Origin of the sequence: Cohnella thailandensis, from assembly GCF_014212135.1 — a bacterium.
GTDB lineage: Bacteria > Bacillota > Bacilli > Paenibacillales > Paenibacillaceae > Cohnella > Cohnella thailandensis.
Window position 1 is genome coordinate 1 of sequence record NZ_JACJVQ010000017.1, and the last position, 115,343, is coordinate 115,343.

Consider the following 115,343-nt stretch of genomic DNA (forward strand, 5'->3'; position numbering starts at 1 on the left):
CACACAATAATGGACTTGACCGCAGAATCGGTAAAAATTCCGAAATATACATGAAAATTCATGTATATCGTGCGGATGCGAAAGGGGCTAGAAGCCCAAGTAAAGCAAGCAGCAAGCAGGAGGCAGGAAGCAGCAAGCAGCAAGCAGGAATATCAGTGCAAGCAATATAAAAAGGCTAGCGGCAAGCGGCAAGCGGGTCTGCAGGGAAGGGAACTATCCCTCACCTCAGCCGGGCAACGCTCTCCCGAAACAAAAAAACGGCGTCAGGATTTCCCTGACGCCGTTTTTTTATCAGTGCGCCCGGCATGGGCGATAACTAGGCGGTGAAAGTCCGCTACAGGCTTGGCAGTAGGAACTGTTAGCTAAAGGCAAGGGTGTCCGTCGCGAGGCGGAATCTGAAGGAAGCCAGAGGCAAACCCTCGGTCTGACGTACAGAAATCACATATAAGGCATGATGGGACGGACGAGCTTGCTGAACAAAGCAAAGTCCAATACTGCCCGAATCCCATCATGTAAATGTGGCAGATGGATGAGGGGAAAGTTATCGCTCTTACCCGGGGAGGTCTCACAGACGTCGAGTAGGAAAAAAAATCCGAGAGATGGAGTAAAGCTTGCTGTGAGAAGTCAGCAGACGCCATAGTACGCGCACCGGAGGAAAAAAAACAGTGAGCGGAAGGGCTGAACAATCGTAAGTCTGGAGTACCTACAGGAAGGAGAACCGGTGCATTGAAAGCAGAATACCGAAAGGGCTGCCCTCAAAGGGATAGTGTGGAACACGAAGAGTATGCGGGAGCGCGGAGTGCCGGAGCTCGGGAGAGTAGAGAAAGAGACGGTGCAGACGACCTGCTGGAAAGGATACTAAACAGAGACAACCTGAATAGGGCCTACAAGCAGGTCAAAAGCAACCATGGAGCGCCAGGTATCGACGGAATGACGGTCGAGGCGACATTGCCGTGGCTGCGAGATCACAGAGACGAACTCCTGCAAAGCATTCGGGATGGCAAATACAAACCAAGCCCAGTGCGGCGCAAGGAGATTCCCAAACCAGATGGAAGCGGCGTGCGGAAGCTTGGCATCCCCACAGTCATAGATCGCGTCATCCAACAAGCCATCGCCCAGCAACTGCAACCCTTGTTTGAACCGCTCTTCTCAGACGGCAGCTATGGCTACCGTCCGAAGCGGAGCGCGCAGCAAGCGATTCGGAAAGTGAAGACCTACGCGGAACAGGGATACAGCCATGCAGTAGAGATCGACCTCTCGAAGTACTTTGACACGCTGAATCACGAGCTATTGATGAGCCTGCTCCGTAAACAAATCCAAGACAAGCGCGTCACAGACTTGATTAAGAAATACCTGAAAAGCGGGGTCATGGAGAACGGGGTGCGACGAGAGATAGAAGAAGGGTCGCCGCAAGGCGGTCCGCTGTCACCGCTACTGGCCAATATCTATCTGAACGAATTCGATCAGGAGATGGAAAGCCGAGGTGTAATCGTCATCCGCTATGCAGACGACATCGTCGTGCTGGCGAAAAGCAAACGGGCAGCAATGAGACTTCTAGAATCCTGCCGGAAGTACTTAGAGGGCAAGCTAAGGCTCAAGCTGAACACGCAGAAAAGCAAGGTCGTCAGCGTGGTTGCACGGAAGCACTTTAAATTTCTCGGCTATGCGCTGGGAAAGAACGGGAAAGGCGTATACATTCGCACCCATCCGCAATCTCTCGCCAAAGCAAAGAAGAAGCTAAAAGAGCTGACGAGCCGGAGTCAAGGCAGAAACGCTAGGCAAGTGATGGAGGAAGTAAAGGTCTACATTCGAGGATGGCTGGGTCATTTCTACGTAGCCGACATGAAACGAATTCTGCAGGATTGGAATGAATGGCTCCGAAGGCGGATGCGCATGTACATCTGGAAGCAATGGAAGAAGCCGCGAACGAGGGTAGGAAACCTGCGCAAGCTGGGGATACCGGACTGGCAGGCTTACCAATGGGGAAATACAAGGCTGGGTTACTGGCGTATCGCCGGAAGCGCAGTGCTGAATCGCTCTGTAACAAACGAAAAGCTCGCACAGGCAGGGTATTATGACTTCCCTGCTCGGTACGAGCATCTTCGCAAATTGCACTTAAACGGTTGAACCGCCGTATACCGAACGGTACGTACGGTGGTGTGAGAGGTCGGCTACTCAGCTAATGGGTAGCCTCCTACTCGATTTTCGTAATCGCAATCTCTGTCGTCTTCTCATCCGCTTGAGTGACGGCCACCTTCCAGCCCATCTGCTCGAAGACGAAGCCTACCGGTACGAGAGCGGTGCCTCCGACCAGCTTCGGCGCGAAGGCCATGTCGACCTTCTCGCCGCCGTTTACGGTAGCGACCGCGGAATCGACGATCATGCGCAGCTCCTGGCCGTCCTTGCGCAGCGCCAACGTTTTGGTCGGCTGATCCCAGCTCAGCTCGGCGCCTACGGCCGCTGCCGCCTGCTTGGCGGGAACGAACAGCTCGTTGCCGTTCTCTCCCTCGGCGAGCACTCGGTTCGTGAAGACCAGCGACTCCCCGTCCAAGGTGACGCTAACGTTCACGACGTCGTTGTTCTTGTTCAGGATGGCGGTCTCGGCGTCTCTCTCGATCCGGTCGTTCAGCTCGTCGATGTTGGCGTCCGTGACGCGGTACGCGGGATCGTCGCGGCCGATCGCTTCGGCGATCCACGTATTGACGTCCTGCTTGTGGTGAGACAGATCCTTGTACAGGTCGAGGTCGTACGTCCACTCGCCCGCGGCCTGGAAGTCGTACAGCTTGACGTTCGGATACTGGGAGAACTGCTCGTACATCCACTTGCGCATCTCCACTTGATTTTCGAAGCGGGCGGGGTTCGTGTTGTACCAAACAACCTGTCTCAGAACGCTGTAAGGAGGGTAATAGATGTAGAACTCAACGTCCGGGTTCTCCTTCACGAGCGACAGGATATTATCGTTGAAGCTTTTCTTCACGACGTCCAGGCTTTCTTCGTTAATTCCGAAGTAGGCTTCGCCCTCGTTGGCCGTCGCGTAATTTTTGGCCACCCGGTCCTTGCCGAACGTGACCGAGCGGTTCCAGTTGTACATGTACTCGAGATTCTGCTGCCCGTAGCCGTCCATTTTCGCCTTGATGCTCGTAATGAACTGCTCGAATACCGAATAGTTGAACAGGTAAGGATAGTCGTTCCACAGCTTGTCGTCGTACATGTAGGCCGGGAACTTGGAGCTGTTGTCGTACGAATTCGCCTTCAGGGAGAAGTAGTCGAGCCCCCAGAGAACCTTCTTCACCTTGCCGGTGCGAAGGGCGACTTTGGCCATCTTGTTGTGCTCGTCCGCGGTGGAGCCTTCGATGGACAGCTTCATCACGGTACCTCCGAGCTCCTTGCCGACTACCGACGGCAGGAAGTTCTCGGTCATGGACGTGCCGATGATGATCGTGTCGTAATCCCAGTTCTTGGCGAGGCCCGGGTTCTGGTAGCGCTCTTCGGTCGAGAAGCGCGCCGTGTACAAAGTGACCTTATGGTAGAACTGAAGCGGATCGAGGATCACCGTCAAGGAGACGACCGCGCCGGCCGCAAGCAAAGCGAACAGCAGGAACCAGCCTACCATGCGCCGGGAACGTCGCTTCAGGGACTTGCCGCGGCCTGCACGGGGAGCGGATTGTTCGATTGTAGTCATGGGTACAGGACCGCCTTTCTAGAAGTTGAAGTACAGGAACGTACTGATCCGGTTCAAATAGAGCAGGGAGATGACGAACAGCACGGCGATCCATAGCGCGGTCTTGAGGCTTGGCCGCATCGTGGCTTCCTTCTCCGAGGAGTTCTTGAGCATAAGCACGAACGGCAGGAAGAGAACGATAAGCACGATAGGAGTTTTGAGGTTCGCGATTTGATCGAAGCCGAAACCGTTCAAGCCGATCATGCCTTTCAGAATGCGCAAGGCCTGATGGAAGTCTTCCGCCCGGAAAAATACCCAAGTCGCGTTGATGAACATGAACGTGATGAACCAAGCCAGCCATGTCGGGAGGGGCTTGCCTCGGCGCGTCCACACGCGCTGAATGGCTTGTCCGACGCCGTGCATCGCTCCCCAGATGATAAAGGTCCAGCCGGCTCCGTGCCACAAGCCCCCGAGCAGGAACGTAATGATCAGGTTGCGGTTCGCGATGGAGAAGCCCCGGCGGTTGCCGCCGAGCGGGATGTAGATGTAATCGCGCAGCCAGCGGCTCAGCGTCATGTGCCAGCGTCTCCAGAAGTCGGTGATGCTGACGGCCTTATACGGCGAGTTGAAGTTCTGCGGCAGCCGGATGTTGAACAGCAGGGCGATGCCGATCGCCATGTCCGTGTAGCCGCTGAAGTCGAAGTATAGCTGGAACGTATAGGACAGCGAGGCCACCCAGGAATCCGCGAAGGTGGACGCTTTGGCGAAGCCGTCGTTCGCGTAAAGGGCGAACGTGTCCGCGATGACGACCTTCTTGAACAAGCCGATGCAGAAGATGTAAACGCCCTTGGCGACGTTCGGCCAGTTCCATACCTTGTTGCGCTTGCGGTCGAACTGCGGCATCATCTCGCCGTGATGCAGGATCGGTCCCGCGATCAAGTGCGGGAAGAAGGTGACGAACAGCGTATAGCTGATAAAATTGAACTCCTTCGCCTTGCCCTTGTACGCGTCGACGAGGAACGCGATCTGCGTGAAGGTGAAGAAGCTGATGCCGAGCGGCAGAATGATCTGGAGCGTCGAATACGTATTCCCGGTCAGCTCGCCGAGATTCTCCAGGAAGAAGTTCGCGTACTTATAATAGCCGAGAAGCCCGAGGTCCACGACAAGGCCGAAAATCAGCACCGCGCGGCGTTTGCCGACGCTTCGGTCGGACCATCTCGCCAGCCACCAGCCGATGAGATAGTTGAATACGATGGAACCGAGCATGAGCGGCAAATATTCGGGATCCCAGTACCCGTAGAAAAACAAGGATGCCAGGGTCAGCGAGGTTTTGGCCGCGATCGTCCAGCGAAGGCGGTTCAGCACGAAATACACGATCAGAGTGACGGGCAGGAACATGAAGATGAATGGGTAAGAATTGAATAACATGACGTCCCTCTTTCTTCCTTCAATGGTTTAGCTGCTCAGAGACTATTATCTTCGACTTTAAGCGAGATTAAAATACAAATTTATGCATTTGACCTAAAAGTCTCATTAACTTTTGTCCCGCAAAAAATCGGATTATGTAGATTGGCGCGGAGAGAGGCGTCATTCGCAAAAGAGAAGCGGCGTCGAAGCGGGAAGGCTGCGACGCCGCGTTCCGAAATGCCGATTATTCGTTCTCCTCTTGATAATTCCCGTCCCGGTTTAATTCGCGAAGCTTCGGAACCAGGTCGTGCTCGACGACGAGGTCGGACACCCGGAGCTCCTGCTTCGCCGATTCGGCTCCCGGCTTGCAGAGGGAGATATCGGCCTTCGCTCCGTCCGGCATCGTATAGCACGATCCGTTCTCCGTCACTCCGTCGCCGGATGGAATGTAGTAGAGGCTGCTCGTGGCGAAGCCGCCGTTGCGGAACACGACCTGGCTCTCGGCGGAGGAGACCATGCTGACTCCCATGAGCGGGTTGCCTTCGGCCTTGATTCCGAGCAATTGCAGGATCGTCGGCGCGGTATCGATCTGGCCGACCGCCTTCTCGCTCACGCCCGCGTTCTCATCGTTAGGGAAGTGGATGAAGAACGGCACCTTGCGCACGATGGCGTCTTTCTCCTGATCCGTCAGCGTCCGGCCATAGAACTTCTCGTAGACGTCCATGTCGTAAAGAGAGTTGTCATGGTCCCCGTAGAACATCAGAATCGTGTCGTCCCACAGGCCTTCTTCCTTTAATCTCTCGACCAGCTCGCCTACGGCCTCGTCGACGTAATGCATATCCTCCAGATAATCTCCGAACGTCGTGCCTTGGAATTCCCCGGCATCGAAGTCGACGGCGGAGGAGCTGATGTTGAACGGATGATGGCCGGAGATCGTAATGGCCATAGAATAGAACGGCTCTTGGCCTCTTGCCTTGATCTGATCGATCGTCTGGCGGAAGAACGACTTGTCTCCGAGCGACCAGCCGAGCGGCTCGTCGTTCTCGTAGTCGTTGATCGTATAGAATTGTCCGTACTCCATGCTTCGGTACATATTCGTCCGATTCCAGAAGCTTCCGTCGTAAGCGTGGTGGACCGTCGTGTCGTAGCCTTCCCCGTTCAGGATCTGAGGCAGGCAGTTCCACTCATGGTCCGCGAACCGGCTGAAGACCGAACCCGAGGTCATCGGATGCAGCGAGCAGCTCGTCAGGAAATCCGCGTCCGACGTACGGCCCTGCGCCGTCATATGATAAAAGTTCGGATAGTAAAGGCTTTGGCCGATCAGCTTGTTCAGATTCGGCGTGATCTCGGCTCCGTCTACGGATTGGTTAAGCACGAACGATTGGAACGCCTCCGCTTGGATGACGAGAACGTTTTTCCCCTTATAAGCCCCGAACAGCGGCTCGGTCTCCGCCGTCTTCCGGAGCTCCGCCCGGTCGGCGAACCATTCGGTCGTCTCCGCGAGCTCGGCTTCGCTCGGTCCGCTTCCGATCCAGTGCTCCTTCGCGTACCGATAGGCATCGTACCCATGGAAGCCGAACAGACCGGTCACGTTGTATATGGGAATGTTCCACCAGTTGCCGACGAACAGTCCGCGCGCCCAGCCGTTCTTCTGTTCGTTGACCGGATTCGCGATCATATAGATCCCCGCCATGAGAAGGACGACGCCGAGCGCGAGGCGGGCCCACAGCGACTTCCGCTTGAGCAGCGGCTGCCGTTCCTCCCTCCCGTAGGAGAACCCCTGCCGCTTCCTGCGGCGAACGAGCCAGAACACAAGCACGGTCAGCAGGATGGCTACCGGCAGATCGGCGAACAGGATCCAGTCGCCCGGCTCGACGAGATCCTTGATGCTGTCTCCGAGCTCTCCGACTTGTCCGGCCTGCGTCAGAACGGGAATCGAGATAAAGTCTTTGAACGTTCGGAAGTAGATCAAATCCGCGAACATAATAAAAGAAAGGACTAGATCGAGAAGCGCGAGCGCAACCGCGCGTGCCCGCCGGCCGAGCCACACGGTCCAGAACGTCGCGATCACCATGGCGCCCACGTTGACGGTCCGCTTCCAGTGGTTCATCGCTCCGACGTCGAATTGGCGGTCGAGCCAATTCAATTTATAGGCCATGGACGCGATCAGCAGCATCGCTCCCCAGTAAGGCCATAAGCGGATGCCTTCCCAGGACAGCCGAACGCCCCTGCGAGCCGCGGTCTGCAGCATTGTCATCATGGGAATACGCTTCCTTTCGACCCGAACCCGAGACGAGCTCGAATAAGGGCATTTGTTAACGAATCGTAAACAAAACTTCAATAAGTATATATCGAATAAGGCTTGCTTTTCAAACCCGCGCGGGCATTTGGGACTATTAACCTTTGAGGGGGCATAGATGATTTCAACGGCTCAAATCGGCTACAATGGAGGGATGAGAGAGGCTGCGCTTGCCGCAGCGCTTAGGGAGGATGAGCGAGGCATGAACGAAGAAGCCCTGTCCGGGATGACGCCGGAGGCCTATTTCGATTCGTTATACGAGCAAGACGCCGAACTGGCGAAGATCGAACGGACGATTCGAGACCATGATATGCCGGAGATCTCCGTCGAGCCCGGCTACGGGAGGCTGCTGACGCTGCTCGTCGGAGCGACGGGCGCCCGCAGCCTTCTGGAGATCGGAGCGCTTGGCGGCTATAGCGGCGTGTGCTTGGCTCGCGGCCTGCCGGAAGGGGAAGGGCGGCTGACGTCGCTCGAATTGAAGCCGGACTTCGCCAAGCTGGCTTCCGCGAACCTGGCGGCGGCAGGCTTCGGGGACCGCAGCGAGACGATCGTCGGAGCGGCGGCGGACAGCCTCGCCAAGCTGGAGGCGGAAGGGCGCAGGTTCGACTTCTTCTTCATCGACGCGGACAAGGAGAATTACCCGGTCTACCTGGAGTATGCGATCCGCCTTGCGAACCCGCGAGCCGTTATCGCGGCGGACAACACCTTGCTCCGCGGGCGAACGCTGAACCCGAGCAAGCAAGGCCCCGCAGTGGTCGCCATCCGCGAGTTCAACCGGATTATCGCGACGGACCCGCGGCTGACGTCGGCCCACCTCCCGTCCTATGACGGTTTGGCCTTGGCCATGGTGAAAGAAGGCGGATTTTTGGGTCAAAGGAATCGTTGACGTTAGGAATTATCCGTGATACCATCATAACAAATTAAACCAGTAGGAATTAGTGGGATACCGGACAACCGGAGACTCTACTTTAGACGAGTAGACGTTTTCCGGTTTTTTGGCGTTCCGGAATTCCTGCTGCAATCAAAGGAGGGGTACATACGGTTAATTCGAGCAAGCCCAAACAATTGAAGCTCGGCGCGTTCCTCATGACTCCCGGCCATCACGTCGCGGCTTGGCGGTATCCGGATTCGGAAGCTTCCGAAGTGCTGAAGTTTCGGTTCTACAAGCGATTGGCGCAGATCGCGGAGCGAGGCAAATTCGATCTTCTGTTCCTGGCCGACGGGTACGCGGTATCCGAGGCGTTCCCGGAGGCGGTCGCGCAGACGGTGGCGGTGCGGCCCGAACCGATTACGCTGCTATCCGCCTTGTCCGCGGTTACCGAGCATGTCGGCCTTGTCGCCACGGTGTCGACGACGTACAACGAGCCGTTCCACGTCGCGCGCAAGTTCGCTTCGCTCGATCATCTGAGCGACGGGCGCGCCGCCTGGAACGTCGTCACTTCCAACCACTCGGCCGAGGCGTACAACTTCGGCAGGGACGAACATCTCCTGCATTCGCTTCGGTACGAACGGGCCCGGGAGTTTATTCAAGTCGCGAAGGGATTGTGGGACAGCTGGGAGGACGATGCATTCGTCTATGACAAGGACAATGCGATATTCGCCGACCGCGGCAAGCTGCACACGCTTAACCACCAAGGCGAATGGTTCTCGGTACGCGGCCCGCTCAACGTTGCCCGTCCCGTTCAGGGCTATCCGGTCATCGTTCAAGCGGGGGCTTCCGAGCCGGGCAAGGAGCTTGCGGCAAGCTCCGCCGAAGTGATTTTTACCGCCTGGCAGACGCTCGAAGAAGCCCGACGCTTCTATGCCGACGTCAAGGGGAGACTCTCCAAGCACGGGAGAGCTCCGGAGGATCTGCTCATCATGCCGGGGGTATTCCCGATCATCGGCAGGACCGAGGAGGAAGCGGCGGAGAAGAAAGCCAGCCTGGAGCGTCTCATCCCGGCGGAAGCCGGGGTAAGTTTGCTTTCCAACCTGATCAGCTTCGATCTGTCTACTTATCCGGTTGACGGTCCGCTTCCGGATTTGCCGGAGCTCGCGCAGGTCAACGGCGGCAAGAGCCGATTCCAGCTGATCAAGGATTTGGCGGAAAGGGACAATCTGACGATCCGTCAGCTCTATCAACGCATAGCGGGCGCGCGAGGCCATCGCGAGATTCTCGGCACGCCCGTGCAAATCGCCGACCAGCTGGAGGAATGGTTCGTCGGCGGAGCGGCCGACGGCTTTAACGTGATGCCTCCGTATTTGCCCGGAGGACTGGAGGATTTCGTAGAGCTGGTCGTTCCGGAGCTGCAGCGCCGGGGATTATTCCGCGCCGAGTACGAAGGCAAGACCCTGCGCGAACATCTCGGGCTCTCCCGTCCGCCCCACCCGGCGGCGCTCTCCGGTTCGCCTCGAATAAATACCGATACCGTCCGGACAGCCGGAGGCCTTGAACACCCCGAAAGGGGGAACGAGGCCTCTTTGCATTATACGAACCGATGACAGGAGGAGGCCACATGGGAAAAGTCGCTAACCGACCGGCGCTGGAAGCGTCGGCGGACGTTCTCGTGATCGGCGGGGGACCCGCGGGAACGTGGGCCGCTCTGGCGGCCGCCGCCAAAGGGGCGAGCGTGGTCCTGGTAGACAAGGGATACTGCGGCACGAGCGGGGCGACGGCGCCTTCGGGAACCGGGGTCTGGTACGTCGAGCCGACAGTCCGCGAGCGCGAAGAGGCGATGGGAAGCCGTGAAGCGCTCGGAGGCTACCTCGCGGATAGAGGCTGGATGGCCAGGGTGCTGGACCGAACTTATGCGAACATGAACGAGCTGGCGCTTGCCGGCTATCCTTTTCCGCTCGACGAGGATGGCCGGCCGTACCGTCGCAGCCTGCAAGGGCCGGAATACATGAAGCTGATGCGCCGGCGGGTCAAGCAAGCGGGCGTGCTCGTCTGGGATCATTGCCCGGCTCAGGAGCTGCTGACCGACAGCTACGGCGTCGGCGGAGCCCGGGGCATGCAATTGCGAACGGGAGAGCCTTGGCTCGTCAAGGCGGGCGCCGTCGTGATCGCTTCCGGAGGGTGCGCGTTCCTGAGCAGCGCCCTCGGCTGCAACGTGCTTACGGGCGACGGCTACTTATTCGCGGCGGAGGCGGGGGCGTGCCTGTCCGGCATGGAGTTCTCGAACGCCTACGCGATAAGCCCGACCTTCTCGACGATTACGAAGACAGCTTTCTATACGTGGGCGAGCTTCTATCGCGGGGACGGAACTCTTATCGAAGGAGCCGGATCGCAGCGGGGGCGCTCCGTCATCGCGCGTACGCTGCAGACGCAGCCGGTGTATGCCTGCCTGGATCGGACGACGGAGGAGATGAGGCGCTGGATGAGGCTCGCTCAGCCGAACTTCTTCTTGTCGTTCGACCGGCTTGGCATCGACCCGTTCACGCAGAAATTCCCGATCACTCTTCGTCTGGAGGGTACCGTGCGAGGGACGGGAGGCATTCATCTGATCGACGAATCGTGCGCGACGGCCGTACCTGGCTTGTATGCGGCAGGGGATGCGGCGTCCCGCCAGTTCATCTGCGGGGGCTTCACGGGCGGAGGGAGCCACAACGCGGCTTGGGCGATGTCTTCCGGCTCCTGGTCGGGCGAAGCCGCGGCCGGCTATTCGTTCGGATTGGGACGCTTGAGCGGGAAACGCGAGTTATCGGGACTTCGCCCGACGGGTGAATCGGCCAGCGTTCCGGTGAGCCATGGCGACGTTCGCGACTTGGCCGCCGGCGTGAAGCGGCAGGTCGAACCGTTCGAGATCAACCTGTTCCGAACGGAGTCCGGGCTCAAGCAATCGCTTGCCCGATTGGACCGAATATGGCTCGAAGCGCGCGGCGGCTTGGCTGACTCGGCGGCCGATGCCGTCAAGCTGAGGGAGGTTCAAGCAATGGCCTCCACGGCACGATGGATGTATGCCTCCGCGTTGGCCCGGAAGGAGACGCGCGGCATGCATAAGCGCCTTGATTATCCCGATACGGATTCGGCCCAACATTATCGGCTGCTCTCCGGAGGCTTGGAGGAAGTCTGGGTGAAGCCGGAATCCGCCGCTCGCCAAGCGGCGGGGGAGGTGCAAGCGGGATGATCCAGCTGGTCAGCCGCGAGCGATGCGTCTCCTGCAGCCGATGCATCCAAGTTTGCCCGACCCGCGTCTTCGACGAGTCGCCCGAGGGCTTGCCCGTTATCGCCAGGCAGGAGGATTGCCAAACCTGCTTCATGTGCGAGCTGTACTGTCCCGTCGATGCCCTTTACGTCTCCCCCCACGATCATCCGGTCGAGACGCCGGGGGAGCGGGAGCTGGCGCAAGCCGGGCTGCTTGGCAGCTACCGGGAGCATGTCGGCTGGGGACGAGGGCGCTCTCCGGGCGCGGCGAAGGATGCTTCTTATTTAATGATCATGGAGATGCGGAGAACATCAGGGAATTAAACCGAATCGTCAAGGGGGAATGAAAGGTTGCCAATCATTCAAGATCCGAAGGCGCCGCGGCCGGATCCGAAGGCCGGGGAAGGTGAACGGCGAGGGGAGCTAGGACGGGATCATGGTCTTAATGTCAATCGCCCGCTCCGCGAGCAAGCGTACCTTCTGCCCCGCACGGCGGAGGAGTTGAGGCGGAAGAGATCGGGTTTGCACGAGCTGGAGGACGGAGCTTCCGTCTTCGCGGCCGGCTGGGCCGATTACGCGCATGCTCTTTTTGCCGGCTGGCAGGCGCACGAACGGCACCTGCACGCGTCCGGAATCCCAATCGCAGCGAACGGAGACCGCTCCTTGCAACGGCTCTATCGGCTAAGCGAACAACGGCGGGCGCTGATCACGACGTCCTTCCACCCGCTCGCCGGTCATGGCAACGGCCAGCCTGTCTTGCGGTTCGCTCCGGAGGGAGGCGTCAGGCTTAGCGGAACGCAAACGTTCGGCGAGGAAGCGGCGTTCGCGGATGAGCTGCTCGTATTCGTTCGCGGGAACGACCCGAAGGAACCGGCAGCCGCGGTTCTCGTGTCGACGGCGACGGAAGGGCTTCGGCTGCTTCCCGCCGGAAGCGGGGAAGCCCGAGCCGAAGGCGCGCAAATCGATCCAAACGCTTCAAACGTTCAAATCGATCCAAACGATCCAAACGCTCCAAACGATCCACAAGCTCCAAACGATCATAACTCCTCTAACGTTCAAGTCCCTCAAGGATCGTTTTCTCTCGTTCAAGCGCAATACGACGACGTAAAGGTTCCGCGGGAAAGGCTGTTGTTCGAGGGGGATACGGAAGCCCTGAACCGGCTGCTGAACCATCCGCTCGTCAAGTCTCTCGCCGATTACCAATGGGCGTCCCGGCAGCTTGCGGCTCTGGAGCTGATCGGCGGCACCGCCTTCGCGCTCGCGGAGCAGACCGGCCTAGGCCGGGAGCTTCACATTCAAGGGGAGCTAGGCGAGCTTATCCAGCGAATAGAGACGCTGAGAGCGCTTCTGCACGCCGCAGAGCTCGGGGCCGAGGCCGGCCCGGAGGGCGTGCTGCTGCCGGCGCCCGTTCCGCTGCAAGCGGCGCTGAAGGCGGGAGGCGATTATTACGGCAAGTCGGTTCTGACGCTTCAGAGGATCGGAGCAGGCGCGTTCCTGGCGGATCCGAGCGTCCCGGCCGCCGCTGCCGGCAAGCCGACGTTGGCGCAGCTGGCGTGGCAGCTAGCCGGAAGCGGCGCTGCGGCGCGAAGGGCGCTGCACGAGCAGCACGCCTTAGGCGATTCGCTGGCGCTGTCGCAGGAGCTGTATCGGAATTATCCCGTTCGGCTGTTGAGAAGCCGGTACGCCGAGTTCTGGCGGAGCTTGTCTCCGCTTGCCCGGGATGGAACCCACGAATCGGAGGTGCGGCGATGACCGTCAAAATAACGGCTAAGCAAGTCGAAATGACATTCCAGTCCAAGAACGAGACGGGGAAAAAAGAACCGATCCGCGTGCTGGACGGCTTCGACCTGGAGGTCAAGGAAGGAGAGTTTCTCGCCATTCTCGGTCCGAGCGGCTGCGGCAAGTCGACCTTCCTGAACCTGTTGGCCGGTCTAGCCAAGCAATCGTCCGGCGAGATCGCCGTCGACGGCAAGCCTGTCCATGGCGTCAACAAGAAGCACGGCGTCGTGTTCCAAGGTTACGCGCTGTTTCCGTGGCGCACGGTCCTGCAGAACGTCGAGGTCGGGCTGCAAATACGCGGAGTCCGCTCCAAGGAGAGAAAGAGGATAGCGCGGGAGTATATCCGGCTTGTCGGTCTCCAGAGCTTCGAGAATCGCTATCCGCACGAGTTGTCCGGCGGGATGAAGCAGAGGGTGGCGATCGCCCGCTCGCTTGCGTACGATCCGGACGTCCTGCTCATGGATGAACCGTTCGCGGCGCTGGACGCGCAGACGAGGGAAATCTTGCAATCCGAGCTGCTCCGCATTTGGGATTCGCAGAAGAAGACGATCGTGTTCATCACGCACAGCCTGGACGAAGCGATCTTCCTGGCGGACCGCGTCGCCGTCATGACGGCCCGGCCGGGCAAGGTCAAGGAACTGATCGACATCCCGCTCGAGCGGCCGCGTTCGGCGGATATCCGCAATTCGGAGCGGTTCGTCAAGCTTCGCCAGCAGGCGTGGGCGATCCTGAAGGACGAAGTGGATAAATCTCAGCAGTTGGGCCAGCGGAGCGCCATTTCGGCGAGCGAGACCGAGCACGGATCGGGCTTCCCGAAGCAGGCCCATGCGGGAGCGATCGCCGAGCTGCTGCCGGACAAAGCGGCAAGCCATGGCTGACCGGAGGGAGGACGAGACAACCGATGACGTCAGGCGCTAATTATTACGAACGGCTGAACGACGGCCGCCGGGTGTGGCTTGACGGGGGCATCGTCCCCGACATTCGCAGCCATCCCGCTTTTCGCGGCACGGTCCGATCCGTTACGTCCCTCTTGGATCTGCAGGACGATCCGGAGACGGAGGCGGAATTAACCTACCGGACGGAATCCGGGGCGAAGGCTAACATCGCTTACCTCGTTCCGGAATCGAAGGAGGACCTGTTCCGTCGCAGCCGAGGGCTTAAGAGATGGTCGGACGCCACCTTCGGCGTCATGAGCCGGGTAGCCGGATTCTATCGTTCCCAGCTCACGGGGTGGTACATCGCGCGGAATTCGATCCAACGGGAGCAGCCGTATTTTCCGGGGAAAATCGCCGCCTATTACGAGCATGTCCGCGACCGCGATCTGCTGGTGACCGCCGCCGGCCACGATCCGCAGATCGATCGTTCCAAGCTGGCCCATGAGCTGGGGGATTTGCATACGGCCTTGCGGATCGTGCGCGAGACGGAAGAAGGCGTTATCGTCCGGGGCGCCAAGATGATCGGGACCGGCGCTCCTTACATGGACGAGATCGTCGTCTCCCCTCACGGCAAGAAAACGGACGACGAGCGGCGGTACGCCGTCATGTTCGCCATACCGGCTTCTTATCCGGGATTGCACTTGATCTGCCGGGAGTCGTTCGCCTCCGAGCGCGAGGAGGATCATCCGCTTAGCTCCCGCTTCGACGAGATGGATGCCGTGCTCGTGTTCGATGACGCTCTCATTCCGTGGGAGAGGGTGTTTATCAAGGACGATCCGGCGGCCATCTGGACCGTCCGTTCGGACCGGATGGCGAGCGCGCTCAGCCTGCACGAGAATATCGTCCGGCTGGCAAGCAAGCTCGAATTTACGGCGGCCGTCGGCGTAGAGATGGCCGAATCGATCGGAATCGCGAAGTTCGCTCACGTGCAGGAGAAGCTTGCCGAGCTTATTTTCCAATGGGAATCGATCAAAGCGCTTCTCCTGTCTGCCGAGCACGGGGCGACACCGCACCCGTTAGGCGTGTGGGAGCCTGCGCTGCAGCCGATAATCGCCGCCAAAAACCTAGGCAACCGGTATTATCCGAGGGCGATCGAGATCCTGCAGCAGCTTTCCGGAGCGGGCATGCTGCAGGTGCCTTCGACCCTTGCGGAGCTGAACGGTCCGCTCGGCGCTCGTCTCCGGAACGTCTACCGAGGCGCGGACCGGGACGCGGAGGAGAGGGTTAAGCTGCTCAAGCTAAGCTGGGATCTGGTAGGCAGCCGCCTGGGGGCCAGGCACGAGCTTTACGAGAGGTTCTACGCGGGCGATCCGGTGCGCACCTATGCCGCACAGTACGTCGACTACGACAAGCGGCCTCTTCTCGAGAAGGCGGCGCGCCGGACGGTATGAGCGTATCCGCTCGCCGTCGGCTGGCTCGCCTGGCTGCCGCGTTGGCGCTAACGGCCGTCGTTTGGCTGCTCTTGCCCGGGGGAACCGGCTCCGCGCATTCCACGCTGACGTCCGCTTCTCCCGCCCCGGACAGCCGGGTGTCGACCGCGCCGGGCGAGATCGAGCTGGCGTTCAACGAGCGTCTGGAGAACAAGGGCTACGCCATCCGGGTTTACGACCGGAAGGGACTGCCCGTCACTCGCAACGAAGCGGAATTGGATCCGGGCCGCCGAGTCATCCGTCTTGCCCTTCCGCCGCTGGAGGATGGCAGCTACACGGTCACCTACCGGCTGCTCTCGGCCGACGGCCATCCCGTGCGGGCGTCCTACGTGTTTACGCTCGGCCTGCAGACGGAGGCCAACATGGGCTACGCCTCGGCTTCCCGCCTTCATGAAGAGCACGACCTCGGCAGGAACGCTCCCTACTGGATCGTTCGCGGCTTATACTATCTCGGCTTGCTGTCGGCAACCGGATGGGTCGGCTTGCGAGTGTACGCGGCTCCGCTCGTCGCGGCGAACCGACGTCGTTACATCCTCGTGCGGAAAATTCTGCTCGGCTTTAACCTGGCCGCGCTGCTGCTGCTCGCATGGAACGACTACGTCCGGTTAAGCGACAGCTTGGAAGCTTCCGAGCTTCCCCTGCTGCTCGACACTTCGATCGGACTCTCGTATGCCATCGCGATCCCGGCGGCGGTTGCCGGATTGCCGATCGTCGGCAGATGGCGGACGGCGGACGCGGCTTGGGTGCTGCTTCTGTTCGCGGCCAAAGGCTTAAACGGGCACGCGATGGGCTACTCGGTTCCTTGGGTCACTTATTTGCTCGACGTGCTGCATCTGGCTGCCGCCAGCCTGTGGGCGGGCGCGTTGCTCGCATTCGCCGGTTTAGGAACGAAACGGCTGATCGGGCAATACGGTTCCGAAGCGTCGCGGTTGTCGAATGCGGCATTCCTGGCGGTACTTCTTCTCGCCGCGAGCGGCTTGTCCGCCGCCGCGCTGTATACGGACGGATTCGGCCGTCTCCTCGATACGCAGTGGGGCAGGCTGATGGTCGCCAAAAGCTTCGCGGTCATGCTCGTCCTCGCCGCCGGAGCGGGTCTGCGAAGGAGGATCCGCAAGCGCAGGCCGTCGGGGAGCCCGGGATGGCTGGCTTGCGATATCGGACTGCTGCTCGTCATTCTCGGGATCACCGCGGTGTTTACTTATCTGAATCCGCTCGCGGCGACCGGTCCTCTTTTCTGGCACGAGAACGTCAAGGGACTTCACGTCGCCGCGATCATTACCCCGAACCAAGCGGGCGAAATCAATCAATTCAACGTTTCGATAGGAGGAGGCAGCGAAGCCGACGGCTCGAAGACGCAGCCTAGACGCGTTACGCTTCGGCTGCAACCGATCGACCGGCCGGACGTCGCCCCGATCGATGTGCCTCTTGCCCTCGTGAGAACGAACGGCAGCCCGCTCAGCCTATACGACTACCAATACAGCGCAGAAGGACGGTACTTATCGCTGCCGGGCAAGTGGAAGCTGGAGGTCCGGGTCCTCGGCGCGAAGTCGAACGAGTACGTCACGGCCACCGCCTTTTACAGCGAGAACCCCAAATAGGGAGGTTATTCATTTGTCGAGAATTTATTCGGGGGCGTTTGTCCTCTTCGCCTTGCTCTTGGCCTTCGCCGGAACGGCATCGGCGCATGTGACGGTCCTACCCGCGGAGACGAAGCAAGGGAGTTATGAAGTGTTTACCGTTCGGGTGCCGACCGAGAAGGAATCGGCGACGATCCGGGTGGAGCTGCTGTTCCCCGAGGGGGTCGCGATCAGCCGCGTGCAGCCGCTGGCCGGCTGGAGCTACGAGTTCGGCACCGACGCGGAAGGGAAGAAGACGTCGATCGTATGGACGGCGGACGGAGCGGGACTGTCGGACGGCGAATTCGGCGAATTCAAGCTTCAGGGGAAGGTGGCCGAAGACGCCGAACGGCTCGAGTGGAGCGCCGTTCAGACGTACGCGGACGGTTCCGCAGTGGAGTGGGCCGGAGGAGCCGAGTCGGAGACGCCGGCTTCCGTGACGAAAGTGCAGCCGGGCGCGGGGGAAGCCGATTCCCACGCTGCGGCGGCCGGACATCAAGCGTCCTCGGCTTCCGTAGGCGCCAATACCGCAAGCGCCAATACCGCAAGCGGCGATGGCAGCTTGCTGGGCTCTCCGGTTTTCTATATTTCGCTCGCCGCCCTGGGAGCGGGAGTGATCGCTTTGACGCTGGCTCTGAAGCGCCGCAATCAAATCGCCTGAAGGCAAATTAACGTTGCGAGGAGAGATGAACGAATGAAGATTCTCGAGAATATGCGGTCCGGGAGGCTCCCGAAGGCTGCCGCCGCTCTTACGCTTGCCTTAGCGCTGGCCGGCTGCGGAAGCTCCGGCAACGGGGGAACGGCGTCCGAACAAGGAGCGAAGGGCGAAGCAAGCGGGGAGGCCGGCGTCGTCGAATTCAAGTATCCCGACAACCCCGGCTTCGATCTCGTCTACTTGGCCGACGAGCTAGGTTATTTCGAGGGAATGAGCACGAAGCCGAAATACGTCGGCAAAGTAGCCGCACCCCAGATCATTCCGCTCGTCGGAACGGGAGACATCGACTTCGGCTCCCGGATGGTTCCTCTCGTCATTTCGGCGATCGCCAGCGGCGCCGACATTAAAGTCGTTTCCGCGGGCGGCAAGACGCTGGAGGATGCCCCGCATATGAAGTATTTCGTGCGCAACGACGGCAGCATCAAGACTCCCAAGGACCTGGAAGGCAAGACGATCGGCTTCAACAGCTTCGGAGCTTGCGCCGAGTTCGTCTCGAAGAAGTGGTTCAAGGAGCAAGGCGTCGATATCGACAAGATTAAATTCCTCGTCGTTCCGGACGACAAGCAGGAGCAGACGCTGGAGCAGGGCGGCATCGACCTCGCCATTATCCATGCGCCCTTCTCGGGCAAGGCCGAGCACAACGACAAGCTCGTCAAGCTGTGGAGCGACTACGATCTGGACGGCGGACTCGGCGGCATGGCGCCTTACAGCGTCAACGGCAAATTCGCCCGCGAGCACCCGGAAGCGGTGAAGGACTTCGTCTCGGCGATCGCGAAGACCGCGAACTGGGTCAACGAGAATCCGGAGGAAGCGAAGGAGATCATCGCGAAGCGGTTGGGCATGGACGTGAAGTACATCGATCGCTTTGCCTACGTAGAGAATCTCGTCGTGACCGAGGAGCCGATCCAGTACTACATCGACATCCTCGAGGAGTACGACAAGATTCCCCAAGGCAAGGTGACGGTCAAGGACGTATATACGAACGAGTTCAATGAATTCGCGGGGCAATCGGCATGAGACGGACCCTCGCATGGTCCCGTAAAACGGTCGACCGAAGCCTGGCCATCGTTCTTTTTTTCGTCGTCTGGGAGCTGCTGCCTCGGCTGGGCATCGTCAATTCCGCCTATTTGAGCCCTCCCTCGCAAGTCGTGCTCGCCATCGGCGATCTTGTGTCGAACGGAGAGCTATGGACTCACGTGTCGGCAAGCTTGCGGCGATCCTTAAGCGGCCTTCTTCTAGCGATAGCGTCCGGAACGGTTCTCGGCCTTCTTCTAGGCTGGTTCAAGCGCTTCGAGACGCTTCTCGATCCGCTGCTTCAACTGGCTCGGCAAGTGTCGGCGTTCGCCTTGTTCCCGGTGTTCATCCTGTTCCTCGGCATCGGAGAATCCTCCAAGACCGCGATCATCTTCTGGGCGTCGTTTTGGCCGATTTTGCTTAACACCGTGAGCGGAGTCAAGCATGTCGAGAAGCTGTTGATCGATTCCGCGAAGTCGATGGGAGGTTCCCAGCTCTTCCTGTTCCTGCGCGTCGTCCTGCCGGCGGCCGCCCCGAGCATCTTTACCGGAATCCGGTTGGGAGGAGCTTACTGCATAACGGCTCTCGTCGCCGCGGAGATGATCGGTTCCTCGGAAGGGCTCGGATTCTACATTCTGAACTCGCAAGAGATTTTCCAGATTCCGGACATGTATGCGGGGATATTGCTGCTCGCCGTCCTCGGCCTGCTTCTGAACTATGTGCTGGCTCTGATCGAATCGAGAATGACCCGGTGGAAAAAGGGGCTGTCCAACAATGGGTAAGCGGAGGCGCGGCGAGGGATGAGGAAGTCTGGCGTTCGGTTCGGTCCGGCCGTTCGGTTGGCCATAGCCCTGCTGCTCGCTTTGCTGTTGGCCGGCTGCGGAAGCCAGGACGGCAAGGAGGAACGAGCGTTCCGGCAGCCGGTCGAGCCCGGCAAGCTGAAGGTCGGCTACGGCGGCAGCAGCGCGTTGATCGGCTTGCAGAAGAGAGGGGATCTCGAAGCCCGGCTCGCGGCGCTGCCTCAAGCGGTTGCCGTGGAATGGCTTCGCTTCGACGACGACGCCTCGTTGTTTCGGGCGATCGAGGAAGGGCGCGTCGATATCGGCTCCGTCGGCGATGCCGTACCCGCGTTCCTGCATCGGGAGGAGGCTCCGCTCGTGTATTTGGCGGCAGAACCGGCCAATCCGTCCGCTTACGCGATCGTCGTTCCTCTCGATTCCTCCATCTATGCGGCGGCGGATTTGAAGGGCAAGCGAGTGGCTTACGCGAACGCTTCCAACGAGCATTTGCTGCTGCTGGAGGCTCTCGATTCGGCGGGGCTGTCGGCTGCTGACTTGAAGCCGGTCGAACTGGCTCCCGCCGATACGTTCCGGTCCGTCGAAGGGCGCAAAGCCGATGCTTGGGCGATCGGAGAGCCGGAACTGAGCCGAACGGAGCCGCTAGGCGTCCGGATCATCGCGACCGGCGAGCTGTCCCCGGCGATTCGCGACATCTATATCGCGACGCCGGAGAGCATGGAGGGGAGAGAGGAGCTCTTCGGGCAAGCGTTGGATGCGATCGGCGCCTATGACGACTGGCTGAACGAGCAGTACCATGACGCGGCCGAACTGCTGTACCAAGAGACTGGCATCTTGCATGCAAGCTGGCTGAGCGCGTTCGAACGCAAAGCATACGGAACCGCGCCGATGCTCGCAAGCATCGTTCGGGAGCAGCAGCAAGTCGCGGATACGGTTCGTCGACTAGGCGGGAGGCAAGAGAGTATTGACGTCAAAAGGTTCATAAAATAACGGAAGTGCACCCATTCGCCCTCTTCGGTAAGGATAGAGGCCGGGAATGGGTGCACTTTCTTTTTCGGGCCGTTTTTAAGCTGATTTCGCCGGCACGGGTACGGTATCGCGCACCCTTCAGCCTGTTCTGCCCTCCGCCCCCATTCCCGCGCGCCGGAGGGAGCGATAGGTCCAGAGCGAGGTGAGCAGCAGGCTTGCGGCCGAGACGATAAAGATGCCTTCGATTCCGATCAGGCCGGACAAGGCGCCGCCGGTGATCGGGCCGATCATGTTCCCGAGCGCCAAGGAGCTGCTGTTGAAGCCGAACGCCTGGCTGACGCTGCTGTCGGGCGTATAGCGCCGGATCAGCGAGTTGACGGTCGGCGTCAGTCCACCGATGAAGCAGCCGAGCAGGAACCGGTAGACGAGCAGCTCCGGCACCGAGCTCGCGAACGCTTGGGGAACGAACATGATTCCGGCCCCGAGCAGGCAGATGACCAGGATCCGGAAGGATCCGATCCGGTCGCTCAGCTTGCCGAGCAGGGGCGCGGCGATCATGTTCGACAGTCCCGTCGCCGCGCTGACGAAGCCGGACCAGAAGGCGAGATCCTCGCTCGTGCCGTGCAGCCTGGCGACGAACAGCGGAATGAGCGCCATCGGGCTCAGCATCGCGAATTGGATCAGGAACGTGACGGAGAACAGCGCCGGCAGCTGCGGAATCCGCATCAGCTTCTTCAGATTGCCGAGCATGCTCGTTTTGGCGCTTAGCGCCGCGGCTTTCTTGTCGAACTTCTCCTTCACCATGATCCAGGAAAGCGTGGAAGCCAGGAACAGCAAGCCGCCCGTTATGTAGAAAATAGGCCGGTATCCGAAGTGGTCCGCCATCAAGCCACCCAGCAGGGGCCCGAGAATCGTCCCGGCGATCGATCCGGATTGAACCGTTCCGAGAGCGAAGCCCATCCGCTCCTTGGGCGTCGACGCGGAGACGAGCGATACGGCCGCCGGGATATAGCCGGAGATGACGCCGTTGAGCATCCGGAGAAGAAGCAGCTGCCAAGGCGCCGCCGCGAACCCCATCAACACCATGACGATGGACATTCCGAAGCCGGAGCGCAGCAGCATCATTTTCCGCCCGTAGCGGTCGGACAGCTTGCCCCACAGAGGTTGAAAGAAGAACGAGGTAATGAAGTTCGAAGCGAAGATCAGCCCCGCCCACAAGGCGATATTATGTTCTCCTTCGACTCCGAGGTCTTCCTGAAGGTACAGAGAGAGGAACGGCGTGATCATCGTCATCCCGGCGGAGACGAGGAAGCAGCCTAGCCATAAGACCGAGAGGTTGATTTTCCAACGTTGCATGCAGGCACCTTCTCTTACTGGTAAGATAAAAACATCGACCAGTATAGTATAGTCCATTTTGCCGAGGAAGGGCGGGCTTTGTCATACTTTTGTCAAAGTAACTTCGAAGTGAAAGGTTGTGACCTCCTCCCAAAAGGGGCATAATGAAGTCAATGTAACCCATTCCAAGACTAGAAGGGGACCGAATAGAATGAACGACCGATTCTTGAGCGCGTGCCGAGGTGAGCCCGTCGACCGGGTTCCGGTATGGTACATGCGCCAAGCCGGAAGGTACGACCCCGATTATCGCAAAATCAAAGAGAATTATTCCTTGCTTGAAATATGCCGACAGCCCGAGCTTGCCGCCGAAGTGACGATCATGCCGGTGAAGAAGCTCGGCGTCGACGCCGCCATCCTATATTCCGATATCATGAATCCCGTCGCTTCGATAGGAATCGATTTCGACATCGTAAAGGACGTAGGGCCGGTCATTCATAATCCCGTGCGCACGGCCGCGGAAGTCGATAAGCTTCGTCCGATCGATGTCGAAGGTGATCTGCCTCACGTTCTGGAGACGATCCGCATCCTGCGCCGCGAGCTGAGCGTTCCGCTTATCACGTTCGGAGGAGCGCCGTTTACGCTAGCCAGTTACATAATCGAAGGGCGGCCGTCCAAGTCGTACATCCGCACGAAGACGATGATGTACTCGGAGCCGGACGTCTGGCACCGCTTGATGGGCAAGCTGGCCGACATGGCGGCTTCCTATTTGCGGGCGCAGATCGGAGCGGGAGCCCAGGCGGTGCAGCTGTTCGACAGCTGGGTCGGCTCTCTGGCTCCGCAAGATTTCGCGCGGTTCGTGCTGCCCCACGTCGAATCTATCTTCGAGAAGCTGGCCGATCTCGACGTTCCGAAGATTTACTTCCCTGGCGTCAGCTCCGGCGAGCTGCTGCCGCACTTGACCGGGCTGAAGACGGACGTGGTCGGCCTCGATTGGCGCGTGCCGATCGCCGAAGGACGCCGCCGTCTGGGCGGACGCTTCGCGGTGCAAGGCAACCTGGACCCGTACGTGCTGACCGCGCCGCAGAGCGTGATCCGCGAGCATGCCGCCAGATTGATCGACGAAGGCGTGAAGGAGCCCGGCTATATTTTTAACCTGGGCCATGGACTGTTCCCGGAAGCCTCGTTGGATAAGCTGAGAGAGTTGACGGAATTCGTGCATGAGTATTCGGAGAAAAAGTTGAGAGAAGGGGTGGCGGGATGAGCGCGATCGGCGTATTGGTCATGTCATATGGAACTCCGGAGAGCCTGGACGGCGTCGAGGCGTACTACACCCACATTCGTCACGGGCATCCGCCGACGCCGGAGCAATTGGAAGATTTGACTTCCCGTTACCAGGCGATCGTGGGCGGGGTTTTCCCGCTTCGGGAGAATACGAACCGCCAGGTAGAAGCCTTGCAGCGAACGCTGGACGAACGGGCGGGAGCGGGACGCTACCGCTGTTACCAAGGCTTGAAGCATGCGGCCCCGTTCATCGAAGACGGTGTGGCCGCGATGGCCGCGGACGGCGTGAAGGAAGCCGTCGCGATCGTGCTGACGCCGCAATTCTCGTCGATGAGCGTGGGGGGCTACTTGAAGCGGGCGCGCGAAGAAGCGCGGAAGCACGGCATTCGCTTGGCGGAGGTCGAGAGCTACCACCTGCATCCCGAGCTGATCGACGCGCTGAACAAGCGCGTGACGAACGGGCTGGAGAAGCTTGGCGACGATAAGGAAGGGGCTCTCGTGCTGTTCAGCGCCCACAGCCTGCCGGCGAAGATCGTCGAGATGAAGGATCCGTATCCGGAGCAGCTGCTGGAGACGTCCAAGGCGATCGCCGATGCGGCCGGCATCGGGCGTTGGCAGTTCACCTGGCAGAGCGCGGGACAGACCGGCACGCCTTGGCTCGGGCCGGACATCCTCGAGACGCTGGACGCGCTCGCTCGCGAAGGAACGAAAGCGGTGCTGGTCGCGCCGGTCGGGTTCGTGTCCGATCATCTGGAGGTTCTGTACGATCTGGATATCGAAGCAAAGAAGTTCGCGGCGGAGAAAGGCATTCATCTCGAGAGAATCGACATGCTTAACGACGACTCCCAGTACATGAACGCGCTGACGGACTCGATCGCTCATGCGGCCAATAAATAAGATAAAGATGGAGAGTGGCGATATGGGACGTAATGTCAAACGGGTGGCGATACTCGGGGGAGGCATTACCGGCCTCAGCGCCGCTTTTTATTTGAAGCGGCAAGCCGGAGAGCGGAACCGGGAAGTGGAAGTGACCTTGCTGGAAGCGTCCGGCCGTCTCGGAGGCAAAGTGAACACGCTGAGAAAGGAAGGGTTCGTCATCGAGCGAGGCCCGGACTCGTTCCTGGGTCGCAAGCTTCCGATGCTGCACCTGGCGCGGGATTTGGGCCTGCTTGGCGAACTGACGGGCACCAACCCGCAGGCGGTGAAGACCTACCTCGCGCATAACGGATTAAAGCCGATGCCGAAGGGAATCAACCTGGGCATCCCGAACAACATCGGCTTGTTCGCGCGGACAAGCCTGATCTCCCCGCACGGCAAGCTGCGGGCGCTGGACGAGATGAGAATTCCTCCGCGTGAAGGGGAAGAGGACGAGAGCGTCGGCGACTTCCTCGAACGCCGGTTGGGGCGCGAGATGGTGGAGAGGATCGCGGAGCCTCTGCTCGCGGGCATTCACGCCGGCGACTTGTACAAGCTGAGCCTTAAGGCGACGTTCCCCGAGTTCCGGGAGATGGAGCTCAAGTACGGCAGCGTCATCCGCGGCATGATGGAAGCGAAGCGGCGGGCCCCGACCGCGGGCGCCCAAGCGGCCAAGGCTAGGTCCGAGGCGGTCGGTGGCTACCCGATTCCGCCGACGGCGTTCCTGACCTTCCGGAACGGATTGTCCACCGTCATCGAAGCGCTCGAGAAGCGGCTGCGGGAAGACGGCGCCGAGATCCGTCTCGGCGGCGAAGTGGTCCGGCTGGAGCGGTCGCCGGCAACCGAAGGCTCCGGATCCGTTTATCGCCTAATCTTGCGGGACGGTTCTTCCGTCGAAGCGGATTCCGTGCTGTTTACGCTCCCGGGCTACGCGATGACGCCGCTGCTTGCGCCCCATATGGAAGTCGGCCCGCTCGGCGAGATGGAATACGTCTCCGTGGCGAACGTCGTGCTCGCGTATGACGAGAAAGGCTTCAACCACAGGCTGGACGGATCGGGCTTCCTCGTCCCGCATTCGGAAGGACTTACGATCACGGCCAGCACGTGGACGTCATCGAAGTGGGGCCACACCGCCCCCGCGGACAAGCGGCTTATTCGCTGCTACGTCGGCCACGCCGGCAACGATGCCGACGTGGAGCTGAGCGACGAGGAGATGACCGCAAGAGTCCGTCGCGATCTAAAAGCGCTGATGGGCCTAACCGCCGAGCCGCGGTTCGTCGAGATAACTCGTCTGCGCCGGGGCATGCCGCAGTACGGCGTGGGCCATAGCGAGCACGTCGAAGCCTTCCGCGCCAACCTCGCCGCCGCGCTTCCCGGCGTCTTCGCGACGGGAGCCAGCTTCGATGCCGTCGGGCTGCCCGACTGCGTCCGCATAGGCAAGGATGCGGCGGATCGGATTTTATCGTTCGGTCAAGCATAAGGATTAGCGAGTTCCATTCAAGCCTGTCTTCCTCGATCCGACGAGCGAAGATGGGCTTTTCTATTTTTTAAGTTATCTTTAGAAAATTATCAAATGTTCGTGACAGAATATGACAGCCTTCCGTGGAAGAGTAGTGTAAGATCATAAAAGTGTGCATTTATCTTAAAAGAAGATAGGATGGGATTTTTTCATGCGTAAGTTTTGGATTGTTGTTTTATCGGCTGCACTCTTTTTCGCGTATTCGGGAATGGCCGGAGCGGCATCGCCGCAGAAGCCGATCCAGGTGCTTCTGAACGGATCGCCCGTTACGTTCGCCGTTGAACCGACGGCTATCGAGGGGAGAACGTTCGTCGAGTTCCGCTCGCTGTTCGCGGCGCTGGGTTATGAAGTCGCCTACGATACCGCAACCAAGAAAATCAACGCCGTATCCGGCGATCGCGCCATTGATCTGACGGTCGGGTCGAAAGTGGCGCACGTGAATGGCGAAGAGGTCCAAGTCGACAACCAACTGAAGATCGTAAATAACCGAACGTTGGTCGGAGTGCGCTTTATCGCGACATTGTCCGGTAAGGACGTGACCTGGGATCCGACGACGAGCACGGTCGTTATCATCGATAAAGGACCTACTCCGGAGCAAGAAGCCGCGGTATACGAGCTGCTTAATAAGATTCAATTGGTTGAAGCCGCGCATGATGCGAAGGGCATGATCGCCCTCTTTGCCGAAGACTCCCCGATAAAGGAAGCCTACGGCGAACAGCTCGCCGCGAATTGGGAACGGGTTCAGACCAAGACGACGATCCTGGAGAAGGCGATCGTATCTTATTCGGCCGAACAAGCGGTTCTCGAGACGCTCGAAGAGAACGTCAAGACGGGTGGCAAGGGCTTTGCCCCGAATTACCAAGGCAAATTCCTTTACACGCTGCAACCGGACGCGAACGGCGAGTGGAAAATTTACAATCTTGAGATGACCGATTACAAGATTTTGAATGTCGCGGATCTGTTCAATCAAGCCGCCGATATTCCGGCCGAAGAGGCGAAAGCCTTAAGAGCCGTTCTCGATGCGCAAATCAAGGCTACCGTCGACGAAAATATCGATGCCTATATGGCCACGATGTATTTCGACGACGAGGACTCGAAGAAGGCTTCCAGGGAGCAAGTCCAGCAAGTCCTGGATACGACCGACTCCAGCTTGACCGTCCATAAATTCGCCGTCGTCGACTACTATGACTCCAACAAAGCGACGATCCTATTCGAAGCGACAACGGAAGTGAAAGTGTCGGGGCAAACGATCAAAGTCCGCGCGACCGTCTTGAACGATGCCGAGAAACGGGACGGCAAGTGGCTGCTCGATCCATCCGCGGTGCAATTGGAGAGCGAACAGCTGTAAACCGTCTTTCACGCTCGGAGACCTCTATTCGGAATCGCGAGACGGCAGGGTCTATCCCTGCCGTTTTTTTGTGTTCATTTTTATCCCTCGATAGTGAGAATACGCTCTTATGGCTTCCTGGCCGCGCTTATATAATGGGAGTGTAATCGGTGATCTTCCTGCTATAATCAGAGCAACGAGTATGCGAGGGGAAGGACGTTCGGCCGATGAGCTTGGGAAGACGGGTATTCACCGCTTTTGTTGTCTTTATCATTGTTCCCTTATTCGTTCTTGGGGCCGTCTCGTATCTCGTCTTCCAGCACATCACGGAAGAGAAGTACACGGAGCAGCTGGAGCTGTCGATGAACGCCATCGGACGCAACATCAACAATATGATCAAGGAAGCGAACTATTTCTCCGATTTTTGGGTCACGACGAAGGACAGCGTACAGAGCGTGGAACAGTCGATCGGCGGCATCTCCCAGTCGGCTTCGCCGGACGCTTCGACCGACGACCGGTATATGGAAGAGATGCTGGAACGGCAGAAGCTAAGCCAACGCGTGCTTCTCACTTATCCCGGGATCAAGTCCGTAACCCTCTATCCGAACGACGGTCGGGTCGTTAAAGTCGGTTTTATCCCGGATAAGCCGATCGATCTTAACGTCCTGAAGTCGAAAGCGATTTATCAGGAGGTACTGAAGAAGAACGGGGCCCCGGTGTGGATCGGTCCCAACGAAGATAAGGAATTGACCGGAGAGAACAATTTGTTCACCCAAATCCGGGTTCTGCTCGATATCGATACCTTGCAGAGCAAGGGCATTCTTGTCATCCGGTTCCAGATGAACGAGCTGAACCACACGTTCGACTTCTATAATACGGCTGCCGGCGACACTCGCCGTTATTTGATCGTCGGCCGCGGCGGCACGGTCGTTTACGACAGCGCCGAGAGAATGGAAGGGCAGAACTTTTACCGGAACGTCGATCCGAACGGCAAGCTGGATCTCGCAAGCAACTTTCAGAGCGTCAAGATGAAGTTCCTCGGAGAGAAAAGCCTTGTCTCGATCCACAACCTGGGCGATATCCAAAGACTCGGAGTCGGCGATTGGTCGCTGGTCACGGTGACCGATTGGAAGTATCTCTCGGGCGGCCAGACGAAGATTCTCAGCTGGCTGGTCGGGATCACGCTGGCGTCGGTTGTTCTGGCCCTCTTCTATAACTTGCTGTTCGTTCGCCGTACCGTTCGATTTATCGTGAAGGTCGTCAGCGCGATGCGCAAGGTGGAACGAGGCGATCTGACCACGAGGGTGTCCATCTCGGGCAATGACGAGACCGTTATTCTCGCCAAAGGCTTTAATAGCTTGGTAGAGAGAGTGTCCGAGCTTCTGGAGGACGTAACCCGGGAACAGAAGCGCAAACGCAAGGCCGAGATGATGCTGCTTCAAGCGCAGATCAAGCCGCACTTTCTGTTTAACGCCCTGGAGTCGATCAACATTCTGGCGGTACAGAACGAAGGACGCAAGGTTAGCAAAATGGTGCAGCGGCTTGCGAACATCTTCCGGATCAGCATCCAGCAGAAAGAAGAGATTCGGGTCGACCAAGAGCTTGAGCATTTAAGAAGCTACCTGGAGATTCAGAAGTTCCGGTTCGAGGAGCTTTTCGAGTATGAGATCGACGTGCCAGACGAGCTGTTTTCCCGCAACATCCTGAAGCTGACGCTTCAGCCGCTCGTGGAGAACAGCATCCAGCATGGCTTCGAGGGCATCGATTACCTGGGCCGAATTATCGTTCGCGGCCGGGAAGAAGAGGACCATATCGCGTTCTACGTCGAGGACAACGGGATCGGAATCGATCAGGAGCAGCTTGCCAGGTTCGCCACCAGCGGGGTTACGACCTTGGAGGAGCTCTACGAGGAATCCTCGGAGACCGGGGAGCGAAGAGGCCTTGGCGTCGGCAACGTCGCGGACAGACTGCGCATTCATTATGGAACGGGCTATGGATTGATTCTGTGCAGCGCGCCGGGCCAAGGCACGATCATCAAGTGCGTCATACCTAAGACAACGAGGGGTGAGTCTCATGATGCTGAAGGTCCTATTGGTGGATGACGAAATCAACATTCTCAAAAACCTGCAAGCCGTCGTTCCATGGGAGGAGCTCGGAGTCGAGGTCGTAGGCGCGGCCAAGAACGGGGAAATCGCGTTGGAGCTGGCGCGCGAGCACTCTCCGGATCTTATTCTGTGCGATATTCGCATGCCCGTCATGGACGGAATCGAGTTTCTGGGCGCCCTTCGCGAATTCAATGCCGAATCGGAAGTCATCATGATGACCGGGTATCAGGATTTCAGCTATGTTCGTTCGGTTATTCGCTATGAAGTTCGGGACTATATCCTGAAGCCGATCGACTACGACGAGCTCGCTCAGACGATCAGCCGGCTGGCGGACGGCATTCGGGAACGCAGAGCCGAGCAGCAAGTCATTCAGACGGAATGGCGGCAGATGTTCAGCTTGGCTTACGAGAAGGTGCTTTACGACCTCTTGATCGATATCGGAGGAGGCGGGGCTTCCAAGCCGTTCCTCAAATTCCATGAAGTAACCGGAGAAGACCTGACCTTCGCGATGCTTCTTGTCGACGTGGAGGAGTATTCCCGGAAGGAGTGCGTCTGGGACGAGAAGGAGAGGAAGCTGTGGAACTTCGCCATTCATAACATCCTCTTGGAAAATCTGGACAACTTCGCGGTCCCCCATTCGGTGCTGCAAGTAAGAAGCGGCGAGTGGTGCGTCCTGATCGAGAGGATCCCGCCCGAGTCCTTCGACCGCGAGGAATGCTTATCTTGGGGGACAAAGCTTAGCCAAGCTGTCCGGAGCTACCTGAAGCTGAATATCCGCGTCGTTCTCCATCCGGCGCCGGTCAAGCTGGAGAAGCTGTCCAAGACGTATAAATCGCTGCAGAGATCCCTGCACCTTGGAAGCACGGGTTCCGGGGGAGGCTCCGTACTCGTCCCCGAGAAAAACCGGGGCATCCAGGACGAGACGATCGGGCTGTGGGACCGGATCGAGGAGATGGTGACCGGCCTGAAGAGATGCGACCGCAGGAAGACGGAAGCCTCTCTAAGGGAATTGAACGAGAGCTTTAAGCGCCTTCCGGAATCGTCCTTCGAACGGGTCGAACCGATCCTTCATTACGTTTGCCTTCATCTGTTGCGGGAGATGAGAGCGATGGACGTGATCGGCCGCGGCGAAGAGCTCAACTATTGGAACCAGATCGATCACAGCCCGGGCATCCGGGATACGCTGGCGGTGATCAACCGATTGGTCGATCAATCCATCGATAACGTGATGAAGAAGAAAACGAGCGACGTTCTGATGCTCTCGGCCAAGGACTATATCGAAAGAAATCTGTCCTCGGACCTCAGCATCGACATGTTGGCCGAATACTTGGGAATCAGCGGCAGTTACTTCAGCTTGCTCTTTAAACAGCATTTCAACGAGACGTTCGTGGAATACGTCACCCGTCAGCGTATGGAAATGGCCAAATCCCTGCTTGCGTTGAGCGACAAAAGCGTGACCATGGTCGGGCAAATGGTCGGTTATGCGGAACGCCGGTACTTCACTCGGGTATTCAGCAAGTACACGGGAATGCTGCCTTCGGAATTTAGGGAGAATTCCCATCGACAGTCCAATGACACGATTCTTTCCGGTTGGTCGGATCGCGAGGATCGCCGGTGAAGATATGGAGAGGAGCTTGCAAGGGATGAGCCTTGGCGCTTGGAACGCCCTCAGCTTAAAAGAAAAAGTGGGACAGCTTTTTATTTGCGGTTTCGATGGACGGGAGTCCTCGGAAGGCATTCGCAAGCTAATCGAAGAGTATTCGCTCGGGGGCGTCATCTACTTCCGACGCAATCTTAAAGACGCAAGTCAGGTAGAAGCGCTGTCCAAGTCCCTTCAAGAGCGGGCCAAGATTCCTCTGTTTATCTCCATCGACCAGGAAGGCGGAATGGTCGTACGGCTGGAGGAAGGAGTCTCCGTCATGCCGGGAGCCATGGCAATCGGAGCCGCCGGCCGGCCGGACTGGGCCTACGAGGCCGCCTATTTGTCCGGCGCGGAGCTCCGCGAGATCGGAATCAACATGAACTTCGCCCCCTGCCTGGACGTCAACAACAACCCGGCGAACCCCGTCATCGGCGTACGCTCTTACGGAGAGCGGCCGGAGAGCGTCGCCGCTCTGGGAGTCGCGGCGTTGACGGGCTACCAAGCGAGCGGCGTCGCCGCCGTCGCGAAGCATTTTCCCGGTCATGGCGATACGGCCGCCGACTCCCATCACGAGCTTCCCGTCGTCCCTCACGGAAGAGACAGGCTGGACGCCGTCGAACTCCTGCCCTTCCGTTCGGCGATTTCCTCCGGGGTAGACGCCATCATGACCGCTCACGTCGTCTTCCCCGCCTATGAGCCGGACGGAGTTCCCGCGACTCTGTCCCGCCGCATCCTGACCGGGCTGCTTCGCGAACAGCTCGGCTATGGGGGCGTCATCGTGACGGATTGCCTCGAGATGAACGCGATCTCCGAGACGATCGGCGTCGCTCGCGGAGCCGTGGAGGCGATCAAGGGCGGAGCCGACCTCGTCCTCGTCAGCCATCGGCTGGATCGCCAAGTGGCCGCTCTCGAAGCGGTATACGACGCGGTTCTGGCGGGGGAAATCCCGGAGTCGCGCGTCAACGAAGCGGTGGAACGCATCTGGTCGCTGAAGCATTCCAGAGGATTATTCGAGAGCAAGCTTCCTGCCGCTTCCGACCGGAAGAAAGCGCAGGAGACCGCATTGCGTATCAGCGAGTCGACGGTAACCGTCGTCAAAGGGCATGACTTCCTTCCATTGTCCCGTTCGGTGAATGTCCTGACCGTCTGGGCGGAAGCGAGAGTGGGAACCGAAGTCGTGGAGGTCATCGAGCAGCATCGAACGCTCGGAGCTGCGCTGCAGGACGAAGGATATTCCGTCACCGAGCTTCGAGTCGGCTTGACTCCGGACGAATCCGAATTCGAGGCGGCGTTGGCGGCTGCCGACGACAAGGACGCGATCCTGTTCGCTTCCTACGACGCCGGCTTCTCTCCGCCTCAGTCGGAGCTCATCCGCCGTTTGGCCCAACTCTCGGACCGCCCCCGCGTCTTCGGCCTCATCGCGACCCGTACGCCGTACGATCTTCTTGCGGTCCCGGACGTCCCGCTCTACGTCTGCACGTACGAGAACAAGCCGACCATGATGAACGCCTTGGCCGGCGTCCTATCGGGACGAATTCCCGCTCACGGACGCCTCCCGGTTACGATCGGCTCCTTTCCTCGCTATTCCTCAGCTCCTTAAACGGAAGCTCCTCGAACCGACGTCTCTTGGCGTTCGGTTCCTTTTCTTTTCCGTGCGCTGTCCTTTCCTAACTTCTTCCTCGCACTATCTTCGCCATCTCTTTGGTGCGGCTGAGACGCTTATCTCTTTTTCGTCAAACAGTACCTTATCCCTTCCGCTCATGTTGGGGGCTAGTCGGGAGCCAATCGGAACTAATCGGGAGCTAATCAGAATCTAATCAGAATCTAATCAGAATCTAATCAGAATCTGATCAGGAGCTAATCAGGAGTAATGTCGGGAGCTTGTTGGGTGCTAGGTCGATGAATTCATGTAGACCAATAGGTTCAAGAGGTTCTTTCGGAAGGAGATTTGAGGTTCAAAGAATTGGTGATCGCACCTTCAAGCGGATAATACACGGAGCCAGCGGCCTCTCCACTTGGCTTTGCTTTCGTACTTTTTCCATGGGGGCTGCAGAACGGGTTTATAGCGAGTCAATACAGGATAGGGAAGGACGGGAGAAGTCGAACACAGCATTAAAATGCCGGGAAAAAGAGAGCAGGGTTCAAGATCGACGGTTTGGCGATTGGAGCGAAAACAATACTCGTTCAAGTAGGCTTGAAGGTGCTTCGGACCGATTCCGCAGAACGTCCCGTTGAGCCATTGGCGGATGTTGATTTTGTGAAGGCGCAGGGTGGGCAGGGATTTGCCGGCTCTCGGGATTAGAACAACGTTGGTCCCATCCGTGCAAGTTGACTGGCAGACTTCCAATCCATCCTTCGTTATTCGCCTCTCTTCATCAATGACATGCTCGGGAGAAGGCTGAAAAACCCGGATTTGCTCGAGCTGGTGCCGATCGTTCATGGCAGCGACTAGGAGAAGAGGATGCCGGGCGTCCAGATAATAAGAGGGGCCATAGTCGAAATGCTCGATTCTGACGTTGCCGCTAAGAACCCTTTTCTCTATCTCGAGGGACATGGCGTGTCGGATCTTGTGGCTGATGAGCCATGCGGTTTTGTAGGTGACGCCAAGAATGTCGCGAAGGTCCGTCGACGAGATGCCGGAAGGCTGCGAGAGCAAATAAATGGCCCGAAACCACCGACACAGGGAGGTGGAGCTGCCCTCCATGACCGTGCCCGAGATAAGGGAGGTCTGACGATGGCAGAAGGCGCACTCATATAGGGGAAGCCTGCGAGAGCGCGTCACATAAAAACGAGAATGAGAGCAATGGGGACAGCGGAATCCATTCGGCCACCTTGCCGCAAAAAGCGCATCGACGCAAGCTTGTTCGGTAGAAAATCGCGCGGCGAATACCTCGTAGGAGGTCGGATCATCGATCATTTTGTGCACCTCTGGACTGCGGGATTTTCTTTCATTTTACCAAACATATGTTCCTATTTCAATGACTTATGGATAATTTTATGAATTTTTCGCGACATGACCGAAGGGGATAAGGTACTGTCTGTCCTGGAGCATGAGCGGAAGGGATAAGGTACTGGTACTGGTTCCACATGCGGCATGAGCAGAGGGGATAAGGTACTGTTTGCGAGAAAAGGAAAGGGCGAGCTCGAACGCAGGGCGACAAAAGGAACCCGAGACCGTTCAGTACGTACAACGCAATCCGAGTGCGGAGCTCCCCTGAGAAGCAGCAAAGCATTCGTCGAGACTCTCGTCATGATCGGCGTTCGGATCGCTGCTTCGATTTTCGTCGTCTCGTTTAAAAGAAAGAGAATCAAAAAAGAGATATAAAAAGGTTAGAAAAGGCCGTTTCGCATCGGATTCTGTCATCCGAAGAAACGGTCTTTCGACATTTCCGGAATGTGTTGGCAGCCAGCTTATGCTATAATTACGGGCAGGAAACGGATAGGGAGGACCGCGCGTAAAATGACTTATTCCCGTACACAAAGCCGCCGGAAAACCCGAAGGCGCGCCCGCATTCTTTTCTACGTGAACTTCATGCTGTTGGCGGTGGTCCTTGGGGTAGGAGCTCTCGTCGTTTATGAACTTATGGACGGTTCGGACGGGGATCAGGCTTCGCAAGCTCCCGTCGAATCGGCTCCGCAGACTGCTCCGGCACAGGGACAGGATCAAGATCAGGAGCCATTGCCGACCGCCGGCGAGGAGCCGGACGACAGCGCGGCCGGTGGAGTCGAAGCGCCTTCGGAAGAAGCGTCGGAAGAATCTTCAGGCGAGCTCCCAGCGGATACTTCGAGCAACGGGGACAGCCAGGCGGTGAACCTCGCTTTCGTCGGGGATATTCTTTTGGCGGCTCGCGTAGAAGAATACATAACGAAGAACGGCGTCGATTATCCTTTTCTCAAAGCTTCCAGCCTGCTGCAGGCTGCCGATATTACGGCGGGGAACTTGGAGAATCCGATCACGGAACGGGGGACTCCTGCCGAGGACAAAACGTACGTGTTCAAGGGGAAGCCGGAGTCGCTGCAAGGAATCAAGAACGCCGGAATCGACGTGCTGACGCTCGCGAACAATCATACGCTGGATCAAGGCTGGGAAGGCTTAAGCGACACGATGGACTATCTGGACGATACGGGAATCGATCATGTCGGTTCTGGCAACGATGCTACGGAGGCCTATACGGCCGCTTTTCGGGAGCATAACGGCATTCGCGTCGCCTATATCGGAGTGACGAACGTCGTACCCGTTACGGAATGGAAGGCGGACAAAAATCATCCCGGGGTTGCGGAGACCTACGATACGACCCGGGCGGTACAGGCGATCAAGGACGCCAAGGAGCTGGCCGACATTGTCGTCGTCATGGTGCACTGGGGGAAAGAAAAGGTTCAGCAGCCGATCGAGAAGCAGACCACGGTCGGTCATACGTTCATCGACGCGGGGGCGGATTTGGTGATCGGAAGCCACCCGCACGTGCTGCAAGGCTTCGAACGTTATAAAGGCAAGTGGATCGCATACAGTCTCGGCAACTTCGTCTTTACTTCCGCGGGAGACCGTCTCACGCAAGAAACGGGGGTTCTCGAAGCGGCTTGCACCAAGCAAGGGGAATGCAGCATGAAATTTAACCCGATGCTGTCCGCTTATGCTCAACCGGCTCCCATGGATGCGGAAGAGGGAGCGGCTCTGCTGAGCAAGCTGTCGGAGCTCTCTGCTCCTTATGGCGTAGCGGTGAAATCGGATGGTAGCATCGTCCCGGGCGAAGGGGCTTCATCTCCGTAACGGTCTACCAAGAAAGGGAGTGGATTCATGGAATCGAGCGAGCGGGCGCGGCTGCATCCGTGCGTCGCGCACCGGGGGTGGTCCGGCAACGCCCCCGAAAATACGCTGGCGGCATTTCGCATAGCCGTCAGCGAAGCTTCCGTACATACGATTGAGATGGACGTGCATCTGAGCAAGGACGGCATCCCCGTTGTCATCCATGACGCCAAGCTGAAGCGGACGACGAACGGGAAGGGTCTCGTTCGCGATTATACGGCCGCGGAGCTAGGCCGGTTGGATGCGGGCGGCTGGTTCCATCCCTCTTTCGCGGGGGAGCCCGTACCGACTCTTGAACAGGTCCTAACCCTTGCCGGCGGCAAATGCAAGCTCAATATCGAACTGAAGGAAGGCAACAACGACGAGCAGCTGCTCGCCGGCAAGGTTGCCGAGGTCGTCCGTCGCTTCCGGCTGGAGCCGGATACGACGATTACGTCCTTCGAGCAGTCGCTTCTCGTCGCTTCCAAGAAGGCGGCTCCGGAGCTGCGGGTCGGATGGATCACGAAGAAGAAGCTGAGCCGGAAGATGATCGACCAATTGCGCCGAATAGGGGCCACGTTTCTCTCTATCGAGCAGTCCGCCCTCAAGGAGGAAAGTCTGAAGGAAGCGGTCGAAGCCGGAATCGAAGTGATGGCTTGGACCGTAAACGAGCCCTGGGAGCTATCCCGGCTCGTAGAATGGAAACAACCGCTCCAAATTTGCACCAATTATCCCGATCGCTGGGCGATCGCCGTACAGGAAGGAAGGCAATCAACATGAATATCCCCGAGATTCGCAATATTTACTGCGTAGGACGCAACTATCGACTCCATGCCGCCGAGCTGGGCAATGCCGTTCCGGAGAAGCCGATGATTTTCACCAAGCCGACTCATGCGGCCGTAGCTTGGGAGAGGCAGGTGGAGCTTCCGGGCACGCAGGGCTCGGTTCATTACGAAGCGGAGCTCGTGCTGCTGTTCTCCAAGCCGTACAAACCCGGCGATCCGTTAGACGAAGCCGTGTCCCATTTTACGGTCGGGCTTGATTTCACGCTTCGGGACGTTCAGGACGTCATTAAATCGAAGGGCTATCCTTGGCTGCCTGCCAAAGGCTTCCGCAATTCCGCCGGTCTCGGGGAATGGAAAGCTTACCCGGGAACCGGGATCATCGCGGAGAAGCCATTCGCCTTGGACATCAATGGCAAGGAAGTTCAACGCGGCAACGTCCGGGACATGGTGTTCGATATTCGGCAACTGGCCGATTTCGTTGCGGCTAACTACGGAATCGGAGCGGGAGACCTGCTGTTTACCGGAACGCCTGCCGGAGTCGGCCAGGTAGCCGACGGGGACGAACTGACGCTGACCTGGAACGAAGAGAACGTGGGAAGCGCCAAAGTCTCGCTGTCGAAGGATTAAGAATACGGACTATTATCCGCATACGGATGCTCCATTTTCAGACATTTGGGAATGGGGCGTCCTTTTCTTTTTTTCAAGATAATTGTATCCCTGTTTTAGGGGAATGAGGCCCTTACGACTAGTCGTTTACGCCTTACAATAGGGATGTAAGCAACGAACAATAAACTTATAGGAGGGTCTTACGAGTGCAAAAGAAACTGGTTTCCGTCCTGGCCTTATCGGTCGCTATGTCCGCGTTCCTCGCCGCTTGCGGCAACAACGAGAACAACAATACGGCGTCCCCGTCCGCCAGCGAGAGCTCGAGCCCGAGTCCGAGCCCGTCGGCTTCCGAATCCGCACCGGCTTCGGAATCGGCATCCCCGGAGAAGGTCGAGAATTTTACCGTCTCCCTTCGCCACATCCAGATCGGAGATGCCCAGAAATTCCGCAAGGCGATTCTCGACGACGTTGTGAAGAAGACCGAAGCCGAAGTTCCTGGGCTTAAGATCGAGCTGGACCCGGTCGAAGACAGCGTTAACCGCTTCACGAAGCTCCCTGCGGAGATGGCCGCGGGCAACCCTCCTAAAATTTTCTCCGTTTTCGGCGGGGCAGGCGACACGCAGAAGTATGCCAAAGCCGGCCGCATGCTGGACCTGACTCCGATCATCGATGAGCTCGGCCTCAAGGACAAGTTCCTGAACGTGCTCGAGCCGTTCTCCGTGGACGGCAAAGTTTACGGTTTGCCGATCGGCGGCAACACCGAAGGCATCTTCTACAATACAGAGCTGTTCGCGAAGTACAACCTGAACCCTCCGACCACCTGGGACGATCTGATCAAAGCGGCGGATACGCTGAAGCAGAACAACATTACGCCGTTCGCGGTAGGCTCCAAGGGAGCTTGGGTGCCGAACATGCTCGTCAACACCTTGATCGGCCGCATCGCCGGGGAAGGGGCGAACGCCGGCTTTATCACCGGCGATACCAAGTGGAACTCCCCCGACGTCGTCGCGGCTTACCAGCTGTTCGCGGATTGGGAGAAGGCGGGCTACTTCACGAAGGGCGAGCTGGGCAAGGAATACGCCGACATGTTGAACGATTTCGTCGCGGGCAAGGCCGGCATGATGTTCGACGGCTCGTGGCGCTCTTCCGCCTTCAAGAACGACGCGATCGGCGCTGCCGTCGCCGGCAAGGTGGCTTTCGTGAACCTTCCGGCTGTTCCTAACGGCAAGGGCGACCAAACGTCCGTCAACGCGAACTACGGCGAAGGCTACGGCTTCTCCGCCGACCTGAACGAGAACGAGAAGAAGGCCGTCAAGGCGTTCATCAAGAACATGTACAGCGACGAAATGCAGTTGAGAGGCTTGCTCGAGGACGGCGTTCTGCCTTCGATGAAGCTGACGGACGCTTCCCAAGTAACCGATCCGATCGTGAAGCAAGTGCTTGACGTTCTGAACGGCGCCGGAGCCAGCTTCCCGCACTTCGACTCGATCGTGACCTCGAAGGTTTACACCGAGACCGAAACCCAGCTGCAGAAGCTGATCGCCGGCAAGGCGACTCCGCAAGAGGTCGGCGACGCGATCCAGAAGGTGCAAGACGCGGAGAACGCGGCCGCCGCGAAGTAAGCAGAATGAAGCGCGTTATCTAGCCAAATCAGATGAGCGGAGGCACCGCCCGCCCAAGCGCGGGGGTGCTTCTCCTCTTAAGAAGGGAATCGCCCATTACCGATGACGGCGGGGGAGGAACTATGAGAACAACGTTGAAAAATCCCTATGTCTACTTTATTTTCGTCGTCCCAACGATCGCGTTATATTTCCTCTTCTTTATCTATCCCATGCTGACCTCGGTCTACTACGGATTTACGAATTGGAACGGTCTCGACACGAAGGACTATATTGGCTTCGATAATTTCGCGAACGCGTTTAAGGACGAGGATTTCCGCAATTCGATCCTGAATAACTTGTACATCCTGCTTTTCTCTTGCTGCGTGCAGGTTCCGCTAATCGTCGTTTTCTCCTTGCTGATCAGCGGCGTAAAGAGATTCCAAGGCTTCTACAAGACGACCGTCTTCATGCCGTCGATCCTGTCGACCTCGGTCATCGGGATCCTGTGGGGCTACATTTACGATCCCGACGTCGGTCTCATCAACAATATCCTGAAAACATTCGGTATGGACCCGATTTATTTCCTGGCCGACACGAAGTGGGCGCTCGTGTCCATTCTGATCACGAACGCTTGGCAATGGATGGGCTTCTATATCGTTCTTATTTTGGCCGCTATTCTGGCCATTCCGAGGGACATCGACGAAGCGGCGATGATCGACGGGGCGACGGGAGTGCAGCGCGCCTGGTACTTGACCGTGCCGCTCATCAAGCCGATCATCAACGTGGTCATTATGCTCTCGATTGCCGGAGCGCTTCGGGTCGTCGACATCGTCCTCGTCATGACGGACGGAGGGCCTGCCGGAGCGACGGACGTGATGGCATCCTACATGGTAAACAAGGCCATCAAGTTCGGCGATTACGGCTACGGTACCGCATTGTCCATCATCATTTTCATATTCGCGCTCATTCTGACGGCTCTCTATCAGATTCTTATCGTCAGAAGACAGGAAAAGGTGGAATACTGATGGCGATCAACCTGCGAAAATCCGTTCCTCATCTCGTCATGCTCGTCTACGTGGTCGTCATCCTCGTTCCGTTCGTGTTCATCCTGTTCTCCTCCTTCAAGGCGAACAATCTGGAGATCGCGACTCATCCGTTCGGCCTGCCGAAGTCGTGGGAATTCGGCAACTACAAGGAAGCTTGGGTCAAAGCGAAGATCAACGTCTATTTCTTCAACAGCCTGTACTTGGCGTTCACGGCTGCTGCGGCAGGGGTTCTGCTCGCCGCGGCGACCGCGTTCGCGATCACCCGAATGAAGTTCCGCCGGACGAGCAACTGGATCTACCAATTCGTGCTGATCGGGATGCTCATTCCGGGCAACGTGCTCTTCATCGCGCAGTATCTGCTCGTGCAGAAGTTGGGCATCCTGGATACTCACTGGTCGCTGTTCCTTCCTTACACGGCCGGCGCTCTTCCCTTCAGCGTTCTGCTCGTCTCGGCCTTCATGAAGGCGATCCCCCACGAGCTTGAAGAAGCCGCGGTCGTGGACGGAATGGGCGTGTTCCGGATGTTTGTCCAAATCATCCTGCCGCTCACCGTTCCGGCGCTCGTCACCGTATTCATCGTCAATTTCTTGGGGAATTGGAACGAATACTTGCTGTCGTTCTTCTTTATCAGCAAGGATGCTCTCCGCACGCTTCCTTCGGGAATGGTGCAATTCCGCGACGCGTTCCAGACGAACTACGCTCTCGTATGCACGGGCATCGTATTCAGCGTCGTTCCGGTTCTCGTCATGTACGCGTTTCTTCAGCGCAAGATCATCGAAGGATTGACGGCGGGCAGCGTTAAGGGATAATCGGGAAAAACAACGGCAGCTTTGGGACAAAAATATGTCCTGGGCTGCCGTTGTTCTGTTTGGACTAACACATCTGTTTTCTCCAAACAGTGCCTTATCCCATTCGCTCATGGTGCCCATTGTTCTCTCTCTCAAACGGTGCCTTATCCCATTTGCTCATGGTGCGGATTGTTGTCTCTCTCCAAACAGTGCCTTATCCCATCCGTTCATGGTGCGCATAGTTGTCTCATTCCAAACAGTGTCTTATCCCATCCGCTCATGGTGCGCATAGTTGTCTCATTCCAAACAGTGCCTTATCCCATCCGCTCATAGAGGAGAGGGACGGGAAGAACTGAGCCGAAGGGATAAGGCACTGTTTGAGGCAAAAGAGAAGTTTACCCGGGCGCCGCCCCCGAAGAGTTTGCTAATAAAGAAGGGGGAGTGGGATAATGAAGCCATTCAAAAAATTTTTAGGAGGAGGTTACGACACATGGATCATGTCCCGCCTGATGCTCCTTCCGATATCCTGCCAATTACCAAACGAGAAACCATGCGGGAGGTTTCGCGAGAAGCTCCGCGAGAGACCCCGAATGAAGCCTCGAGAGAAGCGCCAAGAGAAGCTGCGCTAGTCCATTCGTTCCCGCCGTTCGCGGACGAGCAGTCCCGCTTGCTGATTCTGGGAAGCATGCCAGGAGTCCGCTCCTTGGAGCTGAGCCAATACTACGGCAACCCTCGCAATTTTTTCTGGCGGATCCTGTACGAGTTGTTAGGCGAGGGGGCGGATCGAGCGGCGGAAGCTAGCTATGAAGAACGCCTGGCTTTCGCCAGGCGTCACGGGATCGCTATGTGGGACGTTATCGAAGCGTGCGAGAGGCCGGGGAGCCTGGACAGCGACATCCGCAACGCGGTGCCGAATGAGGTTCCCGGCCTGCTTCGCCGATATCCGGGCATCCGGGTTATCGCCTGCAACGGCACCAAGTCCCATTCGGAGCTGCTGAAGCAATACGGAGACGCTCCGGAGCTGAGGAGCCGGACCGTCATCCGCTTGCCTTCTTCCAGCCCGGTGCCGACGCCCAAGTTTCGCGGCCTGGAAGACCGGCTGGCCGTCTGGAGGGAGCTTCTTTCTCCGTATATTCCAGCGAGAGACTGAAAGCCGATTAGATCGCCCAGTCGCCTTTGCGGAAAATTTGGATCTCTTGGCCGTCCACGGTAACGCCGTAGATGTCCATCTTGTCGGAGCCGATCATGAAGTCGACGTGCGTCATGCTGTGGTTGAGGCCCTTCTCCTTCAGCTCCTCTGGGGACATCTTCGTGCCGCCTTGCAGATTGAAGGCGTACGCGCTGCCGATCGCCAGATGGTTCGAGGCGTTCTCGTCGAACAGCGTGTTGTAATAAAGGATGCCGGACTGGGAGATCGGCGAGAAATGAGGAACGAGCGCCACTTCTCCCAGGTAGTGAGAGCCTTCGTCCATCTCGACGAGGTTCTTCAGCGTTTCTTCTCCTTGCTCTGCCTGCACGTCCACGATGCGTCCGTTCTCGAACGTCAGCTTGAAGTTGTCGATCAGGTTGCCGCCGTAGCTGAGCGGCTTCGTGCTGGAGACGTAGCCGTTTACGCCCGTGGCTAGCGGAGCGGTGAATACCTCTTCGGTCGGCAGGTTGGCGACGAAGGGAACGCCGGCTTCGTTGTCGCTGTCCGCGGCGAGCCACAGATGGCCTTCCGGCAGCTCGATCGTAAGATCCGTGCCCGGAGCGACGTAGTGCAGCTTCTTGAACTGGGTCTTGTTCAAGTAATCGGACTTCTCGTTCAGCTTGCGGATATGCTCTTCCCAAGCGGCGAGCGGATCCTCTTGGTCGACGCGGACGGTGGACAGGATCGCTTCCCACAGCTTGTCGACCTGCTCCGCTTCCGGAACGTCCGGGAACACCTTCGCGGCCCAAGCCTTCGAAGGGGCGGCGACGACGCACCAGCTGAACTTGTTGGACATCGTGTATTGACGGAACTTCGCCAGCGTCTTGCCGTAGGTCTTCTGGAAGTTTACGATCCTCTCGTGCGCGACGCCCTTAAGCAGATCGGGATCCGAAGAGACCACGCTGACGAGAGCGAAGTTGTTCTCGGCAAGCTCCTCCATCTCCGCCGCGTACCACTTCGGCTCGTCGAAGAAGGACTCGTCCGGCGCCAAGTCGTAGCGAAGGCGGGAGACGACGTCGTCGGTCCAGTTCACCTTGACCAGCAATGCGCCTGCTTCATATCCTTTCCTCACGATCGTGCGAACGAACTCGGCCGCTTCGGTCGTGGCGTTGATGACCAGCTTCTGGCCTTTTTGAAGCTTGACTCCGATTTTGACGATCAGCTCCGCATATTGATCCAACTGCTGTTGTTGTACGCTCATTTGCCTCTACCTCCGAAAGATTCGATAACTCGTACCTAATGCCAAATTAGGGGAACACCTTATTTTAACATAGCCAGGCCGGCAAACATTCATCTCCAGCACAAAAAAGATCGTCCCGGCCCCGCGTCCGCAAGGAAGGAACGATCAATCCGCTGTATGCAGCTTTAGATATCATCCGAGAGCCGATCCCGGATCTCGACCAGCTGCGGCAAGAGATCGAAGAACACGTCTACGATCGCCGGATCGAAATGCCGCCCGCGCTCTTCGCGGAACAGCTTCTCGATTCTGTCCAGAGGCCACGCCGGCTTGTAGACCCGCTCGGCGCTAAGGGCGTCGAACACGTCCGCGACGGCCGTGATGCGGCCGTAGATATGGATCTCTTCGCCTCGAAGCCCCTTCGGGTAGCCGCTGCCGTCCCATTTCTCGTGATGCTGCTCCGCCACGATGGAAGCCGCGAGCAGCAGCTCTCGCCGGGAGCCGCGAAGGAGCTGGTGGCCGATCTTGGTGTGGGACTTGATCGTGTCGTACTCTTCGTCCGTCAGCTTGCCGGGCTTGTTCAGCACCGAATCGGGGATGGCGACCTTGCCGATGTCGTGCATGGGGGAGACGGTCCGGAGCACGTCCGCTTCCCTCTCGGACATTCCGAGCCCAAGCGCCAGCGCGTAGGAATATTCGGCCACGCGCCGGACGTGATTGCCGGTTTCCTTGGAACGAAGCTCGCCGATCTCGCCCATCGTCGAGATGATCTCCCGCTGCGTGTCGATGATCTCCTGATGAAGCATGACCGATTCGAGCGATTTGCCCGCGTACGAAGCGGCGAGAGACAGGAGCTCCATGTCCTTGGTCGTGAACGTTTCGGCGGCGGTCAGCTTGTTGATCGCCTGATACGCTCCGATGATGTTGCCGTCGTTGTTGCGAAAAGGAATCGTGATCATCGATTTCGTCACGTAGCCGGACTTCTTGTCGTTATCGGAATTATGCCTCGGGTCCGCGTAGGCATCCTCGATTATGATCGGTTCTCCCGTCGCGATGGCATGCCCGACGACGCCGCTTCCCACGGGAATCCGAATTTCCTTCACGCCGTGGGCGACCGTCGTAAAGAGCTCTTGGTTCACTTCGTCGATCAGCCAGACGGTGCAGCGGTCCGCGACGATCATTTCTCTACCCATATTCGCCATTAGGACGAGCACCCGATCCAATGACGTCTCGCTCGAGATCTTTGCCATGTAATCGAAAATAATCGATAACAGCTGATCCGAGGACAAATCCGTTTTGAGCAACCCCCATGCACTCCTTTGGTCCTGAAACCTTCCTCCCGTATATTCGCGACGCAGAAGTCGAATCCTGCCAAACCTTGCCGGGAAATTGCAAAAAGGTATCCAATTGAATACCGACCGCGTGCGCAAGAGGGGGAAAAGGCGAAAAAACTCCGCCATCTTCTGCCTCCGGGGCAGAGATGACGGAGTTTTTTCGCTAAAGTTATGCCCGATCCGCCGTCAGCTTCTCCATCTGCTCGATCAGATCTTCGAATACGCTCATCGCTTGGGCGATCGGTTCCGGGGTGGACATATCGACGCCCGCTCTCTTGAGGATTTGGATCGGATAGTCGCTGCCGCCGCTCTTCAGGAAGCCGAGATAGCGGTCGACCGCCGGCTGGCCTTCTTCGAGGATCTGCTTCGCGAAGCTCGTCGCGGCCGAGAAGCCCGTCGCGTATTTGTACACGTAGAAGCTGGTGTAGAAGTGGGGGATGCGAGCCCATTCCATCTCGATGTCCTTGTCGACGACCATGCCGTCCCCGTAATACTTCTTGTTCAGGTCGTAGTAAATCTCGCACAGATCCGCCGGAGTCAGCGATTCGCCGCTCTCCGTGCGCGCGTGAACGATCTTCTCGAACTCCGCGAACATCGTCTGGCGGAACACCGTCGTCCGGAATTGATCCGCGTAATAGGTGAGCAGGTACATTTTCTCCTTCGGATCGGTCGACTTGTTCAATAAATAATCCATCAGAAGCGCTTCGTTCAGCGTGGAAGCGACCTCGGCGAGGAAGATCGGATACTGGGCGTCGCGATACTCGTTGCCCTCGTCCGAATAGTAGGAATGCATGGCATGGCCCATCTCGTGCGTGAGCGTGAACATGCTGTTCAGGTTATCCTTGTGGTTGAGCAGCACGTACGGATGCGTGCCGTAGGCTCCCCAACTGTAGGCGCCGCTGCGTTTGCCTTCGTTCTCGTACACGTCGATCCAGCCGTCGCCGAAGCTTTGCTTCAGTACGGTGCGATACTCTTCCCCGAGCGGAGACAAGCTGTCGTATACCGTCTTTTTGGCTTGATCGTACGTGATCTCCATATCGAAATCGTCGACGAGCGGCGCGAACAAGTCGTACATGTGCAATTCATCGACTTTGAGCAGCTTTTTGCGCAGGGCCATGTACCGGTGCATCAGCGGCAGGTGGTCGTGAATGGTGGAGATCAGATTGTCGTAGACGCTCTGCGGGATGTTGTCGCCGAAAAGCGACATCTCGAGGGCGGACGGGTAGCTGCGGGCATGCGCGTAGAAAATGTTCTTGTTCACGTTGGCGTTAAGAGTGGCGGCGAGAGTGTTGCGCAGCTTGCCGTAGGTCTCGTATACCGCCTTGAAAGCGTCGCGGCGGACCTCCGGGTTGCGGCTCTCCAGGAACTGAATGTACCGGCCGTGGGTGAGCTCGACCTCTTCGCCTTTCTCATTCTTGACCTTCGGGAACTTCAGGTCCGCGTTGTTCAGCATGCCGAAGATCGTGCTCGGCGCTTGGGAGACGTTGCCCACTTGGGCGAGCAGCGACTCCTCGTTCTTGGACAGGACGTGCGGCTTCTGGCGCAGCATCTCTTCGAGAGTGCGTTTGTATGTAGGCTTCAAGGAAGGATCCGCGATGAGCTTCTTCAGATCTTCTTCGCTGAGAGAGAGAATCTCGGGAGTAATGAAAGAGAGCGCTTCGTTCACTTCGACGCTGAGCCGCTTCGTCTTCTCGGCGAGCGCCTGGTATTTGCCTTCGGCCATGTCCTCGTGGTGGTGCATGTTGGCATAGACGTACAGGCGTTCCGCGAGCAAGGACAGTTCGTCCTCGAGCTCGAAGCAGCGGTTGATGGAGGCGACATCGTTCAATCGCCCCTCGAATGCCGCGACTTCTCCGATCTGCTTGCGCGCCTTCTCGTACTCGCCGTCCCAATCGGCTTGGCTGGCGTACAAATCCTCCAGGCGCCAATGGAAGGCGGCGTCCGTCTCGCTGCGTTTAGGTAGTTGGTTCATGTCAGATGACCTCCTCTGAATTATAGAATCGCGGGGCTTCGCGTGGGCGGCGCGCATAAACTGCGGCGCTGCCTTCAAGCTCGGCTCCGCGGCGGTGCACCATAAAGACAAAGCCGCCAGAACGGCGGCGGACGACAGGACATACGGCTTCATGAACGGACCTCCCGTTACTGGAAAAGGGTGGATGCCGTTCTAGTATGTCCAGGCGGTCTGCAAATATAAGGGGATTCCGATTGGCTTGCCGCGCTTAAACCTTTAGATCAGCCGCCTGCCGTAAAGACGGTGTAAACGATCAGGAAAAAGGCGAAGGCAACGAGGAAAAGAGAGACGATCGCCATTCCCCGCTTGAGCTTCTGCGGAATGTTGTCGCGCTGCCAGATGATCACGGCGGCGAGAACGAACGCGGCCAGGGCGAAAATAAGAGTCGGATTGTCTTTCAAGCGGCTGCTGACCTCCTGCGTTTCAACGCGTTTAGATGGAACGGAGCGCTTGCAGCGTCTCTTGAAGCTGAGCTTCCCCGCCGGGAAAATCCTTCGCTTCGAATCGCTTCTCGGCCCAGTTCATCAGCTCGGGGCGGCTGAGGAACTTGTGGCATTCCTCTCCCCATTGGTCGGAAATCTCGCGGACGACGATCGTCTTCCCTTGGATCTCGACGGTGAGCATGTTGTAATTGTCGTGCTTATAAATGACGTGTTTGGCGAACATGGAATCGATGCCTCCGTTTAGGCGTTTTTGCATGCCTTAATCATAGAAGAGATGGGCCGAGAAATCAAACGAACGAGCTCCGGGAGGAGGAGCGCTTCCCGCTAGAGTCCAAATGCCTGTTTACATAAGCTTATTTATCCAATAATAGGAATTATATTGGGAGAAATTAGGTGTCTGGGAGTAGGTGCGAAAAAATCCGAGAAAGCGCTGTTTTTCCCCATGCAGAGCCGATTTCTTGTCTCTGGCGACATGCCAAAACACAACGTGGAACAAAACGTTCACATATTGCGTCTTGACAATGAATCAGTTATAATAATCTCATTCGCCGACCGACGGCGAGATTTTAGGAGGTTTTTCATTTGAGAGGAACAGTTAAGTGGTTTAACGCAGAGAAAGGCTACGGCTTTATCTCCGTAGAGGACGGCAACGACGTATTCGTTCACTTCTCTGCTATCCAAGGCGAAGGCTTCAAGACCTTGGAAGAAGGTCAAGCGGTTGAGTTCGAAATCACTCAAGGCAACCGCGGACCGCAAGCATCCAACGTGGTGAAACTGTAAGTCTCGCTTTAAGCGAAGACTTATCGCATATCACGAAAGAGCGCTAAAATAAAAACGGCTACGAAGTCTTTGCGGACGGAGGAGGCCGTTTTTATTCGGAGAAGATTCGCAAGGGGAAGGCCCGCGCCTTCCTTGCGAATCGGGCAAGAGACCTCCGCATCTAGCCGGAGGTTTTTTGCTGCGCTCGATCGAACAAGAATCGCCCCGCTGCGGATTCGCAGCGGGGCGATTCGGCGAGAAGTGAGCGGAATCAGAAACGGGCTTCGGCGGCGGCGGCTTGATGAACCCGTTCGATGGTGCCTCCGCCGAGGCAAACGTCGCCGTCATAGAAGACGACGGCCTGGCCCGGGGTGATCGCCTTCTGCGGAGCATCGAAGACGACCTTGAAGGTCTTGCCGTCCGCTTCCGGATAAAGGGTGACTCCTTGATCGGGCTGGCGGTAACGGAACTTCGCGACGCAGCGAAGCGGCTGTCCTTGCTCCGGCTTGTCGGGGCTGATCCAATTGACCGATCCGGCCGTAAGTCCTTCCGAATAGAGGCTCGGATGAGCGTCTCCTTGCACGACGTAGAGAATGTTGTTCTCCAGGTCCTTGGCCGCCACGAACCACGGCTCTCCCGTGCCGGAGCCGCCGATGCCGAGGCCTTGGCGCTGGCCGAGGGTGTAATACATAAGGCCGTCGTGCCGGCCTTTGATCTCGTTCGTTCGAATGTCGACCATGTCGCCGGGCTTGGCCGGCAAGTAGTTGCCGAGGAACTCCTTGAAGTTCCGCTCGCCGATAAAGCAGATGCCGGTGCTGTCCTTCTTCTTGGCGGTGTAGAGGCCCGCTTCCTCCGCGATGCGGCGAACCTCCGGCTTGGGCAGGTGGCCGATCGGGAACAGGGCCTTCGACAGCTGCTCTTGATTGAGAGCGTGCAGGAAGTAAGTTTGATCCTTATTGCCGTCGACTCCGCGCAGCAGACTGTACTCGCCGTCTATCAGCTCGACGCGCGCGTAATGGCCGGTCGCGATGACGTCGGCGCCAAGGTCCAGCGCCTTCTGCAGGAATTCCCCGAACTTGATCTCCCGGTTGCACATGACGTCCGGATTCGGGGTTCTTCCTTGGCGATACTCTTCGAGGAAATATTCGAATACCTTGTCGTAATATTCGGCCTCGAAGTTGACTGTATAATAAGGGATTCCGATCTGATCGCAGACGCGGCGCACGTCTTCGGCGTCCTGGTCGGCGGTGCAGACGCCGAATTCGTCGGTATCGTCCCAGTTCTTCATAAACACGCCGATGACGTCGAAGCCTTGCCGCTTAAGCAGAAGCGCCGTCACGGAGGAATCGACGCCGCCGGACATTCCGACGACGACCCTCGTTTGCGAAGGATCGGCGAAACGATTATTCATTGGAAGATCATCTCCTTGAACCGTAAAACCCGGGGACAGGCCTCTCGGGTACCCTACATTGTAGCATAATCCGGCGTTGTTCTCATCTGGCGCGCTTATTGGCGCCGGATATGGGCAGAAATCGATTTGTAATGCAATTGACATGAATACCTTGTCTTTTTCTGCCCACAATGCTTAATGTTATGATAACATATATCTGATATGGGGATACTGTCCCTTTGGCATACATGACGAACGATTCCGCATAAGCGCAAATAAAATGGCAAGAGATGAAATCGCAGTTGACGAGATGAGGTGCGAGAGTTATGAAGATTTCGACGAAGGGCCGTTACGGCTTGACGATCATGATGGAGCTGGCGGCCAAATTCGGCGAGGGTCCGATCTCCCTGAAGAGCATCGCGGAGAAGAACGGGCTCTCCGAGCATTATTTGGAGCAGTTGATCGCGCCTTTGCGCAACGCCGGCCTGGTGAAGAGCATTCGCGGGGCGTACGGCGGCTATATCCTGTCGAAGGAGCCGGAAGGCATCACGGCGGGCGACGTGATCCGCATTCTCGAGGGGCCGATCAGCCCTGTCGATTTTACGGAAGAAGACGATCCGGCGAAGCGGGATCTGTGGCTGCGCATTCGCGACAGCATCGCGAACGTCATGGATTCCACGACGCTGTTCGACCTGATCAACTTCAAGGAAGAGGAAACGCAAGACAGCTACATGTTCTACATTTAAAACAATGTTATTTAAACAGCCCCGGATGCCGGCGGCTGCATTCGAAGAAAGAAGCGAAGCAAGATGTCCATTATTTATTTCGATCATGCCGCGACGACTCCGATGCGTCGGGAGGCGATCGAGGCCTATGTGGACGCGGCCTCCAAAGGACCGGGCAACCCATCGAGCCTTCATGCCGGAGGCCGCTCGGCGAGGTCCGGCCTCACCGCGTCGCGGGATACTCTCGCGAGAATATTGAATTGCGATCCCGGCGAGATCGTCTTCACCGGCGGCGGTACCGAGAGCGACAACGCCGCTCTCTACGGAGCCGCGCACGCGCAGCGCCTGAAGACGGGGAGGGATCGGATCGTCACGACCGCGATCGAGCATCACGCGGTCCTGCACGCGTGCCATAAGCTTGAGGCCGAAGGCTTCAAGCTTACCGTGCTGCCCGTGGACGAGACTGGGCGCGTCCGGCTGTCCGCAGCCGAAGAGGCTATCGGAGACGACGTCGCCGTCGTCAGCGTCATGTACGGCAACAACGAGGTCGGCACGCTGCAGCCGATCGCCGAGATCGGCGCTCTCGCGAGAGAGCGCGGCGCCGTCATGCACTCGGATGCCGTTCAAGCGTTCGGATACGAACGCTTCGATCTGCGCCAGCTTCCGGTCGACCTGCTCAGCCTGTCCGCGCATAAGATCGGCGGTCCTCAAGGGGTAGGCGTCCTTTACGTGCGCAAGGGGACTCCTTACGAGCCGACCGCGCGGGGCGGATCGCAGGAGAAAAGCCGCCGCGCGGGTACCGAGAATGTCGCCGGCATCGCCGCCTTCGCGAAGGCTGCCGAGCTCGCCCATTCCTCCATCGAGGAACGGAGACGGGAGGCGGAGGAGGTCCGGGCGAAGCTGCTGGCCGATCTGACCGAACAGCTCGGTGAGGACGCCGTTCGGATCAACGGAGCGATCGATCCGAAGCGCCGTCTTCCCCATATCTTGAACGTGAGCTTCCCCGGAATCTCGAACGAGACGATGCTGATGAATCTCGATCTGTCCGGGGTAGCGGCGTCGGCGGGATCGGCGTGCACGGCGGGTTCGCTGCAGCCCTCCCACGTTCTGATCGCCATGGGACTTGAGACTCATTTTTATCAATCGGCGATCCGATTTAGCTTCGGAATGGGCAATAATACAGCGGAAGCGGAAAAAACCGCAAAAATCATTGCAACCATTACGAAGCGTTTGCGTAATAGATAACAAGCGCCTCGAAGTGCGGGGTGTCCAACCATAAGAAACGTGCAGCAACTGATCGGATTGCCCGTGTTTCTGGCTAACGGCAAGAAGGCCGGGCGAGTCCGGGATGTCGGTTTCGACGAATTCTGGCAGATCTCCTGCATCGTGCTTGACTCTCAGGTTTGGTTCCGAAGAGCCGTAAGAATCGTGCGGTGGCCGGATGTGACGAAGTGCGGCTCCGACGCCGTGATCATCCGCGACCGGCAAGCGATTATAACCATAAGAGCGAACGAGCTGCTGCGCTCCTTCCATACCGGCGTTGTGCAACTGAAGGAGCTGCCCGTATTCACGGAAGATGGACAAGAACTCGGCAGAGTGTCGGATGTTTATTTTCCCAAGACCGAGGGTACACAAATAATAGGTTACGAATTGACGGACGGATTTCTCGCGGATGTGTTCGAGGGCCGGCGGAAGCTGCTGCTTCCGGAAGGGCCCGAGGGCGTGACTCTGGGCGAAGACGCCATCCTGGTTCCTGCTTCCTGCGAGCGGATCTTGGAGAGGGATCCCTAATACGGAAAGATTAGGTGATAAGATGATGAGATGCCCGAACTGCAACTCCAAGGATATCGGCAAGATCGGTTCCCACCAGTTTTATTGCTGGAGCTGCTTTATCGAATTAACGGTGAACGGAGATAAAATGTCGGTCTATCAAGTGGAAGAGGACGGAACGCTAAGCTCCTTGGACGATTTGTTCTTCAGCGAATCGATTCCGAGCCAGGTTCAAGCGAACGGCTTGCAAGCTTGACAATCGTATCAATCGCAACACGAACGGGGGCGAAGCCGGTCAGCGGCTGACGTCCCCGTTTTTGTCTCCGGGAGGTTTACGGGCGCGGACAAGTACATATACTGAGTAGCAAAAAGGCCTTGAACGGCGGCCGAACGATTCGGGGTGGACACGTTGAACCGGTTAACCCAAAGCCGGCTGTTCGCGGTGCTCGTTCTTGCGATCCTGGCGCTTCTTGCTCTCTATATGCTTATACTCGTCCGTCCGCTGCTCGCCGCCGTCTACGATTTTCTCAAAGCCGTGCTGGCTCCGTTCCTCGTCGCCATGATTATCGCTTACGTGCTCAACCCGGTGGTCAGTCTCCTTAGCGAGCGCAAGGTACCGAGGACGGCCGCCGTTCTGCTCATCTACGCGATCTTCGTGTTCAGCTGCGCGGTCATCTTCGTCAACGTGACGCCGATGTTCGCGGGACAGGTTCGCGAGCTCAACGAGCACGTTCCCGAGCTGACGATGAAGGCCCAGAGCATGATCGATCACTTCAACAACAACGAATCGTTTCCGGAGAGCGTCCGCAAAGGCATCGACCGGGCGATATCGGGCGTCGAGAAGAAGATCGCCGACCGCATGGCGGCTTTCACGAACAATATCGGAGCCGTGATCAACGTCTTGTTCCTGGCGATGATCGTTCCTTTTCTGGCGTTCTACATTCTTAAAGACATGCAGGTCATCGAGCGGACCGTCTTCCGGTACGTGCCGAGGGACAAGCGGCAAGGGATGTCCCGAATGCTGAAGGAGATCGACGAGGCGCTCGGGAGCTACATTCGCGGGCAGCTGCTCGTGTCGGTGTGCATCGGGGTTCTGGCGTACATAGGGTATCTCATCATCGGCATGCCTTATCCGCTGCTTATGGCGTTTTTCGTCGCGCTGTTCGATATTATCCCGTACCTGGGTCCTTACTTCGGAGCCCTGCCGGCGCTGGTCATGGCGATGACGATCTCTTGGAAAATGGCGCTGCTCGTGGCGATCGTCAATACGGCGTGCCAGTTCCTCGAGAGCAACGTCATCAGCCCGCAGGTCGTCGGACGGACGATGCACGTGCATCCTCTTACGATTATTTTCGTCCTGCTCGTAGGCGGCGAGCTCGCGGGCATCGTCGGCCTGCTGCTGGCGGTGCCGTTCTATGCGGCGATGAAGGTCGTCGTGCAGCATCTGTTCGCCTATTACGTAAGGCGAAAAACCGTTTGACAGTAGGGAAACGGCTTGACTATAATCAATTAAGATTGCTCATAGTTATCAAAGCGCTGACAAGACAAGAGTACGTCGCAGCCCGCATGGCCAGAGAGAAGATTCCTACGTATTTCCTTAGTCGTTCACGGATGTGGACTCCGGCGGAAATACTTGGCTGAGAGAACTTCGATGCGAAGAACGACGGAAGCCGGTCTTGGAGCTCGATACATCGACGGTTGGGCCCGTTAACGCCCTTCTAAGGCGATTGCCGCGCTTGAACGCGAGGCGATAACCAGGGTGGTACCGCGAACGATTCGTCCCTGATTTTCAGGGGCGTTTTTTATTTGTTCGGGGGGTTAGGAAGGTACCGGTCGTCCACTTTATTCGAAAATAGGAGGTTGTTTCGCAGTGAAACCGATGAAAGCCGCGGAGATCCGCGAGAAATGGCTGCAATTCTTCGCCAGCAAGAACCATCACGTCGAGCCGAGCGCCTCGCTCGTGCCGCACAACGACCCGTCACTGCTCTGGATCAACGCGGGAATGGCTCCGCTTAAGCCTTATTTCGACGGACGCGTGAAGCCGGAGAACCCGCGCATCACGAACTCGCAGAAGTGCATCCGCACGAACGACATCGAGAACGTCGGCAAGACCCGCCGCCACCATACGTTCTTCGAGATGCTGGGCAACTTCTCGATCGGCGACTACTTCAAGGAAGAAGCGATTACCTGGGCATGGGAGTTCCTGACCGGTCCGGAATGGATCGGCTTCGAGCCGGAGAAGCTGTCGGTCACGATTCACCCCGAGGACGAAGAGGCGTTCCGCCTCTGGAACGAGAAGATCGGCATTCCGGCGGAGCGCATCGTGAAGCTGGAGGACAACTTCTGGGATATCGGCGAAGGTCCTTGCGGCCCTTGCACCGAGATCTTCTACGACCGCGGCGAGAAGTACGGCGACCTGTCCGATCCCGATTGCACGCCGGGCGGCGAGAACGAGCGCTTCCTCGAGGTGTGGAACCTCGTGTTCTCGCAATTCAACCACAACAAGGACGGCAGCTATACGCCGCTGCCGAACAAGAACATCGACACCGGCGCCGGCCTCGAGCGCTTCGCGTCGATCGTCCAGGACGTCGATTCCAACTTCGACACGGACCTGTTCCAGCCGATCATCGGCCATGCGGCCCGCATCGCCGGAATCGAGTACAAGGACAATGCCGAGCATGACGTGGCGCTGAAGGTCATCGCCGACCACATCCGCACGGTAGCGTTCGCCGTCGGCGACGGCGTGCTTCCTTCGAACGAAGGCCGCGGCTACATTATCCGCCGCCTGCTGCGCCGCGCCGTCCGTTACGGCAAGGTCATCGGCATCGACCGTCCGTTCCTGTGGGAGCTCACTCCGACCGTCGGCGACATCATGGGCTCGCACTACGCGGAAGTCGTCGAGAAGCGCGAATTCATCGAGAAGGTCATCCGCACCGAGGAAGAGCGGTTTCACGAGACGCTGAGCGACGGCCTGTCCATCCTCGCCGATCTTGTCGGCAAGGCGAGAGCGCAAGGCGTCGGCCGAATCTCCGGTCCGGATGCGTTCAAGCTGTACGACACGTACGGCTTCCCGTTCGACCTGACGGAGGACTACGCGGCCGAGCAGGGCATGACGGTCGATCGCGAAGGCTTCGACGCTTCGATGGAAGAGCAGCGCGAACGCGCCCGTTCCGCCCGCCAAGAGACGGACAGCATGAAGGTGCAAGGCGGCGCGCTCTCCGAGCTGACCGAGAAGAGCGAATTCGTCGGCTATGACAGCCTCGTCGCCGAAGCGCGCGTCGTCGCCATCGTATCCGGCGACAGCTTCGTCGATGCCGCCGGCACGGACGAGAGCGTGGCGGTCATTCTGGACCGCACGCCGTTCTACGCCGAGAGCGGCGGCCAAGTGAGCGACACCGGCGTGCTGGCAGGCGCCGGCGGCGCGACCGCGGCCGTGAACGGCATGAGCAAGGCGCCGCTCGGCCAGCCGGTCCACCACGTGACGGTGACGTCCGGGACGCTGAAGGTCGGCGACGTCGTTACCGCCAGCGTCAACGCGGCGGACCGCGGCGACATCGTCCGCAACCATACGGCGACGCACCTTCTGCACAAGGCGCTGAAGGAAGTTCTCGGCCAGCACGTCAACCAGGCGGGCTCGCTCGTCGAGCCGGAGCGTCTGCGCTTCGACTTCTCGCACTTCGGCGCGATCACGGCGGAAGAGCTCGCGGACGTCGAGCGCCGCGTCAACGAGCAGATCTGGATCGGCACGGAGCTCGACATCGGCCTGAAGCCGATCGCGGAAGCGAAGGCGATGGGCGCGATGGCGCTGTTCGGCGAGAAGTACGGCGACATCGTCCGCGTCGTCCGCGTCGGCGACTACAGTCTCGAGCTGTGCGGCGGCTGCCACGTCAAGAACACGTCGCAGATCGGCCTGTTCAAGCTCGTGAGCGAGAGCGGCATCGGCTCCGGCGTTCGCCGGATCGAAGCGGTCACCGGGCGCCACGCTTACGCCTACCTGGACGACCAGCTCGGCCTTCTGCGCGGCGCGGCGGCCTTGCTCAAGAGCGGCGTGGCCGACGTGCCGAAGCGCGTCGAGGCGCTGCAAGCCGAGCTGCGGCAAGCGCAGCGCGACGCCGAATCCCTGCAGGGCAAGCTGAGCCGCCTGGAAGCGGCCGACCTCGCGAGCTCCGCGAAGGAAGTCGGCGGCGTCACGCTGCTGGCGGCTCAAGTGAACGCGTCCGGCATGGACGCGCTCCGCGGCGTGGCGGACGAGCTTAAGGCGAAGCTGGGCTCCGCGGTGCTCGCGCTGGGCGCGGTCGACGGAGACAAGGTGCAGCTCGTCGTCGCGGTGACGCCGGACCTGATCGGCAAGGGCCTGCACGCGGGCAAGCTGATCAAGGAGCTGGCGGCGATCTGCGGCGGAGGCGGCGGCGGCAAGCCGGAGCTCGCGCAAGCGGGCGGCAAGGACCCGTCCAAGCTGCAGGAAGCGCTTGAAGCGGCGTCTTCCCTCGTATTGGGTCAATTGAAGGGCTAATCTTTAATCGCGAACGCAAAGCTCCTTCGGCGTCATCGGGCGCAGAAGGAGCTTTTGCTTGGCGGGAGCTTCCAATCGTCCGTAGGAGGGTCTCCGAAGGCGTTTTCGGCATGGGACTAAGGTCGCTGACGCGCTTCCATTTCCTGTCCGTCCGAGAATGTGTTATGATGGATTGTATCGAGAAAGCGAGGTGCTGGAGATGAGCTCATCGGACAAGAATTACATGGATCAGACGGTGAAATTCGACGTCGTTCCTGACCCTGAAGAGGTATCTTCCAAAGATATCTTTCTGTCTGTGTACGACGCGTTGGTGGAGAAGGAGTACCATCCCATCAACCAGATCGTAGGCTATCTTCTCTCCGGTGATCCGGCCTACATCCCCCGCCACAAGAACGCGCGGAGCCTGATTCGGAAGAAAGAACGCGACGAGCTGATCGAAGAGCTGGTCCGCTTCTATCTGGAGAAGAACCGATAATGCCAAGAATCATGGGATTGGATTACGGGGACAAGCGGATAGGGGTAGCCGTCAGCGACGCGTTCGGCTGGACCGCGCAGGGCGTGGAGGTTATCGTCAGGAAGACGGAAGGCGATTATCTCGAACGGATTCGCGAGCTCGTCCGCGAGCACGAGGTCGAATCGATCGTCGTCGGATTGCCGAAGAACATGAACGGAACGATTGGTCCGCGAGGAGAGATTTGCCAGGCATTCGCGGAAGAATTGAGGCAGACGCTAGATATTGCCGTACACATGTGGGATGAGCGGCTCACGACCGTCGCCGCTCAGCGGACGCTGCTGGAAGCGGACGTCAGCCGGGCGAAGCGCAAGCAGGTCGTCGACAAGATGGCGGCGGCGCTGCTGTTGCAGAACTATTTAGACTCCAAGACGAGGTGAGAGACGAATGGCAGAGATCAACCGCGAGGAAGAAGCGGAAATCATTTATATCCCGGACGAGGACGGCAACGACGAGGCTTTCGAAGTCATTATGAAGTTCGAGCCGGACGACGGGACGAACCGCAAGTACATGATGATCGTCCCCGCCGACGACGAGGATGAAGAGCAAGAGGTTCTTGCCTTCCGTTACGAGGAAGAGAACGACGAAATCCAGCTGTTCCCGATCGAAGACGAGGAAGAGTGGGATATGGTCGAAGAAACGTTCAACACGCTGACGGCCGAGTTCGGCGCGGATGAAGACGATAAATAACGACCCGCCGGAGCGGATGGAGGGCAAGGGATGAGCGAAGCGAATTCGGCAAGCGGAGGAACTCCCTCGCTTAAGGAATTGTTCGGCCGTACGATAGAGCTGGAGGGAGAGGACGGCGCATCCGTTCTCTGGACGCTTCTGGCCGAGCTTCAGGTCGAAGGACGGAGCTATGCCGTGCTGCAGTCCGACGCCATGCGCAAGGACGGGGACATCGAGATTTTCCGCGTCGTTTATGACGGCGCGAACGCCCCGCAGCTGGAATCCGTCGAGGACGACGAAGAGTGGGAGAACGTCTCGGAAGCTTACGACGATCTCCAGTTCGGCAGCGACGATCGTCCGTAAGCGGCTCCGCGGCGGCCGGTCCTCATACTCGGCTTGAGAAAGCAGCGGCAAGTCAGGATCGTAGAAGAGCGGGCGACCGCTCTTTTGCTTGAGTAAGCATCGCCCGGAATGACTTCATCGGGTAATCGCTGACCGCATGGGGAGATTTCGATGACCCGTGCACGCAGACTTGCGATAAGTCTCGCGCGCTAACGGAAGCGGACGGGCAAGCATGCTGGCTTGATAGAATCGGCAGGAGGGAAGGGAATGAGCAAAGAGCACGACGGAGCTCCGGAAGGCTGGAGATCGGTCTACTCTGATCGACAAGAAGAGAAAACGGAACACGACGAAGATACGAAGCCGGTCCGGGGGGAATGGAATCGCTCCGAGCTGCGCAGGGGGACGCCGTCCCACGAGGAACCTGCGACAACCGATACGCAGCGGGCGGCACCCCTATCGAACGCCGAGCCGAATCGTCCGGATGTCGGGTATCCGCGCGAGTTCTTGAACGCGGAGGAGGAAGCGTCGAGGGGGAAGAAGCCGAAGGCCGACGACGCGCCATCCGCTTCCGCGCAGAAGGAGACGGGAGCTAAGACGGGATCCGGAGGGAAGAGAAGGAAGAAGGCCAGGCCTTTGCTTTGGTCGTTCTTTATCGCGTTCGGACTCGTGCTGATCGCGGTATGCTCCGGCCTGTTCTACTTATGGAACGGCTTCCGGACGCCATCCGCTTCCGATATTCCCGTGAAGGTTACGATCGCGAAGGGGATGAGCGCGAACGAGGTAGCCGAAGAGCTTAAGGAACAAGGTCTTATCAAGAACTCTTTCCTATTCAGCATGTGGCTTAAATATAAAAACGAAGGCTCCCGCTTCCAGGCGGGGGACTACGAGATGAATCCGGGCATTACGCGCGAGCAGATCATCGCGAAGCTGAACGCGGGCGATACGGTCGCCGCCGCAACGATCAAGTTCACGATTCCCGAAGGCTTCACCGTCGTTCAAATGGCGGATCGGCTCTCCGAAGCGGGTTACGTGGACAAGGCGGCCTTCCTGGAAGCGGTGCGGAATCCGCAAGCCGTAACGGGTTCGACGTGGACGAAGCAGATTCCGGACGATTCGGATCTTCGTTATCCGCTCGAAGGCTATCTGTTCCCGGAGACGTACGAGATGAAGCAAGGCTCTACGCCGGCCGACGTCGTCAACCGGATGGCCTCGGAGCTGGATCGCAAGCTCGACAGCCTGCCGGAGGATTGGCAGACGGTGCTCGAGGAGCGCGGAATGACCGTTCACGAGCTGCTGACGATGGCGTCTCTCGTAGAGCGCGAGGTCGTTCTCGACGAGGAGCGTCCGATCGTCGCCGGCATCATCAAGAATCGGCTCGACAAGAAGATGCCTCTGCAGATCGACGCGACGATCCAGTATCTGCTCGACAAGCAGAAGGAGAAGCTGAGCACGGACGATTTGAAGGTGGACAGCCCTTACAACACCTATCAGAATCCGGGCTTGCCGCCCGGACCGATCGCCAGCCCGAGCCTCAAGTCGATTCAGGCGGTCCTCTATCCGGAAGAATCGGATTACCTGTACTACGTCACGAAGAAGGACGGCTCGAACAAGCATCTCTTCGCCGTGACCTATAAACAGCACCAGAAGAATATTCAAACAAGCGAGCAAAACGCGAAAAAATAAGGTTTGCTCCGGCGGCCCGGCGATCGTTCTTCCTACCTCCAGCAGGAGTCGTCGGGAGCGGTCGCCGGGTCGTCATGATTAGAGAAGGGACGATTATCGCTATGAGAACGGAATTGCTGGCCGCCGCCGGCTCGATCGAACAGATGGAACGATATATCGAAGCGGGAGCGAATGCCGTGCTTATCGGCGAAGCGCGCTTCGGAATGAGGCTGCCCGGGAACATTCCGGAGGACCGGATCGCCGAAGCGATAGACCGGGCCCATCGGGCCGGCGCCAAAGCGTACGTCTCCGTGAACAAGCTCTTCCGCAACTCGGAGCTTCCGGCGCTGCCGGGCTATCTGAAGCGGCTGGCGGAGGCGAAGGCGGACGCGGTCGTCTTCGGCGATCCCGCCGTTCTTCTGAACGTCAGGGAGGCCGCTCCGGAGCTTCCCCTGCATTGGAACGCGGAGATGACCGGCACGAATTCGGCAACGTCCGCGTACTGGGGACGGAGAGGCGCCGTACGTTCCGTGCTGGCGAGAGAGCTCAACGAAGAAGAGATCCTGGATCTGAAGGGACGGTCCGGCATGGAGATTCAAGTGCAGGTCCACGGGATGACGAACATCTACCACTCCCAGCGCAATCTGCTCCAGAGCTATATGGATCATCTGGGACGGGAAGCCCGGCTTGTCGAGCAAGGCCCCGATCGCGGCCGCTTCCTGGTCGAGGCGGAACGTCCGGAGGAGAAGCTTCCGGTCTACGAGGACGAGAACGGCACCCATGTGATGAGCGCCGACGATATCGCCCTGCTGGAGGCGCTACCGGAGCTTTTGAACGCGAGGGTGGACAGCTTGTACATCGAGACGCTGCTTAAGCCGGAGTCGTACAACCTGACGGCCATACGGATTTATCGCCAAGCGATCGAAGCCTGGGAGCGGGATCCGGAAGGGTACGAATGCCTCGAGGAATGGCTGGACGCCTTGCACGGGCAGCAGCCATCGGACCGCGAGCTTAGCTTCGGCTTCCTCTACAAGGAACAGGTCTATTGATCGCATTCGGCGACAAAGGAGGAGAGAACCATGAACGGCACGATAGAGAGAACGGCTAACGGCGGCAAGGGCAAACGATACCGGCTGGACAAGCCGGAGCTGCTCGCTCCGGCGGGCAGCCTGGAGAAGCTGAAGATCGCCGTCCACTACGGGGCGGATGCCGTCTATATCGGCGGGCAGAAATACGGGCTTCGCTCGAATGCCGACAACTTCAGCTTCGAGGAGATGCGCGAGGGAGTCGAGTTCGCCGCCCGGTACGGGGCGAAGGTGTTCGTCGCGACGAACATTTACGCGCACCAGGAGGACCTCGAGGGCATCGAGGAGTATTTGCGACGGCTGGAGGAGGTCGGGATCTCGGCGATCATCGCGGCGGATCCGATCATCGTCGAGACGGCGATGCGCGTTGCTCCGGGACTGGAAGTCCACCTGAGCACCCAGCAGTCGACGATGAACTGGCAAGCCGTCGACTATTGGAAGCAGGAGGGGCTGCCGCGGGTCGTCCTGGCCCGTGAGACTTCCATGGAAGAGATCCGGGAGATGAAGGAACGCGTCGACATCGAGCTCGAGGTATTCATCCACGGAGCGATGTGCTCCTCGGTCTCCGGTCGGTGCGTGCTCTCCAACCACTTTACGGACCGGGATTCGAACCGCGGCGGCTGCTGCCAATCCTGCCGCTGGAAGTACGATCTTCACGAAGGCGGAGTCTCCGTCATGGAAGAAGGAGACAATCCGTTCACGATGGGCAGCAAGGATCTGTGCATGATCAAGCACGTCCCGGATCTTATCGAAGCCGGAGTGGACAGCTTTAAGATCGAAGGCAGAATGAAGAGCATTCACTATGTCGCCTCCGTGGTCAATGCCTACCGCCAGGCGATCGACAGCTATATGGCCGATCCGCAGCGCTACGAGCTGAACCCCGCCTGGGTAGAGGAGATCGGCAAGGCGGCGAACCGGCCGCTGAACACCGGGTTCTTCTATTCGACCCCGGGAGCGGAAGAGCATATTTACGAAGCGGAAGAGAAGCCGGCGCCGTACGATTTCGCCGCCCTCGTGCTCGATTACGACGAGAGTACCGGAATCGCGACCGTTCAGCAGAGAAGTCCGTTCCGTCCCGGAATGGAGGTCGAATTCTTCGGTCCGGGCGGCCGAAGCTTCAAGCAGAAGCTCGGAGAGCTGACGGACGAGCAAGGCAATCCGCTCGACGCGGCGAGGCACCCGCTGCAGGCGATCAAGCTTCGCACGGACCATCCCGTCGAACGGTTGGATCTGATGAGAAAACGTATTATGTAAAATGTTCCAACGACTTTTGTAAAATGCTCTAAAAAAACAAATTGAACCCTAAACGAACAGGATATCCAAACGGACTTGTCGAATTTTCCAGTCGATGAAGAATAATCATTGTCAGAACAAGGCAAAGATTGTATCTTTATTGGGGGAATATTTGACAAGTCTTTTTTTCTGCTTCTATTCGTCACATTGAGCCGGAGGGGTTGCATCAGATGAAAAAAACAACATGGCGCGAGCGAATGAATGCCGTGAACTGGAAGAAAGGATCGGAGACCGTCGGCGGTCTTGCGCGAAGCGTGAAAGGGCAGCTCAAAGAGACGAAGTTGTCGAACCCTGTTCGCTCGGTAGGCATGAAGCTGTTCATCCTTATTTTCTGCGGGATTCTGGTGTGCGTCGTTTCGCTAGGAATCTTCTCTTACAATAAGTCGAAGTCGATTATCGAGTCTAAGATTTCCGAAGCCAGCCTGGAGACGGCCTCGCAGACGGCGGGGCGGATCGACCTGCTGCTCAGCAACTACGAACGCAAGACGATGGAGTTTCTCTCCGACCAGGAATTTCTTTCCCTTATCAGCACGACCTTGACGACGTCGGACGATTACGAGAAATTCGACAGCCAGCGGACGATCTCGACGAAGCTGAGCTCGATCATGCTGTCCGACAATATGCTGACGGGGATCTACCTTCTTCCGACGACTCCGGGGATGGACGTGATCGGAACCTCCTCTTCCGGCGGCATGCCCGACATCTCCGAGGAAGCTCCGGCGTTCGCCCAGAAGATGCTCGAAGCCTCGGGCAAGGTCGTGTGGGTGCCGACGATGACGGGCGGCATCTCGGGCAACCAAAGCGTCCAGACGATCGCGGTAGGCCGGGCGCTTCTGAACGTGGGCAGCGGCAAGACGCCGTACCTGCTCGTTCTGGAGATCAATCTCGAAACGCTGCAATCGGTGCTGAGCACCGTGAAGTTCGGCGAAGGAAGCCAAGCGTACATAGTGGCGGAAGACGGCACGAACGTCATTTCGCCGAATCCGGAGGAGCTCGGGCAGCCGTATAAATACGATCTGCCGGGCGAGAGCGGCTCTTCCAAGATCAAAGCCGACGGCAAGTCGACTTTGTCCGTAGCGGCGATAACGGGCACGGCCGGCTGGAAGGTCGTCGGCAACATTCCGGTGAGCACGCTGGTGGAATCGGCGGGCGCCATCAAGACGCTGACGATCGTCATGAGCATCGTGTCCGCTCTGATCGCGGCGGGAATCGGAATCCTGATCGTGTGGAATATCGGGCGTCCGCTCGGTCAAATCCGCACGCTCATGAACGAAGGGGAACGCGGCAACCTGACGGTTCGCTCCCGCATCAAGCGCTCGGACGAGATCGGGCAAGTGGCGGACAGCTTCAACCGCATGATGGAGCAGATCACGGGACTCGTCATGCAGACGACGTCCTCCGCCGCGGAAGTGCTGGCGACCTCGGCCTCGCTGTCGGACGCGTCGCATAAGACGGCCGGCTCCGCGAAGGAGATCGCGGTCGCGACCGAAGAGATCGCTTCGGGCGCGACGAACCTGGCCGTCGAATCCGAGCGCGGAAGCGAGATGACCAGCTCGATAGGCGAGCAGGTGCAGTCCGTTATCGCGGCGAACACCGAGATGGGCCAATCCGCTTCGGAAGTCGAAGAGGCGAGCCGCAAGGGTACGGATTATATGGCCGCGTTGATGGAGAAGACGAGCCAGACCGAAGAGATGACCCGATCGATGGTCGAGAAGGTCGACAAGCTCAAGGACAGCACGGGATCGATCCGCAAAATTCTCGAAGTGCTGGGCAACCTGACGAAGCAGACGAACATCCTGTCCTTGAACGCGACGATCGAGGCCGCCCGGGCAGGAGCGGCGGGCAAAGGCTTCATGGTCGTCGCCGACGAAATCCGCAAGCTGGCGGACCAATCGAGACATTCCATCGGAGTGGTCGGCGAAGTCGTCCAGTCGATCCAGAGCGAGATCGACGAGACGGTGCACGTTCTCTCGGACGCGTACCCGCTCTTCCAAGCCCAGATCGAAGCGGTGCGCGACGCGAACCAGATTTTCCAGAACGTGCAGTACCAGATGAGCGGGTTCGTGCAGAAGCTGGACTCCGCGACCGAATCGATCAACCACCTCGAGGGCGCCCAGTCGACGCTGTCGCTCGCCATGACGAACGTGAGCGCGGTCGCGCAGCAAGCCTCGGCGACATCGGAGCAGGTCGCTTCTCTCAGCAACGAGCAGCTTAACGTCAGCGAAGGCCTTGTCGAGCTGTCGAACCGCTTGGAGCAAGTATCCAAGGAGCTGAAGGATTCGCTGTCCCGGTTTACGGTGGCGTAATTCCAGTCTTTATTGCAAAGGGCTTTTCGCCGGAACCTACGAGTCGGCGAAAAGCCCTTTATTCCTTCATAAGACTAAAAAAAGAGGTGAGAGACACACAGATGGATATCCGCTTAGGCACCCCTGGTTTGCAGGATGAAGTCCAGCGCCTTCATCATATGAATCAACTCATTCTGAATTCGGTCGATCAAGCGATTTACGGGGTCGATCTGAGGGGCAACGTTATTTTCTGGAATGCCGCGGCCGAGAAACTAACGGGATATTCCATGGATGATTTTAAAGATAAACGCATCCATGATCTCATTCACCATACGAACATGAACGGAGAGCGGGTTCCGCTGCAGCATTGTCCCATCAATCACGCTCTCGCCGGCGGCCATAGATTGACCGTTAGCCGGGATATATTTTGGCGCAAAGACGGGGCTTGTTTTCCGGTGGAATATTCCGTTAACCCCATGATCGAGAAGGGAGTGCATATCGGCTGCGTCCTTACCTTCCGGGACATGACCGAGAAGGATAAAACGAACGAGCTTCTGATGGGATGGGAGAAAATGACATCGGTCGGCCAGCTCGTCTCCGGAATCGCCCATGAGATCAAAAATCCCCTTACGGTCTTGAAGGGCTTCTTGCGGCTTATCGCCCATTCGTCAACCGTGAACGACCAATACATAGGAATCATGAACGGCGAATTCGATCGCATCGAGGGGATCGTTCAAGAGCTTCTGACCTTCGCCAAGCCGGAAAGCACGCTGTACGAGAATAAAGACGTTCGGAAAATCGTCGAGCAGACCGTCGTGTTGATGGAGCCGCAAGCGTTGGAGAAGAGCATCCAGCTGGTCGCGTTTAACGACAGCGAGCCGTTGACCGTCCATTGCGTGGAATCCCAGATCAAGCAGGTGCTGATCAATCTCATCAAAAACGCCATCGAAGCGATGGACAACAAAGGAACTATCGTCGTTAGAACTTTTCTCCGGGATCGCATGGCGGCCATTCAAGTCTCGGATCAGGGCCCGGGCATACCGGAACCTCAGCTCCAACGTATCGGAGAGGCCTTCTACACGACCAAGGAGAACGGAACGGGCTTAGGTTTAATGGTGACGAACAACATCGTACGGTGCAATCACAATGGATACATAGAGGTGCGCAGCCAACTAGGCATCGGCACCTCGTTTACGGTCTTTCTTCCGGCGGCGGAAACGGATTCAACCGGCTAACGCTTCCGGCGTTTCCTGGGCCGCTCCATTCTGCTCCGATCTCATGTACAGGATGAGGCCGACGATCACGCAGGCTCCGCCGGCCAGCTGCGCCGCTCCGAGATATTCCCCGAAGAGGAAAATGCCGAGAATCGAAGCTCCGACGGGCTCGGCGAGCACGGTCATCGAGATCGTCGTCGCTTTGACATGCTGAAGCAGCCAGTTGAAGATCATATGCCCCAGCACCGTGGGAACGACGGCCAGGAGGACGAACAGCAGCCATTCTCGGGCCGGATAATCGAACATGGGCGTCCCCGTCGCCAGATTATAAAGGGCGAAGCACAGGAACGTGATCGCGAACGCGATCAAGCTGTACAAGTATGAGGGGATGCGCGACATCAACCTCTTGGCGATCAGCATGTTCGCGACGATAGCCAGGGTACCCAGGAAGCTAAGCAGGTCTCCGAGAAGCGCGTCGCCGGATCCCCCGGAATCCCCCGAACCTACGGTGACCACGCCGAGAATCGCCAGCAGCATGCCGAGCAGCGCGCGGCGGGACGATCGCTCCTTGAACGCGAAATAAGCGCCGATCATGACGAGCACGGGCTCGAGCGACAGAATGATGGTCGAGCTCGCGATGGACGTATAGGTCAAGGAGGCCATCCAGAGAAGGAAATGCAGAGCGAGGAAGAAGCCGGCCAAGCCAAGGAGCAGCCAATCCTTCCCGGAGATACGGCGTGCCGCGCCGGCCTGTTTGGCTCCGAACGGGAGCATGACGAGGATGGTGAACAGCATGCGGTACATTCCTTGGACGGATACGGGAGCGTCGGAGAAACGGACCAAGATAGGGGCGAAAGAGATCGCGACCATCCCGATGATCAGCGGAATGGCCGGCGAGAGACGCGGCGCGGAGGATGTTGCGGATTTCACTTTTGATGTTCCTTCCCGGAATTCCTAGTCTAAGTAGTTCGAATGTCTTGATGTATTGGCGGAATAGCCTATAGCATTCTACCGGAGTCGCCCGTTTTTTTCAATATGCCGGACTGCGGAACGGTCCGATTCGAACGCCCGCCTAAGAGGGGAATAAGCTGGCAATACTATCCACTAAGACTAGCGGAAAAGAGGGCTTCCCGTGGATAGGCGAATTTCGGCGCGGCTCGTTCAGGTTCTTCTTGTGTTTGCTATCGCTTTCGGCACGATCGAACTCCGAATGGCTTGGATACAGTTGCGAGCCGGGCGGCAGCACTCCGTTCCGACACTGGAACGGAGCGCCGCGCTTCAACGGTCGGACAGCCTGGAGCTGGATACGGGAAGGGCTCTGTTCCTGGATCGGACGGGGGCGTCCTTGACCGGGGAGACGGTCAAGGCGCTGGCGGTTTATCCCGCCGGCGGGATGCCGAGAGGAACGGAGCCGTCGGTCGAACGGCTCGCCGCCATTCTTAAGCAGGACAAGGGGAAGCTCGAGGCTTGGATGAACGGGCTGCGAGCCGCGGACGTGTGGCGAGCCGCGGACGGCAAACGCGCTTACGCCCTGACAGACGAGCAAGCGAAGGAGATCGGCAAGCTACGGCTTGCCGGCGTCGTCGTGCTTCCTTATCGCAACCGGTATCCGGCGCAAACCGCGCTATCGGCCCTTCATGCGATCGGCTACGTCTCGCAGAACCCGGAGAGAATGAGGTCGCTTTACGGCGAAGCGTTAACCAAGCGCAAGCTGCGGCTATCGGATTCGATCGGCGGGGCGGGGCTGGAGCTGAGCCTGGACCGCTGGATCCAGGGAGTCGGGAGAACGGAAGCGATCGTCGTGACCGATGCGGCCAGAAGGCCCCTAAAGGGACTGGGGCTGCGAATTCACGGGCCGGATAATCTCCATTATCCGCTTCAGGTCCGAACGACGATCGATTCGCGTATTCAAGAAGCGGCCCAGACGGTTATGGAGAAGCATGGGATCAAGCAGGGAGCGGTCGTCGTGCTGGATGCGGACAATGCCGACGTGCTCGCCATGCTGTCCTACCCCTCCTACGACCCGAATCATATCGGATTGGAGGGCACCGACGAGAGCAATCACGCCCTTATCGCCGTTCCGCCGGGCTCGATCTTCAAGACCGTGACGCTGGCCGCGGCGCTTGAGGCGGGCGTAACCGACCTGTCGGAACGGTTCCGCTGCCAAGGCCATTACGGACGATATGGCCTGAAGTGCTGGCGAGAGAAAGGCCATGGAGTGATTACGCTGGAGGAGGCGTACGCCGAGTCGTGCAACGTCGTATTCGCGGCGCTTGCGGAGCGCCTTCATCCCGCGGCCCTGCAGAAGACCGCCGACCGTCTGGGCATCGGGAGGCAGGTGGGTTGGCACGCGGACGATTTCTTGAACGGGGGACCGCTTCGTCTCCTGCAGGAGGAGCAGGCGGGAACGGTGTTCGAGAGCGTCGACGCCGGGAAGGACGGCGGTGTCCGAACCGGGACGGGAATCGGACAGCGCGACGTCCGCGTGACGCCGCTTCAGGCGGCGAACCTGGCGGTCACCCTGCTTCACCAAGGGCGCGTGCTGGCGCCTCGCATCGTGAGCGAGCTTCGATACGCGGACGGCGACGTGCTCACCAAGCTGCCTTCACAGGCGTCCCCGTCCGCGTACGGAGCCATCCAACCGAAGACGGCTTCGATCCTCCGGCATGCCATGCGTTCCGTCGTGCTGGAGGGCACGGCGGAGCATACGCTTGGCGACGCAAAGCGGCCGCTGGCGGGGAAGTCGGGAACCGCGGAGCTGGGAGGAGCGAAATCGTCGCACAACGATCACTGGTTCATCGGCTACGGACCCGCGGAGGGCCAAGCCCGGTACGCGGTCGCCGTGCTGATCGAGAACCAGCGGGCCGGGTCCCGCAACCGGGCTTCCGAGCTGTTCGGCGAAATCATGGAACGGCTGCTTGAGCCGCCGGCAAAGAAAACCCCTTCCTCCGGAAAATAAGAGGAAGGGGTTGCTAACGTTACGGCTTAGGCGGCTTCTTCGAGCGCCGCCAGAGCTTCTTGCGCTCGGCGGAAGGCTGGGCCGGGAAGGCGGCTTCTTCGCCGCCGGCGGCGGTTGCCTGCTGGGGAGCAAGCGGCGAGACGTCGAACTCCTCGCGGGGAAGCCGGATCCATCGCTGCAGGTACCCTTGATCGTACAGGGCTTTAAGCAGAATCATCAGCACCGGCGCAAGGATCAGGCCGATAACGCCGAAGAAGGATAAGCTCACCATCATGAAGGCCAGCATCGTAAAGGCGGAGACGCCGACGGTTTGACCCGTGATCCGAGGCTCCAGGAACTGCCGCGTGAGCGTGACGACGATCAGCAGAACCGCAAGCCAGATGGCCAGCACGGTTTTGCCGACGATGAGAAGGTAGATGATCCAAGGGATGAACAGCGTGCTTACCCCGAGCAGCGGGAGCACGTCGAACACGCCGGCAAGCAGCGAGATAGCGAAGGCGTTGTTCACGTTCAGCAGGAGCAGCGCGATAAAGATGACGATGAAGGTAATCGAGATCAGCTTCGCCTGGGCGGAGAAATAAGCCCCGATTCCGCGAAAGACGTTGGCGCGCAGAAACTCGGAGGAATTCTTCAGCGTCTTGGGGAAGCGGTCTTTGGCGAATCGGCGCCAGCTGTCGATCTCCACGCTCAGGAAGTACGCCAGGATGATCGCGATGCCGAAATTAACGAGAAACGAGGAGAACGAAGTGACGAACGACACGAGCCAATTCAAGAAATCGACCGCGAGATCGGTGCCTTTTTGCGTGACCCACTCGATCGCTTCGTTCGCTTTCTCGGTGATGTCCGGCGGAAGCCTGTCCGAATGCTCTTGAAGCTCATGGGTGAGATAATCGATTTGCGCGGTAATCTCGTCCTGATACTGAGGCAGCTTCGCGCTCAATTGTTCGATCTGCGAGTAGAAGATAAAGCCGAGCCCGGCGAGAGCGCCCAGAAGAACCAGGACGAACAGGAGAACGCTGATCCCCGAGGCGATGGCCTTGCGGATTCCGATCCGGTGAAGCCTCTTGGCGAGCGGTTCGATGCAGAAAAAGACGACGAACGAAAGAAACACGGGAGTGGCGATATGGTACAAATAGCTGAAAATAAACATGACTAGCCATACGGTCACCGCCAGGACCGCGATGTCGAAGGCGGTTCTCCAATACTTTTGATACAAGGACAACATCCGATTCCAACCACCCTTGCCGAAATATACGTGCCCGATCTAACTCCCATTGTACACGATCGAAAAAAAGAATTCTCCCCGGCCTGTCTATTTCGGCGCCCTATGATAAAATAAGAGACGAACAGATAAGATAATTCCACAGATGGGTGAAATGGTGAGTTGAGATGGACAGAATCGTTTGGTGGCTTTTTTCTTTTTTGACCTTATACGACTTTATTCCGGGGTTGATCAGCCGCGTATTCGGGTTTCGGGTGTTTCGCCGGGGGCAAGCGGGGCAAGAAATCGCCATTACGTTCGACGACGGGCCCAATCCCGAGTATACGCCCCGATTGCTCGACCTGCTGAAGCGGCATAACGCCAAGGCAACCTTCTTCGTCGTAGGCGCCAAGGCGGAGAAGCATCCGGAGATCATCAAGCGCATGTACGACGAAGGGCATTCGATCGGCATCCACAATTACGTGCACCGCAGCAATTGGATCATGAGCCCGCGCACGGTGAAGCGGCAGGTGCAGCGCACGTCGGATATCCTTTACGAGATAACGGGCCGCCGCCCGATGTTTTACAGGCCGCCATGGGGCATTCTGAACCTGTTCGACTTCGCCCAGCTGCGCCACTATCAAATCGTGCTCTGGTCGGGGATGTTCGGCGATTGGAAGGTAAAGACCGGCGAAGAGAAGCTGTATCGCCGAATGAGAAAGCAGCTTGCTCCCGGAGAGGTATACGTTCTGCACGACTGCGGAACGACGTTCGGTGCGGACGAGCGGGCGCCCGAGATGATGCTCGCCGCGCTGAGCCGCATTCTGGACGACGGAGACCGGATGGGCCTGCGCTATGTCGGAGTTGGGGAGCTGATCGAGATTACGGAGACGATCAAGGCGGACGAGAAGGAGCGCCGGGCCGCGGGCGGCAAGCAAGAGGGGCGGAACGGACGAAGCGTGCCCAAGCCCGGGCCGATGAAGAGGCTCGTCGTTTGGCTCTGGATGCAGTGGGAGAAGTTGTTCCATGTAATCTTCCGGGTGAAGCCGATCGGGGACGGCGATTTCATGCATTACCGAATTGTCCGTTATTCTGGTAAAGAGCTCAGATTCGATAATGGATCCGTACTGAAGCGCGGGGATAAGGTACTGGAGATGCACTTCGATAACGAGAAGATGTATGAGGTTGGCATGAATGCGAAGTCCTCCGTCCACATCGCGATTCGGGTCATTCGAGAGGTTCAGCGCGCTTTGCCCGACATGGCCAAAGAGATCAAGAGGATCGACAAGGACGAGAGCATTAAGGCGCTTTATGGAGTATCCATGATCAATCGGGGCGCGGAGGGGCTAGGCTTCGAGACATTCGACCTGCCGAAGGGTCTTTTCTCCATAATGACACAGTGGTACTTAAAACTGCTGATGAGTATCATCCATCCTGAAGGCGGAGGAAGAGTACGCAAGCACAGGGACACGATCGAGCCACGCATTATCGCCATGGCTCGAGAACGGGCGCTCTCTTGGGAGAGCGGCGAGAAGTCCGCCGAGATCAGCGAGGCTTATCGCTCGAAGCGGCCCGGCTTGGCGGCGAAGGAATAATAGCATGTATTGTCAAAACAAACGGCTGTCCCTCGGAGGGACAGCCGTTTGTTTATGATGGAGGAATTGTCTTACAGCTTCATGACGCCGCCCTTGGAGGCGTTCGTCACCATCGCCGAGTAGCGGGCGAGGTAGCCGCGCTTGATCTTCGGCTCGAAGCCCTTCCAGTTGGCGCGGCGGCGCTCCAGCTCTTCGTCGCTCACTTCGAGCGTGATCGTGCGGTTGTTCATGTCCAGCTCGATCATGTCGCCGTCTTCGACGAAGGCGATCGGTCCGCCTTCGGCCGCTTCCGGGGAAACGTGGCCGATCGAGATCCCGCGGGACGCGCCGGAGAAGCGGCCGTCGGTGATCAGGCCGACCTTCGTGCCGAGGCCCATGCCGACGATCTGCGACGTAGGAGCGAGCATCTCCGGCATGCCGGGGCCGCCCTTCGGTCCTTCGTAGCGGATAACGACGACGTGGCCTTCCTTGACCTTGCCTTCGGCAAGCCCTTGAAGCACTTCGTCCTGGGAGTCGAAGCAGATCGCCGGTCCGCGGTGGTAGCCGCCGACGGACTTGTCGACCGCGCCGACCTTGATGATCGAACCGCCCGGAGCCAGGTTGCCGAACAGAACGGACAGTCCGCCTTCCTTCGAGTGCGGATCGTCGATAGGACGGATGACGCTGTGATCCTTGATCTCGCTGCCGGCGACGTTCTCGCGAAGCGTCTTGCCGGAAACGGTCAGAACGTCGCCGTTCAGCGCGCCTTCCTTCTTGAAGAGCTCGTTGATGATGGCGCTGACGCCGCCTGCCAGGTGCAGGTCTTCGATGTGGTGGTCGGAAGCCGGAGCGAGCTTGGACAGGTAAGGAACGCGCTTAGCCACTTCGTTGATGCGCTCGATCGGATATTCGATGTCCGCTTCGTGAGCAAGCGCCAGCGTATGGAGGACGGTGTTCGTCGATCCGCCCATCGCCATGTCGAGCGCGAACGCGTTGTCGATCGAATCCTTCGTCACGATGTCGCGAGGCTTGATGTCGGCCTTGATCAGCTCCATCAGCTGCTTGGCCGATTGCTTCACGAATTCGCGGCGTTCCGGAGCGACCGCGAGGATCGTTCCGTTGCCCGGCAGGGCGAGGCCGAGAACTTCGGCGAGACAGTTCATGGAGTTCGCGGTGAACATGCCGGAGCAGGAGCCGCAGGTCGGGCAGCCGTATTGCTCGAGCTCGGTCAGGCTCTTCTCGTCGATCTTGCCGGTCATGTACGCGCCGACGCCTTCGAAGACGGAGGTCAGCGAGATCGCGCGGCCGTCGCTCGTGCGGCCGGCCTTCATCGGGCCGCCGCTGACGAAGATCGTCGGGATGTTGATGCGCAGGGCGGCCATCATCATTCCGGGAGTGATCTTGTCGCAGTTCGGGATGCAGACCATGCCGTCGAACCAGTGGGCGTTCACCATCGTCTCGACGGAGTCGGCGATGATCTCGCGGCTCGCGAGGGAATAACGCATGCCGATGTGACCCATGGCGATGCCGTCGTCGACGCCGATCGTGTTGAATTCGAACGGAACGCCGCCGGCCTCGCGGATGGCTTCCTTCACGATCTTGCCGAACTCCTGCAGGTGGACGTGTCCGGGAACGATGTCCAGGTAGGAGTTGCAGACGGCGATGAACGGCTTGCCGAAATCTTCTTCCTTCACGCCGGCAGCGCGCAGCAAGCTGCGGTGCGGAGCGCGGTCAAACCCTTTTTTGATCATATCGGATCGCATTTTTTTGGGTGCGGGCATAACGAGAGTTCCTCCATTCGTGTAGAGACGATGATATTTTTAAGAATAATTCTAACATATTATTATAGAGACTTGCTATATGGGATAGGCAGGGAGATTGGCGGCTAACGTATCATTAGACGTCGAAAACCGACATCTTTCTACACTAAATTCTCCTATACGGATGAAAATGAACGGGGAGCAGGGAATATCGAATGCGGCGGGGGCGATATTATGGTAACCAAAAGAAACCTCCAAAACCCTTTTCAGGGCTTGGAGGTTTGTTTGCCGTCGGGAAACAACTTCGCCAGGGCGGCGAAGGGCAGGTTCTCGTAATGCTCGGTCTTGTACACGATCTCCGATTCCAGCTTAGACTCGTCCGACAGCTTGTTCCGGCGGAATTGCAGTTGATCGAACAGCTTCACGAGAATTTGGGCGGTGTTGACCGCATCGTCCATCGCGCGATGATGGGAACCGACGAACGGAATCTCCAACAGCTCGAGCGCGTTTTTTAACCCCATCTGCTGATGCTTCTCCAGCTTAAACGTCTTGGACAGCATCTTCTGCAGGTTGTTGTGGTTGAGAATCCATGCCGTGGACACTTTCTGCTCGCGGCATTCCTGAACGAGCTGGCGGTGGTCGTCCGGTCCCCAGGCGCAGAGAAAATACTCCTCGGGGCCGATCCATTCCACGAAGCTGCGAATGGCGCCCTCCAGCGTGTTCGCTCCGGCGACGTCCTCTTGCCGAATCCCCGTGAAGGAGGTCGTGTCCTCGGTCAGGATCGGCACGACGACCGGCCTTACGAACGTCTGGAAAGTATCGACGATCGTCGGGGTCCCGTCCTTCGCTTGAACCTTGGCGGCCCCGATCTCTATGATTTCGGCTACTTGGCCTTTTTTGCGGCGTACGGTCATTTCCAGATCATAAACGATATAAGTCAAGATGGTCACACCTCATCATAACCTAAAGCTCCAAAAACATGCTTTCGTTATTATAAGCTTCCGCCCGATTTTTGTCATGGTTATGCGATGGGAGAAACGAAAAAAAAGAAAGGCAGTCCGTCGCTAGGGACAGGCTGCCTTCCGAATAGCTCCGAGCCCTATTAACCCGGGCGTTTCCAAGCTTAACCGAGCTTGACGAGGCTGTATTTCTTTTTGCCCTTGCGGATGATGATGAAGCGCCCGCCGATCGCGTGCTCCTCCGTCACCTCGAGCTCGAGGTCCGTCACGCGGTCGCCGTTCAGGTAGATCGCGCCGGCGGCCAGATCCTCGCGAGCCTGGCGTTTCGACGGCACGATGCCCACGTCGACGAGCCATTCCACGATATTCTTCGGCTCTCTGCCCGCGGTAAACGTCGGCATCTCCTTGAAGCCTTGCTCGATCTCGTCCGCCGTCAGGGAGCGGATGTCTCCGCTGAACAGCGCCGCCGTAATTCTCTTAGCCTGCTCCAATGCTTCCTCTCCATGGACGAAGCGGGTCATCTCTTCGGCCAGCGCCTTCTGGGCTTCGCGCTTATGCGGCTCCGTCTCGACCTTCCCGGCCAGCGCTTCGATCTCTTCCTTGCTCAGGAAGGTGAAGTACTTCAGGTATTTCACGACGTCGCGGTCGTCGGTGTTCGCCCAGAACTGGTAGAACTCGTAAGGGGTCGTCTTGTTCGGATCGAGCCAGACGGCGCCGCCGGCCGTCTTGCCGAACTTGGTGCCGTCCGCCTTCAGCATCAGCGGGATCGTCAGGGCGAAAGCTTCGGCTTCCGGACCTTCCTTCTTGCGGATCAGGTCGAGGCCGCTCGTGATGTTGCCCCATTGGTCGGAGCCGCCGATTTGCAGCTGAACGTCCTCGTTCCGGTACAGGTGCAGGAAGTCGAGCGATTGCAGGATCTGGTAGGAGAACTCCGTGAAGCTGATACCGCTCTCGAGACGGCTTGAGACGACGTCCTTCGCCAGCATCGTGTTGATGCTGAAGTTCTTGCCGTAATCGCGCAGGAAGTCGATGACGTTGATCTTATGCGTCCAATCGTAGTTGTTGACCATGCGCACTTGGCTCGCGTCGTTGTCGGTGACGAACAGCTTCTTCATCTGCGCGGTGAGCGCGTCCACGTTCGCTTGAACCTGCTCCATCGTCTGCAGCGTGCGCTCGGACGCGCGGCCGCTCGGATCGCCGATCGTTCCGGTCGCCCCGCCGATCAGGATGACCGGTCGATGGCCGGCCAATTGGAATCTCTTCAGCACGATGAACGGGATGAGGTGGCCGACGTGCATGCTGTCGCCGGTCGGGTCTACGCCGCAGTATAGCGATACGGCTTTCTTGTTCGTCAGCTCGCGAAGCCCCTCCGCGTCCGATTGCTGGTTGATGGCGTCGCGCCACTCGAGTTCGTCGATAATGTTCAATGGATACAGCCCCTCTTCTTAGAAAATAAAAAAACGCCCCTCGTCTAATCGTAGACGTAGGGACGATTGTTTAACCGCGGTACCACCCAGATTGCACCAACAGCTCATCGGAGCCGCTCGTGCCGCTTTAAGCGAGGTATCGTTCGCTTCTTCCGCTTGGGGTTACCCAAGCGCTCCGGAGGCGTATTTCGCAGCCGCTGTGTGTGTCAGGTCGCATCGACCCCTGACTTTCTGGAACAGGGACAACGCCGCTACTGGTCTCCATCATCGCCGTAATATGAAGAAATTACAGCTAGTATAGCGATCGAGTTATTTCTTGTCAACCAGCTTGGGGGAAAAGGGTATGTTTCCGGGTTGCGTCAAACAGTGTCTTATCCCTTCGGATCATGTTAACGGTTTCGGTTGCGTCAAACAGTGTCTTATCCCCTCGGATCATGTTACGGTTTGGGATCGCGGCAGACAGTGTCTTATCCCCTCGGATCATGTTACGGTTTGGGATCGCGGCAGACAGTGCCTTATCCCCTCGGATCATGTTGCAGTTTGGGATCGCGGCAGACAGTGCCTTATCCCCTCGGATCATGTTACGGTTTCGGTTGAGCCAGACAGTGCCTTATCCCCCCGGATCATGTAACGGACGTTGCCGCTCCGAACGCTCGCGTTTCCTCGTCTTTTTGGTTTATTTTCGAGAGCTGCACATACACATGGAATACGAGGAGAGTGAGGCAGCGGCATGGACAAGATCTTGAAGCGCTATTATCAGCTGAAGCAAAAAAGCAAGGAGATCGAGCAGGAGTTGGCGGAGCTGAGGACGTCTATCTTGACTTACTGCTCCGAACGGGAGCTGAGCGAGCTCGAGGCCGGAGGCTATCAGGCGAAGCTCGTCCAGCAGGAACGCAAGGAATTCGACGGCAACAAGCTGTACGAGGCGCTGCCGGATCCGCAGGTGTGGCGCTTGCTCTCGAAGCCGGATCCATCGAAGATCGGAAGCTTGATCAAGCTGAACGTCATCTCGGAGGATTCGGTCAAGAACACGTTTACCGTCCAGAAGGTGACTCTGCTGCAGGTCGAGAAGAAGTAACGCGTTGCCGGTATGGCTTCGCTCCGGCCCGGAAATCGGGCTTGGGGCGAAGCCATTTTTTTGCACGAGGACGATTTAGACCCAACCTTGCTATAATAGGGTCAGGATGCGATCGGTTGAAAGGAAATTCAATGGGTTGGGAGTCGATTTGGCGATGAGCAAAAAAACTCGTGTCCCGCCAATGACGGAACGGGAGATCCGGGCCATTCTGAGGGCGGCGGACGACATTATAGCCGAAGGCGGCCGTACTCTATTATCCCGAATATTAAAAGGTTCCAAAGAGAAGAAGCTGTTGGAGCTGGGCTTGGATCGCAACCCGTCTTACGGCTTCTACAGCGATGTTTCCTTGGATGAGATTATGGAGAAAGTCGATCGAACGCTGCATTCCGGCTACTTGGAGATCGAGATGAACGGCAAGCTTCCTACGATTGTTTTTACTCCGCTGGGATGGGTTATCGAGAGAGAACGGCGTGCCGAAGAGTTTCTGAGGGAGTGGGACCAATGGCTGGAGAACGGCGTCGTTCCGATGAGCATGGAATACCTCAAAGACAGAAACAGGGGAATGATCTTCCTGTTTCTATACAAAATCGTCTGCACGGGCGATCCCAAATATATTCCGTTTCTTAAGCAATGGGAGAGCGTCGATTACCGCAAGGTGCGAGAGGAGATTCGCCATACGATTAAATCCCTTATGCTTCGAGACAGCTTAACCGACGAGGATTGGGACAAGCTGAAGCGCGAACGATTCGAAGCTTTGACGATCCGCTCGAAGAAGCCGGTTTTCCTCCATTGCAAAGGCTGCGACCGGTATTTCGTGCTGGACGAGCTGGATCCCGAGCTTTACGAAGGGGATGGCTTGAAGCTCCCCGAGGCGTGTTGCAACTGCGAAGATAAAAAGAAAGATTCGAGATCATAGAGAAGAGGTGGATCGATTGAAGCTGTTCCATACGGCCGATTGGCACTTGGGCAAGCTGGTGCAGAACGTCTACATGACGGAGGATCAGGCGTACGTTCTCGAGCAGCTGCTGCGGGACATCGAGACGGAGAAGCCGGATGCGGTTATCATCGCCGGCGATCTGTACGACCGCGCCGTGCCTCCTACCGAGGCGGTCCAATTGCTGAATCGAATTCTGAAAACGGTCGTCGTCGATTTGCGAACGCCGGTGCTTGCCGTATCCGGCAACCACGACAGCCCGAGCCGGCTTAACTTCGGCAGCGACATCATGAAGTCGGCGGGCTTGCATATGTGCGGAGAGTTCGATTGCGCTTTCGAGCCGGTCGTGCTCCGCGACGAGTTCGGCCCCGTTCATTTCTATCTGGTGCCGTTCGCCGATCCGGCGACAGTTCGCCACGCGCTCCAGCAGGAGGACATAAGCTCCTATGACGATGCGATGCGCGCGGTCGTCGAGCGGATCAAGCCGCGGATGTCCCCTGGAGCGAGGAACGTGTTCATCGGACATGCCTTCGTGACGAAGGGCGGGGGAGCGGAGCCGAACACGAGCGATTCGGAGCGCCCGCTGGCGATCGGGGGAGCGGAGCACGTGAGCTCGGCGCACTTCGGCTGCTTCGACTACACGGCGCTGGGGCACCTGCATCAAGCGCATCACGTCGGAGTCGAGACGGTTCGATATTCGGGGTCGCCCCTCAAGTACTCGATCTCGGAAGAAAAGCACGACAAGGGGTACCTGATCGTGGAGCTGGACAAGGACGGCAAGGCAACGTTTACCAAAAAGCCGCTGGCGCCCCTGCGCGACATGCGGACGGTTGAAGGGTACATAGAGGAAATCGAACGGCAAGAACGCAGCGACGACTATATTTACGTCCGGCTTTTGGACGAGCTGCCCGTGCTTTCTCCGATGGAGCGCGTGAGAGCCGTTTATCCGAACGCGATGCACGTCGGGCAGAATTCGGTCCTGCAGCACTTAAGCGGCTCGGCGGAGCAGGCGGAGGGGGGCGGCAAGGCGGGCATGGACATGCTGTCGCTGTTTCGCTCGTTCTACAAAGACGCCAAAGGCGCGGACGTGTCCGAGGAGACGGAGCAGCTGTTCCTGCAGGTGCTGCGCGAGATCGATCGAGAGGAGGGGGAGCGTCATGAAGCCCATCAAGCTGACGATGACGGCGTTCGGGCCGTATAAAGACAAGGAGACGATCGATTTCTCCGAACTGAACGGACACCGCCTTTTCCTCGTATCCGGCAACACCGGCTCGGGCAAAACCTCGATTTTCGACGCGATCTGCTTCGCCCTGTACGGAGAAGCGAGCGGGGAGGACCGCAGCGATTCCCGGAATTTGCGCAGCCAGTTCGCGCCGGACGATACGCACACCTCGGTCGAGTTCGAATTCGAGCTGAAGAAGCGCACGTACCGGATTCTCCGGCAGCTGTCCCACGTGAAGCAGGGCAACAAGAACGCGACGGGGGAAAAGTACGAGTTCGTGGAGACGACCGGCGGCAAGGAAACGATGATGGTCGACCGGTACATGGTGCGACAGATCAACGAACGGATGCAGAGCCTGATCGGGCTCACGAAGGACCAGTTCAGCCAGATCGTCATGCTTCCCCAGGGGGAGTTCCGCAAGCTGCTCACTTCGGATACGGAAAATAAAGAGGAGATCCTGCGGCGGATTTTCCGAACGCACCTCTTCAAGTACGTCGCCGAATATCTGAACGAGAAGCGCAGAGGGGTTCAAGCCGCCTGCGAGCTCGCCAAGCGCGACTTGGACATGCAGATAGTGAATCTGCGGCTCGCTCTCGCGGAGCGGGAAGGCTCCGAGCTTCGCCGGGTGCTGGACGAGGAGCATTACAACGCGTTCCAGGTGCTTGAGGCTCTCGACAGCGAGATTCGGTACTATGAGGAAGAGAAGCTCTCGCGCAAGGCCAAGCTGGAGGAAGAGACGAAGCGCCAGAAGGAACGGGTGGAGAAGCTTCATCAGGCTGCGGCGCTGAATGCGCAATTCGACGAGCTGGACGCGAAGCGCAGCGGGCTCACGAGCTTGGAGGGGCAGGTTCCGGAGTTCGCGGGGCAACGGGAACGTCTGGCTCTGGCCGAGAAGACGCTGCCGCTCCAAGTTCAAGAGAAGCATGTCGCGGGCGCGCAGGCAGAGGTTATGGCGAAGGAACGGCAGCTTCGGGAGGCGAACGAAGCCCATAAGCGCGCGGAAGAAGATTACCGCCGAATGGAGGAGGCATACCGCCTCGAGGAGAGCAGGGGCGATCGCCGGGAGCAGCTCGTTCGGGAGCTGGAGCGGCTGAACCGGGATCTTCCCGTCGTGCGCGAGCTGGACGCGAAGCGCGCTCAAGCGGAGCGCTTGAACGCGACGGCCCAGCGCGCGCAAGAGGAGCTGAAGGCGATCGAGGCCAAGGCGGCCGCCCGGCAGGAGGAGAAGAAGGGACTGGCGGAGCGGATTCGCGCCTTGGAAGAACGCTTTCTTGCTCTTCCGGAGAAGGGCGAGAAGCTGGAGCAAATGCGCTCGGACGCGAAGGTGCTGCAAGAGAGCCTTCAGCTCTCGAAGGAGCTAGCTAAAGCAGGAACGGAAGAGCGTTCCCAGCAGGAGCTGTTCGACGCCGCGGCCCGGGAGTATTCCCGGCTCGAGGCGGCTTGGCTGGAGGGGCAGGCCGCCCGGCTGGCCGAGCATCTGCACGACGGGCAGCCATGCCCCGTCTGCGGCAGCGCCGAGCACCCCAGGAAGGCGCTCGCGGCCGAGGACGCGCCGACGCGCGAGACGCTGGAGGCGCAGCGAAGCCGCCGGGCGGAGCTGGAATCGGGTTATCTGGCGGCCAAGGCGAAGCGGGAGCATCTGGAGGCGCAGCTGCGCGCGAAGGAGCTGGAAGCCCGCTCGCTGGGTTACTCCGACATGGAGCGGGACTATGTTCAGCTGGTCGAAGCGGGCAAAAGCCTGAGCGCCGAAGTGACGCGAATGCGGGCGGACCAGACCGCGGCAGGGGAGCTTAAGCAGCAGCTTGAGAAGACGGAGCAGGCGCTGGAGGCCGAGCTTCGGGAGAGAGAGGTGAAAACGGAGGCCTATCAGAACGCCCGGACTTCCTCCGTCACGGAGAAGGCGCTTTATGAGCAGGCGTTAAGCAGCGTGCCGGAGGAGATTCGTTCCTTGGAGACGCTCGAGCGGAGGCTGACGGAGGCGACAGCCGAGAAAACGAGGCTGGATACGGCTTGGCGGGCGGCTCAAGAGCAGTTCCAGCAGGCGAGGGAGCGGCAGGCGGCCGCCGCGGCGAGCTTGACGGGCGCGGAGGCGCAGCTGGCCGAAGCGAGAGCTCGCTCGGAGCAATTAAGCGCCGAGTTCCGGTCCGAGCTGAGCGCGGCGGGCTTCGAGTCGGAGGAGGCTTACCGGCAGGCGAAGCTGTCGGATCCGGAGCGCGAGCGGATCAAGCGGGAGATCGAGCGGTTCGATGCCGAGCTGGCGACGGTTCGCAAGCAGGTGGAAGAGCTCGAAGCTCGGCTTCAGGATAAGGGGCGTGCCGACTTGGCCGCGCTAAGGGAAGAGAACGAGAAGCAGGAGCAGCAGCTGGAGCATACCCGCCAGTCGCTCGCGCAGGCTCAGGACGGCTACGACAAAGCGCTGGGCGGCAAGGAGAAAATCATCCAGGCCGAGAGAGTCTACCGAAATGCCGAGAAGGAGTACCAGCTGGTAAAGGATCTTTACGACGTCGTTCGCGGAGAGAACAAATTCAAGATTTCTTTCGAGCGGTATTTGCTGGTCGAGTTCCTGGACCGCATTCTCCAAGCCGCGAACCTCCGGCTGCAGACGATCTCCGGCGGACAGTTCTACCTGGCGAGAAGCGACCGGCGCGAGAAACACGGCAAGCAGAGCGGACTCGGCCTCGACGTGTTCGACAACTACACGGGCCAATACCGAGACGTGAAGACGCTGTCGGGCGGCGAGAAGTTCAACGCCTCGCTCTGCCTCGCGCTCGGGATGGCGGACGTGATCCAGACTTACGAGGGCGGCATCTCGCTCGAGACGATGTTCATCGACGAAGGCTTCGGCTCGCTGGACGAGGACTCTCTGAACAAAGCGATCGACACGCTGATCGAGCTGCAGCAGACCGGCCGCCTCATCGGAATCATCTCGCACGTGCAGGAGCTGAAGCAGGCGATCCCGGCCGTGCTCGAGGTCAAGAAGTCCGCCGAGGGCTGCAGCCATACCCGGTTCCGGGTGAGTTGAGCGTACAAGCCTGTAAAGCCTCGGAACGGGGGAGATGTGCGGAAACCCGCACAACGGAGCCCGCGAAGGTCTTGGGGCGGGGGAGATGTGCGGAAAACCCGCACAACGGAGCCCGCGAATGTCTTGGGGCGGGGGAGATGTCCGGAAAACCCGCACAACGGAGCCCGCGAAGGCTTCGGGACGAGGGAGATGTGCGGAAAAACCGCACAACGGAGCCCACGAAGGCCTCGGGACGAGGGAGATGTGCGGAAAACCCGCACAAGGGAGCACGCGAAGGCCCCGGAACGTGTTAGAAGCACGGGAAAACCGTGCAACGCAACAAGGCGGCGAAGGGATTTCTCCTTTCGCCGCCTCTTCTGTTGCTAGCGACTTAATAGTCAAGATTAAACTCCCTGAGCTTGTTGTATAGCGTGCCTCGCGAGATGCCGAGCAGCTTCGCGGCCGAGCTTTTGTTGCCCATCGCTCGAATCAGCGCTTCTTCGATCAGCGCCCTCTCCTCATCCTCCGTGTTCTTCGGCTTCAGGATTCTCATCCCGCCGAAGGCCGTGCTTGGCTCGTTAGCGGGCACGATCACCTTCGGCTGCTCCTTCTGCAGGTGCGGAGGAAGCTGCTCCATCGTAATCCGCTCTTCTTCGCACAGGATGAGGCAGCGCTCGACGATGCTCATCAGCTCGTTGATATTGCCCGGCCAGTCGTAGTTCGCGAACGCGAGCATGACGTCCGGGTCGATCTGCGGAATCGGCTTCTGATATTGGAGCGCGTACTGGCGGGCGAACGATTGGACGAGAATCGGAAGATCCTCTTTGCGGTCCCGCAAGGCGGGCAGCGCAATCGAAATGGCGCTCAGCGCGTAGTACAGATCGGAGCGGAAAAGCTGTGCCTCGACCAGCTTGCCGAGATCCTTGTTCGTTCCGGCAATAATCCGGGTTCTCGCCGAGAGCGCCTCGCTCCCGCCGACGCGAGAGAACGTTTGCTTCTGCAGGAACAGAAGCAGCTTGGCTTGGACGTCTTGAGGCAGATGCTCGATATCGCTCAGGAACACCGTTCCGCCGTCGGCTTGCTCCAGCTTGCCCGGACTGCCCTCCCGGGTGCCGGAGAAGGTGCCGCCCTGAAAGCCGAATAGCTCGGTTTCCACGACGCTAGCCGGGATCGAGCCGCAATGAACCGTCAGGAAGGGCTGCTTCGCTCGCGCGCTCGCCTGGTGAATGGCCAAAGCCAACTGATGCTTGCCCACTCCGGCTTCCCCTAGAAGCAAGAGCGGGATTTCGGCGTCCGCGACCTTCCTGCCGAGTTGAATCGCATTGTCGATTAGCTTGCCTTTGCCCTTTATGAAAGTAAACGGATCTTCCCGAGGCGACTGCTCTTCGAGGATCGTCCGGGCGGACATAAGCTCGTCGTTCAGCCGCACGAGCTGGGTAATATCCTGCTCGGTCGCGATTCCTCCGACGATTCGGCCGTCGTCGAAGATCGGGGATGCATTGATCAGCACGTGGTAGCCGGGGCGGGGGCGATGGTACGTGTTGCGTACCCTCCGTCCCTCGTCGAGCGTCCGAAGCACCATGAGCTCATCGGGATTGAAGTGCTCGCCGATCCGGCGTCCGAGAATGCTCTCCTTCGGAATGTCGTAAGTCTCCACGGCGACGTCGTTCCAGCAGATGACGCATCCGGTCTCGTCGACGACGGTAACCGCGTCGGTCACGGTTTCCACCAGAGTCGCGAAGTACGTCTCCATTCGCTGGCGCTGCCTAAGGGCGAAAGCGAGCAACTCCGCGAGTCTGCCGTAACCGGCGATCGAGCCGTCCTTGCGACCGAAGACGATCGGTCTGTGAAGGTCGGGCGGCAAGCGCATCAAATCTGGAGCCAATGCTTCGACGCTGTCCGAATAAGGAAGAATCGGAGACAGCAAGCTGCGCATTTCTTCTAAGGATGCGGAGACGGCTTCCGGAGGAAGCTTCCCGAGAATCCCGATATCCTCCGCGCAGAACAGGATTGCCCGAGAGTCGTCTAAGCGGACAAGGACTTCGGTCTCGCCGGCCTGCAGCCTCGAGAGGATGTCTCGCACCGTCGAAGGGGCGGACTGGTCTTCAGTCAGGATATGTATGGGGAATGGTTCATTATTGAACATAAGCTGCCCTCGCTATCGGGCTTGGTACAAGCCTTTGTCTAATGCCTACAATGTACCATGAAGCAGGAAGGGATACAATCCAAGTCGAGAAGAGGCTGAGGCGGAGCAATCGTTCCTTCACCCGAATACGCTGAATAATGAATCCATAAAACGCTAACCTCTCCGTACTTAAAGGCACGAAGAGGCTAGCGTTAGTCGTCGGTCCGGGCTGCCGCGGTCAAGATTTTTCTTCGGCTGCCGCTTCCAGCATGGTGACGATTCCACCTAGGCAGAATAGGGCATGCTCGAGCAGGGTGACGGATTGCAACAGGGTATTCGCCACGTAAGGACTGGCTTGGGGAGTCCCCGCGGGAAGAAGGGATGCCGTCGCCACGATCCGATGATTGCCGGCCAATTGCAAAGCGACCTGCCTCAGAGTTTCCAGCCGTTCGGGCATCGTTTCGCCGTCCTTTGCAAGCGGCGCCCGCAGCAGCTTGGTGCACAGCTTTGCTAGAGCGGAGGATAGCTTGCTCAGAGAGGCGGAGAGCTCCGGCAAAATTCCGTCATCCGCCGCTTCCGCAGGTTCGCGGATTAGACGAAGATCCAGCTGCAGGGACTCGGACAAAAGAGAGAACATTCGCGGGAGGAAGGCATCGTCCAGATAATCCTCCAGGAAAACCGGCATAACCCGAACGCCAAGCAGCCTATCGACCGGCGCTTGAAGCCGATCGCGATGGGCGCGCAGATTCCGGACGACGCCGGCGTAAAGACGTTTCTCTTCGGAGAGAATCGACCTTCGCTCCAAGCGGGAGAATCTCGCTTTCAGCTTCTCGAGCTCCCGCGCCAAATGCGCGACTTGCCGATGCAAGGCGACTCGAATCGCAAGCGATACGGTACACTCGGCGGACTGAGACAGATTGACATGCTCCTGCGGGCTGCAGAGCCTGTAATCCCCCTTGTTCTCGAGAAGCAATTCCAGCGCGCGATTCGCGATGACCTCGTTCATGTTGGCGTTGAAGGCTTCGCTGGAGCCTCCATGCAAGGAATCGAGAATAAAGTTCTGCGTATGAAGGCCTCGAATGACCTCGTCCGTCGCCAACACCATGACGCCGCCGAGCTTCCGGGGCAGCTTGCCCATGCGAATGTTGGCAACCGCGGCCGCTTTCTTAACCTGGGCTAGAGTGACGATCAATTCTTTGTGCAGCGGGAGCGAAACGCTCGGAAAGCTCAAATGCGCACGCATCGTTCGGATTCCGTAATAAGCATAAGAAGGAATGTTAAGAGGGCCCAGGGAATCGATCTCTTTTCTCATCGAGATGGCCATAACTTTCACCGCCCGGCATGGTTTGTTCAAAAATGAACACTTTCTGTGTTCGGCATGAATGGTTGTGAGCATAAATTAACACATAACTAAAAATTCATCAATGTTTCTATGAGGAAAACAGAAGGAGCCAGGTTGTTTTTGTTTAGTATTCCTGTTTAATCTGCTTTGGATTTATATGATTTAAACAATAATTCGAAACTATCTATACAAATATGTGTTCAAAATGTATATTGAATGTACATTATCGGATTGGGGTGCGGCTATTTATACACCTCGTAATCGCGAGAGGAGAGAATAAAGATGAGCATTGCAACGACTATCAGCCCTTTTGCCAATGAACCGTTCGTCGACTTTAAGCTGGAAGAGAACCGGCAAGCGATGGAGGCGGCGATAGCCAAGGCGAAGGCGTCGTTGAACGCCGAATATCCGCTGCGCATCGGCGCGGAGAAGATCTTCACGGAAGACAAGATCAAGTCGGTCAACCCCGGCAATCTGGACGAGGTCGTCGGATATGTCAGCAAGGCGAACCGCGAGCTGGCCGAGAAGGCGATGAACGTCGCTCTCGAGACGTTCGAGACGTGGAAGAAGGTCCCGGCGGCCGAGCGCGCCGGGTATCTTTTCAAGGCGGCGAAGCTGATGCGCGACCGCAAGCACGAGTTCTCCGCGACGATGATTCTGGAATCCGGCAAAAACTACGCCGAAGCGGACGCCGATACGGCCGAAGCGATCGACTTCCTCGAGTTCTACGGCCGAGAGATGCTGCGGCTAAGCAACATCAACGAGACGATGCCGCTGACGAAGGTGGCGGGCGAGGACAACAAGCTTCGATACATTCCGCTCGGCGTCGGTATCGTGATTCCGCCGTGGAATTTCCCGCTCGCGATCTGCGTAGGCATGACCGCCGCGGCAATCGTATCCGGCAACACGGTGCTGCTGAAGCCGGCTTCGACGACGCCGGTCATCGCCCATAAATTCGTCGAGCTGATGGAAGAAGTCGGCCTGCCTCCGGGAGTCATCAACTACATTCCCGGCAGCGGCGCGGAAGTGGGCGACTACCTGACGGGCCATCCCAAGACCCGCTTTGTCAGCTTCACCGGCTCGAAGGAGGTCGGCCTGCACATTAGCCGTCTGGCGGCGGAGACGGCTCCGGGACAGATCTGGATCAAGCGCCTCGTCGCCGAGATGGGCGGCAAGGACGGCATCGTCGTCGACGAGACGGCCGACCTGGACGCGGCCGCGCAGGCGATCGTCGCGTCGGCGTTCGGCTTCCAGGGTCAGAAGTGCTCCGCGGGCTCCCGGGCGTTCATCGTCGAGTCCGTGTACGACGCCGTCGTGGAGAAGGTGGCAACGCTGACGAAGCAGCTTGAGATCGGCCTGCCCGAGCTGAACTACGCGGCCGGCCCGGTCATCGACCAAAGCTCTTATCGCAAAATTCTCGATTATATCGAGATCGGCAAGGAAGAAGGGCGGCTGATCGCTGGCGGGAGCAAGGCGGATGGCAACGGCTATTACATCCAGCCGACCGTGTTCGCCGACGTGGACGGCAAGGCCCGCATCATGCAGGAAGAGATCTTCGGGCCGGTGCTGGCGATAGGCAAAGCGAAGGATTGGCGCGAGGCCATTGCTCTGTACAACGACACGGAGTTCGGCCTGACCGGCTCGTTCTTCTCGAAGGAGGAAGCCCGAATCGAGGAAGCGCTCGAGACGATGCATTGCGGCAATCTGTACGTGAACCGCAAGTGCACGGGCGCCTTGGTCGGCGCCCATCCGTTCGGCGGGTTCAACATGTCGGGCACGGATTCCAAGGCGGGCGGGCACGATTATTTGCTTCTGTTTACTCAAGCGAAGGCGGTTTCGGTCAAGGAATAAGCCTGTAATCGAAGCAAAGGGATCCCCCGGTCATCGGAGGATCCCTTTTCTCTATTTGTCTAGCCGCGCGGCGCCCACAGCATGATCTTTATAGACAGAACTATATAGCGATGGCGGAGGAAAGTAAATGCGTTTGCGGAAAACAGTACCTTATCCCATTGCCTCATGGACTGGGCGGGGGCGGCGGTCAGGAAGGGGACGAATACTCGTAAACCGTCTCGTACATCGGCGAGGAATGCATATGAGTTCTCATGAGCACGAACCGATCGGCTAGCCAAGAGGCTCCGGAAGGCATCGATTCCAACAGGCCGGGCGGAAAAGGGAGCTTGGCGTCGGCGGAGTAGTTTCGCGCTAATGTGATATGAGGTGAGTAGGGACGGGCTTCCGGCAGGAAGCCAAGCGGTTCGGTGGATTCAAGGACGGATGCGTGCAAGGCTTTGAGCCCATCCCGATCGCCGGTCACCGACCCGTACAGTACGCGCGGCGAGCTTGTCTGTCCGAAAATTCCTCCTCCGTTCAGTGCCAGGGAGATGGGCTGGACTTGAACGCTTTTCAGAGCGATATGCAGTTCCTCCAGCCGATCCTCGGTCACCTCTCCCAGGAATTGAACCGTGAGGTGGTAATCCTGCGGATGCGTCCATTTGCGGAATGGCAGCGAGGGGCGATGCTCTTGAACCCACCGGTGCAATTCGTCGGCGACGGCTTCTCGGATCGGGATGGCGGTGAACATTCTCATGCGGGTTCCTCCTATAAGGGGGGGAGTATCGTTCCGTAGATCATATGGCATGTTCCATTATTTTATCTAACTGTCCCGATAGTTGATACATGAATCCGGTCGCCCTTCGGATGGGACCAGTAGATCGTTCAAGATCGACTCGTCTGCGCCATACGAATGAGGCGTATCCATCGGAATACAGACGGAACTCTGCGCTGCCACGCTAACCTCCTCGCTCCCTTCGCGCCTTCGGGAAACAGCCGATGTCCGTGACCTAAGCGTCGGAGGTAAGGGGATGCGATTTTAGTTCATCCTACAGGTATATGGGGAGGACGAAGAGCTTCTCCGAATTGAATCCCGCCGCATTGTTATCCAAATATACGACTCCCTCAGCCATGCGGCTGGTTCATTTAAACAAGAATATAATCCATCAATATCCGCACATTGTCAATTGCAGGGAACCCATGGCGACTTGTAAGCTGAAGAGGATGAAGCGATTATGAAGTCTAGGAGCTCGCGGCCTTCGGCAAAGCCGCGCAAGGGCTGGTGGAGTTTTATACTTCGAGCAAGTGTTGAAACTGGCGATTCTGCATCGGAAGGACGCAAGCCGATAGAGAAGGAGTGAACAGAGCATGAGAACTGCTATTCCCGATTCCCTGCCTCGCAAGTTAACGATCACGATGTGGGACTTCTCCTGGTACACGATGACGCTGCCGGGAGAGCCCTACCACGATCTTGGCGCCCGGTTCCGGGAGGCGATCGACAGGGGTTACAATACGATCCGCATCTGCGCGATGCCGTACATGCTGTTCACGGCGGAAGGGAAGCGGCCGGGCCCGCTTAAGCTGGGCAATCTCGGAGAAGTAGGCCAACGAACCCGCTGGTATAACTGTCGAGGAGGAGCCGAGCTGGACGGCCACGTCCATCTGCTGGAGCTGTTCCGCCAGGCGAAGGAGCATGGCTGTTACATCATGCTCTCCTCCTGGGAATACCAGCAAAGCCCGAGCTTCCTCGCCCATCCCGAGCTGCGGGACGAGCTGGCATCCATCCCTCCGGAAAAGAGGTTCATGGCCATCGCGAGGTCGATGGACCAGCTGATCCGCTTCGTCAAGGCCGCCGGCTACGGCGACCGGATCGTCTACGCGGAGCTGCATAACGAGGTGGAGTTCGGCCAGTTGACGGCCGTCGGAACCGCCCGCGGCATCGCCGAGAACGACACGCCGGGACTGGTCGAGGCGATGCAGCCGTTCATTGAAGAGGCGGTCGGTTACTTAAGGGAGAGCCATCCCGATATTCTCATGACGGCCAGCTATACGCTGAACGAGGCCTACCCGAAGGCTTATCTCGCTCGCAACATGCAGGTCGGCCACTTCCATCTGTACATCAAAGGCGTGCTGAACGAGCTGATGGCGAACGCGGGCCTCAACGACGAGAGCGTTCCTTTTCCCAATGCGTTCGTTCAATCCCTGCTGAGGGAAGAGGCTCCCCCGTTCGAGCAGTGGACGCTGCCGCCCGGCCAGGAGTGGCGGATGGAGGGCAACCCGGTAGGCATGAAGCTGATCTATCTGCACGATTGGGCCGATCCGGACAAGTGGGATCTTTTCCTCTACGACCGTTATTCCGATCATAAGCTCGCCATGCTGCAGAAGGCGGACGACCGCTTCGAGGAAGTGGACGTCTGGAATCGGCATGACGGCCTGCCGATCGTGATCGGGGAAGGCTATGTCGGCTATACGCCGCTCCATGCGGGCTTCGAGGAGGGGCCGGTCGGCAAGTTCATCGCGGAGTATTGCTTGCGCAAGGGAATGAAGCTCGGTTTCTGGGGAATGACGCTATGCTCGAACTGCGCTCCTCACCATCCGTTCTGGAACGACGTCTGCTGGCAGCGCAAATGGAACCGGTTTATTTTGGAGTCGGAATAAGAAAAAAGCCGATAAGGACGCCGCTTAGCAGCGATCTTATCGGCTTTATTTATGAGGCCGCGATAAACGATTGCTCTTACTCTCCGAAAGTTCTGCCGCAGGAAGGACAGAAACGCGTGTCCAAGGGAGATGCCTTGCCGCATTCGCATTCCTTCTCGTTCGACAGCTTCATGATTTGCTTGGCGTTCTCTTGAATTTCGTCTTCCAGCCTGTAAATATCGTTGAATAGAGGCTGAAGCTCCACTTCCGTAACCGGAGGCCGGCGTCCCGCCTTCGCGAGGAAGGTCCGCTTGCCGATCTCTAGCCATTGCTTCTCGATGTCCTTCTGCTTGCCGCCGTTCTGCAGCTTCAGCTTGTTCACTTCAACCAAGACTTTGGCTTTGTTGCCTGCTTCCGTCATGCCGGATTTGACTTTGTCCATGAATCCCATTCAAATCCCTCCAGTAAACAACATTTGCCGTCAGGGAAATAGTACTATAAATTTCCGTTAATTACCACCGAATGCGGAGAATCCTGTCGGGACAGCTCGTTCGATGGAGGCGGAGTTCCCGGGATCGTGCTATCATCACAGCCTTATGTCAAAGGTTATATGAAAATCAAAGACGTGATCATGGGGATCGAAAATGCTTATCGGTCGTACGAGACGGAAGCGCTAAAGATGGAATATGTATAATAGCAGGAGGTGTCCCTAAGTCGTTGACTTGTGGGACACCTCCTTTTCGCTTGATGCCGTCGATGTTACCCCTTCACCGCCCCTGCCGTCATCCCCTTCATGAACGTGCGGGAGCCGAGCAGGAACAGGATGAGGAGAGGGATCGTCGTCATCGCGAGAGCGGCCATGCGGGCGGCATAGTCCGTCCGGTGGACGATGCCCAGGTTGGAGATGAAGACGGGCAGCGTATACCAATGAGAGTTGTTGATCGTCACGAGCGGGAGCAGGTAGTTGTTCCACGACCAGATAAACACGAGCGTGGACAGCGTGGCAAGTCCCGGCTTAATGATCGGCATGACGATACGGAACAGGATGCCGGGCTCCGAGCAGCCGTCGATCCGGGCGCATTCGAGCAGGTCGTTCGGGACGGAGTCTCGCATGAATTGAATCATGAAGAACGCGCCGAACGGGAACGCCGCCCACGTGAGAATGACTGGCCAGAGCGTGTTGCCGAAGCCGAGCTGGCGCATCTCGATAATGTAGCCGATGAGGCCGACCTGCGTCGGAACCATCATCGTCACGACGACGAACCATTGCAGCGCCCGGCGGCCCTTGAAGTTGAACTTGGCGACCGCATAGCCGATCGTCGTGCTGGTCAGCAGGGCGAGCAGGACGGCGCCGACCGATACGAGCAGGCTGTTGCCGTAGACCCGCGCGAAGTTGGACTCGAACACGGTACGAAGATTCTCGGCGACGTAGGAGCCGGGCAGCAGCGGAATGCCCTTGAACAGGTCTTCGTTGTAATGGGTTCCCATGACGAGCATGATGTAGAACGGGAACAGCGACAGAACCGACAGGACGATCAGACAGATCCACTTCAGCGCTCTCATCGTCCATCCTCCTTCGGAGCGGTGATTTTGTAGCTGATGATGGAGAACAGCACGATCAAGACGAACAGCGAATAGGCGATCGCGGAGGAATAGCCGAACCTCGTATTGGAGATGAACGAGTCGTCCACGAACTTCCAGATAACGGTCAGGGCCGTGTTGTCCGGACCGCCGACTTGAGCCGAGCCCGACCAGCCGCCGTACAGCAGCTTCGGTTCGTCGAACAGCTGCAGGCCGTTGATGACGGAGGTTACCACGAGGAAAACGGTGATGTTGCGCAATAGAGGCATCGTGATCCGGGTAAACGTATGGAAGCCGGTCGAGCCGTCGATTTTGGCCGCCTCGTAGACGTCTTGCGGGATAGCCGTCATGCCCGCGATGTAGATGACCATGAAGTAGCCCAAGTTGCGCCAGACGACCATCAGCGCGATGATCATCCGGGACGTCCATTCGCCTTGGAGCCAATAGATGCCTTCCGTCAACCATCCGAACTTAAGCAGGACAAGGTTGATCAATCCGGTCTGCCAATCGAACAGGTAAGAGAAAATAAAGCCGATGGCGACGGGAGTCGTGATGTATGGGAGGAAGTTGACCGTCTGGAACAGCTTTCTTCCCTTGTTCAGCTGGAACGTCCAGTAGGCGAGCAGCACCCCGACGATCAAGGTGGCCGGGATGGACATGAGCATCATGATCAAGGTATTCGACAGCGACTTGAAGAACAGCGGATCGCGCGTCAGCAGGTCTTCGTAATTGCGGAAGCCGATATAGGTCTTGGCTCCGATCCCGTTCCAGTCATGCAAGCTGAGAATAAACGAATAGACGACGGGGTAGAGTTGGAAGGCCGCATACGCCAGCACGAAGGGCAGCGCGAAAAGATAGGGCCACGCGAGTGGCCCCCATCTTCGTCTGCCGAGCATGCCGGTCGATGTCCGGGCCTGTTGGTTCGCTTGCATCGGCATCCCTCTTTTTAGGCTTTTATTTCACGGTGGCGTCGTTGGCCTTGTTCTGAACCTCGGTGACGAATTTCTTGAGCGCCGCGCCGGAGTCGATCGAGGTATCCTTCGTCCAGAGCGGATACAGCGAGTTGAAGACGCCGTCCACGATGGAGTCGTATTTCGTTTGAGGTTCGCCCTTGACTCCCGGAACGATGGTGTCCATAAAGTACTTCGCCAGGTTCTGGCCGCCGAAGAAGTCGTCGTACGCGCCCTTCTCCGTAAGCACTTGCGGGTTGTTCTCGTAGAACGACTTGACGCCGGGCATATTGCCGAACGTCTTGAAGTTGAACAGGCCGCCGTCATCGGACAAGTAAGCGAATTGAATATAGGCCCAAGCCGCTTCTTTCACTTTGCTGTCCTTGTAAATGCTGACCGAGGTGCCGCCGCGCGTGAAGCTGCCCTCCGGCGCTTTGACGAGGCCCCAACGGCCGCTTCCTTCCGTGTCGTTGGCGGAGATATGCCACTTCGGTCCCCATGGCGCCATCGGATAGAAGAGGAATTCGCCCTTCGCCATGGAGGAGGCCCAAGCCGGCGTCCACAGCTCGTTCTTGCCCAGGATGCCCGCGTCGCGCATCTTGAACAGCGTCTCGACCGGTTTCTGCATCTTCCCGGTCAGGTTAATCTCGGTTCCGTTGATATAGGAATCCGCATTCTGGCCGCGAAGCACGAGGAAGGCGTCGCCGAGGCCCGGGAACATGAGCACCTTGCCGCCGCTCTTGTCCTTGACTTCCTTGCCCTTCTCGATGAAGGAGTCCCAATCCGACAGCAGCTTCTCCAGCTCGGCCGGATCGTCCGTTCCGAGATATTCCTTCGCGAGGTCGCGGCGGAAGGCCAGGCCGGCCGGGGCGATCGCTTGGTCGACGCCGACGAGCTCGCCCTTCGGGTTGCTTAGCAGCGGCGGGAGGTAATCGAGCAGCTCGCCGCGGTCGAAGTCGTATGGAGCCGCTTCCAAATTGTCGAGCACGTCGAGGTCGAACAGCTTGCCCCGGTAAGCCATCTCGCCGAGAATGATGTCCGGCACGTCGGACCCGGAGGCGATTCCGCTCTGCAGCTTCTGCAAGTAATCGTTCGGGTTGACGACGGTCACTTCGACCTTGATGTTCGGGTACTTCTTGTTGAACTCCGGAATCATGCCCTTCTGGAACGTCTCGTCCCAGTCCCAGATCTTGACGGTCCCCTTCAGGTCCGCCGGATTCGAGCCGGCGGCCGCGCTCGCGCTCGCCCCTCCGGACGGTGCGGGAGATTCGGACGCCGCGGACTTGCCGTTGTCGTTGCTTCCGCAAGCGGAAAGCAATCCTGCGAGCATCACGGTCGCGGAAGCGGCCGATGCCCACTTCTTCATGGTGGTCAATGCCAAGTGAAACCCTCCTTTTTCTATGTGGAAAGCGCTTTCTGTATTTCATCGTAACAGCGGAGCCGGGCGGGCAAAACGAGTCAAAACGGTTATTTTGTATAAAATCCGGCGATGGGTTCGATTTTTAGTTATGCCGGTAAGGCAGACGAACCGCGACAATCGTGCCTTGGCCTTCCGCATTGCCGATATGGATGCCGTACGGCTCGCCGTAATGGTAACGAATCCGTTCGCGAATGTTCTTCAGTCCGATTCCTCTCGTTCGTTCTCCCGCAGCCGATTGTGCCGTATCCGTCGGGGAGTCGTTCCGCTCGTCTTCCGCGGCCGGAATGCCGGCGCCGTTGTCCTCCACCTCCAGAATCAGCACATGAGGCTGCTCCAGATAGGCCCGGATGACGATGAGGCCTTCTTCTTCGCGCTCGACGGGGAACAAGCCGTGAAGAATCGCGTTCTCGACGAGGGGCTGCAAGATCATTCGGGGAAGGATAGCATCCGTCAGTGCGGATTCGATCTCCCACTTCAGGTCGAACTTGCCGGGATAGCGGGTCTGCTGAATGGCCGCGTAGCGATCGACGATACGCCGTTCTTCCTCCAGGGTGGCGAACACGGTGCCTTCGCCGGTCTTGACGGTGTCTTGCAGGATGGCGATGAGCGCTTGGGTCATCTCGACGGCTTGGCGATTGCGCTCGGCATGGGTCAGATAGATGACCGTGTTCAGCGTGTTGTAGATGAAGTGCGGATTGATCTGCGCCATCAGAAGGTCGATCTGCATTCTCCGCTTCGTCTCCTCGTCCCGGAGCGAGGTCTCCATGTTCCGCTTAAGATCGGCGACCATGCGGTTGAAGCCGTTTCCCAGAATCTCCAGCTCGTCCTTGCTGCGGATCGCGACGCTGGTCTGCAGATCGCCGACGGACACCCGCTTCATGGCATGAGTAAGCCGGGACAAGGGCTTGGTCAGATTAAGGACGATAGGCAGCATGATGAGCAGGCTGATCAAGAAGCCGATGCCGATCATGGCGATGTAATAATAAAAGATGTTGTTGATCTTGGCGAAGAGGGCGGACTTGGAGAGCATGGCCGCCTGAATCCAGCCTTGGCTCATCGAGTCGTTGACGAGAACGATTCTGCTCTTGTCTTCCAGGTAGTAGTCCCCGTTCTCGATCGCCCGTCTCATGAAGCCGTTCTGTTCGGTCGAGGCTTCCGACGGAGACCGATACAAGACCCCGCCCGAACCGGACAACAGCTCGATACCGGCGAAATCTCCCGAGCTCTGGGCGAACGCCTCGTCGATCTCGGAATACGCGAAGTCGAGGATCAGGTAGCTGTCGCTCGTCTCGTTCATGCCGATAGGACGGTATTTGAGCACGTAGCTGACCGTCTGGCGGTTGCCGCTGAGGAAGAAGAAGGGGTGGGGATCGGAGAACCCGCTTCGCATCTGCTTCTGTTTCTCGAACCACGGCTGCTTCAGGTACTCCGCGAAGTAATCCTCGTAACCGGAGTTGTTGGAGAAGGTCTCTCCGTCCGGACGGACGATCAGGGCGTTAAGAATAAAGTCGTTCAGCGCGGTAAACCTCTTCAGCTTCTCCTGGACCGTATTTTTGCGAAAATAGTTCTCTTCGTAGCTGTTACTAGGGGGATCGTAGACAAGCTCGCGGATCTCTTCGTCCGAAACGATGTATTCGGCGGTCTTGACGACCTGATCCTGAAGCCGTTTCAGCTGGGAAGAGATCTGGGCAAGCTTCGTCTTGCTGTCCTTTATCGATTGGTCGCGAATGATATCGGTTGCGTAATCGTAAGTCAGAAACCCGCTTAGAAGCAGGGAGACGGAGACGACGAGCAGCGTGCTGGCGATGATTTTGGTTCGGATCTTCATTCTCGGCATCATGGATTTCGCCCATCCACATATTCAAGAGGAGTCCGTCCGGTGGCCTTGCGGAACACCTGGCTGAAGTATTGGCTGTTGCGGTAGCCGACCTTCTCCGCGATCTCGTATATTTTGAGGCGTCCCTCTCTTAGCAGGCGCTTGGCCTGTTCGATTCGGACCTGGGTCAAGGCGTCCAGGACGGTCTGCCCGGTCTCCTCCTTGAACACGTGGCGCAGATGGTCCCGGCTGATGCCGAGCTTCTCGGCGATCGCATCGGCGGTCACTTCCTCGGAATAATGCTCGCGTATGTGCTCGAGCGCCTGTCTGACCTTGCGGGAGTAATTAGCGGAACCCTCCGGCGCGGCGAGCCTTTGAGCGAATTGCCCTCGAAACCAGTCGCGAATGCCTTCCAGCCGGATCCAATCGTCCGGAATGCCGCCTGCTTCGAACCAATTGCGGTCGATGGCAGGGAGCCCGGAGGAGATTCGCATCCGATTCAGGATCAAGGCCAGTTGCCGGCAGCACTCGGCCAGGCCGCGAACATCCCGCGCGCGCGCGGCCTGTTCGAACAGGCGAACGAGAATTCCGTCGAGCGCGGCGAAGTCGCGCGCCCTTGCGGCGTTCTCCAGCTCGGCGATGCTTGGCTCCCAGTTCAGGCGAGCTTCGTCGAACGAAGAGGAATCGCTTTCAACGAAAGAAGTGATCCTTGGCCCGTCGAATACGGTTCTCTCCAGCGTTCTTAGCGCAGACGCATAAGCGTCGGGAAGCGATCTCCATTCTTGCAGCTTCTCAGAGACTGCGACGGATACCGTGCCTCCGTTCCGCTGCTGGATATCGGAGCGTATTCGTTCGATGGCCGCGAGCAGGCGTTCTCTCTTGCGGCCTTCGCTCACTCCGCTCTCCCGATAGAGAACGCAGAGAGCATCGCCGATCGCAACCGAACATACAAGAGTCAGGAACTCGTCGTCGCGTTCTCTTCCGGCGATTTCGGGCGGGTTCGGCGCCGGGGACTCCGTGCCTGTGGAAGTATCCGCCAGGACGGGGAATGGCTTATCCGGACGGAGGACGGCAAGGCGATACGCTTGTCCGTCCGCCATCGTTCCCGCAACCGTTCTCCATTGCTCGACAGTTAATCTTCTATGGGCGAGGAGCTCTCCGAACAGCTGTCGGCGCACCGTATCCTGAAGGGTGGAGGCGCTCCGAAGCTCGTCGCGAAGACGATTCAGCTCCGGCGTTAAGCTATCCGAATCCATCTCGTGCTTCACCCAATAATCGAAGATGCCGAGCTTCATCGCTTCCTTGGCGTACTCGAACTCTTTATGCGAGGTCAGCAGTACGATACGCGGTTTAAGACCGGCTTCCATCACGGATTTGGCGAGCTCGAGACCGCTCATGATCGGCATCCGGATGTCTACGATCATCAGATCGGGCTGCAGCTCCAATGCGACTGACAGCGCTTTCTTCGGATTGGAGACGCTGTCCTTTACTACGAAGCCGAGAGAGTCCCAGTCGACCAACCGTCTCATGTGCTCCATAGCGAGAATCTCGTCGTCGACCATCAATACGGTAATTTTTCTCATGGGGAAGCACCTACTCCAGCAAAATTCGTTCTACTCATTGTGAAGGGAGCGGAGGGAAGGCGTCAAGAAGGGAATCCAGTACGATGGACAAGCGCTGAACGAAGAGGAACCGGCCTCGATCATTTCGACGGCGCGTATATGTCTCTTCAGAGACGATCGAGTGGGTAAGACGGAATTCAAACGATTAAGATACGATAAAAAGAAGGCGGCCGGGGAGAGACTCCCAAGCCGCCTTCTTCCACTTACAACAACACCCCGGCCAACATCCTAAGCGACCGCAGCCGAATCTCCTGGCTCGGTCCCGAGGCGACGATCATGACTTCGTCGAAGCCGTACTTCGCTTGATCGGCGCGAAGCTGGTCGGCGATGTCGGAAGGGGTTCCGACGAGATGGAGACCACGGTCCCGGTTCGACTGGATGAACGAGCGGTCCATCTCGGTGAGCGGGTAGTCGCGGGCTTCTTCGGGGGTGAGCTGCTGCTGCAGGCGGCCTTTCATGAGGAAGAGACGTCCGAGATCGACGGGCAGCGCGTTGAATTCGGCTTCCTCGACCGTATCCGCGACCGTGACGGCATACGTGACGCTGATGACCGGCTTCTCCATGAACGCGGAAGGCATGAAGTTTCTCTTGTACGTGTCGAAGATCTCCTTCGACATCTCCCCGTTGAAGAATTGCGCGAACGAATAGCCGACGCCCATGCGACCCGTGCGGATGGCGCTGTTGCCGGTCGAACCGAGCAGCCAAGCCTCCGGCAAGACGACGTCGGTCGGCGTCGTGACGATCTCGTCGTGAAGCGAATCTTCGACGGCCTTGTCGTTCAATAACTCCAATATCGTATGGAGCTTATCGTAGAGATCCGTAGGAATGTAAGGCCGGCCAACCGCCAGCGCTTGGGTAGACCGGTGGTCGCCTCCCGGAGCCCGTCCGACGCCGAAGTCGATGCGGCCGGGCGCCAGGGCGCTCAGCGTCTTGAACACTTCCGCCAGTTTATATGGGGCGTAGTGCATCATCATGACGCCGCCCGTTCCGATGCGGATGCTCTTCGTCTTGGCCGCGAGGAACGAAGCGGTGATCTCGGGAGCGCTGCTCGCGAGGGTGCGGAGATTATGGTGCTCGGCCATCCACATGCGGTGGTAACCCAATTCGTCCGCCAATACGGCCGTCTCGACGGCGTTCCGAAGCGCTCCCGTCGCGGTATTGCCCTTGGCGATCGGGGCTTGGTCCAGGATGCCTATTTTCATATCGGTAACCTTCCCTTCCTGTAAGCGATGGCTTCTCTTATACTGTAATATTTATTATCACAGATATCGCGGCCATACGCAATGAAGAAAGCCGACGAGGCTGCTTTACCCAAGCGAACTCATCGGCTTTACATCCAATAACCGGTTACTTTACGATATCGACGGCATCCAGCCGCTTCTCCATCACGAAGTCGTCCATCACGTACCCATTGCCGATGTCGGCGACTTGCGTACGCACGGTGCGAAAGCCTTTCTTCTCGTAGACGGCGATCGATCCGTCGTTGCGGCGGTTGACCGTAAGCCAGATGGCCGTTAAACCGCGCTCCTTGCAGATCTCCTCCAAATACTCGAACGCTCGGCTGGCGTAGCCTTTTCCCCGATGGGCCTTCCGAATGTAGAACTTGCTCAGGAACAGCTTGCCCTCCTCCGGCTTGACCGCCATATAGCCGACCGGCTCCGTCTCCGAAATAAGCAAATAGTAGGAATATCCGCCTCTTCGCGCTTGATCCGCGATGGCCGCGGGAGATTGGAACCGATCCACCATGTATTCGATTTGCGCTTTGGCGAGGATCGCGCCGTAATGCTCGTTCCAGATCTCGTCCGCCAGCCGCGCGACCAGCCCGATTTGTTCGTCTGTTTGAATGAGGGAGAAAGTTAAGGACATGGACGGAAGTCTCCTTTGTTTCGGACGTTCTTCGTTCCATTCCTATGATAAATGAATCCTCCCGTTTTGCAAACGGCTCAACTCTTCCGGTTAACCTGCTCAAACGTCTGAACGAGCATGCCGTCCCCCTCCAACCATTCGGCGAGAAAAACGTCCCGGACATCGGTTACTTTCTGCGCATGAAGCTGATTCTCCAACCATTTTTCGTTTCTGCCCATGTCTCTCAATTCATCGAGCAGCAGCTCCCCGTCCCGAATGACGGTCACCGGAACTTGAACTGCCTTCTGGGGGAGCTTAAAGTCTTCCTGGGTCGTTTTTTGATAGGGCGATTTTTTGAGGATGCTGATGGATCCGTTGGATTCCAGATAGCAATAGGCAACCTCCCGGATGGAGAACGTCTCCGATTGCCGAAGAAGGCTTTGGAGCTGGTTGAGGTTCATCCGGCTTTTTTTGAGCTGCTCCCGGTTCACGATGCCGTTATGGATCAGGACGGTCGGCTTCCCTTCGAAAATTTTGCGCAAGCGAAGGAACTTCTGTCCCAGAATCTCGACGGCTAACAAGAGCAAAGCCCAGAGCATCATGGAGTAAACGATGTAGAGAACGCCGATTCTCTCATCGTAAAGCGCGTTGCCGAGCAGCTCCCCGAGTACGATAGCCGCGATGAAGGTGAAGGGGGATATTTGATTGATGACTTTTTTGCCTAATATCTTCACGATTAGAAACAACAAGAAAAAGCCGACGACAATCTCGATCGTCAAATGCCAAACGCGCAATTCTACGGAGACCTCCAATGAGCGATGCTATAGACAGTATTAACGGCAGCGCAAGGGTTGAAACCACCCTCCCGGAATCCCGTTAAGATGCCGTCGAAGCCATGGCCAGCTCTCTGCCCATTCCGCGAACCCGATTCGAGTCCAGTAGGGGATAGTCGTACAGATTCCCTTCATAAACGAGCTCGAACGATTCGTGGCGGAGGAAGTCGTCCGGGGTCACGAGAGCCGAGGAACGGTTCCATAAAGACAGTCCGGACCGGTTCAGGGCTTCGGCCACGAACTGGGAGCAGAAGAACGCGTTCTTCCGCCGCAGGTCGTAATTCACCATCACCCCGAACAAGCCGATCAGATTGTAGCGATAAGAATCGCGGTTCTGCTGGAAGGAACGGATCGTCCGCCAGGCTTCGTCGCGCTGCTCGTCCGAAACCCGAAGCCTCAGCAGAGCGCAGCGGGTATTCGGGTAGCGGCTGAACGTTCCTTCGTAAACGTCCTCTTCGACGAAGCCCGCGGACAACGGGTTGGTCGGTTTTTTGCGTCCGAAGCTGAACAGCTGGTTTAATTCCGCGTCCATCGCAAGAGAAGCGTGGTTATAGGGAGCGGAGGTTACGTTTTTAATCAGCGTAGTGAATAAAGTTCCGGTATGGGTCAACAAGACATAGAGATCTTTATTTGAACGAATCATCGTATCGATCATGGCGGAATGCCCTCGCTTTCTTCGAACGGAGCCTCGCGCGAGCCGCGTTTGGCTTCTGTCCAAAGATTAACAGATAAAGCAGGCGAAGGGACCGACCGCGGGAACAGTTTGAGACTGGACTAGGGTCTTGGTAAGGAATTGGACCTTGGGACGGATTCAAGCTAAGCCGCACCGCAAGAAGATGATTTCCACATCTGCCTTTATCCCCTTTTAACATTTTCGGCGTATACTGCCTTTACGGTATCCTACTCCAATCACAAAAAAGGAAAATCGACCTATGGGAATTCATACGTATTTTCAGTCGCTGACCGACTTGGAGCGAATCATCCGATGCCCGGGCAAATTCAAGTTCCAAGAACATAGCGTTTCGGCCCATTCCTGGAAAGTCGTTCAATACGCGAAGACGCTGGCGGATATCGAGGAGGCTGGCGGCGTAGCCGTAGATTGGAAAAAACTGTACGAGATCACGAGCAGCCACGATTACGGCGAGATTTTTATCGGGGACATCAAGACGCCGGTGAAGCATTATTCGCTGGAGCTTCGCGCGATGCTGCAGCAGGTGGAGGAAGGCATGGTCGCCCACTTCATCGACGAGCATATTCCGGATGAATTCAAGCCGATCTTCCGCAGGCAGCTGCGCGAAGGGAAGGACGATTCGGTCGAGGGCCTTATCCTCGAGGTGGCCGACAAGCTGGATCAAATCTACGAGGCGTTCGCCGAGCTGCAGCGGGGCAATACCGAGAAGGAATTCGTGATTATGTACCGATCCGCCCTGATCAAGATCAAAGGGATCAAGCTTCATTGCGTGGATTATTTCCTGGAGCATATCTTGCCCGACATGGTCAGCGAAGGCTCCAAATCCCCGATCGATATCGCCCGAATTACGGACGAGGCTTTGGCTTCCTGAGGTTGAAGCGATCGCGTAAACCGTCGCGGCTATCTCGACAAACTCCTCTAATCTCCTATAACTCCCGCAACTCCGCCACCTTACCCCCTTCTCACGCGGCTCCTGCCCCCGCCCGCAATCGCTAACGGACACCTGCGACTCTTACGCGGTTCCGGACGCCCTGAACGAATTTTAACGGACATGAGAAACCCTTAAATCCCCGAAATCGCCTTTACAGGCGAAGTAACGGGGAATAAGGGTCTCCTGTGTCCGTTAAATTTGTTTTGTTCCCTTTTTGGGTTTCTAAGGGTCTCTCAGGTCCGTTAGCGGCACGGCGACGGAAAAGTTAACTGAGCAGTCGAAGCGGTTCCGCCGGGACAATGTAATCGATGAGTTCAAGTAATAAAAGATGCCATATTGATTTGTTGAACGGAAAATGTTATTATTTTCCTCGGAGAAGTGGCTGAGAGGCTTAAGGCACCCGATTGAAAATCGGGCGAGCTCCTGAATAAGGGGCTCCGAGGGTTCGAATCCCTTCTTCTAAAATGATAATAATTCCGTTTAACGGTTGAGCAACTCTGAGCGAAGTAATCGCCAGAGTTGTTTTTGTATCCGCTTTGCAACTTTGGTGCGAGCTCGGATGTTTGCGAATAAGGTACAGCTCTTCGTGATTTCGAGGAGTCTGTACCTTTTCTTATGCAAGCCAGCCTCACCGCTTCGCCTTATAAAACTCATGATATAGCTTCATGAGAGCCCGCTTCTCGATCCGCGACACGTAGCTGCGGCTAATTCCGAGCTCGCGAGCGATCTCGCGCTGCGTCCGTTCGTCGCCGCCGCCGTCGAGGCCGAAGCGGCCGCGGATGACTTCTTGCTCCCGTTCGTCCAGGATGTCGAGATTGCGGTAGATTTTGCTTTTCTCGATCTTGAGCTGCACCTTCTCGACGACCTCGTCGGGCTCGGTGCCGAGGATATCTTGAAGGGTAATCTCGTTTCCTTCCTTGTCCGTTCCGATCGGATCGTGCAGAGAGACGTCCTTGCGAGTTTTCTTAAGCGACCGGAGATGCATAAGGATCTCGTTTTCTATACAACGGGCAGCGAAAGTAGCCAGCTTCGTCCCCTTGTTCGGCTGAAAGCTTTCGATCGCCTTGATCAGGCCGATCGTGCCGATGCTAATCAAATCCTCCAGGTCTTCGCCGGTGTTGTCGAACTTCTTGACGATATGGGCAACCAAACGAAGGTTGTGCTCGATCAGCAGATTGCGGGAGCGAGGGTTGCCCTCCGCCATGCGCGACAGGTGCAGGGCTTCCTCTTCGTCGGTCAGGGGCTGGGGGAACGCGTTGTTCTTGACGTACGAAACGAGCAGGCTGAGCTGTTTGATAAACAGGGCTACGGCGGTAAAAAGTCCAGGCACGGGCAAGCCACCTCCGGCTAGTTGGTCGGGAGCGCACGCGGAAACATTACTATTCTATGTGGGTGGAAGCCCATACGTGCCTGTACGCCCGCTGTCAAGCGGTTCTTATTGTCTCCGCCTTATTTGACCGCACCCTCGTCGGTGATCTTGACGTCTACGGCGACGTTGACGTCGGCCTCGGAGAAAGCCTCGCCCCAATGATCCTTTACCTTCTGAAAATCCCCGTAATGATAAGCTCTGGCGTAAATTCCGAGCCCGATCGGGTCGACCTTGTTCTCCCGAAGCTTGTCCAGAAGCTTTTCGAACTCCTTCTTCACGTACTCCGTGCAAGCGGCTTCCAGCTTTCGCTTCTGCTCCGCTTGGATATCGGCAGGGAATTGCTTCTCCATGAGGCCGGCGGCCATGCGGACCCGGATGTCGAAGGAGAAACGTCCGCCCTTGACGGCCGTCCGGATTTTGACCTTGATCTTCTCCGCCGTAAAGCTGATCCATCGGCTTCCCTCCGGATCGGTGACAAGCTCTTTCGGAACCTCGAACGAGAAACCGACCGTGCGGGTATTCTTTTTCTTCAGAATAAGGAGGAGGGCGCTCTCCTTCGGATCCAGCGACGCGACATAACGGCCGTCATGGGCGAGAAGGGCGCTGCCTTTGACCCTCAAATCCTGCTTAAGCTCTACTTCCGTAACCGCGGGCGTCTGCCCGAATTCGTACATCTGCGTGTGAAGCTCCTGTAGCGTCGTCTTGACCGATTCGGAGCGGGAGCTCGTCGACTTGACGACCCCGAGAAGCGCGATCGGAAGGATCGTTTGATTCGTCGGCGTATATTCGTACAGCTGGGATAGAGGGCCGTCGAAGACGATCACATGCGATGTGATGGGATTTCTGCCGTCCCGGAAATAGACGTCCATGAAGCGAAACCAAGCATGCTCGGTTTCGATCAATCTTTTGGAGACGACTAGCACTTGGATTTTGCGGCCGTTAAAGACGCCGACGGTATAGTTGTCGAATTTGCCTCGGCCCTGCCTCAGAGAGGTAGATTGGACTTTATAGGACTGACTCTTCCTTTTGGAGTTTTTGGCGAAGATCGGAATCGACGTGTACTGATACAACTTTCCGTTCTCTTCCACGTCAATGCCGGCTACAAGCGACATGGAGGCGTCTTCCATGTCCAGTCTGTCGAAGCACCCGGTTAACAGGAGCAATAACGCGAGCGGCGGCAGCAGCTTGCGCGCGGCGGTCATGCTTGCTTAACCTCGGTCCGATAACGCTTCGACAAAGAGAGGAGCGCAAGCAGCACGAGAGGAAGGACGTATTCGACGACGAAGCCGAATCCGCTCAGCCACTTGTTCAGGCGGATCAGTTGCCAATAGTCCGGCACATAGAAATAGGAAGAGACGATAATCGTTCCGATAAGCAGCCTCAGCGGCAGTCTGGGATCCGTGCGGCCGAACGTCCAATTTACGCTGTACGAGAAAAAGTAGAGCGACGGAATCCAGGCGATGGAGAAAATCATCAGGTACATGACGATGAACATGCCTTCGACCTGCTCCAGGAACGGGAGCCGAACGGTCTTCAGCAGATAGATGGCCGGCTGGTAGATGGTACCGAATTCGTCCGGACTCAAGAAGACAAAACAAACGATCGAAATGAACAGGAAGGATAGCAGGGTAAGCGTCAAAGCGATGACGATGGCCATGCCGGCCCTCTCCTTCTTCTGAAGATAGGGATAAAGGAACACCGAGGCGAAAAAACCGAGAAAGTAATAGATCGTGTGCGGGACAGTGGAGAAGACGGGGCCCCATCCTTCGGGAAGAACCGGCAGCAGATAAAGCCAGTTGGCATGACGAAGAGTGAAGCTGAAGATAAAGGGAATCCAGAGAGAGGCGAGCAAGGCGAACTCGGAGTATCGCCCGATATTCCGGACTTCGTTTCTAGCTACCATATAGGCGGGAATCAGAATGAGAAACAAGGTGATAAATATAGGCGTCTCTTGGAGAATACGGGACTTGATCACCCGCGTCGAATAGATGAGACCGTCGTATGAGAAAATGGCAAAATAACAGGCCAGAACGCACGCGACGGCTCTCCCGGCCCATCTGCCCCCGTATTTGGCGAGCAGGTCCAGCAGCGTGCCTTGGCGATACCCCTTCATGAGGCGAATCGCGACAAGGCTCGCCGCCGTCGTGACGAGCCATCCGATCACAAGCGATATCCAGCCGTCGCTGCCCGCATGCTCGTGAAGCTCGTAGGGGATGTCGATAAAGCCGAAGCTCACTTGGGTGCCGGTAATGATGGCGATGAATTGCAGGGTCGTGATGGAGTTGTCGGCATACCGGTTCATTTTCCTTCCCCCTCGGTGCGATGGGCGACTTGGCGATCCAGTTCGGCCGGTTTGGTGCTGACGGGACGTTTTCTCATTCGCCATAGCGGAATCCGCACCATCGTGTCCTTCCAATCCGCGAAGCGGACGGGAGCGAACGGGCTGCCGAACGGGGTGCCGAACGACTCGAGCGATATCAGGTGCGCGATCAGAATCATGAACCCGATCATGATCCCGAAGATGCCGAACAGGGCGGCCCCGATCATCATGAAGAAGCGAAGGAGCCGAACGGCGGCGACCATGTCGAAGTTCGGCAGAATAAACGAAGCGATCGCGGTGAAAGCGACGACGATGACCATGATGTTGCTGATCAGGCCGGCCTGAACGACGGCTTGGCCGATGACGATGCCGCCGACGATGCCGACGGTTTGGCCGACGGGCGCGGGCAGCCGGACGCCGGCCTCCCGCATCATCTCCAGCGTCAGCTCCATGAAGATCGCTTCCAGGAACGGCGAGATCGGAACGATTCCCCTGTACTCTCCGATCGTCAGCAGAAGCCGAAGCGGAATCAGCTCGAAGTTAAACGAGATGACGGCGATATAGAACGCCGGAAGGAAGATGGCGACCAGCAGGGCGAAGAATCGCAGAAGCCGGATGAACGTCGCGATCGACCATCTCGTGCTGTAATCGTCCACGCTCTGGAAGAACGAGGCGAACGAGACGGGGGCGACCAGAACGCTGGGAGAACGATCGACGACGATGACGAAGCGTCCTTGAATGATCTGCGAGGCCGCGGTGTCCGGTCTCTCGGTCAGCAGAATTTGCGGGAACGGGGAATACGGATCGTCCTCGATGAGCTCGGAGAGCTCGCCGGAGTTGATGATGACGTCGATGTCGATTTTGCCGATCCGTCCCTCGATTTGGGCAAGCGTATCCATGTTCGCCACGTCGTCCAAGTAAACCGTGCAGATCCTCGTATCGCTCCTTCTGCCGACGCGCTGCTCTTTGATTTTTAAATTGCGGTGGGGAAGATAGCGGCGAATAAGGGCGATATTCTGATCCAGGGTCTCCACGAACCCTTGATGGGCGCCTTTGAGGGAAGTCTCGACTTGAGGATCCTCGATCGCGCGCTGCGGCCAGCCTTCGGTGCCGTGAACCTGCGCGTCGGCAGCGCCGTCAACGAACAGGATGCTGCTTCCTTGAAGGACGGCGCTTTGAATATCGATCCAGCGCCTCATCCGGTTGAGCCTGCCGACGGTAACGGACGTCGTCTCGCATCCGTCCTCTACGTTCTGCAGAAGCGGCTTCAGAATATCGTTGTTAATGGAATTTTTGTCGGTCAGCCCTTCCAGATAGACAAGAGCCGCTCTGCGCCCGGTAGCTCGGATCGTCAGAGGCCGGACGTTCAAATCGGGCGTGTCCGTAAACAGGGCGAGCATAAGCTTCAAATCGTTATCCAGGTTGCCCGAAATGCAGTCGGAGGAGCCGTATCCGTATCCCGACTTGCGCTTGCCGAAGCCGGAAGCCGTATTCGCGATGCGTCTTCCGATCCCCAGCAGGCGGAGCAGATCCATCCTTCGTTCACCTCCTTTTCAACTATTTCCCAACCTCGATTCGTCTATTCGGCCGGGGTTCCCGCTTCGCCGGAAATAAAAAAGAGGCCCGAAGGCCTCCTACTGGACGTTCAATCGAAGTCTCTCATTAAAAGAAAGCTGTCGTCCGCAGCTCAATCCCGTATGAAATCCGCTGTGGTAAGCCCATTGGGCCAGCGTCTCGATATGGCTCAGCTGAGCGTCGGTCAGCTCGAGCCGTTCTCCAAGGTTCGTCAGCTCCAGCTTCAGATCCCTGGCGAAATAATGTTCGGCGTCCGCCCGGAGACGTTCCGCGTCAAGCATTTCCATCCCCTCCTTATTGTTCATTCTTCCCGCAAGCACGCCTTTTCAACCCTTCCGGGAGAACCATAGGCGTTCGCTTGAAGGCGATGTCCTCGTTCGGGGGCGTAACATTGGCGACGTTCCCTATATTTTATGCCGAATGGCCGTTGCAAGCGCTACATTTCAGCCGGATCGGGCTTATTTTAGCCGGCGAATCCCGCGGCGGCCGACGAGGCGGTTTGCTGCCGAGGGCCAAAATTGCCAATAATAGTTTCCGCGTCGCGGAGAGATACTGACCTAGACGAAAGATGCAATTCTGGGAAGGAGGTACGCCCGTCCGTGACCGTCAAAGATACGAGCAAGGGCCGAATCGCCTACAAGCCGATGTCGATGTCCGCCAAGGAGTACAAGCAATTCGCCAAGAACAGGGAGCCGGGCCGTTCGGTACTGGCCAACTGCGTCAGGGCTTTTCTGGCCGGGGGATTGATTTGCTTGATCGGTCAAGGGGTTCAGGAATTCTACAAAGCCGCGTTCGGCATGTCTCCGTTGCAAGCGGGAGATCCGACCGTAGCGACGATGGTTTTGCTGTCGGTCATCTTAACCTCGGTCGGGATATATGACAAAATCGCCCAATGGGCGGGGGCGGGCTCGGCCGTTCCGGTCACCGGATTCGCCAATTCGATGAGCTCCGCCGCGATCGAGCACCGCAGCGAAGGGCTCGTGCTGGGCGTGGGGGCGAATATGTTCAAGCTGGCCGGATCGGTTATCGTGTTCGGCGTCGTGGCCGCCTTCTTCATCGGGATCGCCGCTTGGCTGTTCGGCGGAGCGGGGAGATGAAGCCATGAAGCAAGGAGAGCGAACATGGGCGTTCCCGAATCCTCCGGTCATTATCGCCACGGGTACCGTTGTCGGTCCCGACGAAGGCGAAGGGCCGTTATCCGCCGACTTCGATCTGGTGCATCCCGACATGGAACTGCAGCAGCCTTCTTGGGAGAAAGCCGAGCGGGCGCTGCTGGAACAGGCGACGGATATCGCGATCAGCAACGCCAAGCTCAAGAAGGACGACATTGAATATTTCGTCGGCGGGGATCTGCTTAATCAAATCATCAGCAGCACGTTCGCTGCGCGTACGATCGGGGCGCCGTATATCGGGGTTTTCGGAGCCTGCTCGACCTCCATGGAGACGCTGGCGCTGGCTTCGCTCATGGTCGCGTCCGGGGCGGGAGATAAGGTGCTGGCCGGGACGAGCAGCCACAACTGCACGGTCGAGAAGCAATTCCGTTATCCGACGGAATACGGCTCGCAGAAGCCGCCGACCGCCCAATATACGGTGACCGGAGCGGGCGCGGCGGTCGTCGCGAGAACGGGGGACGGCCCGAAGGTGACGGCGGCGACGATCGGCAAGGTCGTCGATCTGGGCATCAAGGATCCCTTCAACATGGGCGCGGCCATGGCGCCGGCCGCCGTCGATACGATCCAGGCCCATCTTCAGGATACGGGAAGGGAGCCCGGCTACTACGATTTGATCGTGACGGGCGATCTGGCGGGTGTCGGCCATCCGATCGCCCGGGAGCTTCTTCTGCGCAACGGCGTGCCGCTTCAGCAGACGACCTTCAACGACTGCGGCTTGATGATTTACGACGTCGCTAAGCAGAAGGTGCAAGCGGGAGGCAGCGGCTGCGCATGCTCGGCGGTCGTTACTTACGGTCATCTGCTCAGGCGGATGAAGAAAGGGGAGCTGAAGCGGATCCTGGTCGCCGCGACCGGAGCGCTGCTCAGTCCCTTGTCGTTCCAGCAAGGGGAATCCATCCCGTGCATCGCGCATGCCGTTTCCATTGAAGCATAACCCGTAAATGCCGATGGCAGCTATATTTGAAGGAGGGGCGAAACATGCAATATTTATGGGCTTTTCTCGTGGGGGGAGCCATCTGCATCATCGGGCAGCTGCTGTTCGACGTTGCGAAGCTGACGCCCGCGCATACGATGGCGACCTTGGTCGTGGCGGGGGCGGTCCTGGACGGGCTCGGCTTGTACGAGCCGCTCATTAATTTCGCGGGAGCCGGCGCGACCGTTCCGATTACCAGCTTCGGCAACGCTCTCGTGCACGGCGCGTTGACGGAGCTGAAGGAGAACGGCTGGATCGGGGTGCTGACCGGCATCTTCAAGGTGACGAGCGCGGGCGTATCGGCGGCGATTATTTTCTCCTTCCTGGCCGCATTGGTCGTCAAACCGAAGGGCTAAAGACGGGGGATTGAATTCTAAAACTTACCTAAAGACGCGAGCATGTCGAAAAAAGCCTGCCGTTATGCGGTTTGGCTTTTTTTCTATTATTATTTGTAGGAACTCAAAATTTACGGCCTTCTCCAAAATCAGGTATAATAAGTTAGGTTCATTTTGCGCGATACTGGCCACTCATGTCTCAAGATTCCATAGGAGGAGACCGGCATGGAACACCAACAAGCGATTCAAGTATTAGAACTTATTAAACGTAATATGGAATCTTGCATTTTCGGCAAAAAAGACGAAATCATGTGGCTTTTGACCGCGATCGCCGCGGGAGGCCACGTTCTGATCGAGGACGTTCCCGGCACCGGGAAGACGCAGATGGTCAAGGCGCTGGCCAAATCCATCGGCGGAGAGTTCCATCGAATTCAGTGCAACCCGGACCTGTTGCCTACCGATATAACGGGCGTATCGATCTATCATCCCAAGCAGGAGCAGTTTGTCTTCCGTCCGGGACCTATCATGGCGAATATCGTGCTCGCCGACGAGATCAACCGGGCGACGACGAAGACGCAATCCGCGCTGCTGGAAGCGATGGAGGAACGGCACGTGTCGGTGGACGGGGTCACGTACCCGCTCCCTAAACCGTTCGCTTTGTTCGCGACCCAGAACCCGATCGAGTTCGACGGCACTTATACGCTGCCGGAAGCCCAACTGGACCGCTTCATCATGAAGATCTCGATCGGCTACCCGGACGAGGCTTCCGAGAAGCGCCTGCTGACGGAGCCGAACGCGCATCGTTCCGCCGATGGCCTGAGCGCCGTCGCGTCCATCGAAGAGATCAACGACATTCAACGGATCGCCGAGGGCGTCCATGTCGATTCGAGCGTCGTCGACTACCTGCTTGCCCTGATCCGCGGAACGAGAAACCATGCCTCCGTGCTGCTGGGGGCGAGTCCCCGCGCGGGAGTGGCTCTCGCGGCGTGCGCCAAAGCGTACGCGCTTCTTCAGCGCAGGACGTTCGTCTTGCCGGACGACGTGAAGACGGTAGCTCCGCTCGTGCTCGAACATCGCCTGCACCTTCGTTCGGAAGCCCGGATGCAGGGGGCTACCCCGTCCAGCGTTCTTCAACAGGTGCTCCGTCAGATCCCGGTCCCGGTCGGAATGGAGCGGTAGGATGAAGAAGATGTCGAAGGCCCGTTTCGGGGGGCTTGCGGGAGCCCTTTATGCGGCATCTCTTCTGTTCCTACTATTCCAAGGGGGCAAAACCTCCTTGATGCTGTTCGTCATGCTGAACGCGCTCGGCCTCTACCTTCTGCTCGGCAGGTGGAGCGGGATCGGCAACGTTCAAGGCACCCGCGCTCTCGAGACCGGGGCGGAGAACGACGCCGTCATTCCGGCGGGCTCGAGGCTTCGCCTGAAGCTGTCCATTCAGGTTCCCGGTTATTGGCCTCTTCCCTACGTCATCGTAAGAGAGAGATTGGCCAGGAAGTCGAGCCAGGAGCTGCAGAACTACGAGCTAAGCTTTGTCCCCGATTACAAGAGAAGGGGGACTCTGGTCTACGAGACGGCTCCCCTTAAGCGCGGGCGGTATCAATTCCGCTCGACCGAATGCTCGACCCGCGACATCTTCGGCTTATTCGAGCATCGCGGATCGTTCCATGAGGACCAAGAGATCCGGGTGAGCCCCCGGACCGTGAACATTCGCGATTGGCGCTTCGTTCGAATCGCCAGGTCCGGCGCCGCCGAGCAGCGGGCGGCCTCCTCTTGGACGAGGGAGACGACCCAGATCGACGGCGTCCGGGAATACATCCACGGCGACCGCATGTCCCGCATTCATTGGAACGCGACGGCTCGCACGGGAGAGTGGAAGTCGAAAGAATACGAGAGAGAGGCGCTTCCCAGACTCGTGATCGTCCTTGATCGCAGGGCGGCTTCTTACCGGACGAACGAGCAATTCGAGCTGGCGGTTTCCGTCGCCGCATCGCTGCTGGACTTCGCCATCCGCCGGAACATGCCGATCGGTCTCGTATCCGCGGGAGCGGAACGCATCGTTCTCGGGGCGGGCCATAAGGCGCTTGCCCGCGGGGAAGCGATGGATCATCTGATCGACGCGGAAGCCGACGGAACCTCGCCTTGCCATGAAGCCATCTATGAGGCTTCGGAACGGTTCGAGCTCGGGGCTTGCCTCGTCATGGTAACCCCGGAGACCGACGACGGCTCCGCGAAGGCGCTCGCGGCGCTCGCTTCCCGGAGGCAAGCGGCAAGCCATATCCGAATCGCGGCAAGCTCCTCGAAGGGCAGCCCCGAAGAAACGGGCCGGCTCCAGAGCTGGAGCCGAATGTTCCAATCCAGAGGTTGGAGCTTCAGCAACCTGTCGAGCCTGGAGGAGCTGCAGCAGGCACTGGAGGTGGGATCCGCATGAGCATCGCTCTTGCCGAGGCTAGGCCGAAGGAGAACGTTCTTTGGCGAAGAATGGTGCTGGAGAGGCTGCACCGGATCTTCGCGCTCATTCTCGTGATTCAACTGATTCAGCCTTTTCAGGAATACTGGTGGCCGGAGACTTATCGGGTCATTTATTGGGCCTTAGCCGTTTACGGGGCGTCGGAGCTCGTTTTCTCCCGCATGCTGTGGCTCAGGTTGGCCATTCAAGCGGCGGGAGCATTCGGCTTTACGCTGGCGTTCGCCAGAGCCGAATGGCAAGGCTGGCCGCAGACTCGCGACTGGTCGGTCTGGCGAGGCTTTCTAACGCACAATGCCGAAGAGATGCATCCGTATATCGAGCTTGCGCTGTTTGCACTGCTCGCCTGTCACGCGCTGGCTCATTGGGCGATCACGAAGCGAAGGGCGGTTCTCGTCACGATAGCGGCGGTAACGATGCTGGCCGCCATCGATTCGTTCTTTCCTTTCGAGCTGTGGCGCAGCATTATTTGGACGGTAGCCGCCGGCTTGGGCTGGCTGGTCGTCCTGCACCTCCGAATGCTGCGGGAGATGCATTTCGACAGCTGGAGCTCGTTGGCCGAGAGGCCCTTCGAGCTTATGCTCCCCGCGCTGATCGTGATCGGCCTCTTGGTCGCGCTCGGGATTCTGATGCCGAAGGCGCCGTCTCTGCTGGAGGATCCCTACACCCTCTGGATGAGGGCTCAGGACAAGGAGATTCCGAGCTTCTCCGGCGAAGGCGGGACGCTGATTACGAACTCTTCCGTCTCTTCGGGAGGTCAATCCTCCTCGAAGTCCGGCTACGGCCGCAACGATTCCCAGATCGGCGGGGGCTTCCAATACGATTACTCGCCGGTCATGCAGGTCGTCACCAATCAGAAGTCTTACTTGCGAGGAGAGACCAAGGCCGTCTACACGGGCAAAGGCTGGAGCGATCGCAAAGGACAGTCCAGCCAGCAGGTCGCCGCCGGAGGGGACGAGGAGCGGAAGCTTCCGCTCGAGCCGGAGCTGACCGACGAGACGGGCATCCGCAAGGTGGAGCAGACGATCACCATGGTGAAGAAGGATAGGCTGTCGGTCCTGTTCGCGGCCTCCTCCGCTTCCAACCTCGTCGAATTGGAAAGCTCACGGAACGCGCAGCTGTTCTGGAATCCCGAAGAAAGGGAACTCCGCTTCCAGCGTCCGGCGTCGGTCGCGAGCTATACCGTCGTCTCCGAGGTGCAGGAGCTGGACGAGGAACGGCTTCGGACGCTCTCGGCCGGTGCGGGGTCGGATTCGCTCGGGGCCGTTTATCTTCAGCTTCCGGACGCGCTGCCTCAGAGAGTCAGGGATTTGGCGCGATCGGTGACGACGACGGCAACGAACGATTACGATCGGCTTAAGCAGTTGGAGCAATACTTGAGCTCGACTTATCCGTATACGAACACTCCGGATCTCTCGAAGCAGAAGAGCAAGGATGTCGTCGACGCGTTCCTGTTCGAGATTCAGGAGGGCTACTGCGATTACTTCTCCACGGCGTTCGTCGTCATGGCCCGTTCGCTCGGCATTCCGACCCGTTGGGTGAAGGGCTATACCGCCGGCGTGAATCCGTCGGAGGATCAGCAGGAGCGCTACGGCGGGTACATCCCGGATCCGAACGGAGCGGGTTCTTATACCGTTCGCAACTCCGACGCCCACTCCTGGGCGGAAGCCTACTTCGAAGGCTACGGATGGGTCTCCTTCGAGCCGACCGCGGGCTTCAGCATTCCGCTGCCGGTACCGGAGCGGGCGCCCGAAGAAATCGACGTTCCGGTCGTCGACGCGAGCACGACTCCGGAAGCACAGCCGGAGGAGCAAGAAGACGGCTGGAAGCTCCCGACGATCGTATCGGTAATCGCCGCTGCCGTCGTGATCCTCTTCTTGGCAGGTTGGCTCGTCATTCGCCGGCGCGGCGGCTGGCGGCTTGCCATGCGGAAGCTTCGGCATCTCGGCACGACGCCGAACCAGCGGATCGTGAAGGAGATGGAGAGCCTCGTGCGCTTCATGCAGCGAAGAGGCTTCAAACGCGACAAGCACGAGACGCTTCGAGAGACGTTCGACAGCTGGGGAGGACGCTTCCAGTCGCTCAAGCCGGATTTGGAAGGGGCGCTTGCCCAATTCGAATGGGCTCGCTACGGCTCGGGCCAAGGAGAGGAAGCGGCTTACGCGGAGTTCTCGAGAACGACGGAGAGAATTCGCAAGGCGCTGTAGCCGGGTCGCAAGAGGTGCAAGAACGATAGGTCCCGTGCGGGAAAGCCGAATGCTTAAGCCGGCTTTCCCGTTTTTTTGCAAGGATTCACGGGGTGTGGTATATTTTGTTCACGATGCAGAGTTTTCTTGGAAACTCGTTAGATTATTTCGTAAGAGACAGGGGATTATTCGGGAATGTTCCAACGATTGCTGCCGGATCAGATCGTGAGCACCGTGTTCGACATCGACTTGCAAGCTTTGAAGAAGCGAGGGGTCAGCGGAATCATTACCGATCTGGACAACACGCTCGTCAGCGCGAAGACGCCTTTGGCGACGCCGGAGCTGGCCGCCTGGCTGGAGAAGGTCAAGCTGGAGGGCTTCCGCGTCGTCGTTCTATCCAATAATAACGAAAGCCGGGTATCGACCTTTTCGAAGCCGCTGGGCATTCCGTTCATTCCGGCCGCCCGCAAGCCGTTCGGAGCCGCTTTCCGCCGGGCGCTGTCGCTGCTGAAGCTGAGCGCCGACCAAGCGGTCGTCGTCGGAGACCAGATGCTGACCGACATTCTGGGCGGGCGCCGCATGGGTCTTCATACGATCCTCGTCACCCCGATCGCTGTAAGCGAAGAAGGGTTCGGAACCCAGATCAACCGCAAAATCGAGAAAATCGCCCTGTCCCGGCTCCGCAAGAGAGGCTTGTGGCCGGAGAAGGAGGAACGTTAATCTTGACCGATTCGCGAGTAGAGAACAGCCGCTGCGCGGGATGCGGAATCGCCCTGCAGACGATCGAGGCGAGCCGGCCGGGCTTCGTGCCGGAGTCCGCCAGAGAGCGCGAGCCGATCATCTGCCAGCGCTGCTTCCGCATCAAGAACTACAATGACGCATCGTCCGTCGCCATCGACCAGGACGATTTCTTGCGTTTGCTCGGAGGTATCGCCTCGACGGACAGCCTGGTCGTCCATATCGTCGACCTGTTCGACTTCGAAGGCAGCCTGATCTCCGGCCTACAGAGGTTCGTCGGAACGAACCCGGTGCTGCTGGTCGTGAACAAGATCGACCTTCTGCCGAAGGTGACGAACTGGAACCGGCTGCGCAACTGGGTGCAGAAGCAGGCTCGGGCGAACGGCCTGAAGGTTGTCGGCGTGCTTCTATGCAGCGCCAGACGGAACATCGGCTTCGAGAGGGTCGTCGAGACGATCGCGGAGCTGCGCGGCAAGCGCGACGTTTATGTCGTCGGAGCGACCAATGTGGGCAAAAGCACTCTGGTAAACCGTCTGATCTCGGATTACAGCGATCTGGAGCGGGAATTGACCGTCTCGCGTTATCCGGGAACGACTCTCGATGCCGTCCATATCCCTCTGGAGGATGGACGCAGCATTATCGACACGCCGGGAATCGTGTACCGCTCCCGTCTCTCCGAGGTTATTCCGAGGGAGAGCCTGCACGCCGTGCTGCCAGACAAGCCGCTTAAACCCGCCACTTATCAGCTGGACGCCAAACAGACGCTTTTCTTCGGGGGAATCGTTCGGTTCGACTTCGTGGAAGGCGAGCATCAATCGTTCACGGCTTACGTCTCGGGCGGGCTTCCGATTCATCGGACGAAGCTGGAGAAGGCGGACGCGCTGTACGAGGAACATCGCGGCGTCATGCTGGCCCCTCCTTCCCGGGAAGGGCTGGAGAGCATGCCTCCTTGGACGCGCCACTCGCTGCGGGTGCAGCCGGGCACGGCGGTCGACGTCTTCGTCTCCGGACTCGGATGGATCAAGGTGAACGGCAAGTCCGGGGCGCTGATCGAGGTTCACGCTCCGAAGGGCGTGAAGGTCATGCTGAGAGAATCGATGCTGTAAAAAAGGGGAATGGGATTCATGGACAGTCATACGGTGCTCTACGGGGTGATCGGAGATCCGATCCGCCATTCCAAATCGCCGATTATGCTGAATAGGGCCTTCCGTGAGGCGGGCATCAATGGAGCCTACGGAGCCTTCCACGTAACGCCGGATCGTCTGGGAGAGGCGATCGCCGGAATTCGCTCGCTCGGCTTCCGGGGGCTGAACGTCACGATTCCGCACAAGATCGAAGTCATGAAATTCCTGGACGAGATCGACGAAGGAGCCCGCGCCATCGGCGCGGTGAATACGATCGTCAACGAAGCCGGACGCCTCGTCGGCTACAACACCGACGGCATCGGCTACGTGCGGTCGCTGAAGGAAGAATCGGAGCCGGAGCTTGCGGGCAAACGAATCGTCGTGCTCGGCTGCGGAGGCGCCTCCCGCGGAATCGTCTGGGCGCTCGCCCGCGAGAATCCGGCGGAGATCGTCCTGACGAACCGAACGGCGGAACGCGCGGCCGAGCTGGCCGATACCT

95 protein-coding genes and 1 other annotated feature (1 of these 96 running past the window's edge) are annotated in these 115,343 nt (G+C 58.2%); of the genes, 61 read left to right on the forward strand and 34 right to left on the reverse strand.

Annotation, left to right across the window (positions count from 1 at the left end):
- Window positions 1–726 precede the first annotated feature (726 nt).
- Window positions 727–2,127 (forward strand): group II intron reverse transcriptase/maturase, encoded by a 1,401-nt coding sequence (gene ltrA, locus H7B67_RS18265; protein ID WP_185121307.1) that lies wholly within the window; start codon window positions 727–729, stop codon window positions 2,125–2,127.
- Window positions 2,128–2,194: 67 nt separating this feature from the next.
- On the opposite strand, the gene H7B67_RS18270 is transcribed toward ltrA, so the two are convergent.
- The 3 genes from H7B67_RS18270 to H7B67_RS18280 form a co-directional block, all read right to left on the reverse strand.
- Window positions 2,195–3,682 (reverse strand): copper amine oxidase N-terminal domain-containing protein, encoded by a 1,488-nt coding sequence (locus H7B67_RS18270; RefSeq protein WP_185121308.1) that lies wholly within the window; start codon window positions 3,680–3,682, stop codon window positions 2,195–2,197.
- 18 nt (window positions 3,683–3,700) lie between these two features.
- On the reverse strand, window positions 3,701–5,089 hold the full coding sequence (locus tag H7B67_RS18275) for an MBOAT family O-acyltransferase (RefSeq protein WP_185121309.1): 1,389 nt from the start codon (window positions 5,087–5,089) through the stop codon (window positions 3,701–3,703).
- Between the two features lie 223 nt (window positions 5,090–5,312).
- Window positions 5,313–7,328 carry an LTA synthase family protein gene (locus tag H7B67_RS18280; protein WP_185121310.1) on the reverse strand — a complete coding sequence of 672 codons (2,016 nt, stop codon included), beginning with the start codon at window positions 7,326–7,328 and terminating at the stop codon, window positions 5,313–5,315.
- Window positions 7,329–7,569: 241 nt separating this feature from the next.
- On the opposite strand from H7B67_RS18280, the gene H7B67_RS18285 reads away from it, so the two are divergent.
- From H7B67_RS18285 to H7B67_RS18340, 12 genes are all read left to right on the forward strand, one after another.
- Window positions 7,570–8,253 (forward strand): O-methyltransferase, encoded by a 684-nt coding sequence (locus H7B67_RS18285; RefSeq protein WP_185121653.1) that lies wholly within the window; start codon window positions 7,570–7,572, stop codon window positions 8,251–8,253.
- A gap of 179 nt (window positions 8,254–8,432) precedes the next feature.
- Window positions 8,433–9,848, forward strand: coding sequence for an LLM class flavin-dependent oxidoreductase (locus tag H7B67_RS18290; RefSeq protein WP_281067820.1), 1,416 nt, complete (start codon window positions 8,433–8,435; stop codon window positions 9,846–9,848).
- Window positions 9,849–9,862: 14 nt separating this feature from the next.
- Window positions 9,863–11,473: an FAD-dependent oxidoreductase gene (locus H7B67_RS18295; RefSeq protein ID WP_185121311.1), complete on the forward strand. Its 1,611-nt coding sequence runs from the start codon at window positions 9,863–9,865 to the stop codon at window positions 11,471–11,473.
- On the forward strand, window positions 11,470–11,814 hold the full coding sequence (locus H7B67_RS18300; RefSeq protein WP_185121312.1) for a 4Fe-4S dicluster domain-containing protein: 345 nt from the start codon (window positions 11,470–11,472) through the stop codon (window positions 11,812–11,814). Before H7B67_RS18295 ends, H7B67_RS18300 begins: the two co-directional genes overlap by 4 nt.
- Window positions 11,815–11,841: 27 nt before the next feature.
- Window positions 11,842–13,242, forward strand: a complete 1,401-nt coding sequence (locus H7B67_RS18305; RefSeq protein ID WP_185121313.1) for a 4-hydroxyphenylacetate 3-hydroxylase C-terminal domain-containing protein — start codon at window positions 11,842–11,844, stop codon at window positions 13,240–13,242.
- Complete coding sequence (locus H7B67_RS18310; protein ID WP_185121314.1) at window positions 13,239–14,147, forward strand: ABC transporter ATP-binding protein; 909 nt, start codon at window positions 13,239–13,241, stop codon at window positions 14,145–14,147. The genes H7B67_RS18305 and H7B67_RS18310 overlap by 4 nt, the downstream gene beginning before the upstream one ends.
- 23 nt (window positions 14,148–14,170) lie before the next feature.
- Window positions 14,171–15,595 carry a 4-hydroxyphenylacetate 3-hydroxylase family protein gene (locus H7B67_RS18315; protein ID WP_185121315.1) on the forward strand — a complete coding sequence of 475 codons (1,425 nt, stop codon included), beginning with the start codon at window positions 14,171–14,173 and terminating at the stop codon, window positions 15,593–15,595.
- Entirely contained in the window at window positions 15,592–17,232 is a 1,641-nt protein-coding gene (locus H7B67_RS18320) for a copper resistance CopC/CopD family protein (protein WP_185121316.1), read from the forward strand. The genes H7B67_RS18315 and H7B67_RS18320 overlap by 4 nt, the downstream gene beginning before the upstream one ends.
- Window positions 17,233–17,245: 13 nt before the next feature.
- Window positions 17,246–17,911, forward strand: coding sequence for a YcnI family copper-binding membrane protein (locus H7B67_RS18325; RefSeq protein ID WP_185121317.1), 666 nt, complete (start codon window positions 17,246–17,248; stop codon window positions 17,909–17,911).
- Between the two features lie 33 nt (window positions 17,912–17,944).
- A complete protein-coding gene (locus H7B67_RS18330; RefSeq protein ID WP_185121318.1) occupies window positions 17,945–18,982 on the forward strand; it encodes an ABC transporter substrate-binding protein in 1,038 nt (345 codons plus the stop codon).
- The gene (locus H7B67_RS18335) at window positions 18,979–19,761 is read left to right on the forward strand and encodes an ABC transporter permease (RefSeq protein WP_185121319.1); all 783 of its coding nucleotides are present in this window, start codon (window positions 18,979–18,981) and stop codon (window positions 19,759–19,761) included. Before H7B67_RS18330 ends, H7B67_RS18335 begins: the two co-directional genes overlap by 4 nt.
- Window positions 19,762–19,779: 18 nt before the next feature.
- Entirely contained in the window at window positions 19,780–20,766 is a 987-nt protein-coding gene (locus H7B67_RS18340) for an ABC transporter substrate-binding protein (protein WP_185121320.1), read from the forward strand.
- Between the two features lie 117 nt (window positions 20,767–20,883).
- On the opposite strand, the gene H7B67_RS18345 is transcribed toward H7B67_RS18340, so the two are convergent.
- Window positions 20,884–22,101, reverse strand: coding sequence for an MFS transporter (locus tag H7B67_RS18345; RefSeq protein WP_185121321.1), 1,218 nt, complete (start codon window positions 22,099–22,101; stop codon window positions 20,884–20,886).
- A 190-nt stretch (window positions 22,102–22,291) separates the two neighbouring features.
- Here H7B67_RS18345 and hemE point away from each other — a divergent pair, with 190 nt between their 5' ends.
- The 7 genes from hemE (at window position 22,292) to nagZ (ending at window position 32,469) form a co-directional block, all read left to right on the forward strand.
- The gene (gene hemE / locus H7B67_RS18350) at window positions 22,292–23,341 is read left to right on the forward strand and encodes a uroporphyrinogen decarboxylase (protein WP_185121322.1); all 1,050 of its coding nucleotides are present in this window, start codon (window positions 22,292–22,294) and stop codon (window positions 23,339–23,341) included.
- Complete coding sequence (gene hemH, locus H7B67_RS18355; protein ID WP_185121323.1) at window positions 23,338–24,258, forward strand: ferrochelatase; 921 nt, start codon at window positions 23,338–23,340, stop codon at window positions 24,256–24,258. Before hemE ends, hemH begins: the two co-directional genes overlap by 4 nt.
- 22 nt (window positions 24,259–24,280) lie before the next feature.
- Entirely contained in the window at window positions 24,281–25,756 is a 1,476-nt protein-coding gene (gene hemG, locus H7B67_RS18360; RefSeq protein WP_185121324.1) for a protoporphyrinogen oxidase, read from the forward strand.
- Window positions 25,757–25,946: 190 nt separating this feature from the next.
- The gene (locus H7B67_RS18365) at window positions 25,947–27,143 is read left to right on the forward strand and encodes a copper amine oxidase N-terminal domain-containing protein (protein WP_185121325.1); all 1,197 of its coding nucleotides are present in this window, start codon (window positions 25,947–25,949) and stop codon (window positions 27,141–27,143) included.
- A gap of 206 nt (window positions 27,144–27,349) precedes the next feature.
- A complete protein-coding gene (locus H7B67_RS18370; RefSeq protein WP_185121326.1) occupies window positions 27,350–29,224 on the forward strand; it encodes a cache domain-containing sensor histidine kinase in 1,875 nt (624 codons plus the stop codon).
- Window positions 29,196–30,845, forward strand: coding sequence for a response regulator (locus tag H7B67_RS18375; protein ID WP_185121327.1), 1,650 nt, complete (start codon window positions 29,196–29,198; stop codon window positions 30,843–30,845). The genes H7B67_RS18370 and H7B67_RS18375 overlap by 29 nt, the downstream gene beginning before the upstream one ends.
- A gap of 25 nt (window positions 30,846–30,870) precedes the next feature.
- Window positions 30,871–32,469, forward strand: coding sequence for a beta-N-acetylhexosaminidase (gene nagZ, locus H7B67_RS18380; protein ID WP_185121328.1), 1,599 nt, complete (start codon window positions 30,871–30,873; stop codon window positions 32,467–32,469).
- Window positions 32,470–32,847: 378 nt separating this feature from the next.
- Here the strand turns inward: nagZ and H7B67_RS18385 are convergent, their stop codons facing one another.
- Window positions 32,848–33,786, reverse strand: coding sequence for a transposase (locus H7B67_RS18385; protein ID WP_185121329.1), 939 nt, complete (start codon window positions 33,784–33,786; stop codon window positions 32,848–32,850).
- Between the two features lie 543 nt (window positions 33,787–34,329).
- Here H7B67_RS18385 and H7B67_RS18390 point away from each other — a divergent pair.
- The 7 genes from H7B67_RS18390 (at window position 34,330) to H7B67_RS18420 (ending at window position 41,628) form a co-directional block, all read left to right on the forward strand.
- A complete protein-coding gene (locus H7B67_RS18390; RefSeq protein WP_185121330.1) occupies window positions 34,330–35,637 on the forward strand; it encodes a CapA family protein in 1,308 nt (435 codons plus the stop codon).
- A 27-nt stretch (window positions 35,638–35,664) separates the two neighbouring features.
- Complete coding sequence (locus tag H7B67_RS18395; RefSeq protein WP_185121331.1) at window positions 35,665–36,432, forward strand: glycerophosphodiester phosphodiesterase; 768 nt, start codon at window positions 35,665–35,667, stop codon at window positions 36,430–36,432.
- Window positions 36,429–37,064 (forward strand): fumarylacetoacetate hydrolase family protein, encoded by a 636-nt coding sequence (locus H7B67_RS18400; protein ID WP_185121332.1) that lies wholly within the window; start codon window positions 36,429–36,431, stop codon window positions 37,062–37,064. Before H7B67_RS18395 ends, H7B67_RS18400 begins: the two co-directional genes overlap by 4 nt.
- Window positions 37,065–37,249: 185 nt before the next feature.
- A complete protein-coding gene (locus H7B67_RS18405; RefSeq protein WP_185121333.1) occupies window positions 37,250–38,665 on the forward strand; it encodes an extracellular solute-binding protein in 1,416 nt (471 codons plus the stop codon).
- A gap of 122 nt (window positions 38,666–38,787) precedes the next feature.
- Window positions 38,788–39,669 (forward strand): carbohydrate ABC transporter permease, encoded by an 882-nt coding sequence (locus H7B67_RS18410; RefSeq protein ID WP_185121334.1) that lies wholly within the window; start codon window positions 38,788–38,790, stop codon window positions 39,667–39,669.
- Window positions 39,669–40,499, forward strand: a complete 831-nt coding sequence (locus tag H7B67_RS18415) for a carbohydrate ABC transporter permease (RefSeq protein ID WP_185121335.1) — start codon at window positions 39,669–39,671, stop codon at window positions 40,497–40,499. The genes H7B67_RS18410 and H7B67_RS18415 overlap by 1 nt, the downstream gene beginning before the upstream one ends.
- 469 nt (window positions 40,500–40,968) lie before the next feature.
- Entirely contained in the window at window positions 40,969–41,628 is a 660-nt protein-coding gene (locus H7B67_RS18420) for a DNA-deoxyinosine glycosylase (protein ID WP_245363486.1), read from the forward strand.
- 7 nt (window positions 41,629–41,635) lie between these two features.
- On the opposite strand, the gene H7B67_RS18425 is transcribed toward H7B67_RS18420, so the two are convergent.
- The 5 genes from H7B67_RS18425 to H7B67_RS18445 form a co-directional block, all read right to left on the reverse strand.
- A complete protein-coding gene (locus H7B67_RS18425; RefSeq protein WP_185121336.1) occupies window positions 41,636–42,868 on the reverse strand; it encodes an aminopeptidase in 1,233 nt (410 codons plus the stop codon).
- A gap of 164 nt (window positions 42,869–43,032) precedes the next feature.
- Window positions 43,033–44,148, reverse strand: a complete 1,116-nt coding sequence (locus H7B67_RS18430; protein WP_245363484.1) for an HD domain-containing phosphohydrolase — start codon at window positions 44,146–44,148, stop codon at window positions 43,033–43,035.
- A gap of 199 nt (window positions 44,149–44,347) precedes the next feature.
- Window positions 44,348–46,150 (reverse strand): oligoendopeptidase F, encoded by a 1,803-nt coding sequence (gene pepF, locus H7B67_RS18435; protein ID WP_185121656.1) that lies wholly within the window; start codon window positions 46,148–46,150, stop codon window positions 44,348–44,350.
- A 260-nt stretch (window positions 46,151–46,410) separates the two neighbouring features.
- Window positions 46,411–46,590, reverse strand: coding sequence for a hypothetical protein (locus H7B67_RS18440; protein WP_185121338.1), 180 nt, complete (start codon window positions 46,588–46,590; stop codon window positions 46,411–46,413).
- Window positions 46,591–46,621: 31 nt separating this feature from the next.
- Window positions 46,622–46,855: a hypothetical protein gene (locus H7B67_RS18445; RefSeq protein ID WP_185121339.1), complete on the reverse strand. Its 234-nt coding sequence runs from the start codon at window positions 46,853–46,855 to the stop codon at window positions 46,622–46,624.
- Between the two features lie 359 nt (window positions 46,856–47,214).
- On the opposite strand from H7B67_RS18445, the gene H7B67_RS18450 reads away from it, so the two are divergent.
- Window positions 47,215–47,412: a cold shock domain-containing protein gene (locus H7B67_RS18450; protein WP_080840638.1), complete on the forward strand. Its 198-nt coding sequence runs from the start codon at window positions 47,215–47,217 to the stop codon at window positions 47,410–47,412.
- Window positions 47,413–47,662: 250 nt separating this feature from the next.
- Here the strand turns inward: H7B67_RS18450 and mnmA are convergent, their stop codons facing one another.
- Entirely contained in the window at window positions 47,663–48,802 is a 1,140-nt protein-coding gene (gene mnmA / locus H7B67_RS18455; RefSeq protein ID WP_185121340.1) for a tRNA 2-thiouridine(34) synthase MnmA, read from the reverse strand.
- A 305-nt stretch (window positions 48,803–49,107) separates the two neighbouring features.
- On the opposite strand from mnmA, the gene cymR reads away from it, so the two are divergent.
- The 15 genes from cymR to H7B67_RS18530 all read left to right on the forward strand — a co-directional run bounded on the left by cymR (window position 49,108) and on the right by H7B67_RS18530 (window position 64,871).
- Complete coding sequence (gene cymR / locus H7B67_RS18460) at window positions 49,108–49,527, forward strand: cysteine metabolism transcriptional regulator CymR (RefSeq protein WP_185121341.1); 420 nt, start codon at window positions 49,108–49,110, stop codon at window positions 49,525–49,527.
- A gap of 63 nt (window positions 49,528–49,590) precedes the next feature.
- A complete protein-coding gene (locus H7B67_RS18465; protein WP_185121342.1) occupies window positions 49,591–50,751 on the forward strand; it encodes a cysteine desulfurase family protein in 1,161 nt (386 codons plus the stop codon).
- Window positions 50,752–50,790: 39 nt separating this feature from the next.
- The gene (locus tag H7B67_RS18470; RefSeq protein ID WP_342592472.1) at window positions 50,791–51,297 is read left to right on the forward strand and encodes a PRC-barrel domain-containing protein; all 507 of its coding nucleotides are present in this window, start codon (window positions 50,791–50,793) and stop codon (window positions 51,295–51,297) included.
- Window positions 51,298–51,319: 22 nt separating this feature from the next.
- Entirely contained in the window at window positions 51,320–51,532 is a 213-nt protein-coding gene (locus H7B67_RS18475) for a hypothetical protein (protein ID WP_185121343.1), read from the forward strand.
- Window positions 51,533–51,685: 153 nt separating this feature from the next.
- On the forward strand, window positions 51,686–52,756 hold the full coding sequence (locus H7B67_RS18480) for an AI-2E family transporter (RefSeq protein ID WP_185121344.1): 1,071 nt from the start codon (window positions 51,686–51,688) through the stop codon (window positions 52,754–52,756).
- A gap of 399 nt (window positions 52,757–53,155) precedes the next feature.
- Window positions 53,156–55,789, forward strand: coding sequence for an alanine--tRNA ligase (gene alaS / locus H7B67_RS18485; protein ID WP_221468830.1), 2,634 nt, complete (start codon window positions 53,156–53,158; stop codon window positions 55,787–55,789).
- A 199-nt stretch (window positions 55,790–55,988) separates the two neighbouring features.
- Window positions 55,989–56,264 carry an IreB family regulatory phosphoprotein gene (locus tag H7B67_RS18490; protein WP_185121346.1) on the forward strand — a complete coding sequence of 92 codons (276 nt, stop codon included), beginning with the start codon at window positions 55,989–55,991 and terminating at the stop codon, window positions 56,262–56,264.
- A complete protein-coding gene (gene ruvX / locus H7B67_RS18495) occupies window positions 56,264–56,680 on the forward strand; it encodes a Holliday junction resolvase RuvX (RefSeq protein WP_185121347.1) in 417 nt (138 codons plus the stop codon). Before H7B67_RS18490 ends, ruvX begins: the two co-directional genes overlap by 1 nt.
- Window positions 56,681–56,687: 7 nt before the next feature.
- Window positions 56,688–56,990 (forward strand): DUF1292 domain-containing protein, encoded by a 303-nt coding sequence (locus tag H7B67_RS18500; RefSeq protein ID WP_185121348.1) that lies wholly within the window; start codon window positions 56,688–56,690, stop codon window positions 56,988–56,990.
- Between the two features lie 30 nt (window positions 56,991–57,020).
- A complete protein-coding gene (locus H7B67_RS18505; RefSeq protein ID WP_185121349.1) occupies window positions 57,021–57,332 on the forward strand; it encodes a DUF1292 domain-containing protein in 312 nt (103 codons plus the stop codon).
- A gap of 246 nt (window positions 57,333–57,578) precedes the next feature.
- Complete coding sequence (gene mltG / locus H7B67_RS18510) at window positions 57,579–58,994, forward strand: endolytic transglycosylase MltG (RefSeq protein WP_185121350.1); 1,416 nt, start codon at window positions 57,579–57,581, stop codon at window positions 58,992–58,994.
- A 95-nt stretch (window positions 58,995–59,089) separates the two neighbouring features.
- On the forward strand, window positions 59,090–60,022 hold the full coding sequence (locus H7B67_RS18515; protein WP_185121658.1) for a U32 family peptidase: 933 nt from the start codon (window positions 59,090–59,092) through the stop codon (window positions 60,020–60,022).
- Between the two features lie 30 nt (window positions 60,023–60,052).
- Window positions 60,053–61,312 carry a peptidase U32 family protein gene (locus H7B67_RS18520; protein ID WP_185121351.1) on the forward strand — a complete coding sequence of 420 codons (1,260 nt, stop codon included), beginning with the start codon at window positions 60,053–60,055 and terminating at the stop codon, window positions 61,310–61,312.
- A 209-nt stretch (window positions 61,313–61,521) separates the two neighbouring features.
- Window positions 61,522–63,657, forward strand: coding sequence for a methyl-accepting chemotaxis protein (locus H7B67_RS18525; RefSeq protein WP_245363479.1), 2,136 nt, complete (start codon window positions 61,522–61,524; stop codon window positions 63,655–63,657).
- A gap of 101 nt (window positions 63,658–63,758) precedes the next feature.
- Window positions 63,759–64,871, forward strand: a complete 1,113-nt coding sequence (locus H7B67_RS18530; protein ID WP_185121352.1) for a two-component system sensor histidine kinase NtrB — start codon at window positions 63,759–63,761, stop codon at window positions 64,869–64,871.
- Here the strand turns inward: H7B67_RS18530 and H7B67_RS18535 are convergent.
- Complete coding sequence (locus tag H7B67_RS18535) at window positions 64,860–65,780, reverse strand: DMT family transporter (protein ID WP_342592471.1); 921 nt, start codon at window positions 65,778–65,780, stop codon at window positions 64,860–64,862. The genes H7B67_RS18530 and H7B67_RS18535 overlap by 12 nt on opposite strands.
- Window positions 65,781–65,982: 202 nt before the next feature.
- Here H7B67_RS18535 and H7B67_RS18540 point away from each other — a divergent pair, with 202 nt between their 5' ends.
- Window positions 65,983–67,809, forward strand: coding sequence for a penicillin-binding transpeptidase domain-containing protein (locus tag H7B67_RS18540; RefSeq protein ID WP_185121353.1), 1,827 nt, complete (start codon window positions 65,983–65,985; stop codon window positions 67,807–67,809).
- A 19-nt stretch (window positions 67,810–67,828) separates the two neighbouring features.
- Here H7B67_RS18540 and ytvI read toward each other — a convergent pair whose 3' ends face one another.
- The gene (gene ytvI / locus H7B67_RS18545) at window positions 67,829–69,034 is read right to left on the reverse strand and encodes a sporulation integral membrane protein YtvI (protein WP_185121354.1); all 1,206 of its coding nucleotides are present in this window, start codon (window positions 69,032–69,034) and stop codon (window positions 67,829–67,831) included.
- 164 nt (window positions 69,035–69,198) lie between these two features.
- On the opposite strand from ytvI, the gene H7B67_RS18550 reads away from it, so the two are divergent.
- Entirely contained in the window at window positions 69,199–70,605 is a 1,407-nt protein-coding gene (locus H7B67_RS18550; protein ID WP_185121355.1) for a polysaccharide deacetylase family protein, read from the forward strand.
- Window positions 70,606–70,676: 71 nt separating this feature from the next.
- On the opposite strand, the gene ilvD is transcribed toward H7B67_RS18550, so the two are convergent.
- From ilvD to tyrS, 3 genes are all read right to left on the reverse strand, one after another.
- Window positions 70,677–72,365 carry a dihydroxy-acid dehydratase gene (gene ilvD / locus H7B67_RS18555; protein WP_185121356.1) on the reverse strand — a complete coding sequence of 563 codons (1,689 nt, stop codon included), beginning with the start codon at window positions 72,363–72,365 and terminating at the stop codon, window positions 70,677–70,679.
- A 245-nt stretch (window positions 72,366–72,610) separates the two neighbouring features.
- A complete protein-coding gene (locus H7B67_RS18560; RefSeq protein ID WP_185121357.1) occupies window positions 72,611–73,285 on the reverse strand; it encodes a 3'-5' exonuclease in 675 nt (224 codons plus the stop codon).
- 182 nt (window positions 73,286–73,467) lie between these two features.
- On the reverse strand, window positions 73,468–74,730 hold the full coding sequence (tyrS, locus tag H7B67_RS18565) for a tyrosine--tRNA ligase (RefSeq protein WP_185121358.1): 1,263 nt from the start codon (window positions 74,728–74,730) through the stop codon (window positions 73,468–73,470).
- 55 nt (window positions 74,731–74,785) lie between these two features.
- Window positions 74,786–75,007, reverse strand: a binding site (T-box leader).
- A 453-nt stretch (window positions 75,008–75,460) separates the two neighbouring features.
- Here tyrS and H7B67_RS18570 point away from each other — a divergent pair.
- From H7B67_RS18570 to H7B67_RS18585, 4 genes are all read left to right on the forward strand, one after another.
- Window positions 75,461–75,808, forward strand: a complete 348-nt coding sequence (locus H7B67_RS18570) for a hypothetical protein (protein ID WP_185121359.1) — start codon at window positions 75,461–75,463, stop codon at window positions 75,806–75,808.
- A 154-nt stretch (window positions 75,809–75,962) separates the two neighbouring features.
- Window positions 75,963–76,724, forward strand: a complete 762-nt coding sequence (locus H7B67_RS18575; protein ID WP_185121360.1) for an RQC-minor-1 family DNA-binding protein — start codon at window positions 75,963–75,965, stop codon at window positions 76,722–76,724.
- Between the two features lie 16 nt (window positions 76,725–76,740).
- Complete coding sequence (locus H7B67_RS18580) at window positions 76,741–77,943, forward strand: exonuclease SbcCD subunit D (protein WP_185121361.1); 1,203 nt, start codon at window positions 76,741–76,743, stop codon at window positions 77,941–77,943.
- Window positions 77,900–80,986 (forward strand): AAA family ATPase, encoded by a 3,087-nt coding sequence (locus H7B67_RS18585; RefSeq protein WP_185121362.1) that lies wholly within the window; start codon window positions 77,900–77,902, stop codon window positions 80,984–80,986. Before H7B67_RS18580 ends, H7B67_RS18585 begins: the two co-directional genes overlap by 44 nt.
- Window positions 80,987–81,356: 370 nt before the next feature.
- Here the strand turns inward: H7B67_RS18585 and H7B67_RS18590 are convergent, their stop codons facing one another.
- The gene (locus tag H7B67_RS18590; protein ID WP_185121363.1) at window positions 81,357–83,111 is read right to left on the reverse strand and encodes a sigma-54 interaction domain-containing protein; all 1,755 of its coding nucleotides are present in this window, start codon (window positions 83,109–83,111) and stop codon (window positions 81,357–81,359) included.
- Between the two features lie 217 nt (window positions 83,112–83,328).
- Window positions 83,329–84,414: a lyase family protein gene (locus tag H7B67_RS18595; RefSeq protein ID WP_185121364.1), complete on the reverse strand. Its 1,086-nt coding sequence runs from the start codon at window positions 84,412–84,414 to the stop codon at window positions 83,329–83,331.
- A gap of 300 nt (window positions 84,415–84,714) precedes the next feature.
- Between H7B67_RS18595 and pruA the strand changes: the two genes are divergently transcribed.
- Window positions 84,715–86,283 carry an L-glutamate gamma-semialdehyde dehydrogenase gene (gene pruA, locus H7B67_RS18600; protein WP_185121365.1) on the forward strand — a complete coding sequence of 523 codons (1,569 nt, stop codon included), beginning with the start codon at window positions 84,715–84,717 and terminating at the stop codon, window positions 86,281–86,283.
- A gap of 187 nt (window positions 86,284–86,470) precedes the next feature.
- Here the strand turns inward: pruA and thpR are convergent, their stop codons facing one another.
- A complete protein-coding gene (gene thpR / locus H7B67_RS18605; RefSeq protein WP_185121366.1) occupies window positions 86,471–87,019 on the reverse strand; it encodes an RNA 2',3'-cyclic phosphodiesterase in 549 nt (182 codons plus the stop codon).
- A 611-nt stretch (window positions 87,020–87,630) separates the two neighbouring features.
- Between thpR and H7B67_RS18610 the strand changes: the two genes are divergently transcribed.
- A complete protein-coding gene (locus H7B67_RS18610; protein ID WP_185121367.1) occupies window positions 87,631–88,920 on the forward strand; it encodes a cellulase-like family protein in 1,290 nt (429 codons plus the stop codon).
- A 76-nt stretch (window positions 88,921–88,996) separates the two neighbouring features.
- Here H7B67_RS18610 and H7B67_RS18615 read toward each other — a convergent pair whose 3' ends face one another.
- From H7B67_RS18615 to H7B67_RS18660, 10 genes are all read right to left on the reverse strand, one after another.
- Window positions 88,997–89,350 carry a zinc ribbon domain-containing protein gene (locus H7B67_RS18615; RefSeq protein WP_185121368.1) on the reverse strand — a complete coding sequence of 118 codons (354 nt, stop codon included), beginning with the start codon at window positions 89,348–89,350 and terminating at the stop codon, window positions 88,997–88,999.
- 308 nt (window positions 89,351–89,658) lie between these two features.
- Window positions 89,659–90,462 carry a carbohydrate ABC transporter permease gene (locus H7B67_RS18620; RefSeq protein WP_185121369.1) on the reverse strand — a complete coding sequence of 268 codons (804 nt, stop codon included), beginning with the start codon at window positions 90,460–90,462 and terminating at the stop codon, window positions 89,659–89,661.
- The gene (locus tag H7B67_RS18625) at window positions 90,459–91,412 is read right to left on the reverse strand and encodes a carbohydrate ABC transporter permease (protein ID WP_185121370.1); all 954 of its coding nucleotides are present in this window, start codon (window positions 91,410–91,412) and stop codon (window positions 90,459–90,461) included. Before H7B67_RS18625 ends, H7B67_RS18620 begins: the two co-directional genes overlap by 4 nt.
- A gap of 22 nt (window positions 91,413–91,434) precedes the next feature.
- A complete protein-coding gene (locus H7B67_RS18630; protein ID WP_245363477.1) occupies window positions 91,435–92,811 on the reverse strand; it encodes an ABC transporter substrate-binding protein in 1,377 nt (458 codons plus the stop codon).
- Window positions 92,812–92,932: 121 nt separating this feature from the next.
- Window positions 92,933–94,690, reverse strand: coding sequence for a sensor histidine kinase (locus H7B67_RS18635; protein WP_185121371.1), 1,758 nt, complete (start codon window positions 94,688–94,690; stop codon window positions 92,933–92,935).
- Window positions 94,687–96,249: a helix-turn-helix domain-containing protein gene (locus H7B67_RS18640; RefSeq protein ID WP_185121372.1), complete on the reverse strand. Its 1,563-nt coding sequence runs from the start codon at window positions 96,247–96,249 to the stop codon at window positions 94,687–94,689. Before H7B67_RS18640 ends, H7B67_RS18635 begins: the two co-directional genes overlap by 4 nt.
- A 242-nt stretch (window positions 96,250–96,491) precedes the next feature.
- The gene (locus H7B67_RS18645; RefSeq protein ID WP_185121373.1) at window positions 96,492–97,490 is read right to left on the reverse strand and encodes an LLM class flavin-dependent oxidoreductase; all 999 of its coding nucleotides are present in this window, start codon (window positions 97,488–97,490) and stop codon (window positions 96,492–96,494) included.
- Between the two features lie 145 nt (window positions 97,491–97,635).
- Window positions 97,636–98,154 (reverse strand): GNAT family N-acetyltransferase, encoded by a 519-nt coding sequence (locus tag H7B67_RS18650; protein ID WP_185121374.1) that lies wholly within the window; start codon window positions 98,152–98,154, stop codon window positions 97,636–97,638.
- A 77-nt stretch (window positions 98,155–98,231) separates the two neighbouring features.
- The gene (locus tag H7B67_RS18655) at window positions 98,232–98,927 is read right to left on the reverse strand and encodes a DUF421 domain-containing protein (protein WP_185121375.1); all 696 of its coding nucleotides are present in this window, start codon (window positions 98,925–98,927) and stop codon (window positions 98,232–98,234) included.
- Between the two features lie 82 nt (window positions 98,928–99,009).
- Entirely contained in the window at window positions 99,010–99,621 is a 612-nt protein-coding gene (locus H7B67_RS18660) for a C40 family peptidase (protein ID WP_245363475.1), read from the reverse strand.
- Between the two features lie 277 nt (window positions 99,622–99,898).
- On the opposite strand from H7B67_RS18660, the gene H7B67_RS18665 reads away from it, so the two are divergent.
- Window positions 99,899–100,528 carry an HD domain-containing protein gene (locus H7B67_RS18665; RefSeq protein ID WP_185121376.1) on the forward strand — a complete coding sequence of 210 codons (630 nt, stop codon included), beginning with the start codon at window positions 99,899–99,901 and terminating at the stop codon, window positions 100,526–100,528.
- 688 nt (window positions 100,529–101,216) lie between these two features.
- Here the strand turns inward: H7B67_RS18665 and sigK are convergent.
- The 5 genes from sigK to H7B67_RS18690 form a co-directional block, all read right to left on the reverse strand.
- Window positions 101,217–101,918, reverse strand: a complete 702-nt coding sequence (gene sigK, locus H7B67_RS18670; RefSeq protein WP_185121377.1) for an RNA polymerase sporulation sigma factor SigK — start codon at window positions 101,916–101,918, stop codon at window positions 101,217–101,219.
- A gap of 119 nt (window positions 101,919–102,037) precedes the next feature.
- On the reverse strand, window positions 102,038–103,159 hold the full coding sequence (locus H7B67_RS18675) for a Ger(x)C family spore germination protein (RefSeq protein WP_185121378.1): 1,122 nt from the start codon (window positions 103,157–103,159) through the stop codon (window positions 102,038–102,040).
- Window positions 103,156–104,259, reverse strand: coding sequence for a GerAB/ArcD/ProY family transporter (locus H7B67_RS18680; protein ID WP_185121379.1), 1,104 nt, complete (start codon window positions 104,257–104,259; stop codon window positions 103,156–103,158). Before H7B67_RS18680 ends, H7B67_RS18675 begins: the two co-directional genes overlap by 4 nt.
- A complete protein-coding gene (locus H7B67_RS18685; protein ID WP_245363518.1) occupies window positions 104,256–105,677 on the reverse strand; it encodes a spore germination protein in 1,422 nt (473 codons plus the stop codon). Before H7B67_RS18685 ends, H7B67_RS18680 begins: the two co-directional genes overlap by 4 nt.
- A 234-nt stretch (window positions 105,678–105,911) precedes the next feature.
- Complete coding sequence (locus H7B67_RS18690; RefSeq protein WP_185121381.1) at window positions 105,912–106,133, reverse strand: hypothetical protein; 222 nt, start codon at window positions 106,131–106,133, stop codon at window positions 105,912–105,914.
- Between the two features lie 363 nt (window positions 106,134–106,496).
- Here H7B67_RS18690 and spoVAC point away from each other — a divergent pair, with 363 nt between their 5' ends.
- The 9 genes from spoVAC to H7B67_RS18735 all read left to right on the forward strand — a co-directional run.
- Entirely contained in the window at window positions 106,497–106,949 is a 453-nt protein-coding gene (gene spoVAC / locus H7B67_RS18695) for a stage V sporulation protein AC (RefSeq protein ID WP_185121663.1), read from the forward strand.
- 4 nt (window positions 106,950–106,953) lie between these two features.
- Window positions 106,954–107,958 (forward strand): stage V sporulation protein AD, encoded by a 1,005-nt coding sequence (gene spoVAD, locus H7B67_RS18700; RefSeq protein WP_185121382.1) that lies wholly within the window; start codon window positions 106,954–106,956, stop codon window positions 107,956–107,958.
- Between the two features lie 44 nt (window positions 107,959–108,002).
- Window positions 108,003–108,353 carry a stage V sporulation protein AE gene (gene spoVAE, locus H7B67_RS18705; protein ID WP_185121383.1) on the forward strand — a complete coding sequence of 117 codons (351 nt, stop codon included), beginning with the start codon at window positions 108,003–108,005 and terminating at the stop codon, window positions 108,351–108,353.
- A 204-nt stretch (window positions 108,354–108,557) separates the two neighbouring features.
- Window positions 108,558–109,511: an AAA family ATPase gene (locus tag H7B67_RS18710; RefSeq protein ID WP_185121384.1), complete on the forward strand. Its 954-nt coding sequence runs from the start codon at window positions 108,558–108,560 to the stop codon at window positions 109,509–109,511.
- A 1-nt stretch (window position 109,512) separates the two neighbouring features.
- Complete coding sequence (locus H7B67_RS18715; protein ID WP_185121385.1) at window positions 109,513–110,760, forward strand: DUF58 domain-containing protein; 1,248 nt, start codon at window positions 109,513–109,515, stop codon at window positions 110,758–110,760.
- Entirely contained in the window at window positions 110,757–113,003 is a 2,247-nt protein-coding gene (locus H7B67_RS18720) for a transglutaminase TgpA family protein (protein ID WP_185121386.1), read from the forward strand. Before H7B67_RS18715 ends, H7B67_RS18720 begins: the two co-directional genes overlap by 4 nt.
- Window positions 113,004–113,177: 174 nt before the next feature.
- Complete coding sequence (locus H7B67_RS18725) at window positions 113,178–113,702, forward strand: YqeG family HAD IIIA-type phosphatase (protein WP_185121387.1); 525 nt, start codon at window positions 113,178–113,180, stop codon at window positions 113,700–113,702.
- Between the two features lie 2 nt (window positions 113,703–113,704).
- On the forward strand, window positions 113,705–114,826 hold the full coding sequence (yqeH, locus tag H7B67_RS18730; protein WP_185121388.1) for a ribosome biogenesis GTPase YqeH: 1,122 nt from the start codon (window positions 113,705–113,707) through the stop codon (window positions 114,824–114,826).
- A gap of 18 nt (window positions 114,827–114,844) precedes the next feature.
- Window positions 114,845–115,343, forward strand: the 5' portion of a protein-coding gene (locus H7B67_RS18735) for a shikimate dehydrogenase (protein ID WP_185121389.1). Its footprint extends 356 nt past the window's final position; 499 of the gene's 855 nt are visible here — the first part of the coding sequence; the start codon lies at window positions 114,845–114,847; its stop codon lies off the right edge, out of view.

Coding starts and splice junctions, on each gene's coding strand:
- H7B67_RS18270 (WP_185121308.1), bottom strand. CDS start 3,682: ATGACTACAATCGAACAATCCGCTCCCCGTGCAGGCCGCGGCAAGTCC.
- H7B67_RS18585 (WP_185121362.1), top strand. CDS start 77,900: ATGAAGCCCATCAAGCTGACGATGACGGCGTTCGGGCCGTATAAAGAC.
- pepF (WP_185121656.1), bottom strand. CDS start 46,150: ATGAACCAACTACCTAAACGCAGCGAGACGGACGCCGCCTTCCATTGG.
- H7B67_RS18610 (WP_185121367.1), top strand. CDS start 87,631: ATGAGAACTGCTATTCCCGATTCCCTGCCTCGCAAGTTAACGATCACG.
- H7B67_RS18410 (WP_185121334.1), top strand. CDS start 38,788: ATGAGAACAACGTTGAAAAATCCCTATGTCTACTTTATTTTCGTCGTC.
- H7B67_RS18475 (WP_185121343.1), top strand. CDS start 51,320: ATGATGAGATGCCCGAACTGCAACTCCAAGGATATCGGCAAGATCGGT.
- H7B67_RS18725 (WP_185121387.1), top strand. CDS start 113,178: ATGTTCCAACGATTGCTGCCGGATCAGATCGTGAGCACCGTGTTCGAC.
- H7B67_RS18715 (WP_185121385.1), top strand. CDS start 109,513: ATGAAGAAGATGTCGAAGGCCCGTTTCGGGGGGCTTGCGGGAGCCCTT.
- hemE (WP_185121322.1), top strand. CDS start 22,292: ATGAACGACCGATTCTTGAGCGCGTGCCGAGGTGAGCCCGTCGACCGG.
- hemH (WP_185121323.1), top strand. CDS start 23,338: ATGAGCGCGATCGGCGTATTGGTCATGTCATATGGAACTCCGGAGAGC.
- H7B67_RS18425 (WP_185121336.1), bottom strand. CDS start 42,868: ATGAGCGTACAACAACAGCAGTTGGATCAATATGCGGAGCTGATCGTC.
- H7B67_RS18505 (WP_185121349.1), top strand. CDS start 57,021: ATGAGCGAAGCGAATTCGGCAAGCGGAGGAACTCCCTCGCTTAAGGAA.
- mnmA (WP_185121340.1), bottom strand. CDS start 48,802: ATGAATAATCGTTTCGCCGATCCTTCGCAAACGAGGGTCGTCGTCGGA.
- ytvI (WP_185121354.1), bottom strand. CDS start 69,034: ATGTTGTCCTTGTATCAAAAGTATTGGAGAACCGCCTTCGACATCGCG.
- H7B67_RS18340 (WP_185121320.1), top strand. CDS start 19,780: ATGAGGAAGTCTGGCGTTCGGTTCGGTCCGGCCGTTCGGTTGGCCATA.
- H7B67_RS18625 (WP_185121370.1), bottom strand. CDS start 91,412: ATGCAAGCGAACCAACAGGCCCGGACATCGACCGGCATGCTCGGCAGA.
- mltG (WP_185121350.1), top strand. CDS start 57,579: ATGAGCAAAGAGCACGACGGAGCTCCGGAAGGCTGGAGATCGGTCTAC.
- spoVAC (WP_185121663.1), top strand. CDS start 106,497: ATGTCGATGTCCGCCAAGGAGTACAAGCAATTCGCCAAGAACAGGGAG.
- H7B67_RS18415 (WP_185121335.1), top strand. CDS start 39,669: ATGGCGATCAACCTGCGAAAATCCGTTCCTCATCTCGTCATGCTCGTC.
- H7B67_RS18675 (WP_185121378.1), bottom strand. CDS start 103,159: ATGACCGCCGCGCGCAAGCTGCTGCCGCCGCTCGCGTTATTGCTCCTG.
- H7B67_RS18570 (WP_185121359.1), top strand. CDS start 75,461: ATGGACAAGATCTTGAAGCGCTATTATCAGCTGAAGCAAAAAAGCAAG.
- H7B67_RS18685 (WP_245363518.1), bottom strand. CDS start 105,677: ATGCTCGCCCTGTTTACGGACACGCCCGATTTGAACGTCCGGCCTCTG.
- H7B67_RS18500 (WP_185121348.1), top strand. CDS start 56,688: ATGGCAGAGATCAACCGCGAGGAAGAAGCGGAAATCATTTATATCCCG.
- H7B67_RS18295 (WP_185121311.1), top strand. CDS start 9,863: ATGGGAAAAGTCGCTAACCGACCGGCGCTGGAAGCGTCGGCGGACGTT.
- H7B67_RS18445 (WP_185121339.1), bottom strand. CDS start 46,855: ATGTTCGCCAAACACGTCATTTATAAGCACGACAATTACAACATGCTC.
- H7B67_RS18395 (WP_185121331.1), top strand. CDS start 35,665: ATGGAATCGAGCGAGCGGGCGCGGCTGCATCCGTGCGTCGCGCACCGG.
- H7B67_RS18330 (WP_185121318.1), top strand. CDS start 17,945: ATGAAGATTCTCGAGAATATGCGGTCCGGGAGGCTCCCGAAGGCTGCC.
- H7B67_RS18690 (WP_185121381.1), bottom strand. CDS start 106,133: ATGCTTGACGCGGAACGTCTCCGGGCGGACGCCGAACATTATTTCGCC.
- H7B67_RS18635 (WP_185121371.1), bottom strand. CDS start 94,690: ATGATGCCGAGAATGAAGATCCGAACCAAAATCATCGCCAGCACGCTG.
- ruvX (WP_185121347.1), top strand. CDS start 56,264: ATGCCAAGAATCATGGGATTGGATTACGGGGACAAGCGGATAGGGGTA.
- H7B67_RS18320 (WP_185121316.1), top strand. CDS start 15,592: ATGAGCGTATCCGCTCGCCGTCGGCTGGCTCGCCTGGCTGCCGCGTTG.
- H7B67_RS18615 (WP_185121368.1), bottom strand. CDS start 89,350: ATGGGATTCATGGACAAAGTCAAATCCGGCATGACGGAAGCAGGCAAC.
- H7B67_RS18365 (WP_185121325.1), top strand. CDS start 25,947: ATGCGTAAGTTTTGGATTGTTGTTTTATCGGCTGCACTCTTTTTCGCG.
- H7B67_RS18640 (WP_185121372.1), bottom strand. CDS start 96,249: ATGAGAAAAATTACCGTATTGATGGTCGACGACGAGATTCTCGCTATG.
- hemG (WP_185121324.1), top strand. CDS start 24,281: ATGGGACGTAATGTCAAACGGGTGGCGATACTCGGGGGAGGCATTACC.
- ilvD (WP_185121356.1), bottom strand. CDS start 72,365: ATGCCCGCACCCAAAAAAATGCGATCCGATATGATCAAAAAAGGGTTT.
- pruA (WP_185121365.1), top strand. CDS start 84,715: ATGAGCATTGCAACGACTATCAGCCCTTTTGCCAATGAACCGTTCGTC.
- H7B67_RS18315 (WP_185121315.1), top strand. CDS start 14,171: ATGACGTCAGGCGCTAATTATTACGAACGGCTGAACGACGGCCGCCGG.
- H7B67_RS18575 (WP_185121360.1), top strand. CDS start 75,963: ATGAGCAAAAAAACTCGTGTCCCGCCAATGACGGAACGGGAGATCCGG.
- H7B67_RS18275 (WP_185121309.1), bottom strand. CDS start 5,089: ATGTTATTCAATTCTTACCCATTCATCTTCATGTTCCTGCCCGTCACT.
- H7B67_RS18525 (WP_245363479.1), top strand. CDS start 61,522: ATGAAAAAAACAACATGGCGCGAGCGAATGAATGCCGTGAACTGGAAG.
- H7B67_RS18595 (WP_185121364.1), bottom strand. CDS start 84,414: ATGGCCATCTCGATGAGAAAAGAGATCGATTCCCTGGGCCCTCTTAAC.
- H7B67_RS18680 (WP_185121379.1), bottom strand. CDS start 104,259: ATGAACCGGTATGCCGACAACTCCATCACGACCCTGCAATTCATCGCC.
- H7B67_RS18335 (WP_185121319.1), top strand. CDS start 18,979: ATGAGACGGACCCTCGCATGGTCCCGTAAAACGGTCGACCGAAGCCTG.
- H7B67_RS18660 (WP_245363475.1), bottom strand. CDS start 99,621: ATGATCGATACGATGATTCGTTCAAATAAAGATCTCTATGTCTTGTTG.
- H7B67_RS18710 (WP_185121384.1), top strand. CDS start 108,558: ATGGAACACCAACAAGCGATTCAAGTATTAGAACTTATTAAACGTAAT.
- H7B67_RS18370 (WP_185121326.1), top strand. CDS start 27,350: ATGAGCTTGGGAAGACGGGTATTCACCGCTTTTGTTGTCTTTATCATT.
- H7B67_RS18590 (WP_185121363.1), bottom strand. CDS start 83,111: ATGTTCAATAATGAACCATTCCCCATACATATCCTGACTGAAGACCAG.
- H7B67_RS18465 (WP_185121342.1), top strand. CDS start 49,591: ATGTCCATTATTTATTTCGATCATGCCGCGACGACTCCGATGCGTCGG.
- H7B67_RS18665 (WP_185121376.1), top strand. CDS start 99,899: ATGGGAATTCATACGTATTTTCAGTCGCTGACCGACTTGGAGCGAATC.
- spoVAD (WP_185121382.1), top strand. CDS start 106,954: ATGAAGCAAGGAGAGCGAACATGGGCGTTCCCGAATCCTCCGGTCATT.
- nagZ (WP_185121328.1), top strand. CDS start 30,871: ATGAGCCTTGGCGCTTGGAACGCCCTCAGCTTAAAAGAAAAAGTGGGA.
- H7B67_RS18490 (WP_185121346.1), top strand. CDS start 55,989: ATGAGCTCATCGGACAAGAATTACATGGATCAGACGGTGAAATTCGAC.
- cymR (WP_185121341.1), top strand. CDS start 49,108: ATGAAGATTTCGACGAAGGGCCGTTACGGCTTGACGATCATGATGGAG.
- H7B67_RS18520 (WP_185121351.1), top strand. CDS start 60,053: ATGAACGGCACGATAGAGAGAACGGCTAACGGCGGCAAGGGCAAACGA.
- H7B67_RS18285 (WP_185121653.1), top strand. CDS start 7,570: ATGAACGAAGAAGCCCTGTCCGGGATGACGCCGGAGGCCTATTTCGAT.
- H7B67_RS18390 (WP_185121330.1), top strand. CDS start 34,330: ATGACTTATTCCCGTACACAAAGCCGCCGGAAAACCCGAAGGCGCGCC.
- H7B67_RS18420 (WP_245363486.1), top strand. CDS start 40,969: ATGGATCATGTCCCGCCTGATGCTCCTTCCGATATCCTGCCAATTACC.
- H7B67_RS18645 (WP_185121373.1), bottom strand. CDS start 97,490: ATGAAAATAGGCATCCTGGACCAAGCCCCGATCGCCAAGGGCAATACC.
- H7B67_RS18720 (WP_185121386.1), top strand. CDS start 110,757: ATGAGCATCGCTCTTGCCGAGGCTAGGCCGAAGGAGAACGTTCTTTGG.
- H7B67_RS18530 (WP_185121352.1), top strand. CDS start 63,759: ATGGATATCCGCTTAGGCACCCCTGGTTTGCAGGATGAAGTCCAGCGC.
- H7B67_RS18400 (WP_185121332.1), top strand. CDS start 36,429: ATGAATATCCCCGAGATTCGCAATATTTACTGCGTAGGACGCAACTAT.
- H7B67_RS18550 (WP_185121355.1), top strand. CDS start 69,199: ATGGACAGAATCGTTTGGTGGCTTTTTTCTTTTTTGACCTTATACGAC.
- H7B67_RS18620 (WP_185121369.1), bottom strand. CDS start 90,462: ATGAGAGCGCTGAAGTGGATCTGTCTGATCGTCCTGTCGGTTCTGTCG.
- thpR (WP_185121366.1), bottom strand. CDS start 87,019: ATGAGAATGTTCACCGCCATCCCGATCCGAGAAGCCGTCGCCGACGAA.
- H7B67_RS18310 (WP_185121314.1), top strand. CDS start 13,239: ATGACCGTCAAAATAACGGCTAAGCAAGTCGAAATGACATTCCAGTCC.
- H7B67_RS18280 (WP_185121310.1), bottom strand. CDS start 7,328: ATGATGACAATGCTGCAGACCGCGGCTCGCAGGGGCGTTCGGCTGTCC.
- spoVAE (WP_185121383.1), top strand. CDS start 108,003: ATGCAATATTTATGGGCTTTTCTCGTGGGGGGAGCCATCTGCATCATC.
- H7B67_RS18650 (WP_185121374.1), bottom strand. CDS start 98,154: ATGTCCTTAACTTTCTCCCTCATTCAAACAGACGAACAAATCGGGCTG.
- alaS (WP_221468830.1), top strand. CDS start 53,156: ATGAAAGCCGCGGAGATCCGCGAGAAATGGCTGCAATTCTTCGCCAGC.
- H7B67_RS18375 (WP_185121327.1), top strand. CDS start 29,196: ATGATGCTGAAGGTCCTATTGGTGGATGACGAAATCAACATTCTCAAA.
- H7B67_RS18300 (WP_185121312.1), top strand. CDS start 11,470: ATGATCCAGCTGGTCAGCCGCGAGCGATGCGTCTCCTGCAGCCGATGC.
- H7B67_RS18345 (WP_185121321.1), bottom strand. CDS start 22,101: ATGCAACGTTGGAAAATCAACCTCTCGGTCTTATGGCTAGGCTGCTTC.
- H7B67_RS18385 (WP_185121329.1), bottom strand. CDS start 33,786: ATGATCGATGATCCGACCTCCTACGAGGTATTCGCCGCGCGATTTTCT.